Origin of the sequence: Deferribacter desulfuricans SSM1 (assembly GCF_000010985.1) — a bacterium.
GTDB lineage: Bacteria > Chrysiogenota > Deferribacteres > Deferribacterales > Deferribacteraceae > Deferribacter > Deferribacter desulfuricans.
The window spans coordinates 1,740,932-1,854,418 of the sequence record NC_013939.1 but is presented as its reverse complement, the minus strand read 5'-3'; the positions used below and the strand labels follow the sequence as shown (position 1 = coordinate 1,854,418).

The 113,487-nt window shown below is 32.9% G+C and carries 132 protein-coding genes and 5 tRNA genes (2 of these 137 only partly in view); 123 read left to right on the top strand and 14 right to left on the bottom strand.

Annotated elements, in window-relative coordinates:
- The 9 genes from DEFDS_RS09260 to DEFDS_RS09220 all read left to right on the top strand — a co-directional run.
- On the top strand, positions 1-57 hold the 3' end of the coding sequence (locus DEFDS_RS09260) for a thiolase family protein (protein ID WP_013008537.1). It extends 1,119 nt beyond the left edge of the window; 57 of the gene's 1,176 nt are visible here — the last part of the coding sequence; the start codon falls outside the window, past its left edge; its stop codon occupies positions 55-57.
- 1 nt (position 58) lies between these two features.
- On the top strand, positions 59-904 hold the full coding sequence (locus tag DEFDS_RS09255; protein ID WP_013008536.1) for a 3-hydroxybutyryl-CoA dehydrogenase: 846 nt from the start codon (positions 59-61) through the stop codon (positions 902-904).
- A 10-nt stretch (positions 905-914) separates the two neighbouring features.
- Complete coding sequence (locus tag DEFDS_RS09250) at positions 915-1,700, top strand: enoyl-CoA hydratase/isomerase family protein (protein WP_041223714.1); 786 nt, start codon at positions 915-917, stop codon at positions 1,698-1,700.
- Positions 1,701-1,715: 15 nt separating this feature from the next.
- Entirely contained in the window at positions 1,716-2,855 is a 1,140-nt protein-coding gene (locus tag DEFDS_RS09245) for an acyl-CoA dehydrogenase (protein ID WP_013008534.1), read from the top strand.
- Between the two features lie 10 nt (positions 2,856-2,865).
- Positions 2,866-4,854, top strand: a complete 1,989-nt coding sequence (locus DEFDS_RS09240; protein ID WP_013008533.1) for a heterodisulfide reductase-related iron-sulfur binding cluster — start codon at positions 2,866-2,868, stop codon at positions 4,852-4,854.
- 214 nt (positions 4,855-5,068) lie between these two features.
- The gene (locus tag DEFDS_RS09235) at positions 5,069-5,839 is read left to right on the top strand and encodes an electron transfer flavoprotein subunit beta/FixA family protein (RefSeq protein ID WP_013008532.1); all 771 of its coding nucleotides are present in this window, start codon (positions 5,069-5,071) and stop codon (positions 5,837-5,839) included.
- A 12-nt stretch (positions 5,840-5,851) separates the two neighbouring features.
- The gene (locus DEFDS_RS09230; RefSeq protein WP_013008531.1) at positions 5,852-6,772 is read left to right on the top strand and encodes an electron transfer flavoprotein subunit alpha/FixB family protein; all 921 of its coding nucleotides are present in this window, start codon (positions 5,852-5,854) and stop codon (positions 6,770-6,772) included.
- A 75-nt stretch (positions 6,773-6,847) separates the two neighbouring features.
- On the top strand, positions 6,848-7,147 hold the full coding sequence (locus DEFDS_RS09225) for a hypothetical protein (protein WP_013008530.1): 300 nt from the start codon (positions 6,848-6,850) through the stop codon (positions 7,145-7,147).
- Between the two features lie 9 nt (positions 7,148-7,156).
- Positions 7,157-8,128 (top strand): NAD(P)H-dependent flavin oxidoreductase, encoded by a 972-nt coding sequence (locus tag DEFDS_RS09220; protein WP_013008529.1) that lies wholly within the window; start codon positions 7,157-7,159, stop codon positions 8,126-8,128.
- A 26-nt stretch (positions 8,129-8,154) separates the two neighbouring features.
- On the opposite strand, the gene DEFDS_RS09215 is transcribed toward DEFDS_RS09220, so the two are convergent.
- Entirely contained in the window at positions 8,155-8,664 is a 510-nt protein-coding gene (locus tag DEFDS_RS09215; RefSeq protein WP_041223713.1) for a hypothetical protein, read from the bottom strand.
- Between the two features lie 83 nt (positions 8,665-8,747).
- Between DEFDS_RS09215 and DEFDS_RS12850 the strand changes: the two genes are divergently transcribed.
- Positions 8,748-8,963 (top strand): heavy-metal-associated domain-containing protein, encoded by a 216-nt coding sequence (locus DEFDS_RS12850; protein WP_013008527.1) that lies wholly within the window; start codon positions 8,748-8,750, stop codon positions 8,961-8,963.
- A 41-nt stretch (positions 8,964-9,004) separates the two neighbouring features.
- Positions 9,005-9,277 (top strand): metal-sensing transcriptional repressor, encoded by a 273-nt coding sequence (locus DEFDS_RS09205; protein ID WP_013008526.1) that lies wholly within the window; start codon positions 9,005-9,007, stop codon positions 9,275-9,277.
- A 176-nt stretch (positions 9,278-9,453) separates the two neighbouring features.
- On the opposite strand, the gene DEFDS_RS09200 is transcribed toward DEFDS_RS09205, so the two are convergent.
- From DEFDS_RS09200 to DEFDS_RS09170, 7 genes are all read right to left on the bottom strand, one after another.
- Positions 9,454-10,881 (bottom strand): ATP-binding protein, encoded by a 1,428-nt coding sequence (locus DEFDS_RS09200; RefSeq protein ID WP_050742520.1) that lies wholly within the window; start codon positions 10,879-10,881, stop codon positions 9,454-9,456.
- 98 nt (positions 10,882-10,979) lie between these two features.
- Positions 10,980-11,681: a response regulator transcription factor gene (locus DEFDS_RS09195; RefSeq protein ID WP_013008524.1), complete on the bottom strand. Its 702-nt coding sequence runs from the start codon at positions 11,679-11,681 to the stop codon at positions 10,980-10,982.
- Between the two features lie 38 nt (positions 11,682-11,719).
- Positions 11,720-12,529: a 4Fe-4S binding protein gene (locus tag DEFDS_RS09190; RefSeq protein ID WP_013008523.1), complete on the bottom strand. Its 810-nt coding sequence runs from the start codon at positions 12,527-12,529 to the stop codon at positions 11,720-11,722.
- Entirely contained in the window at positions 12,526-13,287 is a 762-nt protein-coding gene (locus DEFDS_RS09185; protein ID WP_013008522.1) for a 4Fe-4S dicluster domain-containing protein, read from the bottom strand. The genes DEFDS_RS09190 and DEFDS_RS09185 overlap by 4 nt, the downstream gene beginning before the upstream one ends.
- Positions 13,280-13,597, bottom strand: coding sequence for a chaperone NapD (locus tag DEFDS_RS09180; RefSeq protein WP_013008521.1), 318 nt, complete (start codon positions 13,595-13,597; stop codon positions 13,280-13,282). Before DEFDS_RS09180 ends, DEFDS_RS09185 begins: the two co-directional genes overlap by 8 nt.
- 44 nt (positions 13,598-13,641) lie before the next feature.
- A complete protein-coding gene (locus tag DEFDS_RS09175; RefSeq protein WP_013008520.1) occupies positions 13,642-16,029 on the bottom strand; it encodes a molybdopterin oxidoreductase family protein in 2,388 nt (795 codons plus the stop codon).
- A gap of 9 nt (positions 16,030-16,038) precedes the next feature.
- A complete protein-coding gene (locus tag DEFDS_RS09170) occupies positions 16,039-16,392 on the bottom strand; it encodes a cytochrome c3 family protein (RefSeq protein ID WP_013008519.1) in 354 nt (117 codons plus the stop codon).
- 185 nt (positions 16,393-16,577) lie between these two features.
- Between DEFDS_RS09170 and DEFDS_RS09165 the strand changes: the two genes are divergently transcribed.
- Positions 16,578-18,173 (top strand): multiheme c-type cytochrome, encoded by a 1,596-nt coding sequence (locus DEFDS_RS09165; protein WP_013008518.1) that lies wholly within the window; start codon positions 16,578-16,580, stop codon positions 18,171-18,173.
- Between the two features lie 57 nt (positions 18,174-18,230).
- Positions 18,231-18,728 (top strand): hypothetical protein, encoded by a 498-nt coding sequence (locus DEFDS_RS09160; RefSeq protein ID WP_013008517.1) that lies wholly within the window; start codon positions 18,231-18,233, stop codon positions 18,726-18,728.
- Positions 18,729-18,757: 29 nt separating this feature from the next.
- On the opposite strand, the gene DEFDS_RS09155 is transcribed toward DEFDS_RS09160, so the two are convergent.
- Positions 18,758-20,005, bottom strand: coding sequence for an acetate kinase (locus DEFDS_RS09155; RefSeq protein ID WP_013008516.1), 1,248 nt, complete (start codon positions 20,003-20,005; stop codon positions 18,758-18,760).
- A gap of 14 nt (positions 20,006-20,019) precedes the next feature.
- Positions 20,020-20,994 carry a phosphate acetyltransferase gene (gene pta, locus DEFDS_RS09150; RefSeq protein WP_013008515.1) on the bottom strand — a complete coding sequence of 325 codons (975 nt, stop codon included), beginning with the start codon at positions 20,992-20,994 and terminating at the stop codon, positions 20,020-20,022.
- A 375-nt stretch (positions 20,995-21,369) separates the two neighbouring features.
- On the opposite strand from pta, the gene DEFDS_RS09145 reads away from it, so the two are divergent.
- The 17 genes from DEFDS_RS09145 to DEFDS_RS09065 all read left to right on the top strand — a co-directional run bounded on the left by DEFDS_RS09145 (position 21,370) and on the right by DEFDS_RS09065 (position 40,532).
- Complete coding sequence (locus DEFDS_RS09145; RefSeq protein WP_013008514.1) at positions 21,370-22,269, top strand: DMT family transporter; 900 nt, start codon at positions 21,370-21,372, stop codon at positions 22,267-22,269.
- The gene (locus DEFDS_RS09140; protein WP_013008513.1) at positions 22,238-23,140 is read left to right on the top strand and encodes a DMT family transporter; all 903 of its coding nucleotides are present in this window, start codon (positions 22,238-22,240) and stop codon (positions 23,138-23,140) included. The genes DEFDS_RS09145 and DEFDS_RS09140 overlap by 32 nt, the downstream gene beginning before the upstream one ends.
- Positions 23,133-24,005: a DMT family transporter gene (locus DEFDS_RS09135; protein WP_013008512.1), complete on the top strand. Its 873-nt coding sequence runs from the start codon at positions 23,133-23,135 to the stop codon at positions 24,003-24,005. The genes DEFDS_RS09140 and DEFDS_RS09135 overlap by 8 nt, the downstream gene beginning before the upstream one ends.
- Positions 24,005-24,961 (top strand): prolipoprotein diacylglyceryl transferase, encoded by a 957-nt coding sequence (gene lgt, locus DEFDS_RS09130; RefSeq protein WP_013008511.1) that lies wholly within the window; start codon positions 24,005-24,007, stop codon positions 24,959-24,961. Before DEFDS_RS09135 ends, lgt begins: the two co-directional genes overlap by 1 nt.
- On the top strand, positions 24,958-25,515 hold the full coding sequence (locus tag DEFDS_RS09125) for an HD domain-containing protein (protein ID WP_013008510.1): 558 nt from the start codon (positions 24,958-24,960) through the stop codon (positions 25,513-25,515). The genes lgt and DEFDS_RS09125 overlap by 4 nt, the downstream gene beginning before the upstream one ends.
- On the top strand, positions 25,515-26,546 hold the full coding sequence (gene ruvB / locus DEFDS_RS09120) for a Holliday junction branch migration DNA helicase RuvB (protein ID WP_013008509.1): 1,032 nt from the start codon (positions 25,515-25,517) through the stop codon (positions 26,544-26,546). Before DEFDS_RS09125 ends, ruvB begins: the two co-directional genes overlap by 1 nt.
- Positions 26,533-27,861 carry a DNA repair protein RadA gene (gene radA / locus DEFDS_RS09115; protein WP_013008508.1) on the top strand — a complete coding sequence of 443 codons (1,329 nt, stop codon included), beginning with the start codon at positions 26,533-26,535 and terminating at the stop codon, positions 27,859-27,861. Before ruvB ends, radA begins: the two co-directional genes overlap by 14 nt.
- An 11-nt stretch (positions 27,862-27,872) precedes the next feature.
- Positions 27,873-28,640, top strand: coding sequence for an enoyl-ACP reductase FabI (fabI, locus tag DEFDS_RS09110; RefSeq protein ID WP_013008507.1), 768 nt, complete (start codon positions 27,873-27,875; stop codon positions 28,638-28,640).
- Between the two features lies 1 nt (position 28,641).
- Positions 28,642-29,727, top strand: coding sequence for a M20 metallopeptidase family protein (locus tag DEFDS_RS09105; protein WP_013008506.1), 1,086 nt, complete (start codon positions 28,642-28,644; stop codon positions 29,725-29,727).
- Positions 29,727-30,836 (top strand): DNA-processing protein DprA, encoded by a 1,110-nt coding sequence (dprA, locus tag DEFDS_RS09100; protein WP_041223970.1) that lies wholly within the window; start codon positions 29,727-29,729, stop codon positions 30,834-30,836. The genes DEFDS_RS09105 and dprA overlap by 1 nt, the downstream gene beginning before the upstream one ends.
- Positions 30,836-31,249, top strand: coding sequence for a DUF494 family protein (locus tag DEFDS_RS09095; RefSeq protein ID WP_041223710.1), 414 nt, complete (start codon positions 30,836-30,838; stop codon positions 31,247-31,249). The genes dprA and DEFDS_RS09095 overlap by 1 nt, the downstream gene beginning before the upstream one ends.
- A gap of 47 nt (positions 31,250-31,296) precedes the next feature.
- The gene (gene topA, locus DEFDS_RS09090) at positions 31,297-33,633 is read left to right on the top strand and encodes a type I DNA topoisomerase (protein ID WP_013008503.1); all 2,337 of its coding nucleotides are present in this window, start codon (positions 31,297-31,299) and stop codon (positions 33,631-33,633) included.
- Positions 33,634-33,640: 7 nt separating this feature from the next.
- The gene (gene trmFO, locus DEFDS_RS09085) at positions 33,641-34,942 is read left to right on the top strand and encodes a methylenetetrahydrofolate--tRNA-(uracil(54)-C(5))-methyltransferase (FADH(2)-oxidizing) TrmFO (protein WP_013008502.1); all 1,302 of its coding nucleotides are present in this window, start codon (positions 33,641-33,643) and stop codon (positions 34,940-34,942) included.
- Positions 34,932-35,840 carry a site-specific tyrosine recombinase/integron integrase gene (gene xerA / locus DEFDS_RS09080; RefSeq protein WP_013008501.1) on the top strand — a complete coding sequence of 303 codons (909 nt, stop codon included), beginning with the start codon at positions 34,932-34,934 and terminating at the stop codon, positions 35,838-35,840. Before trmFO ends, xerA begins: the two co-directional genes overlap by 11 nt.
- The gene (gene ispG / locus DEFDS_RS09075) at positions 35,837-36,889 is read left to right on the top strand and encodes a flavodoxin-dependent (E)-4-hydroxy-3-methylbut-2-enyl-diphosphate synthase (protein WP_013008500.1); all 1,053 of its coding nucleotides are present in this window, start codon (positions 35,837-35,839) and stop codon (positions 36,887-36,889) included. Before xerA ends, ispG begins: the two co-directional genes overlap by 4 nt.
- 15 nt (positions 36,890-36,904) lie before the next feature.
- A complete protein-coding gene (locus tag DEFDS_RS09070) occupies positions 36,905-38,743 on the top strand; it encodes an ABC-F family ATP-binding cassette domain-containing protein (RefSeq protein ID WP_013008499.1) in 1,839 nt (612 codons plus the stop codon).
- A 211-nt stretch (positions 38,744-38,954) separates the two neighbouring features.
- Positions 38,955-40,532, top strand: a complete 1,578-nt coding sequence (locus tag DEFDS_RS09065; RefSeq protein WP_013008498.1) for a DEAD/DEAH box helicase — start codon at positions 38,955-38,957, stop codon at positions 40,530-40,532.
- Between the two features lie 137 nt (positions 40,533-40,669).
- On the opposite strand, the gene DEFDS_RS09060 is transcribed toward DEFDS_RS09065, so the two are convergent.
- Complete coding sequence (locus DEFDS_RS09060) at positions 40,670-42,160, bottom strand: flagellin (RefSeq protein ID WP_013008497.1); 1,491 nt, start codon at positions 42,158-42,160, stop codon at positions 40,670-40,672.
- Positions 42,161-42,422: 262 nt separating this feature from the next.
- Here DEFDS_RS09060 and DEFDS_RS09055 point away from each other — a divergent pair, with 262 nt between their 5' ends.
- From DEFDS_RS09055 to DEFDS_RS09045, 3 genes are all read left to right on the top strand, one after another.
- A complete protein-coding gene (locus DEFDS_RS09055) occupies positions 42,423-43,469 on the top strand; it encodes a porin (protein ID WP_013008496.1) in 1,047 nt (348 codons plus the stop codon).
- 78 nt (positions 43,470-43,547) lie between these two features.
- Positions 43,548-45,158: a hypothetical protein gene (locus DEFDS_RS09050; RefSeq protein ID WP_153801488.1), complete on the top strand. Its 1,611-nt coding sequence runs from the start codon at positions 43,548-43,550 to the stop codon at positions 45,156-45,158.
- A gap of 11 nt (positions 45,159-45,169) precedes the next feature.
- Positions 45,170-46,768, top strand: a complete 1,599-nt coding sequence (locus DEFDS_RS09045; RefSeq protein WP_013008494.1) for a hypothetical protein — start codon at positions 45,170-45,172, stop codon at positions 46,766-46,768.
- A gap of 17 nt (positions 46,769-46,785) precedes the next feature.
- Here the strand turns inward: DEFDS_RS09045 and murI are convergent, their stop codons facing one another.
- Complete coding sequence (murI, locus tag DEFDS_RS09040; protein ID WP_013008493.1) at positions 46,786-47,547, bottom strand: glutamate racemase; 762 nt, start codon at positions 47,545-47,547, stop codon at positions 46,786-46,788.
- A gap of 250 nt (positions 47,548-47,797) precedes the next feature.
- Here murI and DEFDS_RS09035 point away from each other — a divergent pair, with 250 nt between their 5' ends.
- Complete coding sequence (locus DEFDS_RS09035) at positions 47,798-49,102, top strand: hypothetical protein (protein ID WP_013008492.1); 1,305 nt, start codon at positions 47,798-47,800, stop codon at positions 49,100-49,102.
- Complete coding sequence (locus DEFDS_RS09030) at positions 49,095-49,598, top strand: gamma-glutamylcyclotransferase family protein (RefSeq protein WP_013008491.1); 504 nt, start codon at positions 49,095-49,097, stop codon at positions 49,596-49,598. Before DEFDS_RS09035 ends, DEFDS_RS09030 begins: the two co-directional genes overlap by 8 nt.
- Positions 49,599-49,758: 160 nt before the next feature.
- On the opposite strand, the gene DEFDS_RS09025 is transcribed toward DEFDS_RS09030, so the two are convergent.
- Both DEFDS_RS09025 and mazG read right to left on the bottom strand, forming a co-directional pair.
- On the bottom strand, positions 49,759-50,019 hold the full coding sequence (locus DEFDS_RS09025; protein WP_013008490.1) for a hypothetical protein: 261 nt from the start codon (positions 50,017-50,019) through the stop codon (positions 49,759-49,761).
- A 74-nt stretch (positions 50,020-50,093) separates the two neighbouring features.
- Positions 50,094-50,870: a nucleoside triphosphate pyrophosphohydrolase gene (gene mazG / locus DEFDS_RS09020; RefSeq protein WP_013008489.1), complete on the bottom strand. Its 777-nt coding sequence runs from the start codon at positions 50,868-50,870 to the stop codon at positions 50,094-50,096.
- 283 nt (positions 50,871-51,153) lie between these two features.
- On the opposite strand from mazG, the gene DEFDS_RS09015 reads away from it, so the two are divergent.
- From DEFDS_RS09015 to DEFDS_RS12995, 88 genes are all read left to right on the top strand, one after another.
- A complete protein-coding gene (locus DEFDS_RS09015; RefSeq protein WP_013008488.1) occupies positions 51,154-51,621 on the top strand; it encodes a universal stress protein in 468 nt (155 codons plus the stop codon).
- A 77-nt stretch (positions 51,622-51,698) separates the two neighbouring features.
- Positions 51,699-51,771: transfer RNA gene (locus DEFDS_RS09010), tRNA-Thr, on the top strand.
- A gap of 12 nt (positions 51,772-51,783) precedes the next feature.
- A tRNA-Tyr gene (locus tag DEFDS_RS09005) sits at positions 51,784-51,866 on the top strand.
- A gap of 6 nt (positions 51,867-51,872) precedes the next feature.
- Positions 51,873-51,946: transfer RNA gene (locus DEFDS_RS09000), tRNA-Gly, on the top strand.
- 65 nt (positions 51,947-52,011) lie between these two features.
- Positions 52,012-52,085: transfer RNA gene (locus DEFDS_RS08995), tRNA-Thr, on the top strand.
- A 24-nt stretch (positions 52,086-52,109) separates the two neighbouring features.
- A complete protein-coding gene (tuf, locus tag DEFDS_RS08990; protein ID WP_013008475.1) occupies positions 52,110-53,300 on the top strand; it encodes an elongation factor Tu in 1,191 nt (396 codons plus the stop codon).
- 13 nt (positions 53,301-53,313) lie between these two features.
- Complete coding sequence (gene rpmG / locus DEFDS_RS08985) at positions 53,314-53,463, top strand: 50S ribosomal protein L33 (protein ID WP_013008487.1); 150 nt, start codon at positions 53,314-53,316, stop codon at positions 53,461-53,463.
- Positions 53,464-53,466: 3 nt separating this feature from the next.
- Positions 53,467-53,542 (top strand) — tRNA-Trp (locus DEFDS_RS08980).
- Positions 53,543-53,560: 18 nt separating this feature from the next.
- Positions 53,561-53,743 (top strand): preprotein translocase subunit SecE, encoded by a 183-nt coding sequence (secE, locus tag DEFDS_RS08975; protein WP_013008486.1) that lies wholly within the window; start codon positions 53,561-53,563, stop codon positions 53,741-53,743.
- Positions 53,744-53,746: 3 nt separating this feature from the next.
- A complete protein-coding gene (nusG, locus tag DEFDS_RS08970) occupies positions 53,747-54,271 on the top strand; it encodes a transcription termination/antitermination protein NusG (protein ID WP_013008485.1) in 525 nt (174 codons plus the stop codon).
- A gap of 16 nt (positions 54,272-54,287) precedes the next feature.
- Positions 54,288-54,713 carry a 50S ribosomal protein L11 gene (gene rplK, locus DEFDS_RS08965; protein ID WP_013008484.1) on the top strand — a complete coding sequence of 142 codons (426 nt, stop codon included), beginning with the start codon at positions 54,288-54,290 and terminating at the stop codon, positions 54,711-54,713.
- Positions 54,714-54,735: 22 nt separating this feature from the next.
- Entirely contained in the window at positions 54,736-55,437 is a 702-nt protein-coding gene (gene rplA / locus DEFDS_RS08960) for a 50S ribosomal protein L1 (protein WP_013008483.1), read from the top strand.
- A 97-nt stretch (positions 55,438-55,534) separates the two neighbouring features.
- On the top strand, positions 55,535-56,056 hold the full coding sequence (gene rplJ / locus DEFDS_RS08955) for a 50S ribosomal protein L10 (RefSeq protein ID WP_013008482.1): 522 nt from the start codon (positions 55,535-55,537) through the stop codon (positions 56,054-56,056).
- 15 nt (positions 56,057-56,071) lie between these two features.
- Positions 56,072-56,458: a 50S ribosomal protein L7/L12 gene (rplL, locus tag DEFDS_RS08950; protein ID WP_013008481.1), complete on the top strand. Its 387-nt coding sequence runs from the start codon at positions 56,072-56,074 to the stop codon at positions 56,456-56,458.
- Between the two features lie 74 nt (positions 56,459-56,532).
- Positions 56,533-60,480: a DNA-directed RNA polymerase subunit beta gene (gene rpoB, locus DEFDS_RS08945; RefSeq protein WP_013008480.1), complete on the top strand. Its 3,948-nt coding sequence runs from the start codon at positions 56,533-56,535 to the stop codon at positions 60,478-60,480.
- Between the two features lie 47 nt (positions 60,481-60,527).
- A complete protein-coding gene (gene rpoC / locus DEFDS_RS08940; RefSeq protein WP_041223968.1) occupies positions 60,528-64,559 on the top strand; it encodes a DNA-directed RNA polymerase subunit beta' in 4,032 nt (1,343 codons plus the stop codon).
- 100 nt (positions 64,560-64,659) lie between these two features.
- Positions 64,660-65,031, top strand: coding sequence for a 30S ribosomal protein S12 (rpsL, locus tag DEFDS_RS08935; RefSeq protein WP_013008478.1), 372 nt, complete (start codon positions 64,660-64,662; stop codon positions 65,029-65,031).
- A 23-nt stretch (positions 65,032-65,054) separates the two neighbouring features.
- Positions 65,055-65,525, top strand: a complete 471-nt coding sequence (rpsG, locus tag DEFDS_RS08930) for a 30S ribosomal protein S7 (protein ID WP_013008477.1) — start codon at positions 65,055-65,057, stop codon at positions 65,523-65,525.
- 15 nt (positions 65,526-65,540) lie between these two features.
- Positions 65,541-67,616 (top strand): elongation factor G, encoded by a 2,076-nt coding sequence (gene fusA, locus DEFDS_RS08925; protein WP_013008476.1) that lies wholly within the window; start codon positions 65,541-65,543, stop codon positions 67,614-67,616.
- Between the two features lie 17 nt (positions 67,617-67,633).
- Complete coding sequence (gene tuf, locus DEFDS_RS08920; protein WP_013008475.1) at positions 67,634-68,824, top strand: elongation factor Tu; 1,191 nt, start codon at positions 67,634-67,636, stop codon at positions 68,822-68,824.
- A gap of 11 nt (positions 68,825-68,835) precedes the next feature.
- Positions 68,836-69,144: a 30S ribosomal protein S10 gene (gene rpsJ, locus DEFDS_RS08915; RefSeq protein ID WP_013008474.1), complete on the top strand. Its 309-nt coding sequence runs from the start codon at positions 68,836-68,838 to the stop codon at positions 69,142-69,144.
- An 18-nt stretch (positions 69,145-69,162) separates the two neighbouring features.
- Positions 69,163-69,807 carry a 50S ribosomal protein L3 gene (gene rplC / locus DEFDS_RS08910; RefSeq protein ID WP_013008473.1) on the top strand — a complete coding sequence of 215 codons (645 nt, stop codon included), beginning with the start codon at positions 69,163-69,165 and terminating at the stop codon, positions 69,805-69,807.
- Between the two features lie 9 nt (positions 69,808-69,816).
- Positions 69,817-70,446, top strand: a complete 630-nt coding sequence (rplD, locus tag DEFDS_RS08905) for a 50S ribosomal protein L4 (RefSeq protein ID WP_013008472.1) — start codon at positions 69,817-69,819, stop codon at positions 70,444-70,446.
- Positions 70,439-70,720 carry a 50S ribosomal protein L23 gene (gene rplW / locus DEFDS_RS08900; protein ID WP_013008471.1) on the top strand — a complete coding sequence of 94 codons (282 nt, stop codon included), beginning with the start codon at positions 70,439-70,441 and terminating at the stop codon, positions 70,718-70,720. Before rplD ends, rplW begins: the two co-directional genes overlap by 8 nt.
- 12 nt (positions 70,721-70,732) lie before the next feature.
- The gene (rplB, locus tag DEFDS_RS08895) at positions 70,733-71,557 is read left to right on the top strand and encodes a 50S ribosomal protein L2 (protein WP_013008470.1); all 825 of its coding nucleotides are present in this window, start codon (positions 70,733-70,735) and stop codon (positions 71,555-71,557) included.
- An 11-nt stretch (positions 71,558-71,568) separates the two neighbouring features.
- Positions 71,569-71,850 (top strand): 30S ribosomal protein S19, encoded by a 282-nt coding sequence (rpsS, locus tag DEFDS_RS08890; protein WP_013008469.1) that lies wholly within the window; start codon positions 71,569-71,571, stop codon positions 71,848-71,850.
- A gap of 11 nt (positions 71,851-71,861) precedes the next feature.
- On the top strand, positions 71,862-72,194 hold the full coding sequence (rplV, locus tag DEFDS_RS08885) for a 50S ribosomal protein L22 (RefSeq protein WP_013008468.1): 333 nt from the start codon (positions 71,862-71,864) through the stop codon (positions 72,192-72,194).
- Between the two features lie 13 nt (positions 72,195-72,207).
- The gene (rpsC, locus tag DEFDS_RS08880; protein ID WP_013008467.1) at positions 72,208-72,882 is read left to right on the top strand and encodes a 30S ribosomal protein S3; all 675 of its coding nucleotides are present in this window, start codon (positions 72,208-72,210) and stop codon (positions 72,880-72,882) included.
- On the top strand, positions 72,869-73,297 hold the full coding sequence (gene rplP, locus DEFDS_RS08875) for a 50S ribosomal protein L16 (RefSeq protein WP_013008466.1): 429 nt from the start codon (positions 72,869-72,871) through the stop codon (positions 73,295-73,297). The genes rpsC and rplP overlap by 14 nt, the downstream gene beginning before the upstream one ends.
- Positions 73,297-73,503 (top strand): 50S ribosomal protein L29, encoded by a 207-nt coding sequence (gene rpmC, locus DEFDS_RS08870; protein ID WP_013008465.1) that lies wholly within the window; start codon positions 73,297-73,299, stop codon positions 73,501-73,503. The genes rplP and rpmC overlap by 1 nt, the downstream gene beginning before the upstream one ends.
- On the top strand, positions 73,493-73,762 hold the full coding sequence (gene rpsQ / locus DEFDS_RS08865; protein ID WP_013008464.1) for a 30S ribosomal protein S17: 270 nt from the start codon (positions 73,493-73,495) through the stop codon (positions 73,760-73,762). Before rpmC ends, rpsQ begins: the two co-directional genes overlap by 11 nt.
- 10 nt (positions 73,763-73,772) lie before the next feature.
- Positions 73,773-74,141, top strand: a complete 369-nt coding sequence (rplN, locus tag DEFDS_RS08860; RefSeq protein WP_013008463.1) for a 50S ribosomal protein L14 — start codon at positions 73,773-73,775, stop codon at positions 74,139-74,141.
- An 11-nt stretch (positions 74,142-74,152) separates the two neighbouring features.
- Complete coding sequence (gene rplX / locus DEFDS_RS08855) at positions 74,153-74,482, top strand: 50S ribosomal protein L24 (RefSeq protein WP_013008462.1); 330 nt, start codon at positions 74,153-74,155, stop codon at positions 74,480-74,482.
- A gap of 12 nt (positions 74,483-74,494) precedes the next feature.
- A complete protein-coding gene (gene rplE / locus DEFDS_RS08850) occupies positions 74,495-75,034 on the top strand; it encodes a 50S ribosomal protein L5 (protein WP_013008461.1) in 540 nt (179 codons plus the stop codon).
- A gap of 15 nt (positions 75,035-75,049) precedes the next feature.
- Complete coding sequence (locus tag DEFDS_RS08845; protein ID WP_013008460.1) at positions 75,050-75,235, top strand: type Z 30S ribosomal protein S14; 186 nt, start codon at positions 75,050-75,052, stop codon at positions 75,233-75,235.
- Between the two features lie 33 nt (positions 75,236-75,268).
- Complete coding sequence (gene rpsH / locus DEFDS_RS08840) at positions 75,269-75,667, top strand: 30S ribosomal protein S8 (RefSeq protein WP_013008459.1); 399 nt, start codon at positions 75,269-75,271, stop codon at positions 75,665-75,667.
- Between the two features lie 9 nt (positions 75,668-75,676).
- Positions 75,677-76,213, top strand: a complete 537-nt coding sequence (gene rplF / locus DEFDS_RS08835; RefSeq protein WP_013008458.1) for a 50S ribosomal protein L6 — start codon at positions 75,677-75,679, stop codon at positions 76,211-76,213.
- A gap of 11 nt (positions 76,214-76,224) precedes the next feature.
- Positions 76,225-76,590 (top strand): 50S ribosomal protein L18, encoded by a 366-nt coding sequence (gene rplR, locus DEFDS_RS08830; RefSeq protein ID WP_013008457.1) that lies wholly within the window; start codon positions 76,225-76,227, stop codon positions 76,588-76,590.
- An 18-nt stretch (positions 76,591-76,608) separates the two neighbouring features.
- A complete protein-coding gene (gene rpsE, locus DEFDS_RS08825; RefSeq protein WP_013008456.1) occupies positions 76,609-77,094 on the top strand; it encodes a 30S ribosomal protein S5 in 486 nt (161 codons plus the stop codon).
- An 11-nt stretch (positions 77,095-77,105) separates the two neighbouring features.
- Entirely contained in the window at positions 77,106-77,555 is a 450-nt protein-coding gene (rplO, locus tag DEFDS_RS08820) for a 50S ribosomal protein L15 (protein WP_013008455.1), read from the top strand.
- A 4-nt stretch (positions 77,556-77,559) separates the two neighbouring features.
- Entirely contained in the window at positions 77,560-78,873 is a 1,314-nt protein-coding gene (gene secY, locus DEFDS_RS08815; RefSeq protein ID WP_013008454.1) for a preprotein translocase subunit SecY, read from the top strand.
- The gene (locus DEFDS_RS08810) at positions 78,870-79,517 is read left to right on the top strand and encodes an adenylate kinase (RefSeq protein WP_013008453.1); all 648 of its coding nucleotides are present in this window, start codon (positions 78,870-78,872) and stop codon (positions 79,515-79,517) included. The genes secY and DEFDS_RS08810 overlap by 4 nt, the downstream gene beginning before the upstream one ends.
- Positions 79,517-80,260, top strand: coding sequence for a type I methionyl aminopeptidase (map, locus tag DEFDS_RS08805; RefSeq protein ID WP_013008452.1), 744 nt, complete (start codon positions 79,517-79,519; stop codon positions 80,258-80,260). Before DEFDS_RS08810 ends, map begins: the two co-directional genes overlap by 1 nt.
- Positions 80,261-80,270: 10 nt before the next feature.
- Positions 80,271-80,492, top strand: a complete 222-nt coding sequence (infA, locus tag DEFDS_RS08800; protein ID WP_013008451.1) for a translation initiation factor IF-1 — start codon at positions 80,271-80,273, stop codon at positions 80,490-80,492.
- A gap of 9 nt (positions 80,493-80,501) precedes the next feature.
- Positions 80,502-80,615 (top strand): 50S ribosomal protein L36, encoded by a 114-nt coding sequence (gene rpmJ / locus DEFDS_RS08795; protein ID WP_013008450.1) that lies wholly within the window; start codon positions 80,502-80,504, stop codon positions 80,613-80,615.
- 12 nt (positions 80,616-80,627) lie between these two features.
- On the top strand, positions 80,628-80,996 hold the full coding sequence (gene rpsM / locus DEFDS_RS08790) for a 30S ribosomal protein S13 (protein WP_013008449.1): 369 nt from the start codon (positions 80,628-80,630) through the stop codon (positions 80,994-80,996).
- 21 nt (positions 80,997-81,017) lie between these two features.
- Positions 81,018-81,398, top strand: a complete 381-nt coding sequence (gene rpsK, locus DEFDS_RS08785; protein ID WP_013008448.1) for a 30S ribosomal protein S11 — start codon at positions 81,018-81,020, stop codon at positions 81,396-81,398.
- 12 nt (positions 81,399-81,410) lie between these two features.
- Positions 81,411-82,037, top strand: coding sequence for a 30S ribosomal protein S4 (gene rpsD, locus DEFDS_RS08780; RefSeq protein ID WP_013008447.1), 627 nt, complete (start codon positions 81,411-81,413; stop codon positions 82,035-82,037).
- A gap of 19 nt (positions 82,038-82,056) precedes the next feature.
- A complete protein-coding gene (locus DEFDS_RS08775) occupies positions 82,057-83,073 on the top strand; it encodes a DNA-directed RNA polymerase subunit alpha (protein ID WP_013008446.1) in 1,017 nt (338 codons plus the stop codon).
- Entirely contained in the window at positions 83,063-83,461 is a 399-nt protein-coding gene (gene rplQ, locus DEFDS_RS08770) for a 50S ribosomal protein L17 (RefSeq protein ID WP_013008445.1), read from the top strand. The genes DEFDS_RS08775 and rplQ overlap by 11 nt, the downstream gene beginning before the upstream one ends.
- A 6-nt stretch (positions 83,462-83,467) precedes the next feature.
- Positions 83,468-84,043 carry an ATP-binding cassette domain-containing protein gene (locus DEFDS_RS08765; RefSeq protein ID WP_013008444.1) on the top strand — a complete coding sequence of 192 codons (576 nt, stop codon included), beginning with the start codon at positions 83,468-83,470 and terminating at the stop codon, positions 84,041-84,043.
- 2 nt (positions 84,044-84,045) lie between these two features.
- Positions 84,046-84,633, top strand: coding sequence for an ATP-binding cassette domain-containing protein (locus DEFDS_RS08760; RefSeq protein WP_013008443.1), 588 nt, complete (start codon positions 84,046-84,048; stop codon positions 84,631-84,633).
- Entirely contained in the window at positions 84,605-85,159 is a 555-nt protein-coding gene (locus tag DEFDS_RS08755) for a class II aldolase/adducin family protein (protein WP_013008442.1), read from the top strand. Before DEFDS_RS08760 ends, DEFDS_RS08755 begins: the two co-directional genes overlap by 29 nt.
- The gene (locus DEFDS_RS08750; RefSeq protein ID WP_013008441.1) at positions 85,156-85,896 is read left to right on the top strand and encodes a TIM barrel protein; all 741 of its coding nucleotides are present in this window, start codon (positions 85,156-85,158) and stop codon (positions 85,894-85,896) included. The genes DEFDS_RS08755 and DEFDS_RS08750 overlap by 4 nt, the downstream gene beginning before the upstream one ends.
- Positions 85,883-87,157 carry a glutamate-1-semialdehyde 2,1-aminomutase gene (hemL, locus tag DEFDS_RS08745; RefSeq protein ID WP_013008440.1) on the top strand — a complete coding sequence of 425 codons (1,275 nt, stop codon included), beginning with the start codon at positions 85,883-85,885 and terminating at the stop codon, positions 87,155-87,157. Before DEFDS_RS08750 ends, hemL begins: the two co-directional genes overlap by 14 nt.
- 6 nt (positions 87,158-87,163) lie before the next feature.
- Entirely contained in the window at positions 87,164-87,496 is a 333-nt protein-coding gene (locus tag DEFDS_RS08740; protein ID WP_013008439.1) for a P-II family nitrogen regulator, read from the top strand.
- Complete coding sequence (locus DEFDS_RS08735) at positions 87,496-87,723, top strand: AtpZ/AtpI family protein (RefSeq protein WP_013008438.1); 228 nt, start codon at positions 87,496-87,498, stop codon at positions 87,721-87,723. Before DEFDS_RS08740 ends, DEFDS_RS08735 begins: the two co-directional genes overlap by 1 nt.
- Positions 87,713-88,072: an ATP synthase subunit I gene (locus tag DEFDS_RS08730; RefSeq protein ID WP_013008437.1), complete on the top strand. Its 360-nt coding sequence runs from the start codon at positions 87,713-87,715 to the stop codon at positions 88,070-88,072. Before DEFDS_RS08735 ends, DEFDS_RS08730 begins: the two co-directional genes overlap by 11 nt.
- Positions 88,056-88,727, top strand: a complete 672-nt coding sequence (gene atpB, locus DEFDS_RS08725; protein ID WP_013008436.1) for a F0F1 ATP synthase subunit A — start codon at positions 88,056-88,058, stop codon at positions 88,725-88,727. Before DEFDS_RS08730 ends, atpB begins: the two co-directional genes overlap by 17 nt.
- 76 nt (positions 88,728-88,803) lie before the next feature.
- Positions 88,804-89,070, top strand: coding sequence for an ATP synthase F0 subunit C (gene atpE / locus DEFDS_RS08720; protein ID WP_050742537.1), 267 nt, complete (start codon positions 88,804-88,806; stop codon positions 89,068-89,070).
- Between the two features lie 46 nt (positions 89,071-89,116).
- Positions 89,117-90,643 carry a cytochrome c3 family protein gene (locus DEFDS_RS08715; RefSeq protein WP_013008434.1) on the top strand — a complete coding sequence of 509 codons (1,527 nt, stop codon included), beginning with the start codon at positions 89,117-89,119 and terminating at the stop codon, positions 90,641-90,643.
- 369 nt (positions 90,644-91,012) lie between these two features.
- Entirely contained in the window at positions 91,013-91,240 is a 228-nt protein-coding gene (locus DEFDS_RS08710) for a HypC/HybG/HupF family hydrogenase formation chaperone (RefSeq protein ID WP_013008433.1), read from the top strand.
- Complete coding sequence (gene hypD, locus DEFDS_RS08705) at positions 91,224-92,321, top strand: hydrogenase formation protein HypD (protein WP_013008432.1); 1,098 nt, start codon at positions 91,224-91,226, stop codon at positions 92,319-92,321. Before DEFDS_RS08710 ends, hypD begins: the two co-directional genes overlap by 17 nt.
- The gene (gene hypE / locus DEFDS_RS08700) at positions 92,318-93,298 is read left to right on the top strand and encodes a hydrogenase expression/formation protein HypE (protein ID WP_013008431.1); all 981 of its coding nucleotides are present in this window, start codon (positions 92,318-92,320) and stop codon (positions 93,296-93,298) included. The genes hypD and hypE overlap by 4 nt, the downstream gene beginning before the upstream one ends.
- 22 nt (positions 93,299-93,320) lie before the next feature.
- Entirely contained in the window at positions 93,321-93,491 is a 171-nt protein-coding gene (locus DEFDS_RS08695; protein WP_153801487.1) for a hypothetical protein, read from the top strand.
- A gap of 42 nt (positions 93,492-93,533) precedes the next feature.
- Positions 93,534-93,866, top strand: coding sequence for a phosphoribosyl-AMP cyclohydrolase (gene hisI / locus DEFDS_RS08690; protein ID WP_013008430.1), 333 nt, complete (start codon positions 93,534-93,536; stop codon positions 93,864-93,866).
- A gap of 2 nt (positions 93,867-93,868) precedes the next feature.
- A complete protein-coding gene (gene pilM / locus DEFDS_RS08685; RefSeq protein ID WP_013008429.1) occupies positions 93,869-94,906 on the top strand; it encodes a type IV pilus biogenesis protein PilM in 1,038 nt (345 codons plus the stop codon).
- Positions 94,903-95,448: a PilN domain-containing protein gene (locus DEFDS_RS08680; protein WP_013008428.1), complete on the top strand. Its 546-nt coding sequence runs from the start codon at positions 94,903-94,905 to the stop codon at positions 95,446-95,448. The genes pilM and DEFDS_RS08680 overlap by 4 nt, the downstream gene beginning before the upstream one ends.
- A gap of 1 nt (position 95,449) precedes the next feature.
- Positions 95,450-96,028 (top strand): type 4a pilus biogenesis protein PilO, encoded by a 579-nt coding sequence (locus tag DEFDS_RS08675; RefSeq protein ID WP_013008427.1) that lies wholly within the window; start codon positions 95,450-95,452, stop codon positions 96,026-96,028.
- A complete protein-coding gene (locus tag DEFDS_RS08670) occupies positions 96,025-96,555 on the top strand; it encodes a pilus assembly protein PilP (RefSeq protein WP_013008426.1) in 531 nt (176 codons plus the stop codon). Before DEFDS_RS08675 ends, DEFDS_RS08670 begins: the two co-directional genes overlap by 4 nt.
- The gene (gene pilQ / locus DEFDS_RS08665) at positions 96,555-98,945 is read left to right on the top strand and encodes a type IV pilus secretin PilQ (protein WP_013008425.1); all 2,391 of its coding nucleotides are present in this window, start codon (positions 96,555-96,557) and stop codon (positions 98,943-98,945) included. Before DEFDS_RS08670 ends, pilQ begins: the two co-directional genes overlap by 1 nt.
- Positions 98,945-100,063, top strand: coding sequence for a lipid-A-disaccharide synthase (gene lpxB, locus DEFDS_RS08660; RefSeq protein WP_013008424.1), 1,119 nt, complete (start codon positions 98,945-98,947; stop codon positions 100,061-100,063). The genes pilQ and lpxB overlap by 1 nt, the downstream gene beginning before the upstream one ends.
- Before the next feature lie 86 nt (positions 100,064-100,149).
- Entirely contained in the window at positions 100,150-101,274 is a 1,125-nt protein-coding gene (locus DEFDS_RS08655) for a flagellar hook-length control protein FliK (RefSeq protein ID WP_013008423.1), read from the top strand.
- Between the two features lie 14 nt (positions 101,275-101,288).
- Positions 101,289-101,954 carry a flagellar hook assembly protein FlgD gene (locus DEFDS_RS08650; protein ID WP_013008422.1) on the top strand — a complete coding sequence of 222 codons (666 nt, stop codon included), beginning with the start codon at positions 101,289-101,291 and terminating at the stop codon, positions 101,952-101,954.
- A gap of 18 nt (positions 101,955-101,972) precedes the next feature.
- Positions 101,973-104,426 (top strand): flagellar hook-basal body complex protein, encoded by a 2,454-nt coding sequence (locus tag DEFDS_RS08645; protein ID WP_013008421.1) that lies wholly within the window; start codon positions 101,973-101,975, stop codon positions 104,424-104,426.
- Between the two features lie 61 nt (positions 104,427-104,487).
- Positions 104,488-105,252 (top strand): motility protein A, encoded by a 765-nt coding sequence (locus tag DEFDS_RS08640; protein ID WP_013008420.1) that lies wholly within the window; start codon positions 104,488-104,490, stop codon positions 105,250-105,252.
- A gap of 7 nt (positions 105,253-105,259) precedes the next feature.
- On the top strand, positions 105,260-106,009 hold the full coding sequence (locus tag DEFDS_RS08635) for an OmpA family protein (RefSeq protein WP_013008419.1): 750 nt from the start codon (positions 105,260-105,262) through the stop codon (positions 106,007-106,009).
- Positions 106,009-106,521 carry a flagellar basal body-associated FliL family protein gene (locus DEFDS_RS08630; protein WP_013008418.1) on the top strand — a complete coding sequence of 171 codons (513 nt, stop codon included), beginning with the start codon at positions 106,009-106,011 and terminating at the stop codon, positions 106,519-106,521. Before DEFDS_RS08635 ends, DEFDS_RS08630 begins: the two co-directional genes overlap by 1 nt.
- 7 nt (positions 106,522-106,528) lie before the next feature.
- Positions 106,529-106,819, top strand: a complete 291-nt coding sequence (locus DEFDS_RS08625; RefSeq protein ID WP_041223702.1) for a FliM/FliN family flagellar motor switch protein — start codon at positions 106,529-106,531, stop codon at positions 106,817-106,819.
- Positions 106,812-107,582 carry a hypothetical protein gene (locus DEFDS_RS08620; protein ID WP_013008417.1) on the top strand — a complete coding sequence of 257 codons (771 nt, stop codon included), beginning with the start codon at positions 106,812-106,814 and terminating at the stop codon, positions 107,580-107,582. The genes DEFDS_RS08625 and DEFDS_RS08620 overlap by 8 nt, the downstream gene beginning before the upstream one ends.
- Complete coding sequence (gene fliP / locus DEFDS_RS08615) at positions 107,579-108,319, top strand: flagellar type III secretion system pore protein FliP (protein WP_013008416.1); 741 nt, start codon at positions 107,579-107,581, stop codon at positions 108,317-108,319. The genes DEFDS_RS08620 and fliP overlap by 4 nt, the downstream gene beginning before the upstream one ends.
- Before the next feature lie 9 nt (positions 108,320-108,328).
- Positions 108,329-108,604 (top strand): flagellar biosynthesis protein FliQ, encoded by a 276-nt coding sequence (gene fliQ / locus DEFDS_RS08610; protein WP_013008415.1) that lies wholly within the window; start codon positions 108,329-108,331, stop codon positions 108,602-108,604.
- A gap of 9 nt (positions 108,605-108,613) precedes the next feature.
- A complete protein-coding gene (locus tag DEFDS_RS08605) occupies positions 108,614-110,026 on the top strand; it encodes an HD domain-containing phosphohydrolase (protein ID WP_013008414.1) in 1,413 nt (470 codons plus the stop codon).
- On the top strand, positions 110,020-111,027 hold the full coding sequence (gene mqnE / locus DEFDS_RS08600; protein WP_013008413.1) for an aminofutalosine synthase MqnE: 1,008 nt from the start codon (positions 110,020-110,022) through the stop codon (positions 111,025-111,027). The genes DEFDS_RS08605 and mqnE overlap by 7 nt, the downstream gene beginning before the upstream one ends.
- The gene (locus DEFDS_RS08595; protein WP_013008412.1) at positions 111,008-111,817 is read left to right on the top strand and encodes a hypothetical protein; all 810 of its coding nucleotides are present in this window, start codon (positions 111,008-111,010) and stop codon (positions 111,815-111,817) included. The genes mqnE and DEFDS_RS08595 overlap by 20 nt, the downstream gene beginning before the upstream one ends.
- Complete coding sequence (amrB, locus tag DEFDS_RS08590; protein ID WP_013008411.1) at positions 111,796-112,584, top strand: AmmeMemoRadiSam system protein B; 789 nt, start codon at positions 111,796-111,798, stop codon at positions 112,582-112,584. The genes DEFDS_RS08595 and amrB overlap by 22 nt, the downstream gene beginning before the upstream one ends.
- 17 nt (positions 112,585-112,601) lie before the next feature.
- Positions 112,602-113,468: a UTP--glucose-1-phosphate uridylyltransferase GalU gene (gene galU, locus DEFDS_RS08585; RefSeq protein ID WP_013008410.1), complete on the top strand. Its 867-nt coding sequence runs from the start codon at positions 112,602-112,604 to the stop codon at positions 113,466-113,468.
- A gap of 7 nt (positions 113,469-113,475) precedes the next feature.
- A protein-coding gene (locus DEFDS_RS12995) for an Hsp20/alpha crystallin family protein (protein ID WP_013008409.1) crosses the window boundary here: on the top strand, positions 113,476-113,487 show its beginning. It continues 387 nt past the right edge of the window; 12 of the gene's 399 nt are visible here — the first part of the coding sequence; its start codon is at positions 113,476-113,478; its stop codon lies beyond the right edge, outside the window.

The following is a 113,487-nucleotide window of genomic DNA, read 5'->3' as shown; positions in this document are numbered from 1 at the left end:
GCTACACTTTGTATAGGTGGTGGTGAGGCAGTAAGCGCAATTTTTGAGAGGGTGTAAGATGAAAGTTGGGGTTATTGGTGCAGGACAGATGGGCTCGGGTATTGCCCATGTATTATCTCAGCATGGTAATGAGGTTTATCTTTACGATGTGAGTAATGAACAGTTGAAAAAGGCTCTTGTAAATATTGAAAAAAATATGATGAGACAGGCAAAAAAAGGTGTTTTTGAAGAGAGTAGAATTGCTGAATTTTTATCAAATATTAAAACAATTGAATCACTTGAAGATATTAAAGATGCTGAGTTTGTAATAGAGGCAGCAACTGAAAATGAAGATATAAAGCTTGATTTATTTAGAAAGCTTGATGAAATTACAGACCAAAATACTATTTTGGCTACAAATACATCATCGATTTCAATAACTAAAATTGCAGCAGTTACTAAAAGACCTGAAAAGGTTATCGGTATGCATTTTATGAACCCTGTTCCTGTTATGAAATTGGTTGAAATAATAAAAGGGCTTGCAACAGATGATGATACTTTTAATAAAACTGTGGAGTTGGCAAAGTCGCTTGGGAAAGAGGTCGCTGTAGCTTCAGATTATGCCGGGTTTATAGTGAATCGTATTTTAATCCCAATGATAAATGAAGCTATTTTTGCTCATTTTGAGGGTGTTGCATCCATTGAGGATATAGACAAGGCTATGAAGCTAGGTACAAATCAGCCAATGGGGCCATTTGAGCTGGCAGATTTTATAGGGCTTGATACTGTTTTGGCAATAATGGAAGTTTTATACAATGAATTTAAGTATGATAAATACAGGCCATGCCCATTGCTTGTGAATATGGTTAGATCAGGTAGGCTTGGGAGGAAAACTGGGAGAGGATTTTACGATTATACAAAGTAGGGAGGATGTTATGGAATATAACAATTTAAAAGTAGAAATAAAAGATAGTGTGGCACTTTTGACAGTTAGCAGGCCAAAGGTTTTAAACGCTTTAAACAGCGAGGTTTTAAAAGAGTTAGAATGTGCTTTTTATGAATTAGAAAATAACAGTGATGTAAAGGTGGTTGTTGTTACTGGTGATTGTGAAAAGGCATTTGTTGCTGGTGCTGATATCAAAGAGATGGCAAATATGAATGCTATCGAAGCTGAATCTTTTGCTAAAAAAGGGCATGCTTTAATAAGATTTGTAAGAAATATGTCAAAACCTGTTATTGCTGCAGTTAATGGTTATGCATTAGGTGGTGGTTTTGAGTTGGCTTTGGCGTGTGATATCATATATGCATCAAAAAATGCAAAATTTGGATTTCCTGAAGTTACTTTAGGAATTATGCCTGGCTTTGGTGGCACTCAGAATTTGGTTAGAGTTTGTGGAGAAAAAATAGCAAACGAGCTTATTTTTACAGGTAAAATGATTGATGCACAAAAAGCTAAAGAGATTGGTGCTGTAGTGGAAGTGTTTGAAGATAAAGAGATGTTGATAAATAGTGTTATGGAAACTGCTAATAAAATCGCTTCAAATGGCCCAATAGGTGTTGCATATGCAAAAAAAGCTATCTTGACAGGAGTTAATTTGCCACTTTCAGAAGCGTTAGATTTGGAAGCTTCTTTGTTTGGTATCCTTTTTAGCACTGAAGACCAAAAAGAAGGGATGAAGGCTTTTGTTGAGAAAAGAAAAGCAGAATTTAAAGGAAAATAAATTGGGAGGAATATTATGAATTTTGAATTAACACAAGACCACAAAGTATTGCAGGACACATTAAGAGATTTTGTAAAAAATGAAATAGCTCCAATTGCTGCTGATATTGATAAAAATCATGAGATTCCAGCAGATTTAGTAAAAAAGATAGGGGAAATGGGATTTTTAGGAACTTATATACCTGAAGAATACGGTGGAGCTGGATTAGATTATTTCTCTTATATTATGACTGTGGAAGAGGTTTCAAAAGCTTGTGCATCTACAGGTGTAATGATTTCTGCACATACATCACTTGCTGCAGACCCAATTTTACAGTTTGGAAATGAAGAACAGAAGAAAAAATATTTACCACCTTTGGCAACCGGAGAAAGAATTGGTTGTATTATGCTAACAGAGCCAGAAGCAGGTAGTGATGTTGCTAATATATCTACCACATACAGAGATGAAGGTGACCATTATGTAGTAAATGGAAGTAAAATATTTATTACTAACGGTGCATTTAGAGGAATAAGCGTCCTTTTTGCTACAAAAGATAAAAATCTAAAACATAAAGGATTGTCTGCATTTATTTTAGATTTGGAAAGTGAAGGTGTTGAGATTCTTAAAAATGAGGAAAAGTTAGGAATTAGAGGTAGTTATACTACAGCATTTGCACTTGATAATGTGAAAATACCAAAAGAGAATCTTTTAGGAAATGAAGGTGATGGATTTAAGATTGCTATGGAAACATTAAATGGTGGTAGAATAGGTATTGCTGCTCAGGCCTTAGGTATAGCTGAGGGTGCATTTGAAAAATGTTTGAGTTATGTTCAGGAGAGAAAACAGTTTGGCAAGCCTTTGGCTGCTTTTCAGGCTATTCAATTTAAGCTTGCTGATATGGCAACAAGAATTGAGGCAAGCAAACTGATTACTTATAAAGCAGCATGGCTGAAGGATATGAAGAAAACTAATGCGATAGAGTCTGCAATGGCAAAAATGTATGCATCTGAAACAGCTACATTTGTGACTAAAGAAGCTGTTCAAATACATGGTGGCTATGGTTATATCTGCGAATACGAAGTGGAAAGAATGTTTAGGGATGCAAAAATTACTGAGATTTATGAAGGAACAAATGAGGTTCAAAGAATCGTAATTTCTAAAATGCTCTTAAAATAAGGGGTGATAAATGTTTGAAGCAACGAGAGAAATATATTGGAATGTTGGGCATGGCGTTTTAATCCCTATGTACTTATTTGCTATTATTGCAATAGGGATACTTGTTTACGGTTTTAAGAAAAGATTAGAATTATACAAAATTGGGAGACCTTTAAACAGGTTTGATAATAAAGCTGAAAGATTCCAATTTATGCTTAAAAACGTGATTGGGCAGATTAAAGTTTTAAGAGTTCCTGGCCCTGGTATAGCACATGCTCTATTTTTCTGGGGATTTTTACTCCTTACCATTGGTACAACATTGGTATTTTTACAAGCAGATATATTGCACCCGCTTTTAGGTATTAAATTTTTAAAGGGTGCTTTTTACAAGTTATTTTCACTCACTTTAGATATTGCTGGGTTAATAGCTATTTTAATGATGATAGGACTCTTTGTAAGAAGATTTTTCGTAAAACCAGAAGGTTTGGAAACTTCAAAAGATGATTATATTATGCATGGATTACTTTTTGCCATTCTAATTACAGGTTTTCTGATAGAAGGGGTTAGAATGGCTGCTACAGAATTGAAAGTAAATCCATCATTAGCTGTATGGTCTCCAATCGGATTGATGGTTGCTAAAATGTTTAGCGGGATGAATGAATCCTCACTCCTTTCCTTACATATAGGGCTTTGGTGGATTCATATGTTTTTAGCTTTCGGTTTTATAGCATCTATCCCATATATAAAATTTAGACATATATTTACTACTAGTGCTAACTACTTTTTTAATGATTTTAGACAAAAAGGGAGTATTGATACTATCGATTTAGAAAATGAAGAGGCAGAAAGTTTTGGTGTTTCAAAGGTAAATGAGTTTACATGGAAGGATATTTTTGATTCTGATGCCTGCACTAAATGTAAAAGATGTCAGGATAGATGTCCAGCATACAACACTGGTAAACCTTTGAGCCCTATGAAATTAATTTTGGATATTGGCGAAGCGGCTGTTAATGGTGCTGAAACAAACGTAATAGAAAAGATTTCCACAGATGTTATCTGGTCATGTACAACTTGTCGTGCTTGTCAGGAGATTTGTCCAGCCAATAATGAGCATGTCAATAAGATTATTGAGATGAGAAGAAACCTTGTTTTGATGGAGGGTGAATTTCCTGGTGAAGAAGTAATGATGGCTATGAACAATGTGGAAGTAAATGGTAACCCAATGGGGCTTGGTTTTGCTTCTAGAGGGGATTGGGCTGAAGGTTTAGATGTTAAAGTAATGAGCGAAGATTCTGATGTGGATATCTTATATTTTGTTGGTTGTTATGCATCATTTGATAAAAGGAATCAGCAGGTTGCAAAAAGTTTTATAAAGCTTTGTAATGCTGCGGGCATAAAAGTTGGTATTTTAGGAAAAGAAGAGAAATGTTGTGGCGAACCAGTAAGAAAGATGGGTAATGAGTATCTGTATCAAATGGTTGCCATGGAGAATATTGAAACTATTAAAAGTTATAATGTGAAGAAAATAGTTACTACATGCCCTCACTGCTTCAATACATTGGGTAGAGATTACAAAGACTTAGGATTTGATATTGAAGTTGAGCATTATACAACATTTTTAAGAAGATTAATCAACGATGGTAAACTTAAAATTAAACCAGTTTCATTCGAATGTACATACCACGATTCTTGCTATATCGGAAGATACATGGATATCTTTGAAGAGCCAAGAGAGGTTTTAAAAGCAGCTGGTGGAAATATAAAAGAGATGAGTAAAAACAGGTTAGAAAGTTTCTGTTGTGGTGCTGGTGGTGGTAGAATAATCGCTGAAGAGAGCATAGGTGAAAAGATTAGTGTAAAAAGGGTTAAAATGGCGGAAGAAACTGGTGCAAATATGCTTGTTTCAAACTGTCCATTCTGTCTTACAATGTTTGAAGATGGCGTAAAAATGGCTGAACTTGATGAAAAACTTAAACCAAGGGATTTGGCAGAATTATTAGTAGAAAGATTAGAAAGCTAATAATTAAAAGTGGGTGATGTTTAGAATTATGATAGAAACAGAACAAAAACATTTTTCTTATTCTCGTGGCACGTCCAGTGCCACTGCGAGGCAGGTTTCTTAAAAATCGTCGTCCTTGGCGATTTTTTGGAAACCTGAACCCGAAAAATGTTTTTATTCTGTAATTATGAGAGGTAGTTATTATGGAAATAAGAGTAAATAGAAGGAGGTAAGGATGAAAATTCTTGTATGTATTAAGCAGGTTCCTGATATGGAATCAAAGTTTAAAGTTGATAGTGAAGGTAAATGGTATGATCAGACAGATTTAGCTTATCGTATGAATGAATATGATGAATATGCTGTTGAACAGGCAGTAAGACTAAAAGAGCAGGTAAAAGATGCTGATATCACAGTTTTGTCTATTGGTCCAGAAAGGGTAAAAGAGGCAATCAAAAAAGCATTGGCAATGGGTTGTGATAGAGGTGTTCACATCAAAGATGATGAAGATTATAAAAAAGACCCATATCAAAAAGCAAATATAGTATACGAATTTGCTAAAGATAAAGGTTTTGATATTATTTTTACTGGGATGCAATCTCAAGATAGAGGTAGTGGACAGTTTGGCGTAATTTTGGCTGAATTATTAGGTATTCCTGCTGTTACAACTATTGTTGGTTTTGAGTATGCTGATGGTGTTGTAACAGCTAAAAGGGAACTTGAGGGTGGTAAGAAAGCAATTGTAAAAGTAAAACTCCCAGCACTCTTTACATGTCAATTAGGTTTAAATGAACCAAGATACCCAACTCTACCAAATATTATGAAAGCTAAGAAGAAAGAGCTTCTTACACATGATGTAAGTGAATTTTTGAAAGATGAGGCATTGGTGGAAACTGTGAAAGTGGATTATCCTGAGAAGAAGGGTGGTGCACTTATTTTAGAAGGGGATATTGCAGACTTAGTTGAAAAAACTGTTCAGATTTTAAAAGAGAAAACTTCAGTTTTATAAAGGAGGGCTGAGATGAAAGTATTACTTGTTGCTGAATATAGAGAAAAAGAACTTTTAGAGTCAACTTATGAGTTGGCTACTTTTGCAGATAAGCTTGGAGCAGAAAAGGTATGGTTTGCAGCAGGTTATAATGATAACTTACCTAAAGTGGCTGGTAAATTGTATTTGGCTGATGCGAATAAGTATGGGGAATACAACCCAGATGTTCATAAAAATTTAATATTGCAAGTTGTTGAAAAAGAAAATCCTGATTATGTTGTTTTTGTTCATTCATCATATGGTTGGGATTTAGCTCCAAGGGTTGCTGCTAGTTTAAAAATTGGTCAGGTATCTGAAATAGTAGATGTTGTTGATGGAACTTTTGTAGTTCCAGCTTGTAATGCTAAGTTGAGAAGATTTGTAAAGCCAGCAACTGGAAAAGGTGTTTTGACTATACAGGCTGGTGCTTTTCAACCTGCTGAGCCAAATGGTGAACCAGAGGTTGAAGAATTAACATTAGATACTGCTGATTCAGCTTTGGGGTTTGTTGGGTATGAAGAAGCTGAAGCTAAAAGTGTAGATTTAACAAAGGCTGAGATTATTGTAAGTGCAGGTAGAGGCGTAGGAAAACCAGATAATATCCCTGTGATTGAAGAGCTTGCTAAAGCTCTTGGTGGGGAGCTTGGTGCAAGCCGTCCAGTAGTAGATGCTGGTTGGGTAGATCATTCTAGACAGGTTGGTACAACTGGTCAGACAGTTGCTCCTAAGCTTTATGTTGCTTGCGGTATTTCTGGTGCTATCCAGCATTTGGCTGGTATGAAAAAATCTGAGTTTGTATTAGCAATTAATACTGATAAAGATGCTCCAATCGGTGAAGTAGCTGATGTATTGGTTGTAGCTGATGTTATGCAATTTGTTCCAGCTTTAACAGAAAAAATCAAATCTATGAAATAAAATATTGTAAAGATTTAAACAAACTAAAGGGGCTAAAGCCCCCTTTTTTAAATTTAAAATATGGGGGAGTTATTAATGGAAAATATACTTAATGAAGCAATCCAAAATTATAAAGGTATGAGTGAGAAAACTACAATATATTTTATTGTAGATGAATCCATAAAAAAAACAGTAGTTGCTGATTTAGATAAGCTTGAAGTGCATGATGGGAAAACAGTTGATAATGCTGATTGTGTTTGTAAGATAAGTTCAAATCTTTTTAAAAAAATCTGGTATGAAAATTATAAGCCTGGAATGAAAGAGATTTTCAGTGGTGAGCTAAAGACAAATAATCCTGAAATATTACAAAATTTCTTAAAGGCTTGTGGAAAATAAGGAGGAAGGATGCTTAACACAAAAGTTACTGAAAAATTAGGTATTGAATATCCAATTATTCAAGGCGGTATGATGTGGATTTCTACTGCAGAGCTTGCAAGTGCAGTGTCAAATGCAGGTGGACTTGGTATAATTACTGCTTTATCATTTGATACACCAGAAAAGTTAGCTGCTGAAATTGATAAAGCAAAAAGTTTAACTGATAAACCTTTTGGTGTAAATTTAACATTTTTGCCAACATTAAGACCTGTAAATTATGATGCTTATATTGATGTCATTATCGATAAAGGGATTAAAATTATTGAAACAGCAGGAAGAAATCCTGAACCTTATATGGATAAGCTTAAAAGTAATGGTATAACGGTTATTCATAAATGTACTTCGGTAAGACATGCTTTAAAAGCTCAGAAAATAGGTTGTGATTTTGTGAGTATTGATGGGTTTGAATGTGCAGGGCACCCTGGAGAAGATGATGTAACAAGTTTAATTTTGATCCCAAGAGCAGTAGATGAGCTTGATATACCTGTGATTGCATCTGGTGGTTTCGGTGATGGTCGTGGACTTGTTGCGGCACTTGCTCTTGGAGCTGAAGGTGTAAATATGGGGACTCGGTTTGTAGCAACAAAAGAAGCACCTGTTCATGAAAATATCAAGAAGAGATTAATTGAGGCAAAGGAAACTGATACAATGCTTGTTGAGCGTAGCTTGAAAAATACAGTTAGAGTGCTAAGGAATAAGCACGCTGAAAAAGTTTTGGAGATGGAAAATAATGGAGCTACATTACAAGAACTTGCGCCATTATTGAGTGGATTAAGAGGGTTAGAAGCTATTAAGACTGGAGATTGTGAAAGTGCTCTTTTTGCATGTGGACAGATTGTTGGTTTGATAAATGATGTTCCTACTGTTAAAGAATTGATTGATAATATAGTTAAAGAAGCTGAAGAGATAATAAATCAAAGATTGAAAAATATTTTTTCATAAATAAAGGGGGATTTCCCCCTTTTTTATTATCTTAATTTTATGCTTTTTTGAATTTCGTCAAAGATATTTTTAAAATTTTTACTATCTTTTTGGTCAGATAAGAAGAAAAATTTTAAAGCGTTACCCCTTGTAAAAACAATTATCAATTTTGCGTTTACTCTCACACCGTTTTCTTCTACGGAGTATTTTATCTCCTTTGCATATATATTGTCTATTATTATATTTTTCTCACCCTCTTTTACAAAGCTTGGATATTTATTTTTAATATTTTTTAGAGCATTAAAGAGATAAAACTCAATGTTTGTATTATTACCAACATATTCTTTAGTGACCAATACTGTTTCTCTAAAAGGGTCACCTTTTTTTTCTGGTGCTAAAGCTAACATAGTATTACCATTGTCCTGCTCAAAAATGAGCCAGCTTATGGGAAAAGAAATTGAGTAAGATTTATCATCAGGAGAATAAGTTAGTGAGCCTGCAAAGATATTTATTGCGAATAATGTTATAAATAAAATTAATAATAATTTAATCTTCATAGTTAACCTCCATAAGATATAATACATTATAGCACATTTTACTGATTTATTCATAAAAAATTTAAATATTACTGTTAATATTTATGCCAATTGGCATTCAAATAAGAATACTTATAGAAATGTCTTGTAATCACTGTGTAATGCATGTAAAAAAGGAGCTTGAATCATTGAATGGTATTACTGTGGAAAATGTTGAAATTGGGAAAGCGGTAGTGAGCGGTGAAAATATTAATAATGATGATTTGGTTAATGCAATTGACGAAGCTGGATATGAAGTAAAAGAGATTAAAGATTTATAATTAAAGCGGAGAGTTGTCTCCGCTTATTAAAAGGAGGTATTGTGGGAAGAGAAGAGGCTCTACAATATTTGAAAACTGCAAAAGGACAGGTAGAAGCAGTTATAAAAATGGTGGAAGATGGAAAATACTGCATAGATATTTCAAAACAGATACTTGCTTCAATTTCGCTATTAAAAAAGGCAAATGTAAAAATATTAAATGCTCATCTTGGAAGCTGTGTTAAAAATGCTATAAATTCTAAAGATACAGAAGATATTGATACAAAATTAAAAGAGCTTGGAGAAATCATAGAGTATCTTAGCAAAGTGATATAATTTATTAAGGGTGTTGCACAAAGATATATGCTTTAACTCCCCAGATTGCTTCGTCGCATTTGCTCCTCGCAAAGACTAGGAATTTGGTTATTGCGAGCGTTAGCCAAGCAATCTCAAAATTAAATTGATTTCAAAAAATTAGACTCTTGTGTAGCAGCCTCTTTATTACAACTTAGTTATTTATTCTTTTTAGGAAGATATACAGTGACTTCTGTAAATTTATCTTTTTCAGACTGAATTTGGATTCCGCCTTTTAGGTTATCAAGTATTCTTTTGACAAGACTGAGTCCTAAACCAGTCCCTGAATACAACTTTCTTATGCTTTTTGAACGATAAAATCTTTTGAAAACTTCACTTATTTCAGTGTTATCAATTCCGATACCTGTATCTTTTATCTTGATTATTAATTTATTATCATTAGTAAAAATATCGATAAAGATTTCTCCATTATCTTTATTATATTTTATAGCGTTAGAAATTAGGTTGGAAATTAAGATTTCAAGAAGTGTTGGGTCACACAAGTATTTTTTTTCTTTAATATTTAGATGTACTTTGAGGTTTTTTGTTTCAATTTCTAACTTGAACTTTGATAAAACATATTTGATAAGACTTTCAATATCTATTTCTTGATTATTTAATTCGTATTTTGAATATTCAAGTTTATTGAGGAGAAGGATCTTGTCAAACAAATCTTTTAATATTTTTGAGTTTCTTATGATGATTTCGAGATATTTATCTATATTTTTACCATTATCCTTATTTGTAGTTATTATCTCAATACAAGATATGATTTTTGTAAGGGGAGTTCTTACTTCATGTGCCAAAGAATCTATTATATCAGATTTAAAGTTTGCTAATCTTTTTAAGTTTTCATTAGATTCTTTTAATTGTTCTAATGCAACTGCATACTGACTAACTGCATGTTTGATTTTTGTTTTTAAATCGTCTTCATGTTCAGATATTTTTTCGATCATTATGTTGAATGCTTTTGCTAACTGTGAAAATTCATCTTTGGTATCTATCATAATTTTATGTGAAAAATCTTTATTTTCGATAGCCTTAGTTCCTATTTCTAAAATTTTAATTGGCTTTAATACTGTTTTTCTTAGTAATATTATCAAAACAAAATTTAATAAAAAGTAAGCAGTTATCACCAAAAAGAGAGTTGATTTTTGGTTTTGCCTTAATGTTGTAATCATATTGTCTATGGGGACATAAACAGAAATTCCACCTCTTAAGTCACCAACTTTGTAACCCTGATAATGGTGGCACTTTAAACAAGATTTATTTATGTAAAGAGGTGCCATATATCTGTAAACTAATTGATTATTTGGAGATTTTTCTATTCGATAAACCTCTTTTACACCATTTTTAAATTTTTCTAATGCATATTTTTCAAAAGCATCAGGTTTGTTTGCAGGATTTACTAAATTATCACTTGTTATATGAAATCTAAAATCCGCAAATTTGCTTGCATATTTTGAGAGTTGCTTTGTAGCAACAGCAGGTACAGGTTTTATTTCATCCCTATTTTCTGCAACCCATTGTCTTGTAATAACAATCATATCAAATAATGTTTTGGCTTGAATATGGGCTTGTCTCATTATCAAAATTTTCTGATTGTGCCAAAGTATCATGAAAAAAGGGATTAATATAATTAGCGTGGTTATATTGAGTATTATTATAATCTTAAGTGTGAGCTTCATTGTGAAGAGTTTATATCAAATTTATAACCAATGCCTGGGATTGTTTTAATAAATTTTGGTTTTTTAGGATTTAACTCAATCTTTTGTCTAATATGCTGAATATGAACATCGAGAGACCTTGACCATTTATAGAGTGAATCATCACCCCACACATGTTTAATAATCTGATCCCGTTTTAAATTTTTTCCTGCATTTTTAACCAAATATGATAGTATTTCCAACTCTTTGGCAGTTAAATCTATCTTTTCACCATCTTTTTTGCAGTAGCCTTCTTCAAGGTTTATTTCAAAAGGTGGGGTTATAATTATGTTATTATCGTTTGAAGATTTTATTTTATTACTTCGCCTTAATATTGCTTTTATTCTTGCTAATAGTTCCATTTTTTCAAAAGGTTTAATAATGTAATCATCGCACCCATACTCAAAGCACAACACTTTGTTTGATACCGATTCTTTGGCTGTAATAATTATTATAGGTGTTTCACTCATTTCTCTTATCTTTTTACAGATGTGTTCACCGTTTATATCTGGAAGTCCTAAATCAAGTAAAATTAGGTCGTATTGATTATTTTTAATCAAATTAAGAGCATTTAATCCACTTTGAGTTGTTACCACATCAAAGTTTTCAATTTCTAAGAAGAGTTTTAATATTTCTAAAATCTCATAGTCATCATCAATAATCAAAACTTTATACTGCATAATGTAATTTTATAAGATTAATAAAACTAAATCAATATTTATTTAAATGTAAATTTCAATGTATCTTCGGCTTTATTATCAGGGCAAACTGAAATACAATCCCCACAGTTGTGACAAAGATAGTTTTCTCCATCTGTCATAGGGTTTATCCCCATTGGGCAATTTTTAATACAACTTAAACAATTTGAGCAATTTTCCCTTATTTTTTCAACTTTTAACCCTTTTTTGGTTCTAAAAATTGACAAAAATGTTCCAGTTGGACAGAAATATCGACACCAAAAAAAATTTCCCAATATAAATTCTAATATTAAAAGAATTAATATAAAAATGATTTCAAAAGTAAAGTAATGAAATTTTATTAAAACTAATGTTTGAGAAGAGATAATTCCTGGTGCTGAAATAAGATTTAATAATGGGATACCAGCAATCCCTGTCAAAAAAATTCCAATAATAAGAAATCCAAATCTAAAAAGATTTACTTTTGATATTTTTTTATGTCTAACTTTCCATTTACTATTTTTAAAAAAAATTTTTCGAAAGTTATTTATTAGTTCAGTTAGAAAGTGATATGGGCACATCCAGCTACACCATACTCTACCAAGAATTAAGACTAACATTATGGGGATTATCACTGAGATAACCATCGAAAGAACAAACTTCTTTGATACAAAAAACGCTTGAAAAATAGCTATTGGATCTGCAACAGCAATATCACCAACATCAAGAGAGTAGAAGGTACCTTTTATAAAGTTTATCCCATATATATTTAGCAAAGGTATTATAATCATTATTAAAAATGTTAAAATTTGGGAAAATCTACGATATAAGCGTAATTTTGATTTTTTCATTGTTCTTCCCATTCGTCTATAGTATCCATCGGCTCAAAGTTATTTTTAAATTCTGGTTTTACCCCAAAAGATGAGATGTTCTCTTTTTTCTTAACTTCTGATTCAGTTTTGTTTTCGTATTCCTCTTTGATTTTTGATGATTTTTTTTGAGCATTTATCCTTAATTTTCGATAATAAAAACCAGCTAATTCTTTTTGTTCCATCCCTTTTGGGATTATATTTACAGACTTGGGTGTAGTGGGGCATTTTTCAGTGCAAACACCGCAACCAACACATTCATCTGTAATAACGGGTAGTATAAAATGTTCCATAACGATAGCTCTATCTCTTAATGGACATGAATCATAGCAAAAGCTACAAAGTAAACCTTCTTCTGTTACCCCTTTTTCTTCATCAAGATAATATTTAAAATTTAGGCAAGTTTCTTGGTTTATTACTGCTATACCCATCTCGACCTTTTCAGGCTCTTTAAGGTTGTTATCAAGTGCTCCTGTTGGACATACTGATGGACATTTCATACAGAGATAACACCCTTTTTCTTCTGCAAAAATATATGGTGTACCTATTTGTAGTCTTTCAAAAATATCAGCTCTTTTTATGGAATCATAAGGGCATACTTCTATACACCTTGCACATCTTATACATAATTCCATAAATTTTGGTTCTTCAACAGCACCAGGTGGTCTAAGCCTGTTTTTCTTAAAAAACCCTTTAAATGGATTAGTATTAAAAAATTTTTGTAGCTTTTTTTTATCCATTGGTTATTTTTCTTCTCTCACTTTTTGAAAAACCTGTTAAGTCAGGCTTTTCTCCTGTTTTAATCAATCTTTCTACTTCTTCTTCAAAGTGTAAATAGTGTGGGGAAATATCTATAATATACTCATTTTGTTTGAGTTCGTTTATTATCCTTTCAATTTCTTTATCCGATTCTGCTTCAATTGTTGCAACAATCATTTTATTATCATCACTTTTTGTAAAAAGTGATATCTCTTTATATTTATATATTGACTCTTTTACAGCTTCAAAGTTTCCATCTTTAATAAAAATTATGCAACCGCAATATAACATATTACCCCCTTAAAGAAAAATAGGGCTCTGTAAGAGCCCTATTATTAATAATAGTTAGAGTTTATATCAGAAATGATTACTTTTTCAGTAAGTTTTGTAGCACCAGTATGTTTTCTTATTTTTACAGCTGCAATTTTGAATTCAGGTTCTTTAGAGCCTGGATCCACTGCGTCATTACATACGAAGTTTATCATTCTACTGATTTCTTGGTCAAACCATGGTACGAATAGGATTCCAGGAAGGGAATTTTTAGTAATTCTTGCAGGTAATATCGCTTTACCTCTTCTACTAACGATTTCAACTAAATCCCCTTCAAAAATATTATATTTTTTAGCATCATCTGGGTGTATTTCCACATATGCATAAGGGTAACTTCTTGCTATTTCAGGTATTCTCATTGTCATTGTACCGGTATGCCAGTGAGCAATTACTCTACCAGTGGTTAGATAAAATGGGTATTCTGCATCAGGTACTTCTGCAGGCCCTTTGTAAGGTCTAAGCCAGATGTTCGCTTTCCCTTCACCTTTTTTATCCATATAGAAATAGATTTTTGCATCTTTTGGTATTTTTTTCCCAAAGAATTTTTTAAATTCTTCGTGTTCAAACATTGGATCCATACCACGAACATAACGTTTGTATGTCCCAGGATGCCCTGGATATGGGCAAGGCCACTGGATACCAGCTTTTTCTTTTTTCAATCTATCGTATGTCGCGCCCCATAGGCTGTGGTCTGTATCTTTAGTAACGGTAATATAATCGGTCCAAGCCATTTCATTGGCTTTCATAGAATCGTCCATATTCCATGGTATTAGCTTTTCAAACCCCATTCTTTTAGCGATTTGAGCTGCAATCCATATATCTGCCTTTGCTTCACCAGGTGGGTTTACTGCTTTTTCGGTAAGCTGACTTCTTCTTTCACTACATCCGAAAACTCCTCCTTTTTCATAAAGAAATGCAGCAGGTAAAACTACATCAGCAAGCTGTGTGGTTTTTGTTGGAAAAATATCAAGTACTACTAAAAATGCATCTTTCATCCCTTTTATATATTTATTTAAATTTGGTAATGACTGCGCTGGATTTGTAGTTGATGTCAACATAGCTTTTATTGGTTTATTTGGATCTTTTTCACCACCTAAAGCTCCAAACATTTTAATTGTGTGAAAACCAGGTTTTGGATCAATTGTTCCTGGTTTAAGCCCCCATACCTTTTCTACATGTGTACGCCATTTTTTATTTTTTACAGGTTTAGTGCCTGGTAATAAATGAGCAAGTGAACCAGTTTCTCTAACACCACCACAGGCATTTGGTTGCCCTGTCAATGAGAATGAATCAGCTCCAGGCTTACAGATATTTCCAGTAATAAGGTGTAAGTTGTGAATCAGGTTATTTGCCCATACACCTCGTGTTCTTTGATTTAAACCCATGGTCCAAAGTGTCATGGATGCACCACTTGTGGCAAACCATTTTGCAGCTTTTCTGATATTTTCTGCAGGACATCTTGAAAGTTTTTCAACAGTTTCTGGTGTAAATTGCTCTAAAAATTCTACATACTTGTCAAAAGTATAAACATTTTTACCATCAGTGATTCTTGTATGTTCATCAATAAATTTCTTATCATGCCAGTTGTTTTTAATAATCTCTCTTGCCATTGAGTGGAATATAGCAAGGTCAGTACCTGGGTCAACTGGTAGCCATAAATCTGCTATTTTTGCAGTATTTGTTTTTCTTGGCTCACATACTATTACTTTGACTTCAGGATTTCTCATTTTGTGTCTCATTATACGTCTAAAAATAATTGGGTGGCATTCACTGGTGTTAGAACCAACTAAAAATATGCATTTTGCACTTTCTATATCAGCATAACTACCAACCGGTTCATCTGAGCCAAAAGTAGTAATATAACCACCTACTGCACTAGCCATACACAGTCTTGGGTTACCTTCTACCATATTGCTTCTAAAACCGCCCTTCCACAGCTTGTTAAATGTGTAGCTTTCCTCTGTTGTACATTGTCCTGAACCGTAATATGCAACAGAGTCTTTACCATATTTTTTGTGGTAATATTTAAATTTTTTGACCACATAATCTAAAGCTTCGTCCCAAGATACTTTTTTAAATCTTCCATTTTTTTGTCGAATCATTGGATATTTTAATCTGTCTGGATGATACATACATTTGTATGCAAGAAAACCTTTTATACATAGGAAACCAAAGTTAGTTTTTGCGTCAGGATTCCCTTTGATAGCAACCACCTTCCCATCTTTTACACCAACATAAACTCCACATCCAGTACCACAAAATCTACAAGTACCTTTTACCCATTTATCTACGATTTCTTTTGATTCAGCTTGCTTTGGCAAGGACAAGCCTATTGATGCAGCAGTTGCTGATGCTATGGAAAGTTTAATAAAATCTCTTCTACTTAATGACATAATGACCTCCTATTTATACTGATGAACTTTATGAATGGTAAAGTTGTGAGCAATATGACAGCTTGAACATGCTCTATCTTTAGCCATGTTATTTTCAACCTGAGTCGAGTGACAGCCTAGACAAGTTTCGTCGGTAGGTTTAGCTTTGAAATTATTTGCATCTCCATGGCAAACACCACATTCCACATCAATTAAACCGTGTGCACTTTCTTCCCACTGTTTAACAACATCTGGAGTAACATCTTTGTGACAGCTAATACAAGTAGAATTACCCATGTCTTCCGGGTGTTGATCAGCAAGACCGTTTAATGCTATTAGAAAGATTGCTAAAAAAATTGTTAAAATAAAAATTTTTGTTTTCATGAGCACCTCCACAATTTTCTAGTTATATTTTGACATGAAGGAAGTAAAAAGTTTTTAATATTAGTTAAGTGGGTTTAAAATTTGTAAAGAATAATATTTACAAAATTTACATGAAAATGAGAACTTTTACTATATATTTAAATTTGGTGGTGTATCCTTCTAATACAATTTGTTAGGAGGTGTCTATGCGTAAGTTATTAGTTGTTTTATCGATGTTTTTATTAGCTTCAAGTGCATTCGCTCTTGAAATCAAAGGTATTCAGGTTGATGCTGACAGTGCAAAATGTATCTCTTGTCACCAGGATATGAATGTCGCCACAAAAGTTCACGATCAGTGGGCAGAAAGTGCTCATGCTAAAAATGGTGTTGGCTGTCTTGATTGTCATGAAGCTGAGCAGGGTGATTTTGACGCAATTAATCATTATGGTCAGTTTGTAGGTACTCATCCTACTCCAAAAGATTGTGCAAAATGTCACGAGGAAGAGGTTGAACAAAACACTTTGAGTAAGCATGCTTATCCATTCTGGCTTTATGCACCAGCAGACAGAGCTGTATTTGAACCTATCATTGGTACAAAACAGGGTTGTGAGCAGTGTCATAATGTTTCTGCTATGTGGCCAGATGGTAGTGTAGGTGAGTGTGATGTATGTCACTCAAAACATACGTTTGATTTAGCTCAGGCACATAACCCATATACCTGTGGTGAATGCCATTTAGGACCCGACCATCCACAAATTGAGATTTATATTGAGTCAAAACATGGTAATATTTTTACAACAAGAATGGCTCAAGGGAAGTTAAACCTTGATTATAATACTAAGAAAACTGGTGATACTCCGTTAGATTTCCCTGTTTGTACAACATGTCATATGGATGCTATCAATGGATTAAACAGTACTCATAATGTAAGTGAAAGATTATCGTGGGAATCTCAAGCTCCATGGAGTTATAGAACTATATGGCAAGAAGAAAAACTTGGGACTTGGCAAGAGAAACAAAATAGGATGAAAACAACATGTAAAGCTTGCCATGCGCCAAACTTTGTGGAAGACTATTTCCTCGTTTATGATTTAGTAAATCTTCAATACAATGAATTAAGAAGACAGTTTGTTTACTGGGCAAAGCTGTATGAAAAGAAAGGTCTCATAAAACCACTTAAAGCAAAAACTGTAGATGGTAAAGAGAAGAAATTTTCTAATACAGTTATTAATGCAAGTTGGTATACAAAAGCTTCTGAATTAATGTATAACTCATGGCATCATGAAGGTAGAAGATTTAGAATGGGTGCTGCAATGCAGGCTGCTGACTATGTTCAATGGCATGGAATCTGGGAATTACAGCACAATTTACAAGAGATGATAGCTTGGGGTGCTGAGCACGGTGTAGAGGAAGCTAAGAAAATTTATGAAAGCAATAGTCCAACTAAATTCTTCACATATAAGATTTATGATATCCCTGGTGGATTATACGGTTTTTACACAGAAGAGCAGTATTCTGTTCCTGCACTTTACAAAATTATTCCAAATTACTGGGAAAAAGTTAAGGCTAATGTAGAACAAGCTTACAAGAAAGGGTTTATAACAAAAGCTGAGTGGGAAAGATGGTTAGAAAGATACAAAAATAAAGATAAGTATCTAGGTAAAACATTTGGTAAACACAAAGTATTTCAAGAATATAAAAAGAGAAAAGCGAAAGAGTTAAATCTAAAAGATAAAAACTCTCCTCTTTATCAGGCGATTCATATAGGGTTGCCTTCTCCAGCAATGAATGATATAAAATAATAAAAAAGGGGAGCATTGCTCCCCTTTTTTTAAAAGAATTTTAAGGATGGTATCAGTATGAAAAAAAAGGTGTTTTTAATTTTTATGTTTATTATTGTGTCAACAGTGGTATTTGCAAATGTTGTTGCTGTTTTTGATGGTAAAGAAATCACTGATGCTGATTTGAAGGATTATGTAAACAAGGTAGCTGGTAAAAAATATGATAATTATTTAAAAAGTAAAGATGGAAGAAGAAAATTAGCTGAATTTTATATAGAAAGAGAACTGCTATTAAATTATGCAAGGTCTATTTACAAGGAAAAAGATATAAATAAATTAAAGCATTCTCATCCAAATTTGGATATTGATACTTTATATTTGTTGCATCTTATTGATGATAAGGTAAATGGAAAAATAAAAGTGGAAGAAAAAGAACTTGAAAGCTTTATGAAATCAAATGGTATAACAAATAAAAATGAAGCTTTTGCAAAATTATTAAGTATCAAAAGGAAAAAAACATACGACGAACTTATACAGCAACTAAAAAAAGACCATAAGATTGAATTTGTAGAATAAATTAAAAAAAAGGGGGAGCACCCCCTTTATTACTTTAAGAAAGTGTATGGATACTCTGTGTGTTCCTTATAAGTTCCGTTTAAAATAGCAACAACATCTTCTATGAAAACTCGTTCTTCATTTGTAGGGATAACAAATACTTTTACTTTAGAATCTGGAGTTGAAATTTCTGTTTCACCATCTTTACTTCTAGTCTTTAAATTTTTTTCTTTATCAATTTTTATTCCAAGCTCTTCCAATCCTTCAAGAGCCATTTGCCTGATAATTCCAGCGTTTTCTCCAACACCGGCAGTAAATACTATCGCATCAACTCTGCCCAATACTGCCATATAGGCACCTATGTACTTTTTCAATCTGTAAGCTTCAACTTCTAATGCTATTTTACAGCGCTCATCACCTTGCTCAGCACCTTCTAATACATCCCTTCTGTCAGTGTATTTACCTGTAAGTCCTAAAATTCCGGACTTTTTATTGAGGGTTGTATCCATCTCTTTTGGCCCTATTTCTAAGATTTGTTGCATAAAAAGAGGGATTGCTGGATCCAAATCTCCACATCTGGTACCCATTACAGCACCTTCTAACGGAGTTAGACCCATTGATGTATCTACGGACACACCGTTTTTAATAGCTGTGTGAGATACACCGTTTCCTATGTGCATGGTTATGATGTTGCACTCTCTAGGGTCTTTACCTAAAAGAACTGCTGCTCTTTTAGATACATACAAATGGCTGGTGCCATGAAATCCGTATCTTCTAACACCATATTTTTCATACCATTCATAAGGTACAGCGTATAAGTACGCATGTCTTGGCATAGTTTGATGAAAGGCTGTATCGAAAATTGCCACATGTGGCACATCAGGTAATACTTTTTGAGCAGCCCTTATCCCAGCAAGATTTGGTGGATTGTGTAATGGAGCAAGGTGTTGGACTTCTTCTATCGCTTTTATAACCTCATCGTCAATTAGAGTACTCCTTTTAAATTTTTCACCACCATGAACAACTCTGTGCCCAACAGCCGATATTTCTTTTATATCAGATACAACACCTTTTTCTTCGCTTGTGAGAGTATGAACTACTAGATTAATAGCAGTGTTGTGGTCATGACACTCATATTCTTCTCTAAGAGTATCTCTTCCTGGGACTTCATGAACAATAAAAGAATCACCGATACCAACTCTTTCTACAACTCCTTTCGCAAGAAGTTTATTATTATCCCAGTCAAAAAGCTGATATTTTACTGATGAGCTACCACAATTTAAAGCTAAAATTTTCATATTTTGCCCCCTATTTAATTTGCCTGTAGTGATGTTATTACAGCTACATTTACTATATCCATATATTTACATCCTCTTGATAAATCGTTAACTGGTTTCTTTAAACCTTGGATAATTGGACCGATTGCCTCTGCTGATGCAATTCTTTCAACTAACTTGTATGCAATATTTCCTGCATCCAAATCAGGAAAGATTAAAACATTTGCACTTCCAGCTACAGAACTACCTGGTGCTTTTCTCTCACCTACCGCTTTTACCAATGCAGCATCAACTTGAAGCTCACCATCAACTTTTAAATCTGGAGCAAGCTCTTTAACTATTTCTGTAGCTTTTACCACTTTATCTACATCAGGGTGGCTTGCACTCCCTTTTGTGGAAAAACTAAGCATTGCTATCCTTGGCTCTTCTCCAAGAAAAGCTTTGCAACTATCAGCAGTAGCTACAGCTATTTCTGCAAGTACTCTAGCATCAGGGTTAGGATTCACTGCACAATCTGCAAAAAGGATCGCTCCATCTTTACCAAACTCTTTTTTTGGAGTAACCATAATAAAGCAGCTTGAAACAGTATTCATACCAGGTTTTGTCCCTATTACTCTGATGGCAGCCCTTAAAACATCAGCAGTTGTATGGCAGGCACCTGTCACAGCCCCATCAGCATACCCTTTTTCAACAAGCATACATCCAAAATAGTTTACATCTTTCATGGTTTCTAAAGCTTCTTCTTTTGTTATCCCTTTGTTTTTCCTTTTTTCGTAATAAGTTTGAGCAAATTCTTGTAGATAGCTTGATGTTTCTGGGTTGATAATTTCAATGCCAGGTTTTAATTTATCTTTTAACTCATTTTCGTTGCCTAAAACGATTACTTTGGCCAATTTGTTTTCAAGCAGTGTGTTTGCAGCTTCGATAGTCCTTTCATCGTTTCCTTCTGGTAGTACAATAGTTTTTTGAAGTTCTTTAGCTTTTTCCCAATAATTTTGCATTAAGCTCATAACTGCCTCCTTTGAAATAAAATTATATTTTATTTTAATTTGATATTATAAAAGTGTCAAGTTTTAATGTAAAAAATTTAGTTAATTTAAAATAAGTTATATTGCTTATATTGAAATATATTGTTTTAAAATAAATGAACAATCATTATGGGTGTGAATTTTATTTTTTAATATATAGTTTTTTGAAATTGTATATCTAAAACTTGCAATTACAAATTTCCAAGGCATTGCAAGATACTTTTGTTCCGAAGTAATCTCAAAATTATTAAATTTTCATTTATTTGGTATTTTGTAAAAAAACTTACATTGTAATTATGTAGTTGTAAAATAAAAATTAATAATATATAAAAATGTCAAAAAGGAGTAAATATCTTTATGCACTCAGTGTTTTTTAAAGGGAGCTTATTGGCGATAATTTCCTCTTTTTGTTTTGCCACTTTAGCAATTTTTGCAAAAATCGGGTATTTGAAAGGTTATAATACAAACACATTATTGTTCTACAGGTTTTTATTTGGCACAATAATTTTTTTACTTTACATTTTGATAAAGGATAGAAACATTTTGAAAATATCAAAACAGAATCTTTTATTATGTTTTATTGTTGGCTTTGTTCTATATGGTTTACAAGCTACATTTTTTTTCTTATCTGTAAAGCTCATTGGAGCTTCAATGACTTCATTTATACTCTATATGTACCCTTTTACTGTTACAATTTTAGCTGCAATAGTATACAAAAATAGAATTGATAAAATATCTGTTTTTGCTCTTATTATAATAGGATTAGGAATTTTGTTTATTTTTTATGATGTAATAAATTTTAATATTCCATTAATCAATGTATCGATGGGAATTTTGGCAATGTTAACTTTTACATGCTATCTTTTGACTGTACAAAAGGTTTTAACTAAACTCAACTACTATACATTTACTTTTTATGTGCTTTTGTTTGCTCTGTTTTTTTATATGGTATTTGGTTTTAACGACATAGGAACTATCGCGATAAAAGATTTACCTTTTCTTTTCTTGTTAGGTTTAATTCCAACATCTTTGGGGATTATATTGCTTTATAAAGCTATACAGCTTATAGGAAGTAGCTATGTTTCCATATTTTCATCAATTGAGCCTTTTGCTACTTTATTGATATCATTTATGTTATTTAAAGAAAAGATAGGGCTGTTTCAGTTTATTGGTGGAATTTTGTTAGTTTTTGGTATTATATTGCCAAATAGTTACAGGATAATTTATGAGAGAAAAGTTAAGAGAGTATATTGCTGATATATCACTTATTTTTATAAGTCTTATATGGGGTTCTACATTTGTTATCATTAAAGAAGCCATAGAAGATGTAAATGTCTTTAGTTTTTTAACAATTAGATTTGGGTTAGCAACGATAATTATGCTTTTTTTTGTGTTTAAAAGGGTGGATAAACTGAGAGATTCGTTTGTCCCTGGTCTGTTTTTGGGTTTGACACTTTTTGCTGTTTTTGCTTTTCAAACAATAGGTTTAAAATATACGCTTGCTTCAATTGCAGGTTTTTTAACTGGTTTATATGTTATATTTGTCCCAATTTTAAGTGTGATCTTTTTGAAACAAGTCCCTAGAATCACCTCTATAATAGGTGTAATTTTTGCTTTGAGTGGTCTATATATGATATCTTTTTATGGGGAAGTTGCGGAGTTTAATATAGGGATTGTATTTTTAATTCTAAATGCTTTTTTTATCGCTATACACATAATTTTGATAGATATATATTCGAAAAAGTATGATGTGGTTATTTTAACTTTTATTCAGTTTTTAGTGATTTTTGTTTTATCTTTTCTTTTTTCACTTCTGTTTAAAGAAAACTTATTTGATATTACTTTTAATGGAGAGCTGATATTTGCGTTTATATTAACAGGCGTTTTTGCTACTGTAGTGGCTTTTTTCATTCAAATATTGATGCAAAAATATACTACACCCACAAAGGCTGCTTTGATATTTACTTTTGAGCCTGTTTCAGCTGCATTTTTTGGTTATCTAATAGGGGCTGAGATACTTGCCTTTAAGCAATATATTGGTTCATTTCTTATTTTACTTTCAATAATAATTTCTGAAGTAGGCCCATTTTTATTGAGAAAATATTTTAATAGAGGAATAAATGATTAGGGTTTATATTGTCTTACTATTTGGTATAATATCTGTTTCATTTGCTGCTATTTTTGTAAGGTTTTGTGAAGATGTCCCTTCAATAATGATAGCAACATATAGGCTTGTAATTGCTTCCACCATTTTAAATATCATCTATTTTAGAAAAGGTGGTAAAAGGTTTGATTTTCAAAAAGCGGATTTTATTTATGGTTTTGCTGGTGGATTATTTTTAGCTTTACATTTTGTTACATGGTTTCAATCATTAAAATATACCTCAGTTGCAAGTAGTGTTGTTTTACTATCTACTGGCCCTATATTTGTGGCGGTGTTATCCTATATCATTTTGAAGGAGAAGCAGAGCAAAGAGATAATAATTGCCATTATCCTGGCAATAGTAGGATCAGCAATATTGGCTTTGGGTGATTCGAATGCCGATTTTGCTTTTGGAGAAAAGGCACTTATCGGTGATTTTTTGGCAATATCATCGGCATTTTTTGTAAGTTTTTATTTAATGGTGGGTAGCAAACTAAGAGAAAAGATGGATATTTTGAGCTACATAGTTTTGGTGTATACTTTTGCAGCTATAATTTTATTGATAACATCCATTCTGATGCAAATCCCTTTTACTGGCTACAGCGTAAAATCGTATATTTTTATGGTCTTGTTAGCTGTGGTATCGCAAAATTTGGGGCATACAGCTTTTAATTGGGCTTTAAAGTATATAAAAACAAGTGTGGTTTCTCTTACCACCCTTGGTGAGCCTGTTATAGCTTCATTTTTAGCTTATATCTTTTTTGGTGAGACTATTGACAAGTTTAAATTTATTGGAATAATTTTAATATTTGTAGCAATAATAATTGGCTCAAGAAAGGGGGAAAAATAGTGTTCCCGTATATATTCAAAATAGGTGTATTTGAGCTCAGGGTTTATAGTTTAATGTATTTGATTGGGATTTTAATGACTTTATATTTTGTCAAAAAAAAGGGGCAAAAGCTTGGTTTCTCTAAGGAGTTAATAGAAAATTTGATAATTATCACTTTTATAGGTGCTATTATAGGTGCAAGAATTTATTATGTAGTTTTGAAGTGGGATTTTTACAGTAGATATCCAAAAGAGATTATTGCAATATGGCATGGTGGACTTGCTATTCATGGAGGTATAATAGGTGGGATAATTGCTGCCTATTTATACTGTAAAAAATATGGGATAAGGATTTTTCAATATGGGGATATGGTATTGCCTTTTTTATTAATATCTCAAGGGGTTGGAAGATTTGGTAATTTTGCAAATGGCGAAGCTCATGGTGTCCCTACTATTACTCCACCATCGATTATATTTAAAGTTAAAAATGTTTTCCCTGAATTCTGGAGTACGGTTTTAAAAACCTTTGGTTTGAAAAACAATCCTGTCGAAGTTTCAAAATTGATGGATTTAATAAAAGAAAAGGGTGCGTTGACGGTTCAATTTCAAGGAAAAATTTATGAATTAAAAGAGTATGTCCCTTGGGGGATTAGTTTTTCTCCAAAATATAATCCCCCAGCTTATCAAGATTTTGGCACATTACCAGTGCATCCCACATTTTTTTATGAAATGATATTAAATTTTATATGTGGCTATTTCCTTGTTAGACTTTGGAAAGATGATAAAAATATTGGAAAAGGTGTGATTTCTGGATTGTATCTTATCTTTTATGGGGTCATTAGAGGATTTGTAACTTGTTTTAGAGCAGATGATTTGATGATAGGGTTTTTGAGAGCACCACATCTTGCAAGTCTTATTATGATTGTTATAGGTTCAGTTTTGGTTTATAAAGGTAAAAACAAAGGGGGTATTTTATGAATGTGAGTAGGGAGGAAGCTTATCAACTGCTTACAGAATACACTAAAAGTGATAGTCTTATAAAGCATGCTTTGGCTGTAGAAACTGCAATGAGAGCTTATGCAGAAAAATTTGGTGAAGATGTGGAAAAGTGGGGAGTTGTGGGTTTGCTTCACGATTTTGACTATGAAAAATACCCTTCTGAAGAGGAGCATCCCTATAAAGGTGCAGAGATTCTAAAAGAAAGAGGGTATCCAGAAGATATAATAGAGGCTATTTTAGGTCATGCAGATTATACTGGTGTTGAGAGAAAGACTTTGATGGCTAAGACACTTTTTGCTGTAGATGAGCTTTCAGGTTTCTTACTTGCCTGTGCTTATGTAAGACCAGATAAAAAAATAGCAAATGTGAAAGTTAAAAGTGTGAAGAAAAAATTAAAAGATAAATCGTTTGCAAGGGGTGTAAATCGAGAGGACATCTATAAAGGGGTAGAAGAGTTAGGTGTGGATCTGGATGAGCATATCGCTTTTTTAATAGAAGCTTTGTCCAAAAATGCTGATATCTTGGGTGTTTAATGAGAGAAATGTTTGATCCAGAAAGAAGAGAAGAGGATATTCAGGGAATCCATATTAGACCAAATAGTTTTGATGAGTATGTTGGTCAGAAAAAGATTGTAGAAAATCTGAAAATATTTGTTGAAGCAGCTAAAAAGAGAGGAGAGCCGTTAGATCACTGTCTTATTTATGGGCCTCCAGGGCTTGGGAAAACTACTTTAGCAAATATTATAGCAAACGAGCTTGGTGTAAGCATAAAATCTACTAGTGGACCTACTATAGAAAAACCAGGTGATTTAGCTGCGATACTGACAAATCTTTCAGAAGGCGATGTTTTGTTTATTGATGAAATTCATAGATTACATACATCTGTTGAGGAAATACTGTATCCTGCTATGGAGGATTTTAAACTTGATATAATTATAGGTCAGGGGCCAGCTGCAAGGACTATAAAAATCGATTTACCAAAATTTACTTTAATCGGTGCGACTACAAGAGCAGGTTTACTAACTTCACCTCTTAGAGATAGATTTGGAATGATATTTAGATTGGATTTTTATGATGTTGATGAGCTTAAACAGATAGTTTTAAGAGGGGCGAAGGTATTAGGTGTGGAAATTGATGATAGTGCCGCGATGGTTATTGCCTCAAGATGTCGTGGGACACCAAGGATAGCCCATAGAATATTGCGAAGAGTTAGAGACTTTGCAGAAGTTATGAATGATGGTGTAGTTACTAAAGAGATTGCAGATTTTGGGCTAAATCGTCTTGAAATAGATAGTGCTGGACTTGATATAAATGATAGAAACTTTTTGTTAGCAATTATTGAAAAGTATAACGGGGGGCCTGTGGGTATTGAAACTTTGTCAGCTACCCTTTCTGAGGAGAAGGATACTTTGGAGGATGTGATAGAACCTTATCTGATTTATAAAGGTTTTATTAAAAAGACTCCAAGAGGTAGGGTAGTTACACCGCTTGCATATGAACATTTGAATATCCCTTTTAAAGGGTATCAGATGACAATTGAAGAGTTTTTGGATGAAGAAGAGTAAAACTTCCTTTGTCTGTCAGGTCTGCGGATATAAAACACCAAAATGGGTTGGAAAGTGCAGTGAGTGTGGTAGCTGGAATAGCTTTGTGGAAGAAATTGAAGAGTCGAAAAGTGAAATTAGAAAGAAAAGAAATGGATTAGAAATTAAGAGAATATCTGATATAGAAGGTGTTGAAACCGAAAGATTTAGTACCGGAATTAATGAGTTTGATCAGGTTTTAGGTGGAGGGGTTGTAAAAGGTGGCGTAGTTTTAATAGGTGGAGAACCTGGTATAGGTAAATCAACAATTATGCTGCAAATCTCTGATAAATTATCCAAACATGGAAAAAGAGTTATTTATTTCAGTGGTGAGGAATCTTTAACACAGTTAAAACTTAGATGTGACAGACTGAATATCAATGGAGATGAGCTATTTTTTTCTGCGACAAACAATATAGAAGATGTCTTGGATTCATTGAGTGATAAAAGAGCTGATGTGATTATAATTGACTCGATACAAACGATTTATTCTTCGGAAATCTCATCAGCTGCAGGTACAGTTAGTCAGGTAAAATATGTAACCCATAAGTTGGTGGAATTTGCAAAAAGCAAGGGTGTTTCAGTATTTATCGTAGGGCAGGTAACAAAAGATGGTGTTATTGCTGGGCCCAAAGTTTTAGAGCATTTAGTTGATACGGTGCTTTATTTTGAAGGGGATTATGAAAGAGGCTTGAGAATTTTAAGAGCAGTAAAAAACAGATTTGGTTCCACCAATGAGGTGGGGCTTTTTGAAATGTCAGGTAAAGGGCTCATTGAATACAGATCAAGTAGTTTTATTGATAATAACAGTGATGCACCAGGTAGGGCTCTTACAGTTGTAATGGAAGGGACAAGAGCTTTTTTGGTGGAAATACAAGCACTTGTTTCGCAAACATATTTTAATTATCCAAAGAGGAATGTAACAGGATTTGATTTGAATAGATTAAATATGTTGTTGGCTATCTTGGAGAAAAAATGTGGATTTAATTTGTCTACCTGTGATGTTTATTTGAATATAGTTGGAGGTTTGAAAATAACTGAGCCTTCTGTTGATTTGGCAGTTTGTGCTGCGATAATTTCTTCTTTCAGAGATATTGCAATTGAGAAAAATGCGGTATTTTTAGGTGAGGTAGGGTTGACCGGCGAAGTTAGGACACCTGTTTTTTTGGATATGAGAATAAATGAAGCAAAACGGTTTAATATCAAGAAGATAATTGGGAATATGAATAATGTTTCAGACAAATCGGTTGAACTGTTTGCTATAAAACATATAAATGAGATAACAAACTATATTTAGGAGGATAAATCATGGGATTATTAGATGGCAAAAAAGCTTTAATATTTGGTGTAGCAAATAATAAATCTATTGCTTATGCAATTGCAAAGAGATTCAAAGAGGAAGGGGCAGAGTTAGGCTTTACTTATGCATCGGAACCTTTGGCAAAAAGGGTTAAGCCTATTTCTGAAGAGCTAAATGGAAAATTTTGTGTAAAATGTGATGTTACCAATGAGTTAGAGTTAGAAGAAACTTTTAAGTTAGTTGAGCAAGAGTTTGGGAAATTTGATATACTTGTTCACTCTATTGCTTATGCTCCTGCAGAGGATTTGAAGGGTAGGTTTATCGATACAAGTAGAGAAGGGTTTTTAACTGCGATGGAAGTAAGTGCTTATTCTCTTGTAAAGCTTGCCCAATTATCAGAACCTCTGATGAATGAAGGTGGTTCTATTATTACTATGACCTATTATGGCTCTGTAAAAGTAGTTAAAAATTACAACGTTATGGGTGTTGCAAAAGCTGCATTAGAGGCTTCAATGAGATATTTGGCAAATGAGCTAGGTGAGAAAAAAATCAGAGTAAATGCTATATCTGCAGGCCCAATAAAAACTTTGGCGGCAAGCGGTGTCTCTGGTTTTAGGACAATTTTGTCATTAATTGAGGAGAGAGCACCACTTAAAAGAAATGTCACTCAGGATGATGTTGCAAAAGCGGCACTTTTCCTTTGCAGTGATTTGGCTAGTGGTGTTACTGGTGATATATTGTATGTGGATAGTGGATACAATATATTAGGGCTTTAATATGATAGAATATAAAATTCTACACGACTTAGAGCAGATAGCAGAAATCTCGTTTAAAGAGTTCAAAACAACGGAATATATTGTAAATTTTTTAAAAAGTAATGGCATTAAAATAGACAAAGTTTTGGATACAGGTTGTTTTGGGACAATTGATTTTGGTAAATCTAAAACAGTTGCAATCAGAGCTGATATAGATGCTTTGCCTATTAATGCTGACAAGACTGAAGCTAAACATTTGTGTGGTCATCATTTACACACATCAGCATTGTTGTTAATTTTGCAGAAAATTGTAAAAAGGGAAATTACCCCTGATGTGAATATTAGGTGTATTTTTCAGCCAGCTGAGGAGATAGTCTCTGGTGCAAGAATCATTATAGATAATGGCGGACTTGATGGAGTGGATGAAATATATGGTATCCATGTTGACCCTGAAATAGAGCTTGGTACTTATGGGATTAAACCTGGTGAATTGATGGCAGGCTCAAATCATTTTCATATTACTCTAACAGGAAAAGGTACCCATGGGGCTTATCCACATCTGGGCAATGACTTAATTGTTGCAGCGGCAGATCTTATTAATATGGCACAAAAGATTGTTTCAAGGAAAATCAATCCACTTTACGAATCATTGATAACTTTTGGTAAAATTGAAGGTGGTACTGCAGGAAACATTCTGCCATCAGAGTTAAGAATTGATGGTACTTTTAGGTACTTTAAAGATGAGTTATTAGAATTTCTAAAATCTGAGTTAGAAAATTGTTGTAAATCTATTGAGGAGTTTTACAACATAAAAATAGACTTGGTTATTGAGGATGGGACACCACCAGTGATTAATGATGAAGGTTTATCATTAAAAATTATAGATCTATTTGAAAATAATGGTGAAAAAGTTGTTAAAAATATCCCAAAATCTATGGGTGGAGAGGATTTTGCATTATATCAAAAGATTGTCCCTGGGGTTTTTGTTAGGGTTGGGATAAAAGAAGGTGAAGAAGTGGTTCCTTTACATAATATAAATTTTAAGGTTCCTGATAAGGCACTTGATTGTGCCGTTAAATTTTGGGAGATTTTGTTAAAAAATATTTAATGGATTTTGATAGAGAAATATTAATAAAAAATTATTTATCTTTGAAATCGATAAAAGGTGTTTCGGACAATATAATTGTCAACCTGGTAAAAAAATATAATACTTTACAAAGCATATTTGAAAAAGGGATTGATGAATTAATTTCTGATTTTGGAGAGAAGATTGCAAGCTTAATCGATTTGCAAAAAGTTGACCATAATTTTGTAAAAGAAGAGCTTGAGTTAATCAAAAAATATAATATCTCAATGATCCTTTATGAGGACAAGGATTATCCAGAGCTTTTAAAACAGATTTCAAGCCCCCCAGCCTATTTGTATGGTTATGGAGATTTATCGGTTTTAGAAAAACCGATGATAGCAATTGTTGGTTCTAGACGAGCAAGTAGAAGGGGTTTAAAATTTGCAGAAGAATTAGGTATGGAGCTTGCTGAAGTTGGAATAAATGTAGTGAGTGGATTTGCAGCTGGGATTGATATTGCTGCACATATAGGTGCTATGAAAAAGGGTAGTACTACTGCAATTATGGGTTGTGGACTAAAATATGTTTATCCTGATAGTAATAGAAGATATTTTAAAGAGCTGGTAGAGAAAGGGTGTGCTTTGACAGAATTTTCTATAAATACAAAGCCTGATCCATATAATTTTCCAAAAAGAAACAGAATAATTGCAGGTTTGTCTTATGGTGTGGTGGTTGTGGAAGCTGCTGAAAAAAGTGGTTCTCTAATAACAGCAAGACTTGCAATGGAAGAAAATAGAGATGTTTATGCAGTTCCAATATGGCCAGAAGAGAAAAACAGAGGGACAAATAAACTGATACGAGAAGGTGCGAAACTATTAGAAAACTACTACGATATTTTAGAAGATATTGTCAAATATGTGGATAATATTAAAATAATTGACAAAAAAGATAATAAAACTAATATAAACTTTGAAGATGCTCTGGAAGAAAAGATTTACAACGCTTTGGCGTTATTTCCCAAAAATATTGATGAGCTTTGTTTATCTATTAATTTGGATTATGTAAGCATTATGAATAAGCTATCCATGATGGAATTAAAAGGTTTAATTTATATAGAAATAGATGGAAAATATTATATAAGGAGCAATTGATGGAGAAAATCTTAATTGCTTTAAATATGATTGTTGATTTTGTGGAATCTTATGAGCTAATTGATGAAATTGACATCGCTACAATGCTTTATAAATCAGGTTTTGAAAAATATGAAATAAGACAAGTCCTTAGCTATCTCGATTTTGGAAATTTTACTCCCACAAACGGTGTTAGGTATTTTTCAAAGTCTGAAAAAGATAAGTTTACTGAAGCTGGTATGCAATATATTCAGAAGTTACAACTTTCAGGTGCAGTTGACCTGCTTGTGATTGAAGAGTTGATTGATAGGTGTATGGATGTAGATGGGAAAGTAGATGTAGAAAATATTAAACAAACACTATTATATATATTAATTGAGCGTAGGAAACTTATTGATTTTGATAATGGCAGTATGGATGAGTTTGTTAATTGATTATTTTTTAGTATCTCAAAACTATTTATTAATCAAAAGGGTGAAAAATGTCTAAAAATTTAGTGATTGTTGAGTCTCCAGCAAAAGCAAGAACAATAGAAAAATATTTAGGAAAAGATTTCAAAGTAATGGCAAGTGTTGGCCATGTAAAAGATTTGCCCGAAAATGAACTTGGTGTTGATATAGAAAATGGGTTTAAACCAAAATATCGAGTTATCAAAGGGAAGAAAAAGATAATAGATGCTCTTAAAAAAGAGGCAGAAAAAAGTGATACGATTTACCTTGCCCCTGACCCAGATAGAGAAGGGGAGGCAATAGCTTGGCATATTGCTGAAGAGGTTAAAAAGAAAAACCCAAATATTAAGCGAGTAGAATTTCATGAAATTACGAAAAAAGGGGTCGCAGAAGGGATTTCAAACCCAAAAGATATAAATATTCAAAGGGTTAATGCTCAGCAATCAAGAAGGATTCTTGATAGACTTGTTGGTTATCTTGTAAGCCCTCTTTTATGGAAACCTTTAAAGTACGGTTTATCAGCAGGAAGAGTGCAGAGTGTGGCTCTTCGTCTGATATGTGAGCGCGAAGAGGAAATAGAAAAGTTTGTCCCTAAAGAATATCATTTAGTCGATGGTATTTTCCTGTGCAATAATCATGAAATTAAAGCTAGATTAGAGAAAAAGAACGGTAAAAAGTTTGAATTAAATACTCAGGAGCAGGTTGATAATTTTAAAAAAGAGATTAAAGATCACGAGTTTTATGTCTCAAAGGTTGAAAAGAAAGAGGTCAAACAGTTTGCTCCTCTACCTTTTATTACATCCACATTGCAGCAGGAAGCTGCCAGGAAGCTAAGCTTTTCTGCAAAAAAGACAATGATGATTGCCCAACAACTTTATGAAGGGGTTGAGCTTGGAGCTGAGGGGCCTACGGGTTTGATTACTTATATGCGTACCGATTCTACAAGAGTTTCTGATGATGCTAAAAGTGAAGCTCAAAATTATATATTAAAAAGATTTGGAGAAAAGTATTGCAGTAATGAAAAAAGGGTATCAAAGAAAAAGCAAAACGTTCAGGATGCACACGAAGCTATCAGGCCAACCTCTGTTTTAAGAGAACCGGAATCGGTGAAAAATTATCTAACCCAAGACCAATATAAACTTTATAAATTAATTTGGGAAAGATTTGTGGCCAGCCAGATGGCACCAGCGATTTTTGATAAAAGCACAATAGAGATAAGCGACGGTGTTTACACTTTTGTTGCAAGGGGTAAGATTTTAAAATTTGATGGTTTTATGAAACTTTATGTAGAGGGGAAAGACAACGAATCAGAAAATGATGAAGAAGGGATTATCCCTGATGTTAAAGAATCTGATTTAGCAATATTAAAAGAAATAGTTTCAAAGCAAATGTTTACTTCACCTCCGCCAAGATACACCGAAGCTACTCTTGTCAAAGCCTTAGAGCAAAAAGGGATTGGTAGGCCTTCTACCTATGCAACGATTATTTCTACAATTGTGGATAGAGGCTATGTAGAGGTGAAAGAACGCCGTTTTTATCCAACGGAGCTTGGTAGGATAGTAAATAAACTTTTAACAACAAATTTTCCAAAAATTTTTGATGTTAAATTTACAGCCGAAATGGAGAAAGATTTAGATCAGGTGGAAAAGGGTGAGATTGATTGGAAAAAGGTGTTGTCAGATTTTTACAGTAGTTTTGAGCAGGAGTTAAAAAAGGCTGAAAATAAACTTGTGATGGATTTGCGTATTGACAAAAAATGCCCAGAATGTGGAAGCGATTTGATTATAAAATATGGTAAAAATGGACCTTTTGTAGCCTGTGAAAATTATCCAGACTGTAAATACAGTTCAGATTTTAAAAGGGGTGAAAACGGTTTAATAGAACTTGTGGAAAGAAAAAATGGCGAATCAACCGGTCTAAAATGTGAAAAATGTGGCAGTGAAATGGTAATTAAGAAAAGCAGGTTTGGAGAGATTCTTGCATGCAGTGGATATCCAGAATGTAAAAATATAAAAAATTTTATTAGGCTTAAAGATGGAATAAAAGTGATTGAAAAAAATGAAAAGATTGATGAGAAATGTCCAGAATGTGGCGGCAACCTGTTTATAAAAAAAGGGAAAAACGGTTTATTCTTGGGTTGTGAAAATTATCCAGACTGTAAATTTACTGCAAATTTCAGAGTTGAGGATGACAAAATTATCCCTGTTATAAAAAAAATAGATGACATCACTTGCGAAAAATGTGGCGGTAAAATGGTTTTAAAAAGAAGTAGAAGAGGTAGTTTTTTTGCTTGCGAAAACTATCCAGAATGCAAAAATACAAAAAGTGCTATCACCTTAGAGGATGGCACAATCACAGTAAAAAAATAGGGTAATTATGGATAAAATTGTAACGATAATTGGTGGTGGACTTGCAGGGAGCGAGCTTGCATTTCAACTTGCTGAAAGTGGTATAAAAGTAGTTTTATACGAGATGAGGCCTAAAAAGATGACAGAGGCTCATGAAACAGGTTTTCTGGGTGAACTACTTTGCTCAAATTCTCTAAAGGCTGAGTCGCTGGATACTGCATCAGGTTTATTAAAAGCTGAAATGGAAATGCTTAATAGTTTGATTATTAAAGTTGCAAAGAAAAATAGAGTACCAGCAGGAAACGCCCTTGCTGTAGATAGAGAAAAGTTTGCAAAGGAGATTACAGAGATTTTAGAAAATCATGAAAATATAAAAGTTATCAGAGAAGAGGTAAAATCGATACCAAAAGATAGACCACTTGTTGTTGCTTCTGGGCCTCTCACATCACACAATTTATCAAAAGAGCTGAAAAATCTTTTTGGTGGAGAGCTCTATTTTTATGATGCCATCTCACCAATTGTTGATGCAGAATCTATAGATTATTCAAAATGTTTTTTCAAAAGTAGATACAACAAAGGGGAAAGTGATTATCTCAACTGCCCCTTGACAGAGGAGGAGTTCGATCGTTTTTATGATGCACTGATGAAAGCTGAAAAGGTGGAGTTTAGAGATTTTGAAAAAGGTGCAGTTTTTGAAGGGTGTATGCCAATAGAGGAGCTTGCAGCTCGTGGTAAGCAAACTTTACTATTTGGACCAATGAGACCTGTAGGGCTTGAGCATCCAAAAACTGGTAAAAAATACTATGCCGTTGTTCAGCTTAGAAAAGAGGATGTAGAGGGTAGAGCCTACAACATTGTTGGTTTTCAAACTAAAATGAAAATTGGAGCTCAAAAAGAAGTTTTTAGACTAATACCTGGGCTTGAGAATGCAGAATTTTTGAGATATGGCTCAATTCATAGAAATACCTATGTGAGAGCCTGCGATTATTTGGACTCATTTTTTAGATATAAAGATGACTTACTTTTCTTTGCTGGGCAAATTACAGGCGTAGAAGGGTATATCGAATCAGCAGCCACATCACTTATTATAGCAAAATTTTTAGTAAACTATTTTAATGGCAAAAAGATAAAACCTTTTCCAGAAACTACAGCGCTTGGTGCATTATCAAGATATGTTTCAACTCATAAAAAAGATTATACACCTAGCAACTTTCACTTTGGTATGCTTCCACCTCTTGATAAAAAGATCAGGGATAAGAAGAGAAAAAAGTTGGAGCTCAGCAATAGAGCGTTGAATGCACTAAAAGAGTATCTGCAGAGTGAAGCTTAAAGAAGCTATAGACTATTTTGAAAATTATTTAATTAGTGAAAGACAGGTTAGTAGTAATACAGTAAAATCTTATTTAAATGATTTAAATGACCTCGTTTCTTTTATAAAAGATGAGGATAAGAGTCTAAAAGAGATAGATTATTTTGCCTTGAGAATGTTTGTTGCTTATTTGTATGATAAAGGTTTTTCAAAGAGTAGTATAGAGCGAAAGATTGCCACTTTACGTTCATTCTTCAAGTTTTTAATAAAAAGAGGCTTAATTGAAGATAATCCAGCAAGGATGATAAAATTTCCAAAAAAAGATAAAAAACTTTTTACCGTATTCGATATAGATACAATTTTTTCTTTACTTGAACTGCCGGATAAAGAAACCCCTTCGGGTATTCGTGATGCACTGATTTTGGAGTTTTTGTATGGGACTGGAGTTAGGGTTTCAGAGCTTGTTAATATAAAACTTGATGATATCGATTTTGGTGGAATGAGGGTTAGAATTTTTGGTAAAGGGAAAAAGATGAGGGTTATCCCTCTTTCTGACTATATTATGGATTTGATAAAAAAATACTTATCTGTGAGAGAAAATATTGTTCAAAAGGGGATAGTAAATACTGACCATCTTTTTATAAATAAATTTGGGACAGCACTTACCGATAGATCAGTAAGAAGAATAGTTGATAAATACCTTAAAAAAGCTGGCCTTCCGTTAAATTATAGCCCTCATTCATTTAGACATACTTTTGCAACACACCTTCTTGAAAATGGAGCTGATTTGAGGACTATTCAAAAATTGCTTGGACATTCAAGCCTTGCTACAACACAAAAATATACTCATCTAAACTTATCTGAGATACTCAAAGTATATGATAAAACACACCCTTATGGCAAAGGTGAGCTTAAATGAGAAAGAAAACAAAGATTATAGAGCTTGGCAATTTAAAAATTGGTGGGGATAACCCTATAACTGTCCAATCTATGACCAATACTGATACAAGAGATATTGAGGCTACAATTAATCAGATAAAATCTTTAGAAAATGCTGGCTGTGAGATTGTTAGGGTAGCTGTTGTAGATGAGGAGGCAGCCAAATCTATTAGATTTATAAAAGATAAGATTAATATCCCACTTATTGCTGATATTCATTTTGATTATAGGCTGGCAATACTTTCAATGGAAAATGGCGCGGATGGGATTAGGATTAATCCTGGAAACATAGGAAAAGCTGAATATGTAAAAAAAATTATAGATGCTGCAAAGATGCATAATGTGGCAATCAGGATTGGTGTAAACTCAGGTTCGCTTGAAAAAGAGCTAAAATCAAAATATGGTGTTTCTGCAAAGGCAATGGTGGAATCAGCGTTGAAGTACCAGCAGTTTTTTGAAGACAACGGATTTGAAGATATGAAATTTTCTCTTAAAGCCAGCAATGTGATGATGACTATCGAAGCATATAGAGAATTTTCTAAAAGGTCTGATTACCCTCTTCATCTTGGTGTTACTGAAGCTGGTACATTTTTTTCAGGTACAATTAAATCAGCAGTTGGCATTGGTACACTTTTAGCAGAGGGGATAGGTGATACTTTGAGAGTTTCTTTGACAGCGGACCCTGTAGAAGAGGTAAGAGTTGGCTTTGAGATTTTAAAAGCTCTTGGTTTAAGAGAAAGAGGGGTAGATATAGTTTCTTGCCCAACCTGTGGTAGGTGTGAGATAAATTTGGTAGAGCTTGCAGAGAAGGTTGAAAAGGCTCTTGTGGTTTTTGATAAAAAGATCTCTGTTGCTGTGATGGGGTGCCCTGTTAATGGACCTGGTGAGGCAAGAGAGGCTGATTATGGTATAGCTGGTGGTAGAGGGGTTGGTATAATATTTAAAAAGGGTAAAGTAGTAAAAAAGGTTGAAGAAGAAGACTTACTGGATGAGTTTTTAAAAATTTTAAACGAAGATTTAGCTAAGTAATATTGAGGATAGGTAATGATTAGTGTTGAAAATTTAACAAAGTCTTTTGGAACGAGGTTAGTATTTGATAAAATAAATTTTACTATCGGTAGCGGTGAAAAGGTCGGCTTAATAGGCCGAAATGGTGAAGGGAAAACAACTCTTTTTAAGATGATAGTGGGTGAAGAGGAGCCAGATAGCGGCAAGGTGAACATTCCAAAAGATTATAAAATAGGGTATCTAAAACAACATCTTGAGTTTTCTCATAATAGGCTGATTGATGAAGTTTATTCCATTGTAAAAAGTGATTTAGAAGATAATAGATGGAAAGCAGAGAAGGTTCTCTTTGGGCTTGGTTTTACAAAAGAGGATTTAGATAAAAACCCTTATGAGTTTTCTGGGGGGTATCAGGTTAGAATAAATCTTGCAAAGGTTTTAGTTTCTGACTGTGACCTTTTACTACTTGATGAGCCAACAAACTATCTGGATATTTTATCAATCAGATGGCTTGCAAACTTTTTGAGAGAATGGAAAAAAGAATTTATTTTGATAACCCATGATAGAGGGTTTATGGATAGTGTTTGCACACATATTTTAGGGATTTATCGTAAAAAGGTTAGGAAAATAAAGGGCGATACATCCAAATTTTATGAGCAGATAAGATTAGAAGAGGAGCACTTAGAAAAAACAAAAGAGAATATTGATAAGCGTAAAAAAGAGATGGAGCAGTTTATCAATAAATTTAGAGCTAAGGCAAGACAGGCAAATCTTGTCCAGTCAAGGATTAAGACATTGGAGAAATTAAAAGAGGATGAGGTTGATTTAGAGCCCATAAAAAATTTAAATTTTAGATTTAGCTATAAACCTTATGAAGGGAAAAATTTGATACATGTAAAAGATATTACTTTTGGGTATCATAAAGATAAGCCACTATTTACAAATTTATCTTTTAGTATTGGTTCAAATGATAAAATCTGTATTATTGGACCAAACGGAAAAGGGAAAACCACACTTATAAAGGTTCTTTCAGGTAAACTAAAACCCATTTCAGGTGAAATAATTATCAATAACAATGTGGAAATAGGGGTTTATGAGCAAACAAATATAGCTGATTTGGTTGATGATAGAACGATAGAAGAAGAGATAATGTATTCTGATGCAAGTGTGGATAGACAAAGGGCAAGAGATATTGCTGGGATAATGATGTTTTCAGGTGATGAGGCATTAAAAAAGATTGGAGTTTTATCTGGTGGAGAAAAAAGTAGGGTATTACTTGGAAAAGTTATTGCAAAACCTGTAAATTTGGTTATGTTAGATGAGCCCACAAACCATTTGGATATTTATTCCACCGATGCTTTGCTTGAGGCACTAAAACAGTTTGAAGGTGCTATTTTGATGGTTACCCACAATGAAACCTTTTTGCGTGAAATAGCAAACAGGCTAATAGTGTTTAAAAAAGATGAAGTTATGCTTTTTGAAGGCACCTATGATGAGTTTTTAGAAAAAGTTGGCTGGGATGAAGAGGATTTCACCAGAAAAAATGAAAAAGAAAAAGAGAAATTATCCAAAAAGGATATTAGAAGATTAAAGGCAGAAGTTATTGCTGAAAAATCTAAAGTTTTGAACCCTCTTATAAAAGAGGTAGAGGAGTTAGAAAGAGCGATAGAAGAGAGTGAAAGTCGAAAAACTGAAGTAAATAGTTTGATTTTAAAGTATTCAATGGAAGGCAATTTTGAAGAAGTTGCTTCTTTGAGTAAAGAGTTGAAAAATATTGAGAAAAATATTGATGAGCTTTACAGTCGTTATGAAATCAAACTAAGCGAGCTTGAAGAGAAAGAAAACTACTTTCAAAAAAGATTAGAGCAGCTTATCTAAAAATAATCGATTTTCATTTTCTTCTTAAAAAAGCAAACAGAATATTGAGGCTATTGTGCATAGTCTAATTTAAAGATTGCTTCGGAGCAAAAGCTCCTCTCAATGACATAATTTGCCGTCATTGCAAGCTTCAGTGAAGCAATCTAGGGATGTGCAATGGCCTTACATCGCATTCTGTTGCCAACAATATAAAAGAAGGAAGGTTAAATTTATGCAAAGTATGAAAGAATTTGAAAAACTTGGAGTTTCAAAAAGTATTTTGGAAGCTTTAAAAAAAAAGGGGTTTGAAGAACCAACGGATATCCAGAAGTTGGTTATCCCAAAAATATTAAATAGTGACAAAGATATTGTTGCTCAGGCACAAACGGGTACAGGTAAAACAGCTGCATTTGGTATCCCATTGATTGAGATGATTGATAGGAAAAAGAGTGGTGTAAAATGCCTTATTTTAACACCTACAAGAGAGCTTGCTAATCAGGTGGCAGAAGAGATTAACTCTTTAAAGGGTAGAAGGAAGCTTAAGATAGTTCCGGTTTATGGTGGTCAATCCATGGAGTTGCAGTTAAAAAGGCTTAAAGAGGGTGCAGATATTGTTGTAGGGACGCCTGGCAGGATATTAGACCATCTAAAAAGGAAGAGTCTTGATATTTCAAAGATAGATTTTTTCATCCTTGATGAAGCAGATGAGATGCTTAATATGGGGTTTATTGATGATATAAAAACAATCTTTAGATATACACCAGAAAATAGAAGGGTTTTACTTTTTTCTGCAACCATGCCAAGAGAGATTTTAAATCTTGCTAAAACCTTTATGAAAGATTACGAGTTGATAAAAGTTGATGCAAAACAGCTTACCACTTCATTGACTGAGCAGATATATTTTGAAGTAAGAGAAGAGGATAAATTTGAGGCACTTTGTAGAATCAGAGATATGTATCCAGAATTTTACGGACTTATTTTTTGCAGGACGAAGGTGGATGTGGATACGGTTGCAAATAAGTTGATTGATAGAGGATACAACGCAGAAGGTTTACATGGTGATTTATCTCAGTATCAGAGAGAAAGAATTTTACACAAGTTTAAAACAAAGCGGATTAATATGCTTGTTGCTACAGATGTCGCTGCGAGAGGTATAGATATTGACAATCTAACACATGTGATTAACTACTCATTGCCACAAAATCCAGAAAGCTATGTTCACAGGATTGGTAGGACTGGTAGAGCGGGTAAAAAAGGGATAGCAATTACCTTTGTAACCCCTTCAGAATATAGAAATCTTTTGTATATTATGAGAATTTCCAATACTGAGATAAAAAAAGAGAAGCTGCCAGATGTTGAAGAGATTATAGAGAATAAAAAGAAGCATATCATTGATGATTTGAAAGCAGTTGTTGAGAATAAAGAACATAAAGATTATTTAGATTTTGCAAAAGAGTTGTTATCTGTTGGTAACCCTGAAGATATTGTAGCTGCGATGCTTAGATATCGATTTGCCGATGATTTAAGCAGTGAATCATATAGCGATATTGAAGAAGTTACAGTTAATAGAAAAGGGAAATCGAGATTGTTTGTTGCAAAAGGTAGAATGGATGGTATGAACGAAACAGATATCAAAAAGTTTATCGCTGATAAGTGCAAGGTTGATCCTAAAAAGATTAAAGATGTTAGAGTGTTTGAAAAATTCTCTTTTATTACTGTACCTTTTGAAGAAGCAGAGTATATATTGTCGGTGTTTAAGAAAAATAAAAGAGGTAGAAAACCACTTGTTGAGATGGCCAAAGCAAAATAGTATAATAATTGAAGCTGTTTCAAAAAAATAGTTGCTCAATTTCCAAGATTGCTTCGCCAACGCTCGCAATGACAGATTTTTGGTCATTGCGAGGAGCTTTGGCTCCGAAGCAATCTCAAAATTTTGTGCGACATTCTCTATTTATTAGTATTTATCCCTAGCAGGTTTATCACAGATGATATCAGTTCATTTCTTTTGGTAAGCATTAAAGTAGATGTTTGCAGTTGAAGCTGTTGGGTGGTTAGTTTTGCCATTTCTTCAGCTATATCAGTATCCATAATATTTGAGTAGGAGCTTGATAGATTTAAATTGTAGCTTGTTATCTGGTCAATCTGGTAATTCAGTGTATTTTCCATACTACCTATTCTTGATGCTTCACTGGTCACTCGTGAAATAATATTATCAATCAGTGACAGAGCCTTAGTCCTTCCACTTGAAGTTGATAAATCTATGGCATAATCACCATTTACATCTTTTAATCCAAGTGATTCAGGAGTTAAATCTTTGATATAAACATTTAATTGTGTTCCACCTTCTATATCTAGAGGGATACTGACAGTTTTATCATTAATTGATATGGTTGCATTTGGTACATTTGCATTGTCGGCTACTTTTATCACCAAATTATTATAGACATCTGTAAATTCACCTGTTTGAGATGTGTATGTTGTCCCATTATAAGTTAATGAGGCATCGTTACCTGCATCTGTTTCTGTTGCTCCTTGAGACGATATAAAATTTCCTGACAAATCACTTAGGCTTATTCTTCCAGCAACCCCTTTTTCCAATGATGTTATTTGTAAATAAGTATTTGCACCTGATGTGACAACTTCTGCTTTTGCCACATCATTATAGCTGTTAATCCTGTTTGCAATATCTTCTAAAGTGTCAGAAGCACTCCAGTTAATTGAAATAGCATTATCATTTCCTTGAATAACAAAAGTCCCTTCAGAAGTTAATGTTGAAGAATCGTATGGCCCTATTTGGTAGGTATTATAAGTGGCTCCAGTTATGTTTGTAAGTTCCAAGGTTGTTGTATTTAATCTGTCGAGTGCGTAAGCATTTACATCTGCTGAGCTTGTGGTAATTGTGGCAAGATAATCGCCGTTTAATAATTTTTTTGTATTAAATTCAATGGATGTTGTGCTATTATCTATTTCATCAACTAAGTCGTTTACTTCATTTTGGATAAGATTAATATCAGAGCTTGTAAGTGTTCCATTCCCAGCTGCTATAATTTTTTCCCTTATAGAGTTTAAAATATCAAGTAATCCAGATGAGCCGCTAATTGAATAATCAGCTGTTTGAAAAAGGGAGATGGCATCCTGTAAATTTTGCATTAGTCTTTTATGAGAATCAATAGCTGATTTTAGCTTTGCAGCAATACCTATTTCTGCTGGTGAATCTTTGGCACTGTTTAATCTTTTCCCTGTGGATAATCTTTCTATCGAACTGTTTATTGAATTTGTTGATTGATTGATACTATTTAAGATATTCCCTGCAGGGACAAAATTTATTTTCATGGACACAACCTCATGGTCACATCCATGTAAAATTTTTCGCATCCCTGCATTTATATTATCGACAGCAGATAATAAAACTTTAGTTAAAAATTTAAAAAGCAACATTTCTATTGAAAAAATTACATAACTTTATATTGTTAAATTTGGACTAATGATTATTAATATTGTTTGTTTAAAATAAAAGTTTATGAAAAAATACTGTTTATGTTGACAGAATTAAAACATTATGATAATAGTTAATTATGTTAGATTAATAAATAATGAAAGGGGGGATGAAGAGAAAGTAAGTTAGGTTAAATTTTTAGAACATATGTTTTGTAAAGGCAATTATAGTAAGTAAAAATAAAAACCTACAGGAGGAAGAAGTATGAAGAAGTTGTTAGTAACAGCATTATTTTTAGTTTTTGCAGTAACTGCTTTTGCAACAGATTTTAGTTTTTATGGAAGTTTAAGATTTAGTACATTTTATACTTCCACGAATAGTGATTATAATGATTATAATTATGGTGTTGATGAAAGCGATCTTGATATCTATAATTGGGGTAATACCGCTATTTCAAGGTTAGGTGTTAAAGCTGATATTGGTAATGGGTTAAAAGCAAGAATAGAAATGGGTTTGAAAGGTAGTAATAAAGGTAACACTGTTTATACTAGATTGTACTATGTAGATTATAATATGGGTGCATTAACTTTGAGACTTGGTCAAGATTATACACCAGTTGGTACAGGTGTTGACCAAGTGTTTGATAGTGATAATGATATGGCTGGCTTTGGTGCATTGTATGAGGGAAGAATTCCTCAAATTAAATTAATGGCTGGTGGTTTCCAGTTAGCATTAATTTCTCCTAAAAAAACAGGTAATGGTACACAGTTTGATAGTGTCTTACCAAAGATTGAAGCAGCTTATAAATTCAAAGTTGATCCTGTAAGCTTAGGGTTAGAAGCTGGTTATACTACTTACAAGTATGACGACGATTTTGGAGCATCTGATGAAACATTCACAGCATATGTATTAGCTGCTGAAGCTGATTTTAACGTAAATGTTGTAGATGTATATTTGTCAGGATTTTATGGAACAAACCTTGCTGATTATGGTTTCTCAAATCTTGCTAACTCAACTTATCTTGTAGCTAGTGATGATGATACTACAACATGGGGTGCAATAGTTGGTTTGACATTTAAAGTTGCTGATAATATAAAAGCTACAGTTGGATATGGTTATACAAAAATGGATAATGATGCATGGGCTGAAAATGATGAACAGCAAGCTTACTTTGCAAACCTTAAGTATGCTATTAATAAAAATTTCTTTATCCAACCTGAAGTTGGTGTATATGACTATATGAAAGATAATAATGATGTAGATGAAGGTAAAATGGTATACTTTGGTGCTAAATGGCAGGTTAATTTCTAATCTATCATAGTAATATAGTTTTAGCTGAAAAAAGGGGGGCGTTTGTCCCCCTTTTTTATGTATAATTACGGAGGTTATGTGAAAAAAAAACTCTTAGTTTTTCTAAGTTTATTTTATTTGTTTAGTTGTTACGCTTTTTCATTCGCAAATATAGAACCCAATAACTTTAATAACGATGGATTTATTAAACAAATTTTATCTTATTCAATAACAACTGAAGCAAAAATTGATTTAATACAAAATGATAAAGTTAAAATAAATAAAGGGTTTAAAAACGGATATTTTATTGGGCGAAAGGTTTTAATATACAAAAAAGGCGATTCTCTTGGTAAAATCGGAGATTTAATTATTCGAGTTGGTATTGGCAAGGTTATTGAATCTAATAGTAATTCTGCAATAATTTTAATTGAAAAAAAATATAAGAATATTGAAAATGGTGATTTAGTAAAACCTTATGTCAAAGTAAAGTTATCTTTTTTGAGTTATGATAAGGAGTTAAATAAACTTTTTGCATACTATAAAAATAAACTGGTCAATGATTTTAATTTTGTGATTGATGATAAAAACCCTAATTTAATTATTGAAGGAAGCAGAAATAACAATATAGCAAACATTAAGATAAGAGATAAAAATGGTGATAAAATAGGAATATTAAATGTTGATTTAAATGATTACTTATTCGATATACCTATTAAGAAAGCTTATGTAAATCTCAATTTGGATTTTAAAGAAGGGTTTTATTCCGTTTCTGTCTTAAAATACAAAGATAAGTATTATTATGCATTAGCAACTAAGCATTTTGTTGATTTGTATGAATTAGAAAATAATAAAAAATTTACAAAAATAGATGAAGTTAAAATTGATGGTGATATAGTTTCAGTCGAATCGTTTGATATAAATAACGATAATATTGATAATTTAATAATAAATTGTTTAAATAATAAGCTAAAAGTAAGCACTAAGATATACAAATTTAAAAAAGATAAATTAGTTTTAGAAAAAAATAATATTCCTTATCTTTTTAGAACAACATATCACAACAATGAAAAAATATTGTTGTATCAGAAGGTTGTAAGTGAAAAATTTGACAATAAAATCTATAAATTTGTATCTCTTAGTAATTTAGGTGGTGATGAATATGTTACACCTATAAAAAGTGATATCAATATAATGAACACATCTTTTGGTTATATAAATAATAACAATATTATCGATATTTTATATTTTGATAAAAATGGTAAAGTTAATATATTAATTGATAACAATACAGTATATCAAAGCTCCATTTCTTATAATAGTGGATTGCAATACATAATGTTGAATAAAAATGCTAAAGAAAAAGACGATTTTGGATATAAAGATAACGATGATTTTTTTAAATATTTAAAATTTAGATACTATGTATACCCAAGGTTAAACTACGATAATGGCAATTTTGTTGCCATTAAAAATTATAAAAAATTTCCAAATATTCCAAGACTTGATGTTTATAAAAATTCTGAAGTTATTTTATATAGATTTGATGGTAGTCATGTTGTCAAAAAATGGAGTTCCGGACGAGTTGATCCACAGATTGTGGATGTTGACTATATAGATGGCAATATAAATAAATTAGTGATTTTAAAGAAGAGTGTAAGTGGAATATTTAAAAAAGAATCAAGCCATTTGATCATAATGGAGTTAGAATAAATGAGGTTCCAATGAAGAAAATTCTATTTTTACTTTTATCAATTTTTATTTTTTCTTTGTTATCTGTTGAATGTATGGCACTTGAAATAAATGATTATTTGGATGATTTAATCAAAAGTAAAAATGCTGAAATCATATATAGTTATGATAACAAAATTATTTTAGATAAAGGCAGCAAATCAGAAATTTTGCCTGGTCAAAAATGCATTATATACCACATTGGTGAAAAAATAATAAATCCAATTACGGGAGAGGTTTTAGGTGAAACAAAGAAGAAGATAGGTGAAGCTACGATCGGTTTTGTTAATGATAACTATAGTGTTGCTGAAATAAATAAATTATCATCAAAGTTGAAATCTGGTGATATATGCAAGGTTGTTTTACCTGATAAAGTTAATATTAATTTTGAAAGTGATTTAAAAGATAATAGAAAGATTATCAACATGTTGAAAGATAATCGTATCTTAATAGATAACAATTCAACCTTTAAAATAGAAGTAAAAAAAGACAATAAATATGGCAAATTAATAACTGTTTATAACAATGATGAAATAGTCTGGCAACGATATGTCACAAATGTAAAATTAGCTAAAAAAGAAAAGAATAAGATCACTAAAATCGAATTGGGTGATAAAGGTTATAAATTCATTACATATTGTAAAATTACAAAAGATAAAAGTTATTATATTTTAGCTAGTAATAAATATGTGGATTTTTTTGAGTTTAATAATGAAGATTTTAACAAAAAAGTTTCTTTGGGTGAAAAGTTTAATAATATAATCAATTTGGATTGTGCAGATGTAAATGGGAATGGGTTAGATGAATTATTTATTACGACAAATGACAGCGGTAATGGTATAAAAACATTTATTTATGAATATAGAGATAATAAACTTGAATTAGTTAAAAGTAATTTTCCTTATATAACGAGAATGGTGTTAGTAAATGGAAGAAAATATATATTTGTACAGAGATTGACAAGAACAGGTGAATTTATAGGCAAAATCAGGAAGCTTAATTATAGAGGTGATTATATCATTGATAAAAGTCTTGATGAAACGGATGGTTATTCAATTTATGGTTTTGGTTATGGTGATGTTAATAATGATAAACTTGAAGAAATTATTAGAATAAATAAAAAGTCTGAGTTAGAAATATATGATATTAATGGAAATAGAATATTTAAAAGTAGTGATAATTATGGCAGGTCAGGATTTTATTTTCAGATGAAAAGACATGTGAAAGAGGAAGTGAAAAATCCAAAAGAAGATGATGAAAGAATAGCAGAACTGAAAAGTAGAATATATTTAAATGATAGAATATTTGTTGATAGAAAAGGTAGAATTTGGGTTGGTAAAGTTCTTAGCGGATTAGGTGCAATCCAGTTTTTTAATGAATCAATAGATAAGGCTATTACTGTCAATAAATTAAATGGTGATTTACTTACGGAATTATGGACTACAAATAATCTTGGTAGTAACATCTCAGATTATTACATTATGAGAAAAGATGGGTTTTATTATCTTTATATATTAGAGTATCATGAGCCAGCAACTTTTTTGAGTAAAGCTGATTCTAAATTATATATATATAAACTTAATTTAGATTAATATAAATTATAAAGGATTTACATAGAAACGATTTTAAATGGGGTATTCCCTGCAAGTATATTCTTTAAGGTTTCAAAGGATTGGGTTTTGTCGGTGATGTGAATTAATCTTTTTCCAGATTCATTGAATGTTATTTGTAAATTTCTTAAGTCGTCTAAAATGGCAATGGATGAATCAACTAAGTTTAAATCAGGATAAAGCTTTGATATTGTTTCTTTTAAAAGTGGGTAGTGAGTACAGCCTAATATAACTGTGTCAATTTTATCTATATAAGGTGATAGATATTCTTTGACCATTGTTTCTGCTACCTTGTGATTAAACAACCCTTCTTCCACAATTGGGACAAAAAGTGGGCATGCCTGCTGATAGATTTTTGTTAATGGTGAAATCTGGTTGATTTTATTTGGATACGCATTGCTATTTACAGTTGCTTTTGTACCAATAACAAGGATATTGTTTGTCTTAGTTGTAGTTAAAGCTGCTCTAACACCTGGGTCAATAACACCTAATACAGGTAAATTAAATTTAATTTTTAGTGAATCAATAGCATAGCTTGATGCACTGTTGCAAGCTATTACAATTGCTTCAAGGTTATAATGTTTTACTAAATAATCAATACATTCAGTTGTGTATTTAATAATTGTGTCCTTTGACCTTATCCCATAGGGAACTCTTGCCGTATCACCAAAATAATATATATCAAGTTTTGGGAATTCTTTTGCAATTGTCCTAAAAACTGTTAGTCCACCAATACCTGAATCAAAAACACCTATAGCCACCTATCCCTCCAGTATGAAATTTGAACTATATAAAAAAGATATGAGAATTTCAATAAAAATTATAATGGTGTTGCACAGTGATTTTTGCTCAAAAATCTAGATTGCTTCACTTCGTTCGCAATGACAGCAATTTTTGGTCATTGCGAGGAGCAAAAGCGACGAAGCAATCTCATGTTGATGATAATTATCAGTAAATTACACTGATTTGAGATGTCCTTAACATATTAGAATACAAAAAATAACAGTTGAAATGATTAAATTTAAAGATTATATTATTGTGATGGAAAATAAAACAATATTCTATTATCTCTTATGTGGCCATAATTATTACATCTATATTAAAAATAAAATTGGTCTGAAAAAAATTAAAAGAATCTGCGATAAAGAAATAGAGTTTTTTTTTAATCATAGATATATTAGGAGAGAATACTGGTCTTTAAGGTATATAAGAATCTTGTATAATATCTTTGTAATCAATCTGTTAGCAAGAAGATTTGAAAGAATTTTATATAGAAAGATGTGTATATATGATGATAAGTATTCAAAATTCTCAGTTGCCACATTTTTAGCCTTAAAAGTATACAACAATCATCGATCATTTTTTAAGATAAATTTGCAAAGAGATATTTTTCTTAAAGAATTAATTAGTATTGCTTATGAAAAAGTAAATAATTTTTTTAAAAAATATAATTTTGAAGATTTAACTGTTAACTTTTATCAAAGCAATACCCCTTTAGGCATTGAGTTAGAGTTTTCAAATATAGGCCATAAAGCTGGAAAACTTTTTGTTGATCACAATGAAGATGTTTTATTAAATTTTTCAAAATATCACTATTATCATCTTATGAAATATATGTGGAGATTTGGAGCTTATATCGATGCAGAAATGCCACTTAAACAATTTGTTAGAAAAGGTGGATTTTTAGAATATACTTTTACTAAACATGATTCAGTATTACAAGGTTCTAACCCTCTTACTAACTCACCTCAACTTGCATCTTGGCTTATCAATGAATCTGTAAAGTTTACACCAGTTAGACCTCACAGCTTGCATGTTTCATTGGAATCAAACAATGATTTTAAAAAATTGCCTTTTATAGATAAAAATGGGATTAAGTTTCTTCTGATTTGTACAGGTGACTTTAAAAAGATAGATGATAAAATTGTCGAAACAAGAATGCTTGAAAAAAATATGAAAGATATTGTTGCATTGAGAAAGAGGAAAAACAATTCAAAATATGTTAACACAGTTGAATTTACGCATATGCGACTGTCAAGAGAATTTGCTAAAAAGAACTTATATGAAATGGCAATAAATCTTATGATTGCGTATAAAAATATGTATAGATTTGATGAAATACTGCCTTTTAATAATGAAATAATAAAATGGGGTGAAAATCCAGATATAGCAGATATAAATTTAAATTTGTACTTGGAAAAGGTAAAAAAAGGCTTAGATTTAGAGGTATCTCTACCAACTCATTATAAAGAGGGTATTATTTTGAAAATAAAAGAGATGTTTGAGAAAAATAGCGAGTTTATTAAAAATGGGTAAAGAAAATTATCACAAAGTTTTTGTTTATGGTACGTTGATGAAGGGGTATGATGGGTTTAATAAGTTTATGAGTAATGCAGAATTTGTTGCAAATGGGGATATACAGGGTAGTTTATATTTATCTAATTCTGGTTACCCTGTAGCTATTTTAGATAATAGTGAGAATAAAATTAGTGGTGAAATATATAAAATTAGTGAAAAAACATTAAATGAAATCAGGAGATATGAAGGGACAGAGACAGCTTTAACATATTTTACTGAAAAAATAATAAAAGTTAAAACTGAAAATGGGTATTTATATGCACATGCTTTTGTAGCACATAAATTTTTTATTCCAATAATAAAGCTTATGTGTAAAAATATTAGCAGTGTGGGTTGGGAGGAATATAATAAATCAAGACCATTTTTTATCAAATATAAAAGAAAGATTATTTTTACGGTTTTGTTGCTGATAAACCTTTTTATGATTTTAGAATTTATAATCAATAAACACTAAATGAACATAAATTTTGTACAATAAAAAAGTAAAAATTTTTGAAATTATTGTAAGCTTAAGATTGCTTCGACAACTTACATTGCCACGCAATGATCCTAAAATGATGTCTTTGCGAGCGGCAGCGAAACAATCTCTATTATTTTATTTTAATCCAAAAGGATTAGAACTCGATATCACAGCCACCAGAGCAGCCAGAGCAACCATGTGCTTTACATGAAAGTTCGTTTAAATATAACTCAATCCATCTGAAATATTCAGTATTAAGCCACTTTTTGTCATCGTCACTGAGTAATTCAAAATTTTTATCAAATTTTAATTTCATCTCACTTAAAGCTTTCTTTTCATCTGATCCAAGTTCTTCTTGAAAATCTTCTATAATTGTTATCTCTTTCCTTAATTCTAAAAGTTCTTCTCTGTTCATAATTAACTCCTATATTATTAATTGGGACTAATATAGTCTGAATTAAACAAATATCAAGTTGTTTTCTTCTTTTGTTATAAATTATTATCTTTGGCTATATCCCAGAGTTCATCTAACTCTTTTAAAGAAACATCCTCAGGTTTTAAGCCTCTTTCGGCAAGTTTTTTTTCTATAAACTTAAACCGTTCTATAAATCTGTTATTAGCTTTTCTAAGTGCTTCATCGGCATTTATATTTAAAAATCTTGATAAATTTATCAAAGCAAAGATTAAGTCTCCTAGTTCATGCTCTATCTCTTTTAAATCCCCAGTTTTAATTGCTTCTTTTAACTCATTATATTCTTCGTCAACTTTTTGCATACATTCATCTGAATTCTGCCAATCAAATCCAACCTTCTTTGCTCTTTCTTGCAATTTATAACTTCTTAAAATAGAAGGGAGTTTTGAAGGGATATCATCTAATATTGATTTTAATTTTGTATTTTTTTCTTCTTTTTTTATTTTTTCCCAATTAATCATTACCTCTTCTGAGCTGTTAACTTTGATATCTCCAAATACGTGTGGATGCCTTCTTATAAGTTTGTCAGAAATGGTTTTTATAACATCATTGAGTGTGAAAAGATTTTCTTCTTCAGCTATTAAGGAATGAAATAACACATGTAATAATAAGTCTCCAAGTTCTTCTTTAATATTTTCTATGTCTTGCCTGTCTAATGCATCTATCAATTCAAAGGTTTCTTCAATAACATAATCTTTTAAAGAGTATAAGTTTTGCTCTCTATCCCAAGGGCATCCATCTGGTGCCCTCAATTTTTTAACAATATTTACTAAATTTCTAAAATTCTTTTCCATTAGTTGCTCCTAAAGAATTTGGAGGATGTTGCACAATAATCTAACATATTAATAATTATCATAATTATGAGATTGCTTCGTCAACTTTTGTCGCCTCGCAATGAACCAAAATGCCGTCATTGCGAGCGATAGCGAAGCAATCTTATAAATTAAACAGTTATTACTGTGCAACAGCCTCATTTTTTTATGGTATATTATAAACATATATCTTATTTTATAAAGTATTAAAATGGGTTTTTTATAATAAAAAATATGGTATAATTATTATAAGTGGAGGTGCCTTATGATAGAAATTAAAAAAATATTATGCCCAGTTGATTTTAGTGAAACATCTAATTATGCACTAACCTATGCTATTGACTTTGCAAAAGTTTTTAATGCTGAGCTTGAGCTATTCCATGTAATTTTTGATGAATCGCAAATTGTTGCATTTTATCTCCCCCAAGTGACTTTTCAAAATTTTGATAAAGAGCTTGAAGAAGCAGCCAAAAAGGAAATGGATAAATTGGTAGAGGATTTTGAAGAGCTGAAGAATGTAAATTATAGTGTGAAGTTTGCTAAGGGGACTCCGTTTTTAGAAATTATTAATGAGGCAAAAGAAAATAGCTTTGACATGATAGTTATAGGGACTCATGGCAGGACTGGTTTGGAACATGCTCTGTTTGGATCTACAGCAGAAAAAGTGGTTAGGAAAGCTCCATGTCCAGTGTTTACGGTGAGGTTAAAAGGGCATAAATTTAAAATGCCATAAAAAAGTTAAAGTAGTTGATAAAAAAACTTGACAATTTGATTAATTTTTTATAGTATCCACATCCGCTAAATAGAAAAGCTGGCGTAGCTCAATCGGTAGAGCAGCTGACTTGTAATCAGCAGGTTGGGGGTTCAAGTCCCTTCGCCAGCTTCTTTTTTGTGAGGGGAGATACCCAAGCGGCCAAAGGGGGCAGACTGTAAATCTGCTGGCGTTTGCCTTCGGAGGTTCGAATCCTCCTCTCCCCATATTAGGCGGGTGTAGCTCAGCTGGCTAGAGCATCAGCCTTCCAAGCTGAGGGTCGCGGGTTCAAATCCCGTCGCCCGCTTTATGAATATGAAAAAAAGAGGGCGAAGTGCGTAGTGTCTTCGCCTGATTTTTTTGTATATAGATGCCCACGTGGCTCAGTCGGTTAGAGCGCGTCCTTGGTAAGGACGAGGTCACCGGTTCGATTCCGGTCGTGGGCTTTTAAACACGTTGGAGGGAGAACGATGGCAAAGGCGAAGTTCGAGAGGAAGAAACCTCACGTAAACGTAGGTACAATAGGTCACGTAGACCATGGTAAGACAACCTTGACAGCAGCAATAACAAGGGTGTTGGCAACAAAAGGATTTGCAGAGTTTACAGATTACGATAATATCGACAAGGCTCCTGAAGAGAGGGAGAGAGGAATTACTATAGCAACAGCTCACGTAGAGTATGAGAGTGAGACAAGGCACTATGCACACGTAGACTGTCCAGGTCACGCAGACTATGTAAAGAACATGATTACAGGTGCTGCACAGATGGATGGAGCTATCTTGGTGGTTAGTGCAGCAGATGGTCCAATGCCACAGACAAGAGAGCACATACTTTTGGCAAGACAGGTAGGTGTACCATATATTGTAGTATTTATGAACAAAGTAGATATGGTAGATGATGAAGAATTACTTGAGTTGGTAGAGCTTGAGGTAAGAGATCTTCTTAGTACATATGAATTTCCAGGAGATGAAGTACCAGTAATTAAGGGTAGTGCATTGAAGGCATTGGAGAATCCAGAGGATGAGAAATGGACAAAGCCGATATGGGATTTAATAGCAGCAATGGATGAATATATACCATTGCCAGAGAGAGATATAGATAAGCCATTCTTAATGCCAATAGAGGACGTATTTAGTATATCAGGTAGAGGAACAGTAGTAACAGGTAGAGTTGAGAGAGGGAAGGTAAAAGTAGGTGATGAAGTAGAGATAGTTGGTTTGAGAGAGACTCAAAAGACAGTAGTTACTGGTGTAGAGATGTTCCGTAAGATATTGGATGAGGGTGTAGCAGGAGATAATATAGGGGTATTATTGAGAGGTATTAAGAAGGACGAAGTTGAGCGTGGACAGGTATTGGCAGAGCCAGGTAGTATAACACCACACAGGAAGTTTAAGTGTGAGGCATATATATTGACTAAGGAAGAAGGTGGAAGACATACTCCATTTTTCAGTGGATATAGGCCACAGTTTTACTTTAGGACAACAGACGTTACCGGAGTGATTACATTACCAGAGGGAGTAGAGATGGTAATGCCAGGTGACAACATCAGCTGTGAAGTGGAATTGATCCAGCCGATAGCGATGGAGCAAGGGTTGAGATTTGCGATTAGAGAAGGTGGTAGGACAGTAGGTGCTGGTGTTGTAACGGAAATTATTGAATAGAGGTTAATGAACTATGAGAGAAATTATCAGATTAGCTTGCACTGAGTGTAAGAATAGAAATTATACCACAACTAAAAATAAAAAAACTATGCAAGGGAAGCTAGAGCTTAAGAAATATTGTAAACACTGCAATAAGCATACTCTTCATAGAGAAAGTAAATAACGCAGGCCAGTAGCTCAATTGGCAGAGCACCGGTCTCCAAAACCGGGGGCTGGGGGTTCGAGTCCCTCCTGGCCTGCCATTTCCTGAGAGGTTAATTGTGGAAAAATTTAAGAAGTTTATTCAAGAAGTTAAGGAAGAGCTAAAAAAAGTAGTATGGCCTACTAAACAAGAAACTATTCAGACTACGATTGTTGTTATTGTTATGACGTTGATAGTATCTGCATTTCTTGGTGTAGTAGATGTGGCTTTATCCAAAGTTATAAAGTTGATAGTAGGGTAAAAAATGGCTAAACAATGGTATGTAGTTCACACCTATTCTGGTTTTGAAAAAAGAGTAAAACAGTTATTAGAAGAGAAGGTGAAAAATCTTGGTATTGAAGATGAGATTGATGAAGTTTTGATCCCTACTGAAGATGTTGTTGAGTTGAAGAAAGGGAAAAAGAAGATAAGTAAAAAGCGTACATTCCCTGGCTATATATTAGTTCATATGGAAATGAATACTAAAAATTGGCATATTGTCAAAAGTATACCAAAAGTCACAGGCTTTGTTGGTGGTATAAATCCGGTGCCAATACCAGAGCAGGATGTTAAGGCTATGTTAGAGCTTGTTAAAGAACAAGCACCAAGGTTAGCATCAAAATTCATAAAAGGGGATAAGGTAGAAGTTATAGATGGTCCATTCCAAGGATTTACTGGTGAAATAGAAGAGGTAAATCCAGATAAAGAGAAAGTTAAAGTTATTGTTAGTATTTTTGGAAGACAGACCCCAATTGAGTTAGACTTTTTACAAGTTAAAAGAATCGGTTAAATTTTTGGAGGAATAAATGGCAAAAAAAGTGTTAGGTCAAATTAAATTGCAGATTCCTGCTGGTAAAGCTAATCCATCACCACCAGTTGGTCCTGCATTAGGTCAGCGTGGTGTTAATATAATGGAATTTTGTAAAGCTTTTAATGCAGCTACACAAAATTTAGGTGATGTGACAGTACCTGTTATTATTACAGTATATGAAGATAGGAGTTTTACTTTTATTACTAAGACTCCTCCAGTTTCAGAGCTAATAAGAAAAGAGCTTAAGGTTGAAAAAGGTGCAAGTAACCCAGGCAAAGAGAAGATTGGAAAGTTGACTAAAGAACAGTTAAGAAAAATTGCTGTGATTAAACTTCCTGATTTAAATACAAAAGATATTGAAAAAGCTATGAAGATTGTTGCAGGTTCTGCAAGAAGTATGGGTGTTGAGACAGAATTATAAAGAATTGAAGGAGTGAATAGATATGCCAAGAAGAGGTAAAAAATATTTAGAAGCTGTTAAGCAGATCGATAAGGAGAAAGCTTACGATCTGCAAGAGGCGTTAGACCTCGCTAAAAAAATTGCATATGCAAATTTTGATGAGACTGTTGATGTGGCTGTAAAATTAGGTGTTGATCCTCGTCATGCTGATCAAATGGTTAGAGGATCCGTTAGTTTGCCACACGGAACCGGAAGGCAGGTTAAGGTCTTGGTATTTGCAAAAGGTGAAAAAGCGAAAGAAGCGGAAGAGGCTGGAGCAGATTACGTAGGTGACGAAGATTTGGCAAAAAAGATTCAAGAAGGTTGGCTCGATTTTGATAAGGCGGTAGCCACCCCAGATATGATGCCTGTGGTAGGTAAATTAGGTAGAATTCTTGGCCCAAGAGGGCTTATGCCAAACCCAAAGGTTGGCACAGTAACAAATAATATTAAAGATGTAGTTAAGCAGTTAAAAGCTGGTATGATTGAATACCGTGTTGATAAGGCAGGTATTGTTCATGCACCAGTTGGTAAGAAGAGTTTTGAAACTGAAAAATTGGTTGAAAACGTAAAAACTTTAATGGATTCGTTGGTAAAAGCGAAACCAGCAAGTGCGAAAGGCCAGTATGTGAGAGGGATGTACGTTTCTACAACTATGGGGCCTGGTATTAAGGTAGATTATCAAAAGTTGTTAAACGAGCTTTAGATTTGAAAAAACTCTGGTTGAAGAAGCAGGTAGCGTAAGCTGTAAATCCTGCGGAAACCGGTTTGGATAGATTCAGCCGGAGTGATAGGAGGCAAAATTGAAAAAACAAGATAAAATAGCTCTTGTAGGAGATTTAACTGAGAAGATTTCAAAAGCTAATGCGCTTTATTTAGCAAATTACAAGGGCTTGACCTATCATGAACTTAATAATATAAGGCAAGCTCTTAAAGAAATGGGAAACGACTTTAGAGTCGTTAAAAATAGACTTTTAAAAATTGCTTTAAAAAACAATAATATAGAAAATCTTGATGAAATTTTAGTTGATCAAACAGCAATAGCAATTGTTTTTGATGAACCTACCACAGCAGCAAAAGAGTTTAAAAAATTTAATAAAGAGTATAAAAACTTTGAAATTAAGGGTGGCTATTTAGATGGGCAAGCTTTATCAAAAGAGGATGTAATTGCTCTCGCAGATATTCCAAGCAGAGAAGAGCTTCTTGCCAGAATGCTTGGCAGTATGTCTGCTCCAGCAAGGAATTTTGTATCGCTTCTTGCAAACATACCAAGAAGCCTGCTGAATGTGCTTAATGCAATTAAAGAGAAAAAAGAAAATAACTAATATGGAGGCAATAATATGTCTATAACAAAAGAACAAGTAATTGAATTTATCGAAAATATGAGTGTTTTAGAACTAGCAGAGTTTGTAAAAGAACTTGAAGAAAAATTTGGCGTTTCTGCTGCTGCTCCTGTAGCTATGGTTGCAGGTGCTCCTGGTGCTGCTGGCGCTGGTGAAGGTGGCGCAGAAGAAAAAACTGAATTTGATGTAATTTTACAAAGTGCTGGTGACAAAAAAGTACAAGTTATCAAGGTTGTTAGAGAGATCACTGGTCTTGGACTTAAAGAAGCAAAAGCTCTTGTTGATGGTGCACCATCACCTGTTAAAGAAGGGGTTGCTAAAGAAGAAGCTGAGCAAATCAAGGCAAAACTTGAGGAAGCTGGCGCTACTGTTGAAATCAAATAGTAATTTTCATAAAATTAACAGGGGCGTAATGCCCCTTTTTTTGTCATAAATAAACTATCCGATAGGGGAAAAATATGGAAAATATCATTAAACCTATTGAGAGGTTTAATTTTTCTAAGATTAGGAAAGTCTTAGATATTCCTGATTTATTAGAAGTTCAGAAAAATTCATATAAAGAATTTTTACAAATGAATGTTGATCCGGACAAACGAGAAGTAAAAGGTTTAGAAGCTGTATTTAGAGAAATATTTCCAATTACTGATTTTAATGAATCTTCAGTTCTTGAATATGTTAGTTATACATTAGAAAAACCTAAATATACACCAAGAGAGGCTTTAGACAGAAATACGACTTATGCTGCTCCTTTGAAAGTAAGAGTAAGACTTGTTAATTATGATACTGATGAGTCAACAGGAGAAAAGATAGTTGTTTCTGCTAAAGAATCTGATGTTTATTTATGCGATATCCCTTTAATGACTGAGAGGGCGACATTTGTAATAAATGGTGTTGAAAGGGTTATTGTAAATCAATTACATAGATCTCCAGGTATCTTTTTCGAAGATGCGACTGCAGATAAAAGTGTTGTTGAAAAACACTTATATAGTGCGAGAATAATTCCTTATAGAGGTTCATGGATAGATTTTGAATTTGATAATAAAGATGTGATGCATGTTAGAATTGATAAAAAGAGGAAAATATTAGTTACTACACTTCTCAAAGCTCTAGGATATACTGAAAAAGATATTTTATCTGAATTTTATGAAGTGGAAACTGTACATTTTGCTGATGATGGGATGTTTATAGATTTTGACCCTGATAAAATTTTGGGGAGAAGGTTTTCTCTGGACATAAAAGATGAGTATGGTGAAACAATCGTTAAAGCAAATCACAAGATTACTAAAGCTGCTAGAAGAAGGTTAGTTAATGCAGGTGTTAAATATATCCCTGTGACTATAGATGACATTGCTGAAACTTTTTTTGCTGAAGATGTGGTGACAGAAGATGGTGAAGTTATTGCCGAAGTTAACCAGAAAATAGATCAAGAAGTTATAGATAGGATTTTATCTGAAGGGATTAAAGAGATTAAAATCCTCTTTATAGACAAAAATAACTACGATTCTGTTATTAGAGATATTTTGGAAATTGATAAAACTTCTAACAGAGAAGAGGCTTTAATCGAAATATATAAAAAGATGAGACCAGGGGAGCCTGCTTCTTTAGAGACAGCTGAAGCTTTTTTTGAAAACTTATTTTTTAATCCTAAGAGATATGATTTATCGAAAGTTGGAAGATTAAAAATAAATAAAAGATTAGGGCTAAATGTTCCTTTAGAGCATACTATTTTAACGAAAGAAGATATCTTAGAAAGTGTCAAAACTTTAGATAAAATTAGAAGAGGGCTTGATACTGTAGATGACATTGACCATTTAGGTCATAGGCGTGTTAGAGCTGTTGGCGAACAGTTAGAAAACTTTATTAGAATTGGTTTAACTAGAATGGAGAAAACTGTTCGTGAGAGGATGAGTATTAGCGATGTAGAGGATATGACTCCTCAAGATTTATTAAATGCAAAGCCTCTTTCTGCCACAATTAAGGAGTTTTTTGGTAGTTATCAGCTTTCACAGTTTATGGATCAGACTAATCCATTAAGTGAAGTAACTCATAAAAGAAGATTGTCAGCGCTTGGTCCTGGAGGTTTAAATAGAGAAAGGGCTGGTTTTGAGGTTAGGGACGTACACACTTCTCATTATGGTAGGATATGTCCTATTGAAACACCTGAAGGTCCAAATATCGGTTTGATTACTTCACTTACCACTTATGCAAGGGTAAATGAATTTGGTTTTATTGAGACACCATACAGGAAAGTGGTTGATGGAAAAGTTACAGATGAAGTTGTATATCTTTCTGCTATAGAGGAAGAAGAGTATTATATTGCTCAGGCAAATGCGCCTTTAAATGAAGATGGTACATTTGTAAGAGATTATGTAGCTGCACGTTATAAAGGGGAATCTGTAACAGTTCCTCCAAGTTATATACAGTTTATGGATGTGGACCCAATGCAGATTGTTTCTGTGTCAAGTGCTCTAATCCCATTTTTAGAGCATGACGATGCTAACAGGGCATTGATGGGTTCTAACATGCAGCGTCAAGCTGTACCTTTGGTTAGGACTGATGCACCTATTGTTGGTACCGGTTTGGAGAGAAAGGTTGCTGTTGATTCTGGTGCAGTGATAGTAGCTAAAAATGGTGGCGTAGTGGAATATGTGGATGCTAGAAAGATAGTTATAAGATACGAAAAGAGCGGTCATGAATTTGGAATAGATACATATGATTTAATTAAGTATAGAAGATCTAATCAAGATACATGTATAAATTATAAACCAATTGTACAAAAAGGGCAAAAAGTAGAGAAAGGGCAAGTTATTGCTGATGGTCCTGCTACTGATAGAGGTGACTTAGCCTTAGGTAGAAATGTAGTTGTCGCTTTTATGCCTTGGATGGGTTACAACTACGAGGACTCTATTTTGATTAATGAAAAACTTGTGAAGGAAGATGCCTTTACATCTATACATGTTGAGATCTTTGAAGTTGAAGCTAGAGATACAAAATTAGGGCCTGAAGAGATTACAAGAGATATACCAAATGTAAGTGATGAGGCTTTAAAAGATCTTGATGATAGTGGTATTATTAGAATTGGCGCATATGTAAAAGAGGGAGATATTTTAGTAGGTAAAGTAACTCCTAAAGGTGAATCACAGGCTACTCCTGAAGAAAAACTGTTAAGAGCAATTTTTGGAGAAAAAGCGGGTGATGTTAAAGACGCTTCTTTGAGGGTACCTCCGGGGATAAGGGGCACAGTAATAGATGTTCAGGTTCTTACAAGACGTGGTGTTGAAAAGGATGAAAGAACAGAGCATATTGAAGCAGCTGAGTATGAACAGATTAAAAAAGACTATGAGAATGAAGTTGCAATAATTGAGCAAGGAAGAAAAAAGAAAATCATCAAATTGTTGACTGGTAGAAAGTTAATCGAAGATTTTATAGATGATAACATTACCATTAAAGAAGGGACTGTGCTAACAGAAGAATTATTGAATGATCTAGATTATGCAACTTTAAGTACATTACCAATAGAAAATAAAGCTGAATTTGATGAGAAGTTGTCTCAAATCAACCTTATCTATTTTGATAGAGTTAAAAGAGCAGAAGAAAAATTTAAAGATAGGAAGAAGAAAATAGAGAAAGGGGATGAGCTACCAGCTGGGGTTTTAAAGCAGGTTAGAGTATATGTTGCAATCAAAAGGAAATTGATGGTCGGTGATAAAATGGCTGGTAGACATGGAAATAAAGGTGTAATTTCAAGAATACTTCCTGAAGAGGATATGCCATATCTACCTGATGGTACACCTGTAGATATTGTATTAAACCCACTTGGTGTTCCATCCCGTATGAACGTTGGACAGATTTTAGAAACACATCTTGGTATAGCAGCTAAAGCTTTGGGACTTTATGTGGCTACACCTGTTTTTGATGGTGCTAAAGAGTCTGATATTAAAGAGATGCTTAAAAAGGCTGGCTTACAGGAAGATGGACAAACTGTACTTTATGATGGTAGGACTGGTGAGCCATTTGATCAGGAAGTAACTGTTGGTGTTATGTATATGCTCAAACTACATCACCTTGTGGAAACAAAGATACATGCAAGGTCTACTGGTCCATACTCATTAGTAACTCAGCAACCATTGGGTGGTAAAGCTCAGTTTGGTGGTCAGAGATTGGGTGAAATGGAAGTTTGGGCATTAGAAGGTTACGGTGCTGCATATCTGTTGCAAGAGATGCTTACTGTGAAATCTGATGATGTTGAAGGTAGGACAAAGGTATATGAAGCTATAGTAAATGGAAATTATTCCTTTAAAACTGGATTGCCTGAGTCATTTAATGTTTTAATAAAAGAGTTACAAGGTCTTGCTCTTGATGTAGAGCTAATCAAAAAGGAAGACCTTAAAGAGGAAGATAATTAATATATTTGGAGGGCTATGTGGCTGTTAAAAGAGTAAACCCATATGAGATGGAGAAAGGCCCAATAGATTTTGATGCTATCAGAGTTAGGATAGCATCACCAGAAAAAATTAGAAGTTGGTCTAATGGTGAGGTAACAAAACCTGAAACAATAAATTATAGAACTTTTAAGCCTGAAAGAGACGGGCTTTTCTGTGCTAAGATTTTTGGACCTGTTAAAGACTGGGAATGTTTATGTGGTAAATACAAAAGGATGAAGCATAGAGGGATTGTTTGTGAAAAATGTGGTGTTGAAGTTATTCAGTCTAAGGTCAGAAGAGAAAGAATGGGTCATATTGAGCTTGCTACACCTGTTGCTCATATATGGTTTTTCAAAGGGACCCCAAGTAGAATAGGTTCTATTTTAGACTTGAATATAAAAGACTTGGAAAGGGTATTGTATTTTGAATCATATATTGTAATTGACCCAAAAAATACTCCATTGAAAGAGAAAGAATTGCTTTCAGAGGAAAGGTATAGAAAGCTTGTGGATGAATATGGACCTAATTCTTTTGTTGCAAAGATGGGTGCTGAAGCGATTAAAGAATTGCTTAAAAAGGTTGACCTTGATTTACTGATAATGGAGTTGAAGAAAGAACTACAGGAAACAGGAAGCCAACAGAAAAAATTAAAGATAGCAAAGAGATTAAGAGTTATTGAAGGATTTAGAAAAAGTGGGAATAGACCAGAGTGGATGATATTGGATGTTATACCTGTTATTCCACCTGAACTTAGGCCACTTGTTCCTCTTGATGGTGGAAGATTTGCCACAAGTGATTTAAATGACCTTTATAGAAGAGTTATAAATAGAAATAACAGATTGAAAAAGTTGTTAGAGTTAAATGCTCCTGAGATTATTGTTAGAAATGAAAAAAGGATGTTGCAAGAAGCAGTTGATGCTCTTTTTGATAATGGCAGAAGAGGGAGAGTAATTAGAGGGTCTAATAAGAGACCATTAAAATCATTAAGTGAAGTGATAAAAGGGAAACAGGGAAGATTTAGGCAAAATCTGCTGGGTAAACGTGTAGATTATTCAGGTAGATCTGTTATTGTTGCTGGACCACATTTAAAAATGCATCAATGTGGTTTACCCAAGATTATGGCATTGGAGCTATTTAAACCATTTCTCTATTACAAACTAGAAAAAGAGAAAGGCTATGCTGCTACAATTAAACAAGCGAAAAAGATGGTTGAAGAACAAAGGCAGGAAGTATGGGACATTTTAGAAGAGGTAATTAGAGAGCATCCAGTTCTTTTAAACCGTGCTCCTACTCTTCATAGGCTTGGTATTCAGGCTTTTGAGCCAGTGCTTGTTGAAGGTAAAGCTATTCAATTGCATCCGCTTGTGTGTCCTGCATTTAATGCAGACTTTGATGGTGACCAGATGGCTGTTCACGTTCCTCTATCTATTGAGGCTCAAACTGAAGCAAGAACATTGATGTTATCATCATATAATATTTTATCTCCTGCTCATGGTAAGCCTTTGGCAGTTCCTACACAGGATATGGTTCTTGGTTGTTACTATATTACTCGTGGTATGAAAAATGCAAGGGGAGAAGGGAAAACATTTTCTTCAATAGATGAAGTGGTTAGAGCTTATGATAATGGATATTTAGATATCCATGCTGAAATAAAAGTGAGGATTGATGGAAAGCTTTATGAAACAACAACAGGTAGAGTTTTGTTTTATAATGAGTTACCAAAAGGTTTAGAGTTTGATGTAGTAAATAAAGTGCTTGATAAAAAAGAGCTAACTAAATTGGTTGATTACTGCTATAAGAAACTTGGCAACTACGATACAGTTAGATTTTTAGATACTCTTAAAGATCTAGGTTTTAAATTTGCTACAAAAGCAGGATTTTCTATTTGTATAGATGACCTCATAATCCCTCCAGAAAGGGAAACTTTAATCAAAGAAGCGATGGAAAAGGTTAAAGAGATTGAGGAGCATTATAGGGAAGGTGCTTTAACAGCTGGAGAAAGATATAACCAGATTATTGACGTTTGGTCTAATACCAACGATAAGGTAACAGAATATTTGATGAAAACTCTTGCAAATCAAGGTGGTGATAAATCAGCTAAAAATAAAAGGGATAAATTTTATAATCCTGTCTATGTGATGGCACATTCTGGAGCAAGAGGTTCTAAATCACAGATTAGCCAGCTTGCTGGGATGAGAGGTTTGATGGCTAAACCATCAGGTGAAATTATTGAGACTCCAATTACTGCAAGTTTTAGAGATGGTTTGACTGTTTTACAGTACTTTATTTCTACTCACGGTGCAAGGAAAGGTCTTGCCGACACAGCTTTGAAAACTGCTAATGCCGGTTATTTGACAAGAAGATTAGTAGATGTTTCTCAGGATGTTATTATTACTGATGAAGATTGTGGAACAATTAGAGGTATTGAAATCACAGCACTTATGGATGGATCTGAAGTTGTTGAATCATTAGGTGAAAGGATTTATGGTAGATATACATTAGAAGATATCTATGATCCTGTTACTGATGAGCTTTTAGTTGAAGCAAATCAACTGATTACTGAAGAAGTGGTAGAGAAGATTGAAAAAGCAGGTATAGATAGAGTAAAAGTTCGCTCTGTTTTAACTTGTGAAATGGAATTTGGGGTATGTAAAAAGTGTTATGGTTTAGATTTAGCAACTAGAAGAGAAGTAGAAATAGGGGAAGCTGTGGGTATTATTGCTGCTCAATCGATTGGTGAGCCAGGAACACAGCTTACAATGAGAACATTCCACATTGGTGGTGCTGCATCTACATCTGCAGAGCAGTCTACTTTAAATGCTAAATTTGGTGGTAAGATTAAGTTTGAAAATATGCGATATGTAAAAGATAGAAACGGTTTTAATGTAGTATTAAATAGAAATGGTATACTTCATATAATTGACAAAGATGGCAGATCAATTGAGAAATACAATATCGCTTATGGTACAAGATTGTTGGTAAACGAAGGTGATGAGGTAAAGCAGGGAACACTTTTAGCAGAATGGGATCCTTTTGCTGCAGTCATTATGACAGAATATCAAGGTAGGGTTGCTTTTGGAGATATTATTGAAGGTGAGACTTTAAAAGAGGATATTGACCCTATTACAGGTTTATCTCAAAAGGTTGTTATTGCAAATACAAAAGAGAAAAGGCAGCCAAGGATTTCTATCAAAAACAGTGAGAATAAAACTATTCAAAGATATATACTGCCAGTTGGTGCTATGATTATGGTTGAAGAGGGTGAAGAAGTATTCCCTGGTGATATCATTGCCAAAATACCAAAGGAAACACAGAAGACAAAAGATATTACTGTAGGTTTGCCTCGTGTTGCTGAACTTTTTGAAGCTAGAAAACCAAAAGATCCAGCAGTTATTGCAGAAATAGATGGTGTGGTAAAAATAGAAAGTGGTGTAAGGGGAACAAGAAAGATTATCATTGAGAACGAAGAAACAGGAGATAAGAAAGTCTATAATGTTTCTATTCAGCGTTATATAAATGTTAGAGATGGTGATAGAGTTAAAGCGGGAGAAGCTTTAGTCGATGGATTGATAAATCCACATGACATTCTTGCAGTTTTAGGTGAAGAGGCTTTACAGAAATATTTGGTAAATGAAATTCAAGAGGTTTATAAAAAGCAGGGTGTTAATATTAATGATAAACATATAGAAATCATTGTTAGACAGATGATGAGAAAGGTTATTATCGAAGATCCAGGTGATTCAGATTATATGCCAAATGAAGAGGTTTACAAACACGAGTTCAAAAAGGTTCAAGAAGAGTTGCTTGCTCAAGGTTTGAGACCACCACAAGGTAGACCTATTTTGCAAGGTATAACTAAGGCAGCGCTAAATACAGAAAGCTTTATCTCAGCAGCTAGTTTCCAGGAAACTACTAAAGTGTTAACTGACGCTGCTTCAAATGGAAAAATAGATTACTTAAGAGGCCTAAAAGAAAACGTAATAATGGGTAAGCTAATACCTGCTGGTACAGGGGTGAAACATTTACGTGGTAAGAAATATAAATTTAAAAAAGCAATGTAAAATAAAATTCTTGACAACAAAAAAAAGGGTTGTTAATATCTAACGCTCATTTTATGGGGTTAGGAATATATTTATGTTTAAGATAAATTGGAGGTGTTAAGTGCCAACTCTAAATCAGTTAGTTAGGAAAGGGAGAAAGAAGGTTGTAAAGAAAACAAAATCTCCGGCATTACAAGGTAATCCACAGAAAAGAGGTGTGTGTGTAAGGGTTTATACAACAACACCTAAGAAACCAAACTCAGCTTTGAGAAAGGTTGCAAGGGTAAGGTTGACTAACGGAGTGGAAGTGACTGCATATATACCAGGTATCGGTCACAATCTTCAGGAACACTCTGTTGTCTTAATTAGAGGTGGAAGGGTAAAAGACCTTCCTGGTATTAGGTATAAGATTATTAGAGGCGCGTTGGATGCTTCTGGTGTTGCTGACAGAAAGCAAAGTAGATCTAAATATGGCGCAAAAAGACCTAAGTAAAATAATGTGAGAAGGGTGTAGATATGGCAAGAAGAAGAGTTGCTAAAAAGAGAGAAGTGTTACCTGATCCAGTTTATAATGAAGTTTTGGTGACTAAGTTTATCAATAATCTTATGTATGATGGTAAAAAAACATTAGCAGAAAAGATATTTTATAGTGCTATGGATCTTATAAAAGAGCGTAAAGGTGAAGAAGGTATTGAGGTTTTTAAGAAAGCAGTTGAAAATGTTAAGCCGATTTTAGAGGTAAAATCAAGAAGAGTAGGTGGTGCTACATATCAAGTGCCAATAGAAGTAAGACCTGATAGGCAAGAATCTTTAGCCATTAAATGGATAATTAGGGCCGCAAGAGAGAGGAGAGAAAGAACAATGGTGGAAAGATTGGCTAATGAGTTAATAGATGCTTATGAAAATAAAGGTGCTGCAATCAAGAAAAGAGAAGATACTCACAGAATGGCAGAGGCAAATAAAGCGTTTGCTCATTTTAGGTGGTAATTAGGAGGAAATAAGGTGGCAAGGAAATATCCTTTAGAGAAACAGAGAAATATAGGAATTATGGCCCACATTGATGCGGGTAAAACTACTACTACGGAAAGAATACTTTACTATACAGGTGTAAATTACAAGATTGGTGAAGTCCATGAAGGTACTGCTACAATGGACTGGATGGAGCAGGAGAAGGAAAGAGGTATAACTATTACTTCAGCTACTACACAATGTTTTTGGAATGGTTACAGAATTAATATAATTGATACTCCAGGGCACGTGGACTTTACTATAGAGGTTGAAAGATCCTTGAAAGTTTTGGATGGAGCAGTTGCAGTATTTTGTGCTGTTGGTGGTGTTGAGCCTCAATCCGAAACTGTTTGGAGACAGGCTGACAAATATAGAGTGCCAAGGATAGCTTTCGTTAATAAAATGGATAGAGTTGGCGCTGATTTCTTTAATGTTATGCAAATGATGGTTGATAGGTTAGGTGCAAGACCTGTTGCACTTCAGTTGCCTATTGGTGCAGAGGATTCTTTTGTTGGAGTTATTGATCTTGTGAAAATGAAAGCTATTGTTTGGACTGGTGATGAGCTTGGTGCGAAATATGATATTGTTGATATACCTGAAGAGTATGTTGATCAGGCAAACGAATATAGAGAAAAGTTAGTAGAAACAGTTTGTGAAGTAGATGAAGAGTTGATGGAGAAGTATTTTGAAGGGGAAGAAATTACAGAGCAAGAGTTAGTAAATGCTATCAGAAAAGGTACTATAAATATCGATTTTACTCCTGTGTTATGTGGTTCTGCTTTTAAAAACAAAGGAGTTCAACCTTTACTGGATGCAGTGGTGGCATATTTACCTTCACCATTGGATATACCACCAATTAAGGGTGTAAATCCAAAAACAGGTGAAGAGGTTGTTCGTCATACATCTGATGATGAACCTTTTGCTGCATTAGCATTTAAAATTTTGACTGACCCATATATGGGGCAACTTACCTATTTTAGGGTTTATTCTGGGCATCTTGAGTCTGGAAGTTATGTGTTGAATGCAACTAAAGATAAGAAAGAGCGCGTGGGTAGATTATTGAAAATGCACGCTAACAAACGTGAAGAGATTAAAGAGATTTATGCTGGTGATATTTGTGCAACAGTAGGTCTTAAATATACAACAACAGGTGATACTTTATGTGATGAAAATAACCCTGTTGTGTTAGAGTCAATAGAGTTCCCTGATCCGGTTATTTCTTTGGCTATTGAGCCAAAAACAAAAGCAGATCAGGATAAGCTATCAAATGCTTTAAATAAACTTGCGATGGAAGACCCATCTTTCAAAGTGACAGTAGATGAAGAAACTGGTCAAACAATTATTGCTGGTATGGGTGAATTACATCTTGAGATTATTGTTGATAGGTTAAAGAGAGAGTTTAAAGTTGATGCTAATATTGGTAAACCACAGGTTGCTTTTAGAGAAACTATTAGAAAGCCTGTTAAAATTGAAGGTAAATATATCAAACAGACTGGCGGTCGTGGTCAATATGGTCATGTATGGCTTGAAATTGAGCCAATGGAACCAGGTAGTGGTTTTGAGTTTGTAAATAAAATAGTTGGTGGTGCGATTCCAAAAGAGTATATCCCAGCTGTAGAAAAAGGTGTAATTGAAGCTATGGAAACTGGGGTAGTTGCAGGATATCCAGTTGTTGATGTTAGGGTTACTTTATTTGATGGTTCTTATCACGAAGTAGATTCATCAGAAATGGCTTTTAAAATAGCCGCGTCTATGGCATTTAAAGATGGTGCAAAAAAGGCTGATCCAGTTATTCTTGAGCCAATTATGAAAGTGGAAGTTGTGGTTCCTGATGAATATACAGGTGATGTTATGGGTGACCTTAATTCAAGAAGGGGTCGTGTAGAAGGTATGGAAATGAGAGGTAATGCTCAAGTTATTAGATGTTTTGTGCCTCTTAAAGAGATGTTTGGGTATGCTACTGTTTTAAGATCTCTTACTCAAGGAAGAGGTACTTATACAATGATATTTGATCATTATGAAGAAGTTCCAAATAATATTGCGGAAGAAATAATTAAGTCTAGGACATAGAAAAATAGGAGGAAAATATGGCAAAGGCGAAGTTCGAGAGGAAGAAACCTCACGTAAACGTAGGTACAATAGGTCACGTAGACCATGGTAAGACAACCTTGACAGCAGCAATAACAAGGGTGTTGGCAACAAAAGGATTTGCAGAGTTTACAGATTACGATAATATCGACAAGGCTCCTGAAGAGAGGGAGAGAGGAATTACTATAGCAACAGCTCACGTAGAGTATGAGAGTGAGACAAGACATTATGCACACGTAGACTGTCCAGGTCACGCAGACTATGTAAAGAACATGATTACAGGTGCTGCACAGATGGATGGAGCTATCTTGGTGGTTAGTGCAGCAGATGGTCCAATGCCACAGACAAGAGAGCATATACTTTTGGCAAGACAGGTAGGTGTACCATATATTGTAGTATTTATGAACAAAGTAGATATGGTAGATGATGAAGAATTACTTGAGTTGGTAGAGCTTGAGGTAAGAGATCTTCTTAGTACATATGAATTTCCAGGAGATGAAGTACCAGTAATTAAGGGTAGTGCATTGAAGGCATTGGAGAATCCAGAGGATGAGAAATGGACAAAGCCGATATGGGATTTAATAGCAGCAATGGATGAATATATACCATTGCCAGAGAGAGATATAGATAAGCCATTCTTAATGCCAATAGAGGACGTATTTAGTATATCAGGTAGAGGAACAGTAGTAACAGGTAGAGTTGAGAGAGGGAAGGTAAAAGTAGGTGATGAAGTAGAGATAGTTGGTTTGAGAGAGACTCAAAAGACAGTAGTTACTGGTGTAGAGATGTTCCGTAAGATATTGGATGAGGGTGTAGCAGGAGATAATATAGGGGTATTATTGAGAGGTATTAAGAAGGACGAAGTTGAGCGTGGACAGGTATTGGCAGAGCCAGGTAGTATAACACCACACAGGAAGTTTAAGTGTGAGGCATATATATTGACTAAGGAAGAAGGTGGAAGACATACTCCATTTTTCAGTGGATATAGGCCACAGTTTTACTTTAGGACAACAGACGTTACCGGAGTGATTACATTACCAGAGGGAGTAGAGATGGTAATGCCAGGTGACAACATCAGCTGTGAAGTGGAATTGATCCAGCCGATAGCGATGGAGCAAGGGTTGAGATTTGCGATTAGAGAAGGTGGTAGGACAGTAGGTGCTGGTGTTGTAACGGAAATTATTGAATAGAGGTTAATGGAATGGAAAATCAAAAGATCCGTATAAAATTAAAATCCTTTGATAGCAGGATCATTGATAAGGCAGTTAAAGATATAGTGAATACAGCAAAAAGGACCGGCGCTAGGGTTGTCGGTCCTGTTCCTTTGCCAACAAGGAAGGAGATTTTTACAGTAATCAGATCTCCTCATGTTAATAAAAAATCAAGAGAGCAGTTTGAGTTAAGAACTCATAAGAGGCTTATTGATATTTACGAATACAATCCACAAACTATAGATGCATTGATGAAGTTAGAGTTATCTGCAGGTGTGGATGTAGAAATAAAATTATAATAAAAGGTAGGGCAGGTTATGTTGAGCGGATTGTTAGGTAAAAAAATTGGGATGACTCAGGTTTTTACATCTGAGGGATTAGTTATTCCAGTTACTGTTTTACAAGTAGGTCCTTGCGTTGTAGTACAAAAGAAAGTTAAAGAGAAAGATGGTTACAATGCCCTGCAAATAGGTTTTGAAAAAGTTACAAAATTAAAAAAAGTAAACAAACCAATGCTTGGTCATTTCAAAAAGCATAATGTTGAGCCATTAAAATATTTAAAAGAAGTTAAAGTTGATAACCCCGATGAATTTAATGAAGGTCAAGAGATCACTGTAGAAATATTTAATGAAGGTGATTTCGTTGATGTGCAGGGAATCTCTAAAGGTAAGGGGTTCCAAGGGGTTATGAAGAGACATGGTTTTGCTGGAGGTCCAGCATCACACGGTTCTAATTTTCACAGAGCACCAGGTTCTGTAGGGATGTGTGAATTCCCAGGTGAAACTCCAAAAGGGAGAAAGATGCCTGGTAGAATGGGTGGCGAAAAGGTTACCGTGATGGGATTGGAAGTAGTGAAAGTTATCCCTGATAAGAATTTGGTTTTAGTTAAAGGTGCTGTACCAGGTCATAATAATAGCCTGGTATATGTTAGAAAAGCTGTAAAAGTTAGGAAGAGAGCGTAAGAGGTTGCTATGGCTGTGATAGAGGTATTAAATCAAGAAAATAAAAAAGTTAAAGAAGTAAACTTAGATGATTCTATAATTAGCTATCCTGTAAAGCCTTGGCTAATGCATGAAGTAGTTGTTATGCAGTTAGCATGTAGAAGAGCTGGTACTCATTCTACTAAAACAAGAGGCGAAGTTAGAGGTGGTGGTAGAAAACCATGGAGACAAAAGGGTACTGGTAGAGCAAGGGCTGGTTCAATTAGATCACCATTGTGGGTTGGTGGTGGAACAATTTTTGGGCCAAAACCTAGAGATTATTCATATAAGATGCCTAAAAAGAAAGTAAAAAATGCTCTTAAATCAGCTTTAAGGGCTAAATTAGAAGATAATGCATTAAAGATTATCGAAAGCTTAAATGTAGAAAACGGCAAGACAAAGGAGGCCGTAGCTATATTAAAAAATTTTGGTGCAAACAGAAAAGTATTGGTTGTTTACAATGAATTGGATGAAAAGGTTATCAGGGCATTTAGAAATATTCCATATGTAAAGTTATTAAATGTTAAAGGGCTTAATGTTTATGATTTAATCAACGCAAGGACAATATTGATGTTAGAAGATTGCCTTCCAAGGATTACGGAGGTATTAGCAAATGCTTAGTATTTATGATGTTATAAAAAAACCATTGGTTACAGAAAAAGCAATAACATTAAAAGAAAATTACAATCAAGTTGTATTTGCTGTAGATAAAAGGGCAAACAAATATCAAGTGAAAGAAGCTGTTGAGAAACTCTTTGATGTGAAAGTTAAAGATGTAAGATGTATGAACTATAAGGGCAAGAAGAAGAGATTTGGACTGATTATGGGTCAAAGGAAAGACTGGAAAAAAGCAATTGTAGTCTTAGACAAAGATCAAAAATTAGAGTTTGTGTAAGAGAGGCTGATAATGGGTATTAAGACATATAAACCAACTTCACCTGGTTTGAGGTTTAGAACTGGTTCAGATTTTAGTGAAATAACTAAAACTGAACCTGAGAAATCATTGGTTGTACCATTAAAGAAAAAATCAGGTAGAAATAATTACGGAAGAATTACTGTAAGACATAAAGGTGGTGGTCACAAAAGACTTTATAGAATAATAGATTTTAAAAGGGATAAAGATGGTATCCCAGCTACTGTTAAATCTATAGAATATGACCCAAACAGAAGTGCAAGAATCGCACTGTTAGCTTATGCTGATGGAGAAAAAAGGTATATTATAGCTCCAATCGGTTTGAAAGTTGGAGATAGTGTTCTGAGTGGTCAGGGAGCTGATATTAAACCAGGGAATGCATTGAAGCTTAAAGATATCCCCGTGGGTACTGTAATACATAATATAGAAATGAGACCTGGAAAAGGTGGTCAGCTTGCAAGGTCAGCAGGAACTTATGCACAGTTACTTTCAAAAGAGGGTAAATACTGCCACGTTAGATTACCATCTGGTGAGATTAGATTAATCTTGGCAGAGTGCAAGGCCACTGTTGGTCAAGTATCAAATCCTGATCATGAAAATATTAAGATTGGAAAAGCTGGTAGAAGCAGATGGCTCGGTATCAGACCTACAGTAAGAGGTACTGCGATGAACCCAATTGACCATCCACATGGTGGTGGTGAAGGTAGATCTAAAGGTGGTAGACATCCAGTTACTCCTTGGGGTAAACCAACTAAAGGTTATAAAACACGTAAGAAAAATAAACCTTCGGATAAATATATTATATCCAGGCGTAAATAAAGGAGGAAAGTGTGCCTAGGTCATCAAAAAAAGGACCATTTGTAGATGAACACCTTTTAAAAAAGGTTTTAAAAGCTAAAGAAACTGGTGATAAAAAAGTAATAAAAACATGGTCGAGAAGAAGCACAATTATACCAGAAATGGTAGGTTTGACTTTTGCAGTTCATAATGGAAGGAAGTTTGTACCTGTGTATGTGACTGAAAACATGGTTGGGCATAAATTAGGTGAGTTTTCCTTTACTAGAACATTTAAAGGTCACAAAAAAGATGATAAAAAAGTTAAAGGTAGATAGAGAGGATTCCTATGGTTGCTAAAGCAGTAGGGAAATATTTTAGAGTGTCCCCGAGAAAGGCAAGACCTGTTGCTGATCTTGTAAGGGGGAAAAATGTTGAAGAAGCTATGGCTATTTTGAAATTTACAAATAAAAAAGCAGCAGGTATGATTGCAAAAGTATTAAAATCAGCTATGGCAAATGCTGAAGAGAATCATGGTGTTAAAGATGTATCCAAATTGTATATAAAAGAGATCAGGATTGATGGCGGTCCAACATGGAAAAGGTATATGCCACGAGCATATGGTAGAGCTACGTTAATAAGAAAAAGGACCAGCCATATTACAATTGTTCTGGCTGAATAGGTGGAGGTGAATAGTGGGTCAGAAGGTTCATCCAATAGGTTTTAGACTGGGGATAAATAAAGATTGGAAATCGGTATGGTTTTTTGGAAAAAAAGAATACCGTGAAAAGTTAATGGAAGACCTAAAGATTAGGGATTTTCTTAAAAAGCGTTTGAAGCAGGCTGGTCTATCCAATATACAAATAGAAAGAATGGGCTCTAAAGTAAGAATTATATTGAATACCAGTAGACCTGGAATTGTTATTGGTAAAAAGGGTGCTGAGATAGAAAACTTAAAAAAAGAGCTCAGAAAATTAACCGATAATGATGTTATAATTGTGATTCGTGAAGTTAAAAAGCCTGAAATAGATGCTCAGTTAGTTGCAGAGAATGTAGCTATGCAGATTGAAAGACGTGTAGCTTTTAGAAGAGCTATGAAAAAGGCGGTTCTTCAAGCTCTTAAAGGTGGTGCTCAAGGTATAAAAATTGCTTGTTCAGGTAGACTTGCTGGTGCTGAAATGGCAAGAACTGAATGGTATATTAAAGGTAGAGTGCCATTACAAACTTTAAGAGCTGATATAGATTATGGGTTTGCAGAAGCACAAACAACTTATGGTATTATTGGTGTTAAAGTGTGGATATTTAAAGGTGAAATTGTTGAAAATAAAGATAAAATAGCTGCAGGAGTAGATAGCGATGTTAATGCCTAAAAGATTAAAATATAGAAAAGTATTTAAAGGCAGAATAAAAGGTAAAGCTACAAAAGGGAATAAGATAGAGTTTGGCGAATATGGTCTACAGTCCATGTCAAAAGGGAAAATTACTAGTAGACAGATAGAAGCAGCGAGGATTGCAATCACCAGGTATGTAAAAAGAGGAGGGAAGGTAATAATCAGGATATTCCCTCATAAACCTGTAACCAAAAAACCTGCAGAAACAAGGATGGGGAAAGGTAAAGGTGCTGTTGAATATTATGTAGCTCCAGTTAAAGAAGGGACAATGTTATATGAAATCTCTGGTGTAACTGAAGCTCAGGCTCGTGAAGCTTTCAGACTCGCTTCTCATAAATTACCTGTTAAATGTAAGTTTGTTAAGAAATCTGACTTTGAGAAGGAGGGTGAGTAATGAAGGCTTCTGAATTAAGAAAATTGAGTATAGATGAACTTAAAAAGAAAGAGCTTGAGCTTAAAGAGAATCTTTTTAGATTGAGATTTAAATTAGCTACTGGTGATTTGGAGAATACTGCTCAGATTAGAGAAACGAGAAAAGATATTGCAAGAATAAAAACTATTTTAAGAGAATATGAGTTAGAGGGGCAAAATGGAAAGTAAACTTAGGAGAAAAGTAAGAAGGGGTGTTGTTGTTAGTGATGCAATGGATAAGTCTGTAGTTGTAAAGGTAGAAACATTAAAATTGCACCCCAAATATCACAAGTTTATTAAACGTAGTAAAAAGTTTATGGCTCATGATGAAAATAATGAATGTAGAGCTGGTGATGTTGTTGAGATTATCGAAACTAGGCCACTTAGTAAAAGAAAAAGGTGGCGTGTTAGTAGGATAATTGAAAGACCTGCAAGTTTAAATGATTAGGGAGTAGCATATGATACAGATGCAGACAAGATTAAAAGTTGCTGATAATTCAGGTGCAAAAGAGATTATGTGTATAAAAGTTTTGGGTGGTAGTAAGAAAAAATATGCTTCACTTGGTGATGTTATTGTTGCCAGTGTAAAATCTACTATACCTGATAGTAATATTAAAAAAGGTTCTGTGGTAAAAGCAGTCGTTGTTAGAACAACAAAAGAAAGAAGACGCCCAGATGGTACATATATAAAATTTGATGAAAATGCTGCAGTTCTTTTAAATAAAAACTTAGAGCCAATAGGCACTAGGGTTTTTGGACCTGTAGCAAGGGAGCTTAGGGCTAAAGGCTTCCTTAAAATTGTATCAATGGCACCTGAAGTTCTCTAGGAGGAAATTAGATGGCTGTTAAGTATAAATTGAAAAAAGATGATGAAGTTGTTGTTATAACAGGTAAAGATAAAGGGAAAAAAGGTAAGATACTTCGTGTGGATAGAAAAAAAGGGAAAGTGATTGTTGAAAATGTTCATGTGGTTAAAAGACACATGAAACCAAACCCTTTAAACCCTGATGGTGGTATAATTGAAAAAGAGATGCCTATAGATATTTCAAATGTTATGTTTTACTGTAAAAAGTGTGATAAAGGCGTGAGATTAGGTTATAAAATACTAGATGATGGGAAAAAACAAAGATTTTGCAAAAGTTGTGGCGAAGTAGTAGATAAAGATTAATGGAGTGGTGAAATGAGTGTTTTGTTAGAAAAGTATAAAAAAGAAGTTGTCCCATATCTCATGGAGAAGTTTGGATATAAAAATATAATGGAAGTTCCTAAGGTAGAAAAAGTTGTATTAAATATGGGTGTAGGTGAAGCTATTAGTAACCCTAAGATTTTAGAGAATGCTGTTAATGATATGATGCTTATAGCTGGTCAAAAACCAGTAATTACAAGAGCAAGGAAGTCAATAGCTGGTTTTAAATTAAGAGAAGGGATGCCCATAGGATGTAAGGTTACTTTAAGGGGTGTAAGAGCGTATGAGTTTCTTTATAGATTATTTAATATTGCTCTTGCCAGAGTGAGAGACTTTAGAGGGGTTAATCCTAACTCTTTTGATGGTAGAGGCAACTATGCTATGGGTATAAAAGAGCAAATTGTTTTTCCTGAGATAGATTATGACAAAATAGATAAAATTCGCGGATTTGATGTTATTATTACAACAACAGCGAAAACTGATGAAGAGGCTAGAGAGCTCTTAAGAGCTTTAGGTATGCCATTTGCAGAATAATCAGGAGGATGGATAGTGGCTACAAAAGCAAAATATAACAGTGCGTTTAAAAAGAAAAAATTTAAAGTAAGAGAATATAACAGATGTCCTATTTGTGGAAGGCCAAGAGCATTTATTAGAAGATTTAATATGTGTAGAATTTGCTTTAGAAAGCTTGCATCTGAGGGTTTAATCCCTGGTGTAAAAAAAGCAAGTTGGTAACACATAGGATATCGATTACAAAAGGAGAGAACTATGGTAATGACTGATCCTATTTCTGATATGTTGACAAGAATCAGAAATGCGACAATGGTAAAAAAAGAAGAAGTTTCAATCCCTTATTCAAAACTAAAAGAATCAATCATTAATATTCTTAAAGAAGAAGGGTATATTAAGAATTATAGGGTATTAAACGAAGGAACTAAGAAAAATATTTTAATTTTTCTTAAATATGATGCTACAGGTGAGTCTGTTATAAGAGGATTGAAAAGGGTTAGTACTCCAGGTAGAAGAGTATATGTTAAATCGAAAAATTTAAAGCCTGTTTTAGGTGGTTTAGGAACAGGTATAGTTTCAACTTCCCAAGGTATCAAAACTGTAAAACAGTGCATTAAAGAAAAAATTGGCGGCGAATATATTTGCCAAGTATGGTAGGAGAGGGAAATGTCAAGGATAGGTAAGAAACCGATAAATATACCTAATGGTGTAAAAGTAACACTTGAAAACAATAAAATAATAGTTGAAGGACCTAAAGGGAAGTTAGAGCGCGAGTTACACCCGAATATAAGTGTTGAAGTTACAGATAATGAAATTTTAGTAAAGAGACATGATGATTCTAAAACCTCAAGATCTTTTCATGGACTATATAGAAGTTTGATAAATAATATGGTAGAGGGTGTGTCTAAAGGTTTTGAAAAAAGACTCGAAATAGTTGGTGTAGGTTACAGAGCAGCATTAAAGGGTAAATCGTTAGATTTATCATTGGGCTTTTCACACCCTGTAGTTATTGATCCACCAGAAGGGATTGAATTTGTTGTTGAAAACCCTCAGAAGATTGTTGTTAAAGGTATTGATAAGCAATTGGTAGGACAAGTTGCTGCAAATATAAGAAAAATTAGAAAGCCGGAGCCATATAAAGGTAAAGGGATTAGATACGAGGGTGAATATATTCTTAGAAAAGCTGGAAAATCAGCTAAATAAGGGGTGCTAAGGTGGCAAAATTAAGTAGGAATGAAGCAAGAATTAAAAGACATAGAAGAATTAGAAAAAAAGTTTTTGGTACACCTGAAAGACCAAGATTGTGTGTATTCAAAAGTAATAGATATATTTATGTTCAAGTGATTGATGATACAAATGGAAATACATTAGTTGCTGCAAGTTCATTAGAACCTGAACTTAAAGCAAAATTTTCTGGTAGATTAAATCTTGAATCAGCTAAAGAAGTTGGTAAATTAGTTGCTGAAAGAGCATTAGCTAAAGGTATTAAATCTGTTGTTTTTGATAGGGGTGGGTATATCTATCATGGTAGAGTTAAAGCTTTAGCTGATGCAGCTAGAGAAGCAGGTCTTGAATTTTAATAGGAGGATATACTGGCCATGAGTGAAAAACAGTTAGTAGATAAAGTTGTTCATATAGGTAGGGTAACAAAGGTTGTAAAAGGTGGTAGGATTTTTAGATTTACAGCCACAGTGATTGTTGGTGATTATAATGGAAAAGTAGGTATCGGCCATGCAAAGGCGAGAGAAGTACCTGATGCTATTAGAAAGGCGTTAGAAGCAGCGAAAAAGAATATTGTAGAAGTACCTGTTGTTAAAGGGACAATTCCTCATGAGGTTATTGGTAAATTCGGTGCTTCAGAAATTATAATGAAGCCTGCTGCACCTGGTACCGGTATAATTGCTGGTGGTGTTACTCGTGCTCTTTTTGAGTTAGCTGGTGTGCAAAACATCTTGGCTAAGTCAATTAGGAGTAGGAATCCTCTTAATATGCTTTATGCTGTAATGGATGGTTTTAAGAAGATGAGAACATTGGAAGAGATTGCTCAATTAAGAGGAAAATCAATTAAAGAAATTATTGGCTAAGGGGTGTTTAAATGGAATTACATGATTTGAGACCAGCAAAGGGTTCAAAAAAAGCTAAAAAGAGAGTTGGACGCGGTACAGGTAGCGGTTTGGGTACTACCGCAGGTAAAGGTACAAAAGGTCAAAAAGCAAGATCTGGTGGTGGTGTTAGGCCAGGTTTTGAAGGTGGTCAAATGCCACTTTATAGAAGATTGCCAAAAAGAGGATTTTCAAATAAAAAATTTGCAACAGTTTATGAAATTGTGAACTTAAACCAATTAGAAATGAAATACAGTGATGGAGAAATAGTAAATATAGAGACATTAAAGGAAAAAAGCTTAATTAAAGGTAATAAAGATGGTGTAAAAGTTTTGGGCAATGGTGAGTTAACAAAAAAATTAATTATTGATGTTGATAAAATATCTGGTTCAGCTGCTGAGAAGGTAAAGAAGGTTGGTGGTGAAATAAAAGGCGCGGAGTAATTTAATGAAAAAGATAGAAGAGATATTTTCTATTCCTGATCTTCGAAAAAGGGTATTATTTACCCTTTTTTTATTGATAGTTTACAGAATAGGTACACATATTCCAACTCCAGGCATAAATGCTGATGCTCTTGCTCAATTTTTTGCAAGACAATCAGGTACATTGCTTGGTTTCTTTGATATGTTTACTGGGGGAGCATTAAAAAGGTTAACTGTTTTTGGCTTGGGTATTATGCCCTATATTTCAGCTGCAATTATATTGGAGCTGTTGACTGTAGTGTCACCAGTTTTAGCAGAATTAAAAAAACAGGGAGCACAGGGTAGAGAAAAAATTACCAAATATACAAGATATGGAACTGTATTAATAAGTGCTATACAAGGGCTTGGGATTGCGATTGGTTTAGAAGCAATGACATCTCCAAATGGAAGTAGCGTTGTATTGTTCCCTGGCTGGGGCTTTAGATTAACCACAATGATTACTCTTACAACTGGTACTGTATTTTTGATGTGGTTAGGTGAAAAAATTACTGAAAAAGGGATTGGTAATGGAATATCTCTGATTATATTTGCGGGAATACTTGCAAGATTTCCAGCTGCTGTGATAAATACTATTAGATTGCTACAAACTGGAGAATTGCAGCTAATCACATTAATAATAGTATTAGCAATAATAGTAGTTGTTACTGCTGCTGTTATATTTATGGAGATATCATATAGAAGAATACCTATTCAGTATGTTAGACGTGGTACATATGCAGGGATGAAGAGTAACGTTGCTAATTCTTATTTACCGATTAGATTGAACCCTGCTGGTGTTATTCCAATAATTTTTGCAGCATCCATTGTTGCTTTTCCAAGTACATTATCCACATTTGCAAATAATCCAATTATTGCAAAAATTGGTTATTATTTTTCACCGAGTTCATTTACTTATTATATAATCTATGTAGCCTTGATTGTGTTCTTCACATATTTTTATACATCAATTATTTTTAATCCTGACGATATAGCAGACAATATTGAAAAAAGTCATGGAGTAATCCCAGGGAAAAGGCCTGGCAAACCCACTGCAGAATTTATAGATTATGTGTTATCTAGATTGACATTTGTTGGTGCTCTATATTTAGCAGTAGTTGCAATTTTACCTCAAATTATTATTAGGCAGTTTAATATGCCATTTTATTTTGGCGGCACCAGCTTGCTTATTGTAATTGGTGTTGGTTTAGATGTTATGCAAAAAATAGAATCACATTTAATATCTCACAATTACGATGGTTTTATAAAAAGTGGTAAAATCAAAGGGAGAGGATATGTATGATAAATATAGTTTTTTTAGGCCCTCCAGGTGCTGGTAAAGGTACACAATCAGCAAAATTAGTAGAGGACTTTAACATAGTTCAGATATCTACTGGGGATATTTTGAGAAATGCTGTAAAAACTGGTAGCGAACTTGGTAAATTAGCCAAGAAGTATATGGACGAAGGTAAATTAGTACCAGATGACGTAATAATTGGGATAGTAAAAGCAAGACTACAGCAAGATGATTGTAAAAATGGGTTTATCTTGGATGGTTTCCCAAGAACAATTCCTCAAGCAGAAGCTTTGGATGAGATGCTTAAAAATGATTTAAATATAGAATTAACTCATATAATTTCGCTTAATGTGCCCGATGAACTGATTTTAGAAAGACTTACAGGTAGAAGAAGTTGTCCTCAGTGTGGTGCAGCATACCACATAAAGTACAATCCTCCAAAAGAGGATAATAAGTGTGATTTATGTGGAGCAGATTTGATACAAAGAGATGATGATAAAGAGGAAACAATAAATAAAAGATTAAAAGTATATCACGAGCAAACTGAACAACTTAAAGAATATTATAGCAAAACTAATAAATTTTATGAAATAGATGGTACTCTTAACCCTGATGAAGTTTATAGAAAGATTAAAGAGTTATTGCAATAATGATTATTTTAAAAACAAAATCGGAGATTGATAAAATAAGAAATGCGTGTCAGATTGTAAAAGAAGTGTTGGAAAAGTTAGAATTATATATTAAACCTGGTATCGCAACAAAAGATATTGACAAATTTGCAGAAGATATTATAAATAAACGCTCTGCGATACCTTCGTTTAAAAATTATAGAGGGTATCCTGCAGCCACATGCGTGTCAGTTAATGAAGTTGTGGTACACGGTATACCTTCTGATTATGTTCTTAAGGAAGGTGATATAGTAAGTGTGGATGTAGGTGCATATAAAGATGGATATCATGGTGATGCTGCCAGGACATATATGATTGGTAATGTAACTGATAAAGCAGAGAAATTGGTGAGAGTGACAAAGGAATCATTTTTTAAAGGCATAGAGAAAGCGGTTGTTGGTAATAGATTACAAGATATTTCTCATGAAATTCAAAAATATGTTGAAGATAACGGTTTTAACGTAGTTAGAGATTTTTTTGGGCATGGTATTGGAAGAAACCTTCATGAAGATCCTACAATACCTAATTTTGGTAAGCCCAATCGCGGCGCAAGATTGAGAGCTGGCATGGTGTTAGCAATAGAACCAATGGTTGTTGAAGGAAGTTATGAAATTGTTACCCTCAACGATGGCTGGACAGCTGTGACAAAAGATGGCGGTCTAGCAGCACATTATGAAAATACTATAGCCCTTACAGATAACGGGCCAGAAATTTTAACATTGTGAAAGGCATGATATGAGCAAAAAAGGGGATGTTATCGAAGTAATGGGGACTGTTGTTGAAGCATTACCAAATGCTATGTTTAAAATTAAATTGGAAAATGGTCATGAAGTGTTGGCTCATTTGTCAGGTAAGATGAGAATGAATTATATCAGAATTTTACCAGGGGATAAAGTTACTGTTGAAATTTCTGTATATGATTTAACGAGAGGAAGAATAACTTATAGACATAAGTAGGAGTGAGGTATGAAGGTTAGAGCAAGCGTAAAACCTATTTGTAATAAGTGCAAAGTAATTAAAAGAAAAGGTATCGTAAGAGTTATTTGTGAAAATCCAAGACATAAGCAAAGACAAGGTTAAAGGAGGAAGTTTGTGGCAAGAATAGCTGGAGTCGACGTTCCTAATAATAAGAAAGTTGAAATCGGTTTAACCTATATTTTCGGTATTGGCAGAAGCACAGCTAAGAAAATAGTTGAGGAGACTGGTATAGACTCTAATAAAAGAATTGGTGAGTTGAGTGAGCAGGAAATATCTTCAATAAGAAAATATATTGACTCAAATTTGAAAGTTGAAGGTGAGCTTCGTAAAGAGATAGGTCTTAATATCAAAAGATTAATGGAGATAAATTGTTATAGAGGTTATAGACATAAAAATAATATGCCTTGCCGTGGGCAAAAAACTAGAAGTAATGCAAGAACCAGACGTGGATTAGCTGGTAAAAGAGGAATTAAGAGAAAATAAACATAGAAATTTGGAGGAAAAATGGCTAAGCCTAGGAGAAAAAAGGAAAAAAGAAATATTCCAAAAGGGATTGCACATATTAAATCTACTTTTAATAATACAATTATCACATTTACTGATGTTAATGGCAATGTAATCTGCTGGGATTCAAGTGGTACAGCAGGTTTTAAAAATGCTAGGAAATCAACACCATATGCTGCTCAATTGGCAGCTGAAAGTGCAGCAAAGAAAGCTGTAGAAAATGGTGTAAGAGAGGTTGAAGTTAATGTTAAAGGGCCAGGTGCTGGTAGAGAAAGTGCTATAAGAGCTATTCAGGCTGCAGGTATTAAAATAACAGTTATCAGGGATGTTACACCTATCCCACATAATGGTTGCCGTCCAAGAAAGAAAAGAAGAGTGTAATGGAGGTTAAAATTGGCTAGATATACAGGACCTGTCTGCAAGTTGTGTAGACGTGAAGGTATGAAATTATACTTAAAAGGGGAAAGATGTTTTAAAGATAAATGTGCATTTGAAAAGAAGGGTTATCCTCCAGGTCAACATGGGCAGATGAGAAAAAAGATTTCCGATTACGGTTTACAGCTTAGAGAGAAGCAAAAAGTTAAAAGAATATATGGTGTATTAGAAAGACAGTTTAGAAGATATTTTGATAGAGCTACCCGTATGCAGGGTATTACAGGTGAAAATTTGCTTCAATTACTTGAAAGAAGGCTTGATAATGTAGTTTATAGATCAGGTTTTGCTAGAAGTAGAAAAGAGGCGAGACAATTAATTAGACACAATCATTTCCTTGTTAATGGTAGAAAAGTAAATATTCCTTCATTCCTTTGTAAAGAAGGTGATGTTGTTGAAGTTAAAGAAAAAAGCAGAGATATAGCTGCTATTAAAGAGTCAGTGGAAACAGCTGAGGGTAGAGGGCTACCTGAATGGATCAGCCTTGATAAAACAAATTTTAAGGCTACAGTTAATAGATTACCTGTAAGAAGTGATATTAACTATGATGTTCAGGAGCACTTGATAGTAGAGTTGTACTCTAAGTAAGATAACTGGAGGAAACCTAATGGTTTTAATGGATTTTAGAAAAGTAATGAAGCCAAAGAAGATTGAGCAAATTGGAGAAGCTACAGACAGATATGCTAAATTTGTTATAGAACCATACGAAAGAGGTTTTGGTATAACAATAGGTAATTCGTTGAGACGTGTTTTGCTCTCTACTATTGAAGGGACAGCGGTAGTAGGTGTAAAAATAGATGGTGTCCATCATGAGTATGATACTATAAATGGTGTTTTGGAAGATGTTGTTGATATAATTTTAAATATCAAGCAACTCGAGTTAAATCTATTGGAGCATACACTAAAGCGTGTCTATATTCATAAAAAAGGGGAAGGCAGAATTACTGCTAATGATATTCAAAGCGATGGTAGTGTAGTGGTTTTAAACCCTGATCAACATATAGCAACTATAACTAACCCTGAAACTGAAGTTTATATGGAATTGTATGTAGAACGTGGTATTGGATACGTTCCATCAGAAGAGATTAAAGATAAATTTGATGATATTGATGTTATCCCTGTAGACGCAATTTATACTCCTATTAAAAAGGTAAATTATGTTGTTGAAAATGCCAGGGTTGGTCAAAGTACAGATTATGACAAGTTAATTTTTGAGCTTGAAACAGATGGTTCTATTAAACCCGTAGATGCGATAGCTTTTGCAGCTAAAATTATAAAAGATCAGATGGAATTTTTTATTAATTTTGATGAACCTGTGTATGAAGAGGTTGAAGAGGAAGAAAAAGAAGATAACAGCTATATTTTAGAGTTGTTAGATAAAAGTATTGAAGAACTTGAATTGTCTGTAAGAGCTTATAATTGTTTAAAAAACGCTAATATAAAAACACTTGCTGATCTGTGTGAGAAAACAGATGCAGAACTTTTAAAAACTAAAAATTTTGGTAGAAGGTCATTAGAAGAGATTAAAAAGGTATTGGCCGAATTAGGTTTAAGCCTCGGAATGGATTTAGAGGCTGTTGGGTATATTAAAAAAGAAGTTGAGGGAGAAGAAGATGCGTCATAGAAAAGCTGGTAAAAAATTGGGACGACCTACTGCTCATAGAGTTGCAATGCTTAGAAATATGACTGTGTCTCTTGTTAACAATGGTAGGATTGAAACTACCCTGACAAGGGCAAAGGTTTTAAGAGGTTTTGTTGAACCATTAATAACCTTAGGGAAAAAGGGTGATTTAGCAGCAAGGAGATTAGCTTTAAGAAAATTGCCACATAAGACAACAGTTCATAAAATTTTTGAGGAGATAGCTCCAAAATTTAAAAATAGGCCAGGTGGTTATACAAGAATTATCAAGACTGGGTTTAGAAGAGGCGATAATGCCAGAATGGCTATAATAGAATTTGTTGAGGGTGATAAACCAGCGGAATCTCAAGAAACCGCTGAAAATCAAGGATAAAAGAGGGTGATTACCCCTCTTTCTCTTTTTATTGATTCCATTACATTTCATTATAATAAAATAAAAGTTTTTGATAAATTTTCTAAATTTATTAGTTTTAACAATTTATTATTGATAAAAGGTGATATCGGGTCTGGTAAAACTACTTTACTTAAATTAATTTATGGTTATCTAAAACCAAAATCTGGTAATATTAGGTTAGTTTTGAATGATAAAGAGATCGGTTTTGATGAGAAGTTCTTTATTCATTCCAATGCGGTTTTTAACTTTGTAACAGGTGTAATTGAAGATGATTTGAAGCTTTTAGGTATTGATTGTTCTCTTTTTTCTCCTGATATAAGGAAAAAGTATGTTTATGAATTGTCTGGTGGTGAACTTAAAAAATTGATCATTGAGATTTCACTAAGTTTAAATGTAAAAATTATATTAATGGATGAGCCTTTTGATATGCTAGATGACTATGAAGTAAATAATTTAAAAAAACTTATCATAAGTAGTATGTCAAATAGAAATAAATATTTTATTATTGCTACCCATGAAGATATTCTTGATGACATTTCTGACCAAATAATTTATTTATAAGCATGATTTATATTAGAAATCTTGTAAAAAGTTATGGTGATAAAAGAATATTAGAAATTGGAGAATTAAGTTTTAGTAAAGGTAATATTTTTTCAATTTATGGAAGAAATGGATCTGGAAAAACAACTTTATTAAATATTTTGGGTGGGGTAGATTTCGATTTTAGTGGAGAATTAATTATTGATTTTAAAAAAATTGGTTATGTTATTCAGTTTATCGAAAATATTATTTGTAAAAGGACAATTTTTGAGGAGGTATTATCAATAGTAAAGGATAATGATTTAGCTGAGGTTATTATTGATAATCTTGAGTTAAATGATGTCAAAAGCATGAACCCTCTATTTTTAAGTAGCGGTCAGAAAAGATTATTGTTTTTATATTCAGTTTTCCTTGTAAATGATTTGATTTTAATTGATGAGCCATTTATTAATTTGGACAAAAAATCTAAAAAGCTGGTTGTTGAATTATTTCAAACGTTTAAGAAAAAAGGTAAATGTATTATATATACAACAAATAGATTAAATGATACTAAGATTGCAAATTATATATTGGAGATAGAAAATGGTAGAATTAAAAAGAGAGATTATTAAATATGGCAAACGAGTTGTGAGAGAAGGGTTATGTACATCTTTTTTTGGTAATATTTCCATAAGAGATTCAAATAAAATTTATATTACAGCAACAGGAACCATTTTGGATGAATTGGAGTATAGTGATATAAAAGTTTGTGATATTGATTTGGAAAAATGTGAATGCGCTTCTAGTGAATATGTTGTTCATCGTAATATTTATTTAAAGAGTAGTTCGATAAAAGCTGTTTTACATACGCATTCATTTTATTCTTTATTTTTAAGCGAAGCAAATATCAGTGGAATTGATATTTATGAGTTTAGTAGCGTAATTGGAAATATTGGATTTGTTGAAGGTGAAAGTGGTAGTGTAGAGCTTGCTGAAAAAGTTGGTTGCAGTGTAAAAAATTATGATATTGTTATTGTAAAAAATCATGGAGTTTTTGGATGGGGAGATTCCTTAAAAGAAGCATACATTAAAATTTCTGCATTGGAGTATTATGCAAAACTGATGTTTTATAAAAACTATGAAGGTAGAAAAATATGATTTTAGCAAGAATCCCATATAAAAAACTTGAACAATATAAAGATATTATCTTGAAGGAAGATTTATATGTTGAGCTTACTCTTGAATATGATGATTTAATAATAGAAGACAAAATTAGTGATTTGGAAAAAAGGATTAAAACAGTACATTTACCATTTTTTGATATCAATCTAGGTAGCAAGAATAAATTTGTTGTGGAAAAGTCTCAGGAAATATTGATAAAAACATGCCATATGATTGAAATATTTTCTCTAGAAAATGCAGTTTTACATCACAACTATTCACCATATCATTATGCATTTATGGAGGATGAGTTTATTGATAGATTTGTTGGGGCATTGAAAGAGATTTTGGATGATGTAAAACCAGATTTTTGTATATCGTTGGAAAATGTTTTCGAGGATACCCCTTTTGTGATACATAAGATTTTAGATAAAATGAAAAATTATAATGTCAAAGTTTGTTTTGATTTTGGGCATTTCAATCTGTTTTCGAAAGTAGAATTATCTTATTGGTTGAAACTCTTAAAAAATGAAATAGTAGAATTTCATATCCATAATAACTATGGGATTAGAGATGAACATAACCCTCTTGATAAAGGTACTTTTGATTATTTACAAGCTTTTGATATTATAGTGCCTAAAATTTTGGTTATTGAGAACAATAATATTGATGATTTTAGAACTTCTGCTAAGATATTAGAAAAAATTTTAGGGGGAAGAGATGAGTCTTTTTGAAGAAGCAAAAAAGTATATTCCTGGAGGAGTAAATTCTCCTGTTAGAGCTTTTGGTTCTGTAGGGGGAGAACCTGTTTTTATTTCAAAGGGGAAAGGTTCTAAAATCTATGATGTAAAGGGAAAAGAATACATAGACTATGTTTGTTCATGGGGGCCTTTAATTGTTGGTCATAGTAATGAAAGGATCGTTTCTAGATTAAAAGAAGTTATTGAAAATGGAACAAGCTTTGGTGCGCCAACAGAATTAGAAATTGAGTTAGCAAAATTAGTTGTCGAATATGTTCCTTCTATTGAAATGGTGCGTATGGTGAATTCAGGGACGGAAGCGGTAATGAGTGCTATTAGGCTTGCAAGGGCATACACAGATAGAAAAAAGATTGTAAAATTTGAAGGTTGTTATCATGGGCATTCTGATAGCTTGCTTGTAAAAGCTGGTAGTGGTGCACTTACTTTTAATCAACCAAGTAGCCCTGGTGTTCCTGATGAATTTGCTAAGTTAACTTTGATTGCTGACTATAATGATATAGAAAGTGTAAAAAAACTTTTTAAAGAGAATAAAGATGAAATTGCTGCAGTAATTATAGAACCTGTAGCTGGGAATATGGGTGTAGTGTTACCAAAAGGTAATTTTTTGAAAGAGCTTGAAAGTGTATGCAAAAATGAAGGGACGTTGTTGATTTTTGATGAAATTATTACTGGTTTTAGGCTTGCAAAAGGTGGAGCTCAAGAGTATTTCGGTATAGATCCTGATATTACAACATTAGGTAAAATTATTGGTGGTGGTTTGCCCGTTGGAGCTTATGGTGGTAAAAAAGAGATTATGGAGATGATATCTCCAGTTGGTCCAGTTTATCAGGCTGGTACTTTAAGTGGTAATCCATTAGCAATGGCTGCAGGTATTGAAACTCTAAAAATTCTAGGAGAAGAAGGGTTTTATGATAAACTTAGAGAAAAATCTAATAAATTGTGGGAAGGTTTCAGAGAAAACTGCAATAAGTTAGGTTTGAAATTTGCATTTAATTGCATAGAGTCAATGGGGTCTTTATTTTTTAAAGAAGGGGTTGTGGAATCTTTTGCTGATGCAGTTGAGTCAGACACAAAATTGTATGCTACTTTTTTTCATAAGATGCTTGCAAAAGGTATAAATCTTGCTCCTAGTCAATTTGAGGCGATGTTTGTATCTTCATCTCATTCTGAAGAAGACATAGATAAAACTATCAAAATTCATTATGAAGTTTTGAAAGAAATGTTTGGAAATTAACATATTATGAAACTTGTATTTATTGTTATAAATAAAACTGAATTATTAGAAGAAGTGTTGGAGTATATGGTAGAAGTAGGGGTAACAGGAGGGACTGTATTCGATTCTGTAGGCATGGGTAAAATATTAGTTTATGATATCCCTATTTTTGCTGCTTTTAAGGAGTTGATGATAGGGAGTAAGGCTTCTAATAAAACTGTTATGACAACTGTTCCTGATGATTTGTTAGATGATTTTATAGAAGGGATTGATAAAATTTTACATTTTGATGAGCCTGGATCTGGTGTATTGTTTGCCATTGATATTTATAAAAGTAGAGGTTTAAGCAAAGTAGAATAATGAAGCTGAATAAAAAGATGAGAAGTTTTTTAAATGCTAGTTCGATTGGTATTTCTGTTGTAGCTGCAATTATGATTGGTACTGGTATGGGGGTATATTTAGATAAGATATTTAACACTAAACCGTATTTGACTTTATTATTTATGGTTCTTGGGGTTATTGCTGGTTTTAAAAATATATTTTATTTTATAAAGAGAACCGATTTGTATAACGAAGATGACGAATAAAATTATTATAATCTCGTTGATTTTTTTTATAATTTTGTATACAGTATGCAAAATTGTAGCTGATGCAGTGTTTGTTAAAAACTTAGTATTTGGTTATATTATTACGATGATGAACTTTATAATGATGAGTAGAAAAATAAAAAAGTTTTTTAATAACGAATTTGGTATTGGATCTGGTGTTGGTTATTTCTTTAGAATGATTTTGTTGGTGCTGGTTTTTGGGTTATGGATTAAATATTATGACATAGACGTGTTGGGGTTGTTAGTGGGGATTTCTATTTTACCTTTAACAATCCCTTTAACAGTTATTATTTTTCAGAGGAGGAATACGGATGGAGCATCCACTTAATATTTTTTCTTTTTTACCTCATGAAGTTCAAGCTAAGTATATTCATGTATTGATGGCTTTTGTGGTTGTTTTAATAACTTTAGTTTTAGGATCAATTGCCAGCAAAATGAGATCAGATATCCCTGGAAAAGGGCAAAACTTTTTTGAGCTTTTAATATCTGGAATTTACAAAATGGCAATTGATATCATGGGGGAAGAAGGTAAACCTTATATCCCACTGATATTTGCAATAGGTTTATATGTTTTCTTTTCAAATGTTTTGGGGTTGATACCAGGTTTTATCTCTCCTACTTCTAACTTAAACACTACTGCTGCTCCAGCAATTGTTGTGTTTCTGACTTATAACTATATTGGATTTAAAAAGCATGGTATTGGCTATATCAAGCATTTTATGGGGCCAATGCTTGCTCTTGCGCCACTTATGTTTATTATTGAACTTATAGGCCATTTATCGAGACCATTGTCATTGTCTATGAGGCTTTTTGGTAATATTTTTGGTGAAGATTTGGTTATTGCAATTTTGTTTATGTTGGTTCCATATTTGGTGCCATTGCCAATGTTTTTCATGGGTATATTTACTAGCGCATTACAAACTTATGTTTTTATGATGTTGTCAATGATCTATATTAGTGGTGCTCTTGAAGAAGCACACTAAACAATAAAAAAGGAGGAAGTTGATGAAAGTTTTGAAGGTATTTTTCAATAGTGCTGTTATGATGGCACTTTTTGCAATGAGTGCATTTGCATCTGAAGGTGCAGCAGGTGGTAACTATAAGTGGGCAATTTATCTTGCTGCAGGATTAGGTATCGGTATAGCTGCTTTTGGTACAGGTCTTGGCCAAGGTAGAGCAGTAGGTAGTGCAGTAGAAGGTATTTCTAGGAATCCTAGCGCATCTGGTAAAATTATGACATCTATGATCGTCGGTTTGGCGATGATAGAGTCACTTGCAATTTATGCACTTGTTATTTGTTTGATACTATTATTCGTAGTTAAATAAAAAATGTTAGGGAGGTTCTACCTCCCTTTTCTCTGGAGGAATGATTATGTGGGGAAAAATTAAAGAATTCATAAGAAGAGATCCTGTAGTTTTTGTAATCTTAATAACTGTTATCATAGCTGGTTTTCTTTTTGCAAATATTGAAGTGCTTCATTATACTTCAGAATCTGAGTTTTGTGGCAAATGTCACCCAGAAAAAAAGGTAGGTCCTCTTGGAGAGTATTATACCTGGTCTAAAAATATACATTCAACTGCTGAAGTTGAGTGTATTGACTGTCATGGTGAACCTGGATTTGTTGGTTATATGAAAGCAAAAATTGGTGGATTAAAAGATGTTTATGGTGAGCTCGTGCTATCAGACGAGCACAAATTAAAAGTTTTAGCTGAAGGTGCTTCAAATAAGGAGAAAGCTGCTGAACTTGTTACTAATGAAACTTGTATGTTCTGTCATACTGATTCAGTTAATAAAAAGTTAAGAAAAGAACGTGTAATGTCTGTAGGTGTTAAATTTAGAAAGATTGATACTGTTGTTAATCCAAGATTCAGAGAGTCTTTTGGAAGACCTGATATTTTAACTGAGGATACAAGGGTAGGTGTTACCCCTAATCATAAAAAGCATTTAGAAGCAGGATTAAATTGTGTGGATTGTCACTTGGGTGTTGCCCATGGTGGTGACTTCCATAATTTACCAAAAATGGAAGATTGTTTTTCTTGTCACTATAAAGTTAAAAAAGAGAATAAAGCTGCCAAAGTCCCAGATAATATGGATTGTGCAGCATGTCATACAATGCAAGATAAAATACAAAAGGGTGTTTTTGTAAAAGGGTTAGAAGAAACACCATGGTATATGGCTGATTTAAATTGTACAGACTGTCATAAGGATCCTTTTGTAAGACCAAATACTGATACTTGTACATCTTGTCATGATTCTAGCTATGGACAGATGTTAATTGATACTCAAAAAGAGTTTACTGCTAAGCTGAAAAAGTTACAGAAAGTGCGTGATAAGCTCTTTGAAGAAAGACTTGAAATGCCAGAAGGGAAAAGAAAACTCTTTAACGAACTTCAGTTTATCGTGAGAACTATGGAAATGGATGGTTCTAAAGGTTTCCATAATCCAGAGTATTTCGATTTAATGGTGGATAAGGCAAATGAATTAATTGAAAAGATTGAAAATTATGTAGAGCCTGAAGTAAAAGAAGAAACTCCTGTGGCTGAACATGCTGAAAAGAAAACTGAGCATAAAGCTGAAAAAGAAGTGAAAAAAGAAGAAGCTCAGGTGTTAAAAGCTGATAATCCAGCAGAGCTTGTAGAAATAGCTCCTGAAACAATAAATATTGCTGAAAATCATTCAATTAAAACCACTAAGAAACCTGTTATTTTCCCACATAAGAAACATTATGAAATGTTTAAATGCGAAGAGTGTCACAGTAAGCCTGAAGAAGGTGCTTTAAAAGTAGAAATTAAGGTATTAAAAGGTACAAGCAACACTTTTCATAAAGAGTTGTGTTTCCCTTGTCATAAGAAGTATAAAGTTAAAAAAGGTACAAGTTGTAATACTTGTCATAAATAATAAAAAGGGAAGGGCTTCCTTCCCTTTTTTATTTTGAATCTAATTTAAATCTAACTCAATTTATTATACATCTCGTAAATAAAAAAATTTTTTCCATTGTGCAACAGCCTCAATGTTTATGTTGTGTAGCTGAAAAATTCGGTATATTATCAGTGAGATCAAATTTTATATAGAAATGTTTAGAGGGTATTGCACAGAAATAGATGCAAAATATGCTAGATTGCTTCGCTACTGCTCGCAATGACCCATTTCCAGTCATTGCGAGGAGCGAATGCGAGGAAGCAAACTTATGATTATGATAATTGTCAATATGTTAGTTTATTGCGCAATATCCTCAACATAAATTTTTAATGAAAGAGAGGGTAGTTTATGTGTCTTGGATTACCTGGTAAGGTGGTTGAGCTAAAAGAGTTTTCAGCTGTTGTTGATATTGCAGGCACCAAGAGAGAAGTTTCAACTATGATGCTTGCAGAGGATATTGAAGTTGGTGATTACGTGATGGTGCATGTTGGTTTTGCTATAGCTAAGATGGATCCAAAAGAAGCTGAAGAAACACTTAAGACTATTTTGGAGTTTGTTGATGAAGATGATTTCTGAGTTTAGAAATTTGGGAAAAGTTAAATTGTTAATAAAAAAAATCAATGGTTTGGTAAAGAAAGATAAAATATATAGGTTTATGGAAGTGTGTGGCACGCATACAATGTCTATTTCTAAATTTGGGATAAGGTCCCTTTTGCCTGAAAATGTTGAGCTTATTTCCGGACCTGGTTGCCCTGTTTGTGTAACATCACAAGGGGAGATTGACGCTGTTTTTGACTTAATAAAAGAAAATAAGCCTATTATTGCAACTTATGGTGATCTTTTAAAAGTCCCTGGTTCTTCAGGAGATAATTTGTTGAAATTAAAAAGTTTAGGGTATGATATTCGGACAGTTTTTTCACCTCTTGATGTAATAAAAATGGCAAAGCAGAATAGAGATAAAAGTATTGTGTTTTTAAGTATAGGTTTTGAAACAACTACTCCACCTTCGGCAGCACTTGTTAAAGTATTAGAAAATGAAACAATTGATAATGTTTATCTATTTGTTATGAATAAAACAATGCCAAATATTTTAGAATTTATTGCTAAGCAAAAGATTGTGAAGATAGATGGGTTCTTGTGCCCGGGGCATGTTTCAGTGATAACAGGAGAAAGTTTGTACCTTCCTTTAGTAGATAATGGTTTTGCATGTGTCATTACAGGTTTTGAACCAATTGATATTTTATTAGGGATATATAAGCTTATTAAACAAGTGAATGATGGAAATTATTTTGTTGATAATGCATATAAAAGAGTTGTTAAATCTGATGGTAATAAGAAAGCTTTAGAGCTGATGCATGAAGTGTTTGAGGAGTCTGATAGTTATTGGAGAGGGATTGGTATAGTAAAAGATAGTGGATTAAAACTTAGAGAAAAATATGATAGATTTGATGCTGTTAAAAAGTTTAATGTATTTGTAGATCATAAGAGTGAAATAAAAGGTTGTCGCTGTGGAGAGGTATTGTTAGGATTGATTAAACCTTATGAATGTGGTTTGTTTGAAAATGTTTGTAATCCAGAGAATCCTGTTGGCCCTTGTATGGTCTCAAGTGAAGGGACGTGTGCAGCTTATTATAAATACGAGAGGAAAAGGAAATGAAAATCGTTACAAAATCTATTGGTAGTGGTGGAGCTGGTACAAATAAGTTTATAAATGAAGAGATTGTAAAACGATTTAGTAATGATAAACTAAATAAGCTCAGAGATGCAAGTTTAATAGAAATATCTTCACCTATTTTAATTAGTACAGATTCTTTTACTATTTATCCTGAATTTTTTCCAGGTGGTGATATTGGTAAACTTTCAGTTTTTGGCACATGCAACGATATTGCAGTGAGTGGTGGAATCCCAGAATATTTAAGTTTTTCACTGGTATTACCTGATGGGTATGACTGGAATAAGCTTGAAAAAATTTTAGATTCTACAAAAAAAGCTGCGGATTTAGTTGGTGTAGAAATTGTAACTGGTGATACAAAAGTTGTTGATGGTATAACAACTCCAATTATAAATACCACAGGTATTGGTAAGTTGCGTAAAGATTTAAATGATTATTCTAATATTAAATTAGGTGATAAAGTGATTATAACTTCTGATATTGCTAGGCATTCAGTATCTATTTTATTAACAAGAGGTGATTTGGGGTTTGAAGGTGATATTGAATCTGATTGTTGCAATTTGTATGATGTTATAAAAGGTCTTGATTATGATAAAGTTTCTTTTTGTAGAGATGCAACAAGGGGTGGGGTTGCTGCTGTTTTGAATGAAATAACTTCTAAAATTAAATTTGGATTTTATCTTCATGAAAGTAAAATCCCTATTAGCGATAATGTTAAATATTTTTGTGAAATGATTGGCATGAATCCTTTGCAAATGGCAAATGAAGGGGTAGCTGTTTTAATTGTTGATTCTGATTATGCAAACGATGCTGTTAATATTATCAGAGAAAGTGAAAATGGTAGAAAAGCTGAAATCGTTGGGGAAGTGATAAATGAAAATATGGTGTTACTTAAAACAGAGGTTGGTGGTGAAAGAGTTGTTGATATACCTGTTGGTGAGCTTTTGCCTCGTATTTGTTAGCTGTAACAGTAAAAAAGATCCTTTGATTGAATCAAAGTGTGGTTTATGTCATTCAGTATCAATAGTTTATAGTTATGATGGGAATAAAAGTTGGGAACACACTATTTATGCTATGAAGCAAAGAGGACTTTCGTTAACAAATGATGAAGAAGCTAATATCCTAAAAAAATTAAAAAAAATTAAAAAAAATTAATATTAGACTTGCCAATAATTAAAAATATGTTAAAATTTTATTATGAAAGATTTGTTGAAAAAGATTGATTGGGAAAAGATGAATAATTTAGTACCTGTTATTATTCAGGATTTCAAAACGTCACAAGTTCTTATGCAAGCTTATGTAAATCAAGAAGCTTTAAAATTAACGGTAGAAAGTGGCAACTGTCATTATTTTTCAAGAAGCAAAAACAGGATTTGGATGAAAGGTGAAACATCAGGTCATATACAAAAGGTCAAAGAAATATATGTTGATTGTGATGGGGATTGTCTTTTATTTAAAGTGGATCAAATAGGTGTTGCTTGTCATACTGGAAATAAAAGTTGTTTTTTTGAAAAGATATATGGGGCTTAAATATGTTTAAAAAGAGAAATGTAATTGGGATTGATATAGGAAGTAATACCGTTAAAATGGTTGAGTTAAAAAGTAAAAAAGGTGGCTATGAACTTGTCAAAGCAGTTATTGAAGAGTTACCTGAGGATGCGATCTCTGAGGGCTCAATTGTTGATTATGGTGAAGTGATAAATACAGTTGTTGAAGCATTCAAAAGGGGAAAGTTTAGTCATAAATATGTGGGTGTTGCTTTAAAAGGGAACGATGTGATTGCAAAAAGATTGCAAGTGAATGTCCCTGATAAGAAGAATTTTGATGAAACATTTAGGTGGGATGCTGAGCAGTATATCCAGATGAACATTGAGGATGTGAATTTAGATTATGAGATAATTGAATTTAATGATGAAATAGGGCAGGCTGAGGTGATTTTAGCAGTTGCCAGGAAAGATTTAATATCAGATGTTTCTTCCGTTATTGAGTCAGCAAAGCTTAAACTGTCTATCATAGATTTGGAGATCTTTACTTTGATTAATTGTTTTGAAATGAATTATGGTAGAGAAGATGGAGTTAATCTAATTGTAAATGTTGGTCATGCAACAACATTGTTGGTATATATTAAAAATGGGTTGTATGAATTTTCAAGAACAATTGATTTTGGTGTTAAGCAGTGCATCGAAGAAATACAAAAAAATCATGGTTTAATATATGAAGATGCTAAAGCGAAACTTCTTGATAAAGAAAATATTGAGTTTGATGATGAACTGCGCAGAAGTGTTGAGCAATTTAATGAAAAACTGGCTAATGAAATTCGCAATAGTATGAACTACTTTTATACTACAACGCAACTTGTAGTTGATAAAGTATTTATTTGTGGCGGTGGAGCAAATGTTTTTCAGTTAAAGGATACCATTGAAAAAGTGACTGAAGTTGAAGTGGCTATGTTTAATCCGTTTGCAAACTTTGATATTTCCAAACAAATTGATCAAGACTTGTTGACCAAGCATTTATATCAATTTAATGTTGCATGTGGTTTATCATTAAGAAGAGTGGATGAAAAATGATTAGGATTAATTTAATTCCCAAAAAGAAAAAGTTTAGGTTGCAAGGTGTTTATTTAGAGTTGATAGTTTTTTTGTTAGTTATAGGTGTTATTGTTTTTGGTATATTTAACATTAATAGTAAACTTAATGAACAAAAAGGGTTGATCAAAAGAGAAATAACAAAATTAGAAAGAGAACTTAAAAAGTTGAGGAAAATTGATAGAGAAGTAAAAGAGCTTAAAAGGAAGAAGCAGGAATTGCAGAAGAAAATTGATTTAGTGATTAACTTAAAACAGGGGCAAAAGGATTATTACAATATTTTGACTAAACTTGAAAAATCATTACCACAAGATGTATGGGTTAGAAAATTTAATTATAAAGGTGGTAAAATAAGTTTGGAGGTATCTTCTTTAAGAAGTAGTTCTGTCAATGAGTTTATTTTGAATATGTATAAAACAGATTTTTTTAGAGATATAGACTTAAAAGTTGTAAGAAAGAATCAGGTAGAAGGTATTGATATTAATAATTTTAGTATTACAGCTAAAGTAAATTTGGGTGGTTAAAATGAATTTTTTAAATAAGGTGCCACTAAAAATTAGATTATTGTTAGAGATTTTAATAATAGTAGCAATTGTAGTTGTTTATTACTTTTTTAGTTATAAGCCGCAAGTTGAAGAAATAAATAACTTAAAGAAAAGGTATGATAGACTTGCACTGTCTGTAGCAAAGTTAAGACCTGTTCAATTGAGTTATGATAAGTTTAAAAAAGAACTTCAGATAGTAGAAAATCAATTTAAGATGGTTTTAAAGATATTGCCAAATGAGAAAAGCTATAATGTTCTGTATGATGAGATAGTAAATTTAGCAGAGAACAATGGACTTAAAGTTACTTTATTTCAACCAACAGGGGTAAAAAGGATTGATGATTTTCATTCTGCTGTAAGATTTAAAATTAATGTAGAAGGCGATTATTTAAGTTTGGTAAATTTTATTTATCGATTAAATTATTTAAATAAAATCATTAATATAAACGACATCTCTATAAATCCATATAAAGATAAAGCAGGAAATTTTGTTTTGCGTTCTAATATTAACATGAATTCTTATATGTTTAATGTTTCAGGATCTGGAGCGAAAAAATGAGAATATTACTAAATGTTTTTATATTAGTTTTATTTGTAGTTGCTATTGGTTGTGACAGTAGTATACCTGAATTTAAGCCTAAAACAATAAAAAGAAATGTCAAAAAAGTCAGTTTCCAAATAGATAATAAAACATTAACAAAACAGGAAGAAAAATTGAAATCTCTGTTTGTAAACAAATATGTTCCTTTGAATTATGAAGCATCAAAAAACCCTTTTGAGTCTGTTGTTGATTTGTATAAAGCTAACCAGGAAAGTGTTTCTGAAGGTAATCCTTTATTGTCATTAAATCTTGATCAGTTAAAACTTGTAGGTATCTTGAAAAGTACTTTTGGAAATATAGGTGTTATTGATGCAAATGGAAACACTTTTTATGTAAAAGTTGGAGATGAAATAGGTTCTATGAGAGGCAAAATAATAACTATCAGTGAGGATATGATGGTAGTTAGACAAACAGAAAAAGATATATTTGGAAATGTAAAAACAGATTTAAAAGAGATATATTTAACCCAGAAGGAGGGTAAATAATGAAGTTATATTTAAGAAAAATATTTGTACTCTTTTTTATAATAATTTTAGCTTCATGTGCTACAAAAAAAATTGAAGTTAAAAATACAAAAGAATTGAGTGATTTAAAAATAGAAAAGAGCCAGAGTAAATACAGTATAAATTTACAATATAACTATTCAGCAAAGCCAAAAGTATTTTATTCTAAAAATCCTTATAAATTAATTATTATTACTCCAAGTACTAATGTTGCTTCAAAATTGATTAAGTTTAAATATAACGATGACATTATTAAAAATGTTTTAGTTTATCATGATTCTATTGGTGCAAATGTGGAATTTATTTTAACACAAGATGTTCACTATCAATATGATATAAGGAACAATAATCTAAAATTAACTTTTGAACCTATCTCGGTAGAAGAAAAAGAATTGGGTGAATCTATCAAGTATGAGACTCCAAAAGTCGAAGATATTGTTATTGGCAATAAATTGTTAGATATTGAGAATGAATCTAATAGTGGGAATCTTTATATAAGTTTGAAATTAAATGGTGTTGTGAGATATGATTATGGATATTTAGATAATGGTTATTTGTATGTAGATCTCTTTGATGTTAAAAGTGGTTTATCTAAAAAACTTTATAGATTTAGGACTGGTTTAGTTAAGTATTTAAAAGTTGGAGAGTATTATCCTCCACAAAAAGTTAGAGTACTTTTCAAGTTATTATCACCTACAACAGTCTTTGCCGCACAAGATGGAACGCAGTTAATTATTTCAAATCAGTTTGATAAGTTACCTCAAGAGAAAAAATATTTGTTATCGATAGATACTATATCAGTAAAAACTTTTCAAAGTATTATTTTGAAAACAACTGGTAGAGTAAGTTTTACAAAAAAAATTGTGAATGGCAATTTATTAGTTGTTTTTAACGATGATGTAACTGTTCTTAAAAAAGTGAAAAATATCATTAACTTTCCTGAAAGTTCACCTTTTAAGTATTTGAAAGTGATAAAGTATGAAGGTAAAACCGCAATTATGGTTGTTCCAAATGGTTTTGAGATATATGCAAACGTTGAAATGGCACCTGAGGGAGTTTTAATCAGTGGTAGTTTTGAAAAGTTTAGTAAGGCTACTGTTAAATTTTCGAAAGGTTTAGAGCTTTTAGAGTCAAAAAAAGAGGATAAAAAGGCAAAAAAAGAGGATTTGATTACTTTAAATATCAAAGATATGGATGTTAGAGAAGCAATAAAACTCATTTATTTTGGACGAAATAAAAATCTGGTATTTAGTAATGATGTTAAAGGTAAAGCGACATTGTTTGTGAGAAATATCCCATATTCAAAGGCGTTAGACGTGATTTTAAAAGAGAATGGTCTTGTAAAAATTGAAGATGATGATCTTGTTTGGATTATTACAAAAAATAGATATTCCCAGATGAAGCAGGAAGAACTCAACAAATTAAAAGAAAAAGAAGCTGTAAAAAAAGTTGAGCCGTTGGTAACGGAAACACTTTTTGTAAAATATGCTGATGCAAGTGAATTCTCTTCTGTTATTAAGTCAGTATTGAGCCCAAGAGGGAAGATGGAAATTAATGCTAAATCAAATAGTTTTGTGATTACAGATATAAAATCTGCTATAGAGCAGGCTAAGGATTTATTAGAAGAGCTTGATAAGAGGACACCTCAGGTCACTATAGAGGCAAGGATAGTTGAAGTATTTGACACAAATAATGTAAACTTAGGTATTCAGTGGGGTGGTAATTATAATGTTAATTCAACTTCAGTGAATTTTCCTAATACAATTACAGTTAATGGGAATACTGGAAGTACTGGTATTGGTGGAGCCGGTTATGTAGTGAATTTGCCTGTTGGTGCTCCAGCTGGAGCTTTAGCTTTGTCACTTGGTAATTTATCAAGAACTTTTAATCTCGATATAGCTTTGTCTGCTCTTGAAAGTCAAAACAAAGTAAGAACAATTTCTAGTCCAAGAATAACAACGCTTGATAACCAAGAAGCTGAAATAAAAAGTGGTGGTACAGCTATAATTGTACCTACAGGTGATAATACAGAAACAGAAGAAGTAGATGTCGGTATAAAGTTAAAAATTAAACCTCATATAACAAGCAATAATATGATATATTTAGATATAGAAGTTGAAAAAAGTTCACTTGGTGCTGTAACTGCTAATACAGCTACAACTGAGGAGAAAAAAGCTAAGACTCAAGTATTATTGGCAAATGGTGAAACGACAGTTATTGGCGGTATTTATGAAGATGAAAAGTCAGAAGTTAATCAAGGAGTTCCTTTTTTGAGTAAAATACCTATATTAGGCGCACTATTTAGAGCAAAAAATAATACTGTTACAAAAAGAGAACTTTTAGTATTTATAACTCCTAAGATTGTGGAGTAATGAAGCTTTTTTTGATAGCTGGTGAAGAGTCAGGCGATATACACGCAAGCAATATGATCCGCCATCTTAAAAAGATGGCGGATTTTTCTTTTTATGGCACAGGTGGGAACCGTTTAAAAGATTTGGGTCAGGTTCAGTTTTTTCATATCAATGATATGTCTATAATTGGTTTAGATGGTATTATTAAAAAAGCTCCTTTTATTTTTAAAATGTTTAAGACATTAAAACGTAAGTTGCTTGAAGTAAATCCTGATGCAGTAATATTGGTTGATTATCCAGGCTTTAATTTAAGATTTGCCAAATTTGCAAAAGAGAATGGATACAAAGTTATCTATTATATTGTCCCTCAAATATGGGCATGGCATTTTAGCCGGATAAAAAAGATACAAAAATATGTTGATTTAGCTTTATGCATTTTACCTTTTGAAGAAGAATTATATAAATCAAACGGTGTAAACGCCAAATTTGTCGGAAATCCAATTGTTAATAATATTGAATTTAATTTTAAAAACAAAAATGAATTTCAGAAAAAATTTGGACTAAAAAGTGATAAAAAGGTTATTGGTATTTTCCCTGGAAGTAGAAAAAAAGAGATAGAAGCTTTGATATCTCCCATTAATGACGCAGTTGAAATGTTAGGAGATAATTACCAGTATCTATTGGCTAAAGCAAAGAATTTGGATATAGATGTTTTTAAAAATTATAATTTAAGTGATAAGATTAAAATAATTGATGGTTATAATTATGATGTAATGAAATATTCCGATTTGTTATGGGTGTGCTCTGGTACTGCAACATTAGAAAGCGCACTAATTGGAACACCTTTAATTTTGATGTACAAAGTTAGTAAATTAACAGAAATTATTGGAAGATTAGTAATTAGAACTAAATTTATAGGTTTGCCAAATATTATTGCAGGTGAGGAAGTTGTCCCTGAATTGATTCAAGATGAATTAACACCTGAAAACTTAAGCAAATATACATCAATCATTTTTTCAGGATATGAAAAATATAAGGGATATTTATTTCAAATAGGAAAAATGTTTAATGTGGAAAACCCTTCTTATCAAGCAGCTAAGGAAATATATTCCTACCTTAAAAAATATAATCACAAATAATATCAGATAGTTACAGCCTGTAATAATCTTTTGCTCTTTCTATTGTTCTGGCATGAATTTTTCTAAGGAATTGTTGGAGGTGTGAAATGGAACAGATGGCCTTAAAAATGAAGCAAATTTTACCTATTGATAAAAATGTAAAACAATTGGCTAAGAAAGAAGCTAGGCATGATAAGGGTGAGTTCAAAAAGGTGTTAACTTCTAAAATTAATGAAAATAGCAATAAGAGTAAAATAGTCAACAAAAATGAAGCAAGGTTAAATAATAAGAAAACAAATATTAATGAAGATATGAATAATTCAACAGTAGATATCGAACTTCTGAAATCAATTTTAAATGCACTAAATATTAGCGTAGACGAAAACTTTTTTGAAGAGCTAAAAACTATTAAAAATTATGAAGAAGCACTTCAAAAAATTAACGAATTACTTTCTTTAAAAGGATTCTCTGAAAACGATATTAAGAAATTATTTACAATGATAGAAGAGATAAAAAAGGAGCAATTTAGTGATTTAAAAAATAGAAATTTAGAAAATATTGATAAATCATTAAGGGATTTGGAAAATATACAGAAAATAAATGATAAGAAAGAAGTGTTAACAAAATTTCAAGGCTTTGAAAAATTGTTAGAAGAGAATCATGGCAAAGAAGGGAATAAAGTAGTAGAAATAGAAAAATTTTTTCATGACATATTAAAATCTAAAGAAGAAAACAAGCCAGTAATCAGGAATATTAAAATTGATATGGTACAATCAACAAATTTCAGTAACGATAAACACAACGTTGTTAATACAGATTTACACACTGTTAAAGTAGAAAAACCATCCGATGTATTAAAATTTGTAGATTATATAAAAATTGCAAATATAAAAGATGGTCAAAAATTAGTAGTCAAATTGCATCCAGCACATCTAGGGAATCTAAAAATAGAATTAAGTGAAATAGCAGGAAAAATGACTGCAAAACTACTGGTTGATTCACATGAATCTAAACATCTTTTAATGACAAATATTGATGCAATTAAACAACAATTGGAAACTAAAGGGATAATTTTAGCAGATGTGGAGCTGGGTTATTTACATGATGATAATAATCAGGGGAGATTTGAGAGGGAAAACAATGGCAGTTCTGGTAAACCACATGGAAGAGAATCTTTTAAAATAGAAGAGGTAGAAAATACTAAAGAAAATGATAGTGCAATTTATGCATAATTTGGAGGTTAAATATGATACAGCAAAGTAGTAATATAAATACAGTTACTTCTATAAGTAATATAAATAATAGAGAGCCGAAAAAAGAGCTGGATAAAGACGATTTTTTAAATCTGTTAGTTACTCAACTAAAAAATCAAGACCCTTTAAATCCTCTTGATAATAGTGAATTTATTGCTCAAACCACTCAATTTTCTTCTTTAGAACAGTTAATAAATATATCTGAAAAGTTTGATAAATTGATTGATAATGAAGAAAGTAGCAATTTAAATCTATTTTCAGCAGTAAGTTTCATAGATAAAACAATAAATTTCTATGGTAACGATTTTAGTGCAGATGAAAACGGTGCTTTATTAAGATTTGATATTTCTGGCACTCCAGCAACTACAAATATAGAAATTTATAATGATAAAGGTGCAAAAGTTAAAACTGTCAGCGTTAAAGGGGTAGATGGTTCAAATACTTTTAGCTGGGATTTGACAGATGATAATGGTATAAAATTAAATCCGGGAAATTATTCTTACAAAGTTGTTGCAAAAGATAAAGATGGTAATGAGCTGCCGGTTAGATTATCTTCTTCAGGTAGAGTGATAGGTGTATTGAAAGAGGGTAATTCTACGGTTTTTGATTTGGGTTTTACCAAAGTAAAACCTGATGAAATAATTTCTGTATATAATTAAAATTTTGGAGGTGCATAGATGTTAAGGTCACTTTATGCAGGTATCACAGGTTTGAATGAGCATCAAAAAAGTATGGATGTTATTGGTAATAATATAGCTAATGTAAATACTGTTGGATATAAAACATCTCGTATTGTATTTCAGGATTTATTATTTCAAACAATTAGTGGTGGTAAGGCTCCTGCAGGAAATCTTGGTGGTATAAATCCAAAACAGATAGGGACAGGCACCTCAACTGCCTCTGTTGATACCATTTTTACACAAGGAACATTGCAAAATACAGGAGTTACTACAGATATGGCGATACAAGGGAATGGTTTTTTTGTAGTAAGAAGTGAAAATGAAAATGAAAACTATTATACAAGAGCGGGTAATTTTACTTTTGATAAAGATGGATATTTAGTAACTCCTGATGGATTTATTGTGCAAGGGTGGATGGCTGATGCAGATACTGGGGAAATTTTAACCAATACCGAAGTTTCTGACATTCAGCTATCATCAGCTTATACAAGCGTACCAGCAAAGGCTACAACTGAGGTTTCATTAGTCGGAAATTTGGATACAAGAGCAGAACCAACAATATTAGAATTTCAGCCTTTAATGACAACAGCAACTAGTAATGACAATATATTTGATTTATACAGTTCTAATGGTTTAAAACTTGATCTTGTAGACGGTGAGCCTGTAAGAATAAAAGCTCATGCTACTGATATCACAGATATGGCAGCTGTGTATAATGATAATGATGTTAATCTTGGATTAGATAGCAATCCAACATTAAACTTAATTGTAAATGGGAATAGTTATGCTTTAACATACTCGTCTTCAACAAATGCTGATACAGCTAATAATGATAATCAATTTCATTCAGTACAAGGTTTCTTATCTGAATTAAAAAATATTTTAGATACAGAATCTGGTGGGAATTATACTGTTAGTATCTCAAATGGTGAAATTAATGTTCAAAGGGTTTCTGGAGATCTAGTAATAAACTCTTTTTCAGGTAATCCAAATTTAGCTGCTCTTTTACAACCATTAGTTGGTACATATAATTCGGTAAACACTTCGTCCACCAGTAATTCGCTATTTTACGAAAAAGTCTTAACAGCTGGCAATGATTTTAGTAATTTAGGTGACTTAGCTGTTCAGATTCAAAGTGCAATAAACGATAATGTCTCTACTGGTTTTGTGGTGGATTATAATAACACATCCACAGGTAAATTTACTTATGATAATACTTCAGGTAACAATAATATAACAGGTTTTAGTATTGATAAAGCTTATAGTGGAACTGTTTTTGAAAGCAATATGGTTACATCTGATACAATCTCTGTTGGTAATTACACTGAAAGTAATATTTTTTTAAGATTGGCTTCGGAGACTGACAGTTTAAATAATCTATATACAAACTCTGGTGTTTCCCTAGGGTTAGATAATAATACTACAATTCAGTTTGATGCTCAAATTGGAGGTGATACGCCAAATGGTAATGGAGTAAATAATATTAGTGTTGCAAATAATACTGTTGGTGATTTATTAGATGCATTAGAAGCATATATGGCTTTACCTACAGATAGTATACAAATTGAAAATGGTAAAATAAAAGTAACAGGAGAAAAAGGTATTCCAAACAGTATTGATTATATAAATTTTTCGGCGACAGGTCCAAATACTTACGCTACTTTTACAGATTATATGAAATATCAAACGTTGCAAAATGCATCTGGTGGGCAGCTTGTTACTAGCCAAACCATTTACGATGCACAGGGTAATCCTCATGTGGTAAATTATAAATTTGAGTTGTATGATGAAGCAAATAATGAGTGGAAACTTACTATTGAGCCTGCTGATAGTAACGATTCTATTTCAGTAGATGGCACTACAGGAAATACTGTCATAGTAAGGTTTAATCAAGATGGTTCTTTTCAGGGTGTATATGATATTTTCACTAATAATGTTTTAAGCAATCTTTCATATACTTTATCACCTTCTAATGGTGCTTCAATCATGAGTGGTATTAATGTGAATCTCGGTACTCCTGGTAATTATGATGGTATGACATTGTCTGCGTCAGATTCCACAATAACAGAAACTGATCAAAATGGGTATCCAATGGGCTCATTGGAAAGAATATCTGTCAATGATACAGGGGAGATAGTTGGTGCTTATACAAATGGAGAGATTAAAAAGATAGCTCAAGTGGGTATTGCAATTTTTACAAATCAGGAGGGTTTGTTAAAAGTGGGCGATACACTTTTTGCTGAGACTCCTAACTCTGGACAAGCTGCAGTTGGTCAAGCTACCACTGGAGGGAGAGGTTCAATTGCTGCAAGCGCGTTAGAGAATTCTAATGTTGATTTAGCTAGAGAATTTGTAAATATGATAACAACTCAAAGAGGTTTTCAGGCAAATTCAAGAGTTATTACAACAAGTGATGAACTGTTGCAGGAGTTGATGAATTTGAAGAGATAATATAAATTTTACTTTGAAACTTACAGTTTTTTAAACTATAATGAGTTAGGAGCGGATAAGTATGGATATTGCTACACTGCTTGGTATTGTTATTGCTTATGCTTTGGTATTTGTGTCCCTTTTGATGGGGCCAGGTGTTGGTGTATATATAGATATTCCGTCAGTTTTGATTGTTATTGGTGGTACATTTGGTATTATTTTTATGAACTATCCAATGAATAAAGTTTTTAATATTATAGCCATAGTTATGAAAACATTTCTATTTAAATCTGAAGACCCTTCTAAACTTATTGAGCAGCTTGTAAATTTTGCTGTTAGAGCAAGAAGGGATGGTATACTTGCTCTTGAGTCAGCGGAAGGGGAAATAAGTGATGAATTTTTGAAAAAAGGGATAAGACTTGCTGTTGATGGTACAGAGCCTGAAGTTATTAAATCTATATTAGAAACTGAATTGTCATATATGGAAGAAAGGCATAAAGAAGGGGTAGGTATATTAGAAAGTATTGCAAGTTTTGCGCCTGCTATGGGGATGATTGGTACATTAATTGGTTTGGTGGCTATGCTGCAGACGATGAGTGACCCAAGTTCTATCGGTCCTGCGATGGCAGTAGCTCTTTTGACTACGTTTTACGGTGCAATTATTGCAAACCTTTTTGCTGCGCCTCTTGCTGGCAAATTGAAAACGAGATCAGCTGAAGAAATCCTTTTAAGAGAAATAATGATTGCTGGTATTATGGCTATACAGGCTGGAGATAACCCAAGAATAGTTGAGCAAAAATTAAATGCATATTTACCACCAAAGATGAGAAAATCTCAATTTGAATAGGTGAAAAATGGCTGAAAAAAAGTGTGAAGAGTGTAAAGCTGGGGCACCAGAATGGATGGTTACCTTTTCTGATATGACCACTCTTCTTTTGACCTTTTTTGTTTTATTGTTATCTATGGCTTCATTAGACCAAAGGAAAATAAAAGAGGCTCTTGGTTCTTTACAAGGTGCTTTAGGAGTGCTTGAGGCTGGTAGAAAGTCTGAAATGGGGAAAGAAGAAATTTTATCTAAAATGGATTTTGTAGATAAAGTTAAAAAAAGTCAGGAGCAGATGCTTTCTGGATTAAAAAATTATATTGAGCAAGCAAACTTGAGCAGTCAAATTTCTGTTGTTAAAACAGATAAAGGGATCTCAGTAAGAATTATGGATTCTGTTTTGTTTGCTCCTGGTAGTGCTGAAATTTTACCTTCAGCTATACCTATTTTAGAAAAATTGGCTGCAGTTATGAGAGATACGCCATACAATATTTTGGTAGAAGGGCATACGGATGATATCCCAATAAGTACCCCTAAGTATCCTTCAAATTGGGAGTTATCGACAGCAAGAGCTGTAGCTGTGGTAAAATTTTTAATCAGTAGAGGTGTAAAACCTGAGAAATTGAGCGCTGCCGGTTATGCTCAGTATCATCCACTTGTTCCGAATATTACTCCAGAAAATAGGGCTAAAAATAGGCGTGTAGAAATAAATTTTGTAAGTCCTGAACTTGCCGAATCACATAAAAATATCTTTGAGGAAAATGAAGGTGGAGGTTTCTAATGGCAGATGAAGAAAAAAAAGAACAAGAACAGGAAGAAGAAGGTGGGAAAAAGAAGAAAAAGTCGAAACTTCTACTTATAATAATAATTTTAGTAGTGTTATTGATAGTAGGCGGTGGGGCAGCTTACTTCTTTGTGCTGAAGCCAAAAGCTGATAATAAAGCTGAAGCAGCTGCAGCAAAGAAAAAAGAGGTGAAAGCTGAGCCAGCTATTGGGCCACTATATTCTTTAGATACTTTTATAGTTAATTTAGCTGATCCAGGTGGTACAAGATACTTAAAAGTTACTATGCAATTAGAGTTGGATAGTGAAAAGGTTCAAGAGGAAATGGAGAAGAGGAAACCTCAAATCAGAGATGTGATATTAACAGTTCTTTCTTCAAAGACATATGCAGAAGTGAGTACTGCACAAGGAAAATTGGCTTTGAAACAAGAGTTGATAAGAAGAATAAACTTAATTTTGACAACTGGTTCAGTAAAAAATATATATTTTACTGAATTTGTTGCGCAATAGGTGATTAATGAAAGAAAAAATAAAAAAAGTTAAAGAAGAATTTGGTGAAATAATTTTAAAAGTGGTAGTAGAGCTTGGTAGAGAGAAGGTTACTATTCAAGAAATGCTAAATTGGCATAACGGCTCTATTATTAAGTTGAATAAAACTTCGGGTGAAGCTGTGGATATTTTAGTTGAAAACAGGCCTATTGCTAAAGGTGAAGTTATGGTAATTGATGAAAAATTTGCGGTGAGAGTTTCGGATATCTATACTCTTGATAATATCGTAGAAAAAAAACGTGATGGATTGTATGAATAAAGTAATATTTGTGTTTTTGTTTTGTATTATTAGTTCTTTATCTTATTCATTTAATTATGATGTTAATAATGACTCATTGGTGTTTAAATTAAAAGTAGTTCAGGGTTCAAAAATTGTAACACATTATGAACAAGATAATAAAATAATTTATCAAATATCAGCAACTAAAGGTGAGATTGTAAACAAGGAGTTTTTAGGATTACCCGTTTCATACATCAAAACATATAAAAAAAATGGCGGTTATTTTTTAGAAATAGATTTTGTGAAAGCAAGATTGAATCCTCTTATAAAAGTTGAAGATGGATATTTGATAGGAAAAATTGATTTTGCTTCTATCCCTCTAGCAGATAATACAGTTAAAGATGTAAACCCTTACTTAAGAATTATTATAGGGTTAATAATTATTATTGTTCTTATCTTGATAGGTTATAAGTTTTTAAATATTTTTTATAGAAAAAGGGTTATTTCTGATATCCCAGGAGTTGGTAGTTTATTGGGTAAAATGGATATAATGCCTGGTGTTACTCTATTTTTTGTTGATATGGAAAAGTATATATACGTATTAGGGTATTCAAATGCAGGGATTACTAATATAGATAGGATAACGGATGAAAAGGAAATTGTTCGGATTAGATCTGGTTTTTCTAAAAAGAAAGATTTTTCAAGTTATTTGAGATTTTTTGGTAAAAAAATTTCAAAAGAAGAAGTTGAAATTACTAAATCAATAGTGAAGGAGAAGGTTGAGTCATTAAGAAAAAAATAGTTTATATCTGTTTTATTTTTTTACTTTTTGGTCAAAATTTAGTTTTAGCTGCTGACAATATCCCTTTACCCGCTGTTAGATTTGGAATAGATACTGCAAAAAATCAAAATGATGTTGCTATAACTTTACAAATAATATTTTTAATAACCATACTTACACTGGCACCTGCCATATTACTGATGGTTACGTCTTTTACGCGGTTAATAATAGTTTTTTCCTTTTTAAGAAGTGCTTTGGGTACTCAGCAATCTCCACCAAATCAGGTTTTGATAGGGCTTGCATTATTTTTAACATTTTTTATTATGTCGCCAGTATTAAATGACATGTATAAAAATGCAGTTCAGCCTTATATGGATGGTAAGTTAAATTTTACTCAAGCGTTAGTTGAGGCTAAAAAGCCATTGAGAAAGTTTTTATTAAAAAATACAAGGAAAAAAGAGCTTTTAACGTTTATAGAAATATCAAAAGTTCAAAGGCCAAAAACTCCAGATGATATCCCTGACTCTGTATTGATTCCTGCATTTATTACAAGTGAGTTGCAGACAGCCTTTGAAATAGGATTTTTACTATTTCTGCCATTTTTGGTGATAGATTTTGTTGTTGCAAGTGTTTTACTTTCTATGGGTATGATGATGTTGCCCCCAGTTATGATATCTTTACCTTTTAAAATTTTACTATTTGTGTTAGTTGATGGTTGGGGATTAATTGTTGGTTCGATGGTAAAAAGTTTTTATTAGAGGTGCTGATTGACTGCAGATTTTGTAATTGAGATTACGACAAAAACATTGGAATTGACAATGATTATTGCTGCGCCAATGTTATTGTTTGGATTGATAGTGGGATTACTAATAAGTATTTTTCAAGCTGTTACTCAAATACAAGAAATGACTCTAACTTTTATCCCTAAAATAGTGGCAGTGGTTGTGGCGCTGATAATTTTTTTCCCTTGGATTTTAGATAAACTGGTTGCATTTACGTTTAATCTTTTTCAAAATATCCCAATTTATATAGGCAAATTTTAGGAGATTTGGATGAGTGAAAACAAGACAAGAATATTGATTGTTGATGACGAAGATTATGTCAGGGACAGTTTAAAGATTATTTTATTGGCTGAAAACTACGAAGTGGTAGATGTTGATAATGGGTATAGGGCTTTAGAACTATTAAATGAAAAGTATTTTGACTTTGTGATTACAGATATAAAAATGCCAGAAATGGATGGAATAACTTTGTTAAAAAAAATCAAGGAGAAATACCCTGAAATACCTGTTATTGTGATGACTGGGTTTCCAAGTATAGACAATGCTATTGCTGCTTTAAAAGAGGGTGCTTTTGATTACGTTACAAAACCTTTTAAAGTTGAGGATTTGATAAATAAACTTCATAAAGCATATGAGACCAAGAAGTTACGTAAACAAGTAGTAGAGCTTAATAAGTTGTTACATATTCATCACTTAGGTTTATTTTTTAATAAGACACTCAATCATGAAGAAATATTGGAAGCTATGGAAAAGGCCCTTTTTCAAGATGAAAATATTAACGGTTATTTTCTGCATATTTTTACTAAAGCATTCAAGGCTTCAAAAGGTGTAGATAAGGAGTTACTAGAGTATTTAGAAGCTAATTATACATTTAAAACGGCTGCGGAATTATTTTTCAACAAAGATAATATAAGTAAAACATTAAATATAACAGGTGTAGATTACGATATTTTATTAGTACCAATGTATTCTGAAAATTTTATATGGGGGCTTTTCGCTATAATTAAGAAAGGTTCGAATGTTTTTAGCGATGTTGATAAGCAGGTTTATTCAATTCTAGTTAATCAATTTTCTATTGCGCTTAGAAATTCTTATACTTATGAAGAGCTTGCTAAGGGTTATTTTGAAACTATAAACTCTTTAGCAAGAGCAGTTGATGCAAAAGACCACTATACACGTGGTCATTCAGAAAATGTGAAAAATTACTCTTTGATGATTGTGGAGGAAATGGGGCTTGCTGAAAGTTTTAAGGAAGTAATGACTTACGCTGGTCTTTTGCATGATATAGGTAAAATTGGAGTACCTACTCATATTATTGTAAAACCTGATAGATTGACAGATGAAGAGTTTGAAGAGATGAAGAAGCATCCTCTTCATGGAAAAGAGATCCTTGAGCCTATTGAATTTTTGGGGGATGTTCCTGATTATGTGTTATATCATCATGAAAAATTGGATGGTAGTGGCTACCCATATGGTTTGACAGATAAAGAGATACCTTTGGGAGCTAAAATACTTCAGGTTGCTGATTCTTTTGATGCAATGACAACCGATAGAAGTTATAGAAAAAGAAGAACTTTAACTTGGGCGATAGAAGAGTTGGATAGATGCAGTGGTACCCAGTTTGATCCAGACATAGTTAAAGCTTTTAAATCAGCATTAAAAAAGAAGGGGTTTAAATGGTAGATTTGATGTTAGATGATTTGATAGGATTAGGTAAAAAAGCTAATAAAATAAAAGAGAGTAAATGGGGGAAGAAGGTATTTTTTATAAAGAATATCCACCTTAATTATACCAATATATGTGTTAGCAAATGTAAATTTTGTGCTTTTGCAAAAGATGAAGGGGATGATGATAGTTATTCCATGGATATAGATGATATAATCGGTTACATAGCTAAAAATGGTATAGATGCCAATGAGATTCATATAGTTGGTGGTTTGCATCCTCATCATAAATTTGACTTCTATGTTGATGTTGTAAAAAGTATTAAAGAACATTTTCCCGAAAAAGTTGTTAAGGCTTTTAGTGCTGTAGAGATTGATTATTTTTCCAAAATATCTGATTTATCGGTTCAAGACGTTTTAAAAAAGCTAAAATCTGCTGGCTTGGATATGATGCCTGGTGGAGGGGCTGAAATATTCGAACCTAAAGTAAGAAATATTATATGCCCTGAAAAAATAAGTGGTGATAGATGGCTTGAAATAGTTGAAATTGCCCATCGTGAAGGGATTAAAACCAATGCGACATTACTTTATGGCCATTTAGAAAGTTTTGAAGATATAGTAAGACACTTAGAAAAAATAAGGAATTTGCAGGATAAAACCGGTGGTTTTATAGCATTTATTCCATTGTCTTTTCATCCAGAAAATACTTTTTTAAGCCATTTAAAACCAGCTACAGGTGTTGATGACTTAAAAGTTATAGCTTTATCAAGGATTATGTTGGATAATGTTCCCCATATTAAGGCATATTGGGTAATGTTGGGAGAAAAAACAGCTCAGGTTGCTTTAAAATTTGGAGCTGATGATTTAGATGGGACAATCGTTAGAGAAAAAATAACTCATTCTGCAGGGGCAAAAAGTAAAGAAGGTTTGACTTTAGATGAATTGGTTTTTATGATTAAATCTGCGAACTTAATCCCGGTAGAAAGAGATTCCTTTTACAATGAAATCAGAGTTTATTAACTTTTATATACATAACCCTTCACCTAATTTACATATATTGGGTAAGAGATTAAAAAGAAAAGGTCATAAAGTTGTATTTACTTCTGATAGTATTTATTATCCAAAATTTTACAATTCTATTTATTTGCTAGAAAATAAAAATATTGAAAAAATTGAGCCATCCATTAACACATATTTTTGTGAGAAAGAGATTTTTAAATTTAAAAGGAATATTTTAGATAAAGTATTCTATTTTAATAAAACCAAGTATACTTCTTTGTTTTTTAACAGTATCGTTAAACAAAACGGTAACTTTAAAGAATATAATCCTATAGAAGATACAGATAAAAAGAATTTTGACGATATAATTAGTTCAAATGATGAAGCAGTAATAATTTTATCTTATCTTGATAGTAATATTTCTGATAGATATTCTATAAAAGGGAAAAGATTTTATTTATTTAAATTAACTTTGGAAAATGAATTTTTGAAAATCTTTAGTGATTCATCCTTTTATATCATAGATAATAGTATTGAATTTTTTATATTTGAAAATTATCTTATAGTTATCTCTGAAAATGATAATTTAGATGTAAAAAAATTGTATAAATATTTGAATAAATATACTTTTGAAGTAGAATCTTTAGGAAGTTATGTAAAAAATATTTTCCCTTGGTTTATGAAGTATAAAGTAGGGAATAAATATTTGATATTTTTGAATGATTACAGTTTGTTCAATATTTCTGTGAAAGTATGTGATGAGTGGTTTGATAAATTAGAGAGGGCAATATGCTTAGAAAAGCTGCAGTAAAAGGGTATTTTTATCCTGATAAAAAAGAAGAATTAATAGATTTTTTTGAAAAAAATAAAACAGAAAGTAAAATAGATGCTTTTTTAGCAATCGTTCCCCATGCTGGCTACATTTATTCAGGAAAAACTGCTGTTAAGACTTTATCAAGTTTGAATTTAAAAAAGAAAGTTTTATTGATTGGGCCAAATCATACTGGATTTGGAGAGAGAGTTGCATTATACCCCGATGGAGAATGGGAAACCCCTTTTGGTTTTGTGCGAGTTGATTCAGAATTAAACAGAAAGCTGAGCTTAATCCCTGAAATTGAGGAAGATATAATAGCACATGTAAGAGAGCATTCGTTGGAAGTTATATTACCCATTTTACACTATTTTAAAAAAGATATTACTTTTTCGGCTATTACAATGATGCCTCTTAAATATAATCAATGTGTTAAGCTTGCCAGTGATATTTATAAACAGATAAAAGATGAAGATTTAAATATTATTATTAGCTCAGATTTTAATCATTATGAGGACGCAGAGACAACAGATAAAAAGGATTTGATGGCAATTGAGAAGATTTTATCTCTTGATACGAAAGGGCTTTATGATACAGTTTTCGATAATGATATTAGTATGTGTGGTATTTATCCGGCTATAGTTGGGATTGAAATAGCAAAACGTTTTGGAGCAAAAGAAGGTATTTTAATAGAGCATACTCATAGCGGATTTGTAAATGGGGATTTTTCTCAAGTTGTGGGGTATGCTGGCATATTAATTAAATAACTTAAGAGGGGGTAAGTGTGAAAAAAGTAAGGAAAGCAGTTATACCTGTTGCTGGTTTTGGGACGAGAATGTTACCTGCGTCTAAAGCGATTCCTAAGGAGATGATTACACTCATTGATAAACCGTTGATTCAATATGCTGTTGAGGAAGCTATCAATGCAGGAATAGAAACTGTTATATTTGTAACATCGAAACATAAAAAATCGATTGAAGACCATTTTGATAGAAACTTTGATTTAGAAGAGGCTTTGAAAAAGGGTGGAAAAGAAAAGGAACTTGAAAAAATTATAGAGCTTTCAAATTGCTGTGAAATTGTTTCTGTCAGGCAGAAAGAACAGCGCGGTTTAGGGGACGCTGTTTATTGTGCTAAAAATATTGTTGGTGATGAGCCTTTTGCCGTTATTTTACCTGATGATGTTATGCTTAGTAAAGAGCCAGTTATTGGACAGCTAATTGAAAATTATGAAAAGGTAGGTGGAAGTGTCATAGCTCTTCAAGAAGTTTTGCCTGAAGATGCTTCAAAATATGGCATTGTATCTGTTAAGGATAAAGTAGAAGATAGATTGTTTTTATTGGATGATATGGTTGAGAAGCCTAAAAAGAACCCTCCATCAAATTATGCTATAATTGGCAGATACGTTTTAGACTCAAAAGTAATGACAAACATAGGTGAAACTGAGCCTGGTGCTCTTGGTGAGATACAGCTTACAGATGCTATTAAAAAAGAAGCATTTTTAGGCAATGTGTATGGCTATCTGTTTAAAGGAGAAAGGTTTGACTGTGGTAATGTAAAAGGTTATTTAGAGGCTATAATAAATTTTGCTTTAGAAAGGGATGACTTAAAAGATTATCTTGTTGAAATAATAAAAAATAAATTTTTATGAGGCAGTTATGTCTGATTTG

Bases quoted from the DNA above. Each gene is read 5' to 3' on its own strand.
- DEFDS_RS09255 (WP_013008536.1), top strand. From the start codon at position 59: ATGAAAGTTGGGGTTATTGGTGCAGGACAGATGGGCTCGGGTATTGCC.
- DEFDS_RS09250 (WP_041223714.1), top strand. From the start codon at position 915: ATGGAATATAACAATTTAAAAGTAGAAATAAAAGATAGTGTGGCACTT.
- DEFDS_RS09245 (WP_013008534.1), top strand. From the start codon at position 1,716: ATGAATTTTGAATTAACACAAGACCACAAAGTATTGCAGGACACATTA.
- DEFDS_RS09240 (WP_013008533.1), top strand. From the start codon at position 2,866: ATGTTTGAAGCAACGAGAGAAATATATTGGAATGTTGGGCATGGCGTT.
- DEFDS_RS09235 (WP_013008532.1), top strand. From the start codon at position 5,069: ATGAAAATTCTTGTATGTATTAAGCAGGTTCCTGATATGGAATCAAAG.
- DEFDS_RS09230 (WP_013008531.1), top strand. From the start codon at position 5,852: ATGAAAGTATTACTTGTTGCTGAATATAGAGAAAAAGAACTTTTAGAG.
- DEFDS_RS09225 (WP_013008530.1), top strand. From the start codon at position 6,848: ATGGAAAATATACTTAATGAAGCAATCCAAAATTATAAAGGTATGAGT.
- DEFDS_RS09220 (WP_013008529.1), top strand. From the start codon at position 7,157: ATGCTTAACACAAAAGTTACTGAAAAATTAGGTATTGAATATCCAATT.
- DEFDS_RS09215 (WP_041223713.1), bottom strand. From the start codon at position 8,664: ATGAAGATTAAATTATTATTAATTTTATTTATAACATTATTCGCAATA.
- DEFDS_RS12850 (WP_013008527.1), top strand. From the start codon at position 8,748: ATGCCAATTGGCATTCAAATAAGAATACTTATAGAAATGTCTTGTAAT.
- DEFDS_RS09200 (WP_050742520.1), bottom strand. From the start codon at position 10,881: ATGAGACAAGCCCATATTCAAGCCAAAACATTATTTGATATGATTGTT.
- DEFDS_RS09195 (WP_013008524.1), bottom strand. From the start codon at position 11,681: ATGCAGTATAAAGTTTTGATTATTGATGATGACTATGAGATTTTAGAA.
- DEFDS_RS09190 (WP_013008523.1), bottom strand. From the start codon at position 12,529: ATGAAAAAATCAAAATTACGCTTATATCGTAGATTTTCCCAAATTTTA.
- DEFDS_RS09185 (WP_013008522.1), bottom strand. From the start codon at position 13,287: ATGGATAAAAAAAAGCTACAAAAATTTTTTAATACTAATCCATTTAAA.
- DEFDS_RS09180 (WP_013008521.1), bottom strand. From the start codon at position 13,597: ATGTTATATTGCGGTTGCATAATTTTTATTAAAGATGGAAACTTTGAA.
- DEFDS_RS09175 (WP_013008520.1), bottom strand. From the start codon at position 16,029: ATGTCATTAAGTAGAAGAGATTTTATTAAACTTTCCATAGCATCAGCA.
- DEFDS_RS09170 (WP_013008519.1), bottom strand. From the start codon at position 16,392: ATGAAAACAAAAATTTTTATTTTAACAATTTTTTTAGCAATCTTTCTA.
- DEFDS_RS09165 (WP_013008518.1), top strand. From the start codon at position 16,578: ATGCGTAAGTTATTAGTTGTTTTATCGATGTTTTTATTAGCTTCAAGT.
- DEFDS_RS09160 (WP_013008517.1), top strand. From the start codon at position 18,231: ATGAAAAAAAAGGTGTTTTTAATTTTTATGTTTATTATTGTGTCAACA.
- DEFDS_RS09155 (WP_013008516.1), bottom strand. From the start codon at position 20,005: ATGAAAATTTTAGCTTTAAATTGTGGTAGCTCATCAGTAAAATATCAG.
- pta (WP_013008515.1), bottom strand. From the start codon at position 20,994: ATGAGCTTAATGCAAAATTATTGGGAAAAAGCTAAAGAACTTCAAAAA.
- DEFDS_RS09145 (WP_013008514.1), top strand. From the start codon at position 21,370: ATGCACTCAGTGTTTTTTAAAGGGAGCTTATTGGCGATAATTTCCTCT.
- DEFDS_RS09140 (WP_013008513.1), top strand. From the start codon at position 22,238: ATGAGAGAAAAGTTAAGAGAGTATATTGCTGATATATCACTTATTTTT.
- DEFDS_RS09135 (WP_013008512.1), top strand. From the start codon at position 23,133: ATGATTAGGGTTTATATTGTCTTACTATTTGGTATAATATCTGTTTCA.
- DEFDS_RS09125 (WP_013008510.1), top strand. From the start codon at position 24,958: ATGAATGTGAGTAGGGAGGAAGCTTATCAACTGCTTACAGAATACACT.
- ruvB (WP_013008509.1), top strand. From the start codon at position 25,515: ATGAGAGAAATGTTTGATCCAGAAAGAAGAGAAGAGGATATTCAGGGA.
- radA (WP_013008508.1), top strand. From the start codon at position 26,533: ATGAAGAAGAGTAAAACTTCCTTTGTCTGTCAGGTCTGCGGATATAAA.
- fabI (WP_013008507.1), top strand. From the start codon at position 27,873: ATGGGATTATTAGATGGCAAAAAAGCTTTAATATTTGGTGTAGCAAAT.
- DEFDS_RS09105 (WP_013008506.1), top strand. From the start codon at position 28,642: ATGATAGAATATAAAATTCTACACGACTTAGAGCAGATAGCAGAAATC.
- dprA (WP_041223970.1), top strand. From the start codon at position 29,727: ATGGATTTTGATAGAGAAATATTAATAAAAAATTATTTATCTTTGAAA.
- DEFDS_RS09095 (WP_041223710.1), top strand. From the start codon at position 30,836: ATGGAGAAAATCTTAATTGCTTTAAATATGATTGTTGATTTTGTGGAA.
- topA (WP_013008503.1), top strand. From the start codon at position 31,297: ATGTCTAAAAATTTAGTGATTGTTGAGTCTCCAGCAAAAGCAAGAACA.
- trmFO (WP_013008502.1), top strand. From the start codon at position 33,641: ATGGATAAAATTGTAACGATAATTGGTGGTGGACTTGCAGGGAGCGAG.
- ispG (WP_013008500.1), top strand. From the start codon at position 35,837: ATGAGAAAGAAAACAAAGATTATAGAGCTTGGCAATTTAAAAATTGGT.
- DEFDS_RS09070 (WP_013008499.1), top strand. From the start codon at position 36,905: ATGATTAGTGTTGAAAATTTAACAAAGTCTTTTGGAACGAGGTTAGTA.
- DEFDS_RS09065 (WP_013008498.1), top strand. From the start codon at position 38,955: ATGCAAAGTATGAAAGAATTTGAAAAACTTGGAGTTTCAAAAAGTATT.
- DEFDS_RS09060 (WP_013008497.1), bottom strand. From the start codon at position 42,160: ATGTTGCTTTTTAAATTTTTAACTAAAGTTTTATTATCTGCTGTCGAT.
- DEFDS_RS09055 (WP_013008496.1), top strand. From the start codon at position 42,423: ATGAAGAAGTTGTTAGTAACAGCATTATTTTTAGTTTTTGCAGTAACT.
- DEFDS_RS09045 (WP_013008494.1), top strand. From the start codon at position 45,170: ATGAAGAAAATTCTATTTTTACTTTTATCAATTTTTATTTTTTCTTTG.
- DEFDS_RS09035 (WP_013008492.1), top strand. From the start codon at position 47,798: ATGATTAAATTTAAAGATTATATTATTGTGATGGAAAATAAAACAATA.
- DEFDS_RS09030 (WP_013008491.1), top strand. From the start codon at position 49,095: ATGGGTAAAGAAAATTATCACAAAGTTTTTGTTTATGGTACGTTGATG.
- DEFDS_RS09025 (WP_013008490.1), bottom strand. From the start codon at position 50,019: ATGAACAGAGAAGAACTTTTAGAATTAAGGAAAGAGATAACAATTATA.
- mazG (WP_013008489.1), bottom strand. From the start codon at position 50,870: ATGGAAAAGAATTTTAGAAATTTAGTAAATATTGTTAAAAAATTGAGG.
- DEFDS_RS09015 (WP_013008488.1), top strand. From the start codon at position 51,154: ATGATAGAAATTAAAAAAATATTATGCCCAGTTGATTTTAGTGAAACA.
- tuf (WP_013008475.1), top strand. From the start codon at position 52,110: ATGGCAAAGGCGAAGTTCGAGAGGAAGAAACCTCACGTAAACGTAGGT.
- rpmG (WP_013008487.1), top strand. From the start codon at position 53,314: ATGAGAGAAATTATCAGATTAGCTTGCACTGAGTGTAAGAATAGAAAT.
- nusG (WP_013008485.1), top strand. From the start codon at position 53,747: ATGGCTAAACAATGGTATGTAGTTCACACCTATTCTGGTTTTGAAAAA.
- rplK (WP_013008484.1), top strand. From the start codon at position 54,288: ATGGCAAAAAAAGTGTTAGGTCAAATTAAATTGCAGATTCCTGCTGGT.
- rplA (WP_013008483.1), top strand. From the start codon at position 54,736: ATGCCAAGAAGAGGTAAAAAATATTTAGAAGCTGTTAAGCAGATCGAT.
- rplL (WP_013008481.1), top strand. From the start codon at position 56,072: ATGTCTATAACAAAAGAACAAGTAATTGAATTTATCGAAAATATGAGT.
- rpoB (WP_013008480.1), top strand. From the start codon at position 56,533: ATGGAAAATATCATTAAACCTATTGAGAGGTTTAATTTTTCTAAGATT.
- rpoC (WP_041223968.1), top strand. From the start codon at position 60,528: ATGGAGAAAGGCCCAATAGATTTTGATGCTATCAGAGTTAGGATAGCA.
- rpsG (WP_013008477.1), top strand. From the start codon at position 65,055: ATGGCAAGAAGAAGAGTTGCTAAAAAGAGAGAAGTGTTACCTGATCCA.
- tuf (WP_013008475.1), top strand. From the start codon at position 67,634: ATGGCAAAGGCGAAGTTCGAGAGGAAGAAACCTCACGTAAACGTAGGT.
- rpsJ (WP_013008474.1), top strand. From the start codon at position 68,836: ATGGAAAATCAAAAGATCCGTATAAAATTAAAATCCTTTGATAGCAGG.
- rplC (WP_013008473.1), top strand. From the start codon at position 69,163: ATGTTGAGCGGATTGTTAGGTAAAAAAATTGGGATGACTCAGGTTTTT.
- rplD (WP_013008472.1), top strand. From the start codon at position 69,817: ATGGCTGTGATAGAGGTATTAAATCAAGAAAATAAAAAAGTTAAAGAA.
- rplW (WP_013008471.1), top strand. From the start codon at position 70,439: ATGCTTAGTATTTATGATGTTATAAAAAAACCATTGGTTACAGAAAAA.
- rplB (WP_013008470.1), top strand. From the start codon at position 70,733: ATGGGTATTAAGACATATAAACCAACTTCACCTGGTTTGAGGTTTAGA.
- rplV (WP_013008468.1), top strand. From the start codon at position 71,862: ATGGTTGCTAAAGCAGTAGGGAAATATTTTAGAGTGTCCCCGAGAAAG.
- rplP (WP_013008466.1), top strand. From the start codon at position 72,869: ATGTTAATGCCTAAAAGATTAAAATATAGAAAAGTATTTAAAGGCAGA.
- rpmC (WP_013008465.1), top strand. From the start codon at position 73,297: ATGAAGGCTTCTGAATTAAGAAAATTGAGTATAGATGAACTTAAAAAG.
- rpsQ (WP_013008464.1), top strand. From the start codon at position 73,493: ATGGAAAGTAAACTTAGGAGAAAAGTAAGAAGGGGTGTTGTTGTTAGT.
- rplN (WP_013008463.1), top strand. From the start codon at position 73,773: ATGATACAGATGCAGACAAGATTAAAAGTTGCTGATAATTCAGGTGCA.
- rplX (WP_013008462.1), top strand. From the start codon at position 74,153: ATGGCTGTTAAGTATAAATTGAAAAAAGATGATGAAGTTGTTGTTATA.
- rplE (WP_013008461.1), top strand. From the start codon at position 74,495: ATGAGTGTTTTGTTAGAAAAGTATAAAAAAGAAGTTGTCCCATATCTC.
- rpsH (WP_013008459.1), top strand. From the start codon at position 75,269: ATGGTAATGACTGATCCTATTTCTGATATGTTGACAAGAATCAGAAAT.
- rplF (WP_013008458.1), top strand. From the start codon at position 75,677: ATGTCAAGGATAGGTAAGAAACCGATAAATATACCTAATGGTGTAAAA.
- rpsE (WP_013008456.1), top strand. From the start codon at position 76,609: ATGAGTGAAAAACAGTTAGTAGATAAAGTTGTTCATATAGGTAGGGTA.
- rplO (WP_013008455.1), top strand. From the start codon at position 77,106: ATGGAATTACATGATTTGAGACCAGCAAAGGGTTCAAAAAAAGCTAAA.
- secY (WP_013008454.1), top strand. From the start codon at position 77,560: ATGAAAAAGATAGAAGAGATATTTTCTATTCCTGATCTTCGAAAAAGG.
- DEFDS_RS08810 (WP_013008453.1), top strand. From the start codon at position 78,870: ATGATAAATATAGTTTTTTTAGGCCCTCCAGGTGCTGGTAAAGGTACA.
- map (WP_013008452.1), top strand. From the start codon at position 79,517: ATGATTATTTTAAAAACAAAATCGGAGATTGATAAAATAAGAAATGCG.
- infA (WP_013008451.1), top strand. From the start codon at position 80,271: ATGAGCAAAAAAGGGGATGTTATCGAAGTAATGGGGACTGTTGTTGAA.
- rpmJ (WP_013008450.1), top strand. From the start codon at position 80,502: ATGAAGGTTAGAGCAAGCGTAAAACCTATTTGTAATAAGTGCAAAGTA.
- rpsK (WP_013008448.1), top strand. From the start codon at position 81,018: ATGGCTAAGCCTAGGAGAAAAAAGGAAAAAAGAAATATTCCAAAAGGG.
- DEFDS_RS08775 (WP_013008446.1), top strand. From the start codon at position 82,057: ATGGTTTTAATGGATTTTAGAAAAGTAATGAAGCCAAAGAAGATTGAG.
- rplQ (WP_013008445.1), top strand. From the start codon at position 83,063: ATGCGTCATAGAAAAGCTGGTAAAAAATTGGGACGACCTACTGCTCAT.
- DEFDS_RS08760 (WP_013008443.1), top strand. From the start codon at position 84,046: ATGATTTATATTAGAAATCTTGTAAAAAGTTATGGTGATAAAAGAATA.
- DEFDS_RS08755 (WP_013008442.1), top strand. From the start codon at position 84,605: ATGGTAGAATTAAAAAGAGAGATTATTAAATATGGCAAACGAGTTGTG.
- DEFDS_RS08750 (WP_013008441.1), top strand. From the start codon at position 85,156: ATGATTTTAGCAAGAATCCCATATAAAAAACTTGAACAATATAAAGAT.
- hemL (WP_013008440.1), top strand. From the start codon at position 85,883: ATGAGTCTTTTTGAAGAAGCAAAAAAGTATATTCCTGGAGGAGTAAAT.
- DEFDS_RS08740 (WP_013008439.1), top strand. From the start codon at position 87,164: ATGAAACTTGTATTTATTGTTATAAATAAAACTGAATTATTAGAAGAA.
- DEFDS_RS08735 (WP_013008438.1), top strand. From the start codon at position 87,496: ATGAAGCTGAATAAAAAGATGAGAAGTTTTTTAAATGCTAGTTCGATT.
- DEFDS_RS08730 (WP_013008437.1), top strand. From the start codon at position 87,713: ATGACGAATAAAATTATTATAATCTCGTTGATTTTTTTTATAATTTTG.
- atpB (WP_013008436.1), top strand. From the start codon at position 88,056: ATGGAGCATCCACTTAATATTTTTTCTTTTTTACCTCATGAAGTTCAA.
- atpE (WP_050742537.1), top strand. From the start codon at position 88,804: ATGAGTGCATTTGCATCTGAAGGTGCAGCAGGTGGTAACTATAAGTGG.
- DEFDS_RS08715 (WP_013008434.1), top strand. From the start codon at position 89,117: ATGTGGGGAAAAATTAAAGAATTCATAAGAAGAGATCCTGTAGTTTTT.
- DEFDS_RS08710 (WP_013008433.1), top strand. From the start codon at position 91,013: ATGTGTCTTGGATTACCTGGTAAGGTGGTTGAGCTAAAAGAGTTTTCA.
- hypD (WP_013008432.1), top strand. From the start codon at position 91,224: ATGAAGATGATTTCTGAGTTTAGAAATTTGGGAAAAGTTAAATTGTTA.
- hypE (WP_013008431.1), top strand. From the start codon at position 92,318: ATGAAAATCGTTACAAAATCTATTGGTAGTGGTGGAGCTGGTACAAAT.
- hisI (WP_013008430.1), top strand. From the start codon at position 93,534: ATGAAAGATTTGTTGAAAAAGATTGATTGGGAAAAGATGAATAATTTA.
- pilM (WP_013008429.1), top strand. From the start codon at position 93,869: ATGTTTAAAAAGAGAAATGTAATTGGGATTGATATAGGAAGTAATACC.
- DEFDS_RS08680 (WP_013008428.1), top strand. From the start codon at position 94,903: ATGATTAGGATTAATTTAATTCCCAAAAAGAAAAAGTTTAGGTTGCAA.
- DEFDS_RS08675 (WP_013008427.1), top strand. From the start codon at position 95,450: ATGAATTTTTTAAATAAGGTGCCACTAAAAATTAGATTATTGTTAGAG.
- DEFDS_RS08670 (WP_013008426.1), top strand. From the start codon at position 96,025: ATGAGAATATTACTAAATGTTTTTATATTAGTTTTATTTGTAGTTGCT.
- pilQ (WP_013008425.1), top strand. From the start codon at position 96,555: ATGAAGTTATATTTAAGAAAAATATTTGTACTCTTTTTTATAATAATT.
- lpxB (WP_013008424.1), top strand. From the start codon at position 98,945: ATGAAGCTTTTTTTGATAGCTGGTGAAGAGTCAGGCGATATACACGCA.
- DEFDS_RS08655 (WP_013008423.1), top strand. From the start codon at position 100,150: ATGGAACAGATGGCCTTAAAAATGAAGCAAATTTTACCTATTGATAAA.
- DEFDS_RS08650 (WP_013008422.1), top strand. From the start codon at position 101,289: ATGATACAGCAAAGTAGTAATATAAATACAGTTACTTCTATAAGTAAT.
- DEFDS_RS08645 (WP_013008421.1), top strand. From the start codon at position 101,973: ATGTTAAGGTCACTTTATGCAGGTATCACAGGTTTGAATGAGCATCAA.
- DEFDS_RS08640 (WP_013008420.1), top strand. From the start codon at position 104,488: ATGGATATTGCTACACTGCTTGGTATTGTTATTGCTTATGCTTTGGTA.
- DEFDS_RS08635 (WP_013008419.1), top strand. From the start codon at position 105,260: ATGGCTGAAAAAAAGTGTGAAGAGTGTAAAGCTGGGGCACCAGAATGG.
- DEFDS_RS08630 (WP_013008418.1), top strand. From the start codon at position 106,009: ATGGCAGATGAAGAAAAAAAAGAACAAGAACAGGAAGAAGAAGGTGGG.
- DEFDS_RS08625 (WP_041223702.1), top strand. From the start codon at position 106,529: ATGAAAGAAAAAATAAAAAAAGTTAAAGAAGAATTTGGTGAAATAATT.
- DEFDS_RS08620 (WP_013008417.1), top strand. From the start codon at position 106,812: ATGAATAAAGTAATATTTGTGTTTTTGTTTTGTATTATTAGTTCTTTA.
- DEFDS_RS08605 (WP_013008414.1), top strand. From the start codon at position 108,614: ATGAGTGAAAACAAGACAAGAATATTGATTGTTGATGACGAAGATTAT.
- mqnE (WP_013008413.1), top strand. From the start codon at position 110,020: ATGGTAGATTTGATGTTAGATGATTTGATAGGATTAGGTAAAAAAGCT.
- DEFDS_RS08595 (WP_013008412.1), top strand. From the start codon at position 111,008: ATGAAATCAGAGTTTATTAACTTTTATATACATAACCCTTCACCTAAT.
- amrB (WP_013008411.1), top strand. From the start codon at position 111,796: ATGCTTAGAAAAGCTGCAGTAAAAGGGTATTTTTATCCTGATAAAAAA.